At 35.3% G+C, this 115,343-nt stretch carries 95 protein-coding genes (2 of these 95 cut by a window edge); 41 read left to right on the top strand and 54 right to left on the bottom strand.

Features of this window, described 5'->3' with window-relative positions; translation table 11 throughout:
- On the bottom strand, nucleotides 1-183 hold the beginning of the coding sequence (locus tag GQR60_RS03835; RefSeq protein ID WP_124991662.1) for a YitT family protein. Its footprint begins 720 nt before the window's first position; the window shows 183 of its 903 coding nt (coding positions 1-183); its start codon is at nucleotides 181-183; the stop codon falls past the left edge of the window.
- Nucleotides 184-524: 341 nt separating this feature from the next.
- On the bottom strand, nucleotides 525-2,561 hold the full coding sequence (locus tag GQR60_RS03830) for a M3 family metallopeptidase (RefSeq protein WP_124991661.1): 2,037 nt from the start codon (nucleotides 2,559-2,561) through the stop codon (nucleotides 525-527).
- A gap of 571 nt (nucleotides 2,562-3,132) precedes the next feature.
- Here GQR60_RS03830 and proB point away from each other — a divergent pair.
- The 3 genes from proB (at nucleotide 3,133) to GQR60_RS03815 (ending at nucleotide 7,888) form a co-directional block, all read left to right on the top strand.
- Nucleotides 3,133-4,203 (top strand): glutamate 5-kinase, encoded by a 1,071-nt coding sequence (proB, locus tag GQR60_RS03825; RefSeq protein WP_124991660.1) that lies wholly within the window; start codon nucleotides 3,133-3,135, stop codon nucleotides 4,201-4,203.
- A 92-nt stretch (nucleotides 4,204-4,295) separates the two neighbouring features.
- Entirely contained in the window at nucleotides 4,296-5,543 is a 1,248-nt protein-coding gene (locus GQR60_RS03820) for a glutamate-5-semialdehyde dehydrogenase (protein WP_124991659.1), read from the top strand.
- 536 nt (nucleotides 5,544-6,079) lie between these two features.
- Nucleotides 6,080-7,888, top strand: coding sequence for a MutS-related protein (locus GQR60_RS03815; protein WP_124991658.1), 1,809 nt, complete (start codon nucleotides 6,080-6,082; stop codon nucleotides 7,886-7,888).
- A gap of 70 nt (nucleotides 7,889-7,958) precedes the next feature.
- Here the strand turns inward: GQR60_RS03815 and lgt are convergent, their stop codons facing one another.
- The 7 genes from lgt to GQR60_RS03780 form a co-directional block, all read right to left on the bottom strand.
- On the bottom strand, nucleotides 7,959-8,762 hold the full coding sequence (gene lgt, locus GQR60_RS03810) for a prolipoprotein diacylglyceryl transferase (RefSeq protein WP_124991657.1): 804 nt from the start codon (nucleotides 8,760-8,762) through the stop codon (nucleotides 7,959-7,961).
- A 97-nt stretch (nucleotides 8,763-8,859) separates the two neighbouring features.
- The gene (gene secA / locus GQR60_RS03805; RefSeq protein ID WP_124991656.1) at nucleotides 8,860-12,156 is read right to left on the bottom strand and encodes a preprotein translocase subunit SecA; all 3,297 of its coding nucleotides are present in this window, start codon (nucleotides 12,154-12,156) and stop codon (nucleotides 8,860-8,862) included.
- Between the two features lie 104 nt (nucleotides 12,157-12,260).
- The gene (locus GQR60_RS03800) at nucleotides 12,261-12,644 is read right to left on the bottom strand and encodes a hypothetical protein (RefSeq protein WP_124991655.1); all 384 of its coding nucleotides are present in this window, start codon (nucleotides 12,642-12,644) and stop codon (nucleotides 12,261-12,263) included.
- Between the two features lie 101 nt (nucleotides 12,645-12,745).
- Entirely contained in the window at nucleotides 12,746-13,258 is a 513-nt protein-coding gene (locus GQR60_RS03795) for a ferritin (protein WP_124991654.1), read from the bottom strand.
- 188 nt (nucleotides 13,259-13,446) lie between these two features.
- Complete coding sequence (locus tag GQR60_RS03790; RefSeq protein WP_124991653.1) at nucleotides 13,447-15,672, bottom strand: NADP-dependent isocitrate dehydrogenase; 2,226 nt, start codon at nucleotides 15,670-15,672, stop codon at nucleotides 13,447-13,449.
- A gap of 245 nt (nucleotides 15,673-15,917) precedes the next feature.
- Nucleotides 15,918-17,696, bottom strand: coding sequence for a DNA polymerase III subunit gamma/tau (locus GQR60_RS03785; RefSeq protein ID WP_124991652.1), 1,779 nt, complete (start codon nucleotides 17,694-17,696; stop codon nucleotides 15,918-15,920).
- Nucleotides 17,697-17,920: 224 nt separating this feature from the next.
- Nucleotides 17,921-20,116 (bottom strand): RelA/SpoT family protein, encoded by a 2,196-nt coding sequence (locus GQR60_RS03780; RefSeq protein ID WP_124991651.1) that lies wholly within the window; start codon nucleotides 20,114-20,116, stop codon nucleotides 17,921-17,923.
- 309 nt (nucleotides 20,117-20,425) lie between these two features.
- Here GQR60_RS03780 and GQR60_RS03775 point away from each other — a divergent pair, with 309 nt between their 5' ends.
- From GQR60_RS03775 to GQR60_RS03755, 5 genes are all read left to right on the top strand, one after another.
- Complete coding sequence (locus GQR60_RS03775; RefSeq protein ID WP_124991650.1) at nucleotides 20,426-21,130, top strand: uroporphyrinogen-III synthase; 705 nt, start codon at nucleotides 20,426-20,428, stop codon at nucleotides 21,128-21,130.
- Nucleotides 21,131-21,142: 12 nt separating this feature from the next.
- Nucleotides 21,143-22,435, top strand: a complete 1,293-nt coding sequence (gene hemL / locus GQR60_RS03770) for a glutamate-1-semialdehyde 2,1-aminomutase (protein WP_124991649.1) — start codon at nucleotides 21,143-21,145, stop codon at nucleotides 22,433-22,435.
- 107 nt (nucleotides 22,436-22,542) lie between these two features.
- Nucleotides 22,543-23,484, top strand: coding sequence for a pyridoxal-phosphate dependent enzyme (locus GQR60_RS03765; RefSeq protein WP_124991648.1), 942 nt, complete (start codon nucleotides 22,543-22,545; stop codon nucleotides 23,482-23,484).
- Between the two features lie 23 nt (nucleotides 23,485-23,507).
- Nucleotides 23,508-24,014: a hypothetical protein gene (locus GQR60_RS03760; protein ID WP_124991647.1), complete on the top strand. Its 507-nt coding sequence runs from the start codon at nucleotides 23,508-23,510 to the stop codon at nucleotides 24,012-24,014.
- Between the two features lie 262 nt (nucleotides 24,015-24,276).
- On the top strand, nucleotides 24,277-24,675 hold the full coding sequence (locus GQR60_RS03755) for a TerB family tellurite resistance protein (protein ID WP_124991646.1): 399 nt from the start codon (nucleotides 24,277-24,279) through the stop codon (nucleotides 24,673-24,675).
- 51 nt (nucleotides 24,676-24,726) lie between these two features.
- On the opposite strand, the gene GQR60_RS03750 is transcribed toward GQR60_RS03755, so the two are convergent.
- From GQR60_RS03750 to hemA, 6 genes are all read right to left on the bottom strand, one after another.
- Complete coding sequence (locus tag GQR60_RS03750) at nucleotides 24,727-25,473, bottom strand: acyl-CoA dehydratase activase (RefSeq protein WP_124991645.1); 747 nt, start codon at nucleotides 25,471-25,473, stop codon at nucleotides 24,727-24,729.
- An 85-nt stretch (nucleotides 25,474-25,558) separates the two neighbouring features.
- On the bottom strand, nucleotides 25,559-26,833 hold the full coding sequence (locus tag GQR60_RS03745) for a double-cubane-cluster-containing anaerobic reductase (protein WP_124991644.1): 1,275 nt from the start codon (nucleotides 26,831-26,833) through the stop codon (nucleotides 25,559-25,561).
- A 213-nt stretch (nucleotides 26,834-27,046) separates the two neighbouring features.
- Entirely contained in the window at nucleotides 27,047-28,078 is a 1,032-nt protein-coding gene (gene hemE, locus GQR60_RS03740; protein ID WP_124991643.1) for a uroporphyrinogen decarboxylase, read from the bottom strand.
- A gap of 89 nt (nucleotides 28,079-28,167) precedes the next feature.
- Complete coding sequence (gene hemB / locus GQR60_RS03735; RefSeq protein WP_124991642.1) at nucleotides 28,168-29,160, bottom strand: porphobilinogen synthase; 993 nt, start codon at nucleotides 29,158-29,160, stop codon at nucleotides 28,168-28,170.
- Between the two features lie 81 nt (nucleotides 29,161-29,241).
- Nucleotides 29,242-30,168, bottom strand: coding sequence for a hydroxymethylbilane synthase (gene hemC / locus GQR60_RS03730; RefSeq protein ID WP_124991641.1), 927 nt, complete (start codon nucleotides 30,166-30,168; stop codon nucleotides 29,242-29,244).
- A gap of 102 nt (nucleotides 30,169-30,270) precedes the next feature.
- On the bottom strand, nucleotides 30,271-31,524 hold the full coding sequence (gene hemA / locus GQR60_RS03725) for a glutamyl-tRNA reductase (RefSeq protein WP_124991640.1): 1,254 nt from the start codon (nucleotides 31,522-31,524) through the stop codon (nucleotides 30,271-30,273).
- Nucleotides 31,525-31,809: 285 nt separating this feature from the next.
- On the opposite strand from hemA, the gene GQR60_RS03720 reads away from it, so the two are divergent.
- Together GQR60_RS03720 and GQR60_RS03715 are read left to right on the top strand one after the other, a co-directional pair.
- Nucleotides 31,810-32,643 (top strand): Rossmann-fold NAD(P)-binding domain-containing protein, encoded by an 834-nt coding sequence (locus GQR60_RS03720; RefSeq protein ID WP_124991639.1) that lies wholly within the window; start codon nucleotides 31,810-31,812, stop codon nucleotides 32,641-32,643.
- Nucleotides 32,644-32,887: 244 nt separating this feature from the next.
- A complete protein-coding gene (locus GQR60_RS03715) occupies nucleotides 32,888-33,160 on the top strand; it encodes a hypothetical protein (protein WP_124991638.1) in 273 nt (90 codons plus the stop codon).
- A gap of 9 nt (nucleotides 33,161-33,169) precedes the next feature.
- Here the strand turns inward: GQR60_RS03715 and GQR60_RS03710 are convergent, their stop codons facing one another.
- From GQR60_RS03710 to GQR60_RS03615, 20 genes are all read right to left on the bottom strand, one after another.
- Entirely contained in the window at nucleotides 33,170-33,676 is a 507-nt protein-coding gene (locus tag GQR60_RS03710; RefSeq protein WP_124991637.1) for a hypothetical protein, read from the bottom strand.
- Nucleotides 33,677-33,696: 20 nt separating this feature from the next.
- The gene (locus tag GQR60_RS03705) at nucleotides 33,697-35,403 is read right to left on the bottom strand and encodes a histidinol-phosphatase HisJ family protein (protein WP_124991636.1); all 1,707 of its coding nucleotides are present in this window, start codon (nucleotides 35,401-35,403) and stop codon (nucleotides 33,697-33,699) included.
- 180 nt (nucleotides 35,404-35,583) lie between these two features.
- Nucleotides 35,584-36,807: a hypothetical protein gene (locus tag GQR60_RS03700; protein WP_124991635.1), complete on the bottom strand. Its 1,224-nt coding sequence runs from the start codon at nucleotides 36,805-36,807 to the stop codon at nucleotides 35,584-35,586.
- Nucleotides 36,767-37,423, bottom strand: a complete 657-nt coding sequence (locus GQR60_RS03695) for an HAD hydrolase-like protein (protein ID WP_124991634.1) — start codon at nucleotides 37,421-37,423, stop codon at nucleotides 36,767-36,769. Before GQR60_RS03695 ends, GQR60_RS03700 begins: the two co-directional genes overlap by 41 nt.
- A 298-nt stretch (nucleotides 37,424-37,721) precedes the next feature.
- Nucleotides 37,722-40,127: a GumC family protein gene (locus GQR60_RS03690; protein ID WP_124991633.1), complete on the bottom strand. Its 2,406-nt coding sequence runs from the start codon at nucleotides 40,125-40,127 to the stop codon at nucleotides 37,722-37,724.
- Between the two features lie 246 nt (nucleotides 40,128-40,373).
- A complete protein-coding gene (locus tag GQR60_RS03685; protein ID WP_160463405.1) occupies nucleotides 40,374-41,495 on the bottom strand; it encodes a sugar transferase in 1,122 nt (373 codons plus the stop codon).
- 156 nt (nucleotides 41,496-41,651) lie between these two features.
- Complete coding sequence (locus tag GQR60_RS03680) at nucleotides 41,652-42,482, bottom strand: hypothetical protein (RefSeq protein ID WP_124991631.1); 831 nt, start codon at nucleotides 42,480-42,482, stop codon at nucleotides 41,652-41,654.
- Between the two features lie 98 nt (nucleotides 42,483-42,580).
- Nucleotides 42,581-43,642, bottom strand: a complete 1,062-nt coding sequence (locus tag GQR60_RS03675) for a lipid II:glycine glycyltransferase FemX (protein ID WP_124991630.1) — start codon at nucleotides 43,640-43,642, stop codon at nucleotides 42,581-42,583.
- A complete protein-coding gene (locus GQR60_RS03670) occupies nucleotides 43,643-44,734 on the bottom strand; it encodes a glycosyltransferase family 4 protein (RefSeq protein ID WP_124991629.1) in 1,092 nt (363 codons plus the stop codon). It abuts the gene before it with no gap.
- 24 nt (nucleotides 44,735-44,758) lie between these two features.
- On the bottom strand, nucleotides 44,759-45,913 hold the full coding sequence (locus GQR60_RS03665) for a glycosyltransferase family 4 protein (RefSeq protein ID WP_160463404.1): 1,155 nt from the start codon (nucleotides 45,911-45,913) through the stop codon (nucleotides 44,759-44,761).
- 39 nt (nucleotides 45,914-45,952) lie between these two features.
- Nucleotides 45,953-47,233, bottom strand: coding sequence for a hypothetical protein (locus tag GQR60_RS03660; protein WP_124991627.1), 1,281 nt, complete (start codon nucleotides 47,231-47,233; stop codon nucleotides 45,953-45,955).
- Nucleotides 47,226-48,308 (bottom strand): glycosyltransferase, encoded by a 1,083-nt coding sequence (locus GQR60_RS03655; protein ID WP_124991626.1) that lies wholly within the window; start codon nucleotides 48,306-48,308, stop codon nucleotides 47,226-47,228. The genes GQR60_RS03660 and GQR60_RS03655 overlap by 8 nt, the downstream gene beginning before the upstream one ends.
- A 34-nt stretch (nucleotides 48,309-48,342) precedes the next feature.
- A complete protein-coding gene (locus tag GQR60_RS03650) occupies nucleotides 48,343-49,455 on the bottom strand; it encodes a glycosyltransferase (protein ID WP_124991625.1) in 1,113 nt (370 codons plus the stop codon).
- Between the two features lie 38 nt (nucleotides 49,456-49,493).
- The gene (locus GQR60_RS03645) at nucleotides 49,494-50,798 is read right to left on the bottom strand and encodes a lipopolysaccharide biosynthesis protein (protein ID WP_124991624.1); all 1,305 of its coding nucleotides are present in this window, start codon (nucleotides 50,796-50,798) and stop codon (nucleotides 49,494-49,496) included.
- A 94-nt stretch (nucleotides 50,799-50,892) separates the two neighbouring features.
- The gene (locus tag GQR60_RS03640) at nucleotides 50,893-52,155 is read right to left on the bottom strand and encodes a nucleotide sugar dehydrogenase (protein WP_124991623.1); all 1,263 of its coding nucleotides are present in this window, start codon (nucleotides 52,153-52,155) and stop codon (nucleotides 50,893-50,895) included.
- 251 nt (nucleotides 52,156-52,406) lie between these two features.
- Nucleotides 52,407-53,498, bottom strand: a complete 1,092-nt coding sequence (locus tag GQR60_RS03635) for a Gfo/Idh/MocA family protein (protein ID WP_225441324.1) — start codon at nucleotides 53,496-53,498, stop codon at nucleotides 52,407-52,409.
- Nucleotides 53,499-53,616: 118 nt separating this feature from the next.
- Entirely contained in the window at nucleotides 53,617-54,195 is a 579-nt protein-coding gene (locus GQR60_RS03630) for an acyltransferase (RefSeq protein ID WP_124991622.1), read from the bottom strand.
- The gene (locus GQR60_RS03625; protein WP_225441323.1) at nucleotides 54,159-55,385 is read right to left on the bottom strand and encodes a DegT/DnrJ/EryC1/StrS family aminotransferase; all 1,227 of its coding nucleotides are present in this window, start codon (nucleotides 55,383-55,385) and stop codon (nucleotides 54,159-54,161) included. Before GQR60_RS03625 ends, GQR60_RS03630 begins: the two co-directional genes overlap by 37 nt.
- 515 nt (nucleotides 55,386-55,900) lie before the next feature.
- Nucleotides 55,901-57,115, bottom strand: a complete 1,215-nt coding sequence (locus GQR60_RS03620) for a sulfatase-like hydrolase/transferase (RefSeq protein ID WP_160463403.1) — start codon at nucleotides 57,113-57,115, stop codon at nucleotides 55,901-55,903.
- Between the two features lie 781 nt (nucleotides 57,116-57,896).
- Nucleotides 57,897-59,054 carry a right-handed parallel beta-helix repeat-containing protein gene (locus GQR60_RS03615; protein WP_124991620.1) on the bottom strand — a complete coding sequence of 386 codons (1,158 nt, stop codon included), beginning with the start codon at nucleotides 59,052-59,054 and terminating at the stop codon, nucleotides 57,897-57,899.
- Nucleotides 59,055-59,631: 577 nt separating this feature from the next.
- On the opposite strand from GQR60_RS03615, the gene GQR60_RS03610 reads away from it, so the two are divergent.
- The 5 genes from GQR60_RS03610 (at nucleotide 59,632) to GQR60_RS03590 (ending at nucleotide 66,516) form a co-directional block, all read left to right on the top strand.
- Nucleotides 59,632-59,904: a hypothetical protein gene (locus GQR60_RS03610; protein ID WP_124991619.1), complete on the top strand. Its 273-nt coding sequence runs from the start codon at nucleotides 59,632-59,634 to the stop codon at nucleotides 59,902-59,904.
- 222 nt (nucleotides 59,905-60,126) lie between these two features.
- Nucleotides 60,127-60,624, top strand: a complete 498-nt coding sequence (locus GQR60_RS03605; RefSeq protein WP_124991618.1) for a GbsR/MarR family transcriptional regulator — start codon at nucleotides 60,127-60,129, stop codon at nucleotides 60,622-60,624.
- Nucleotides 60,625-60,739: 115 nt separating this feature from the next.
- A complete protein-coding gene (locus GQR60_RS03600; protein ID WP_124991617.1) occupies nucleotides 60,740-61,897 on the top strand; it encodes an efflux RND transporter periplasmic adaptor subunit in 1,158 nt (385 codons plus the stop codon).
- Between the two features lie 37 nt (nucleotides 61,898-61,934).
- A complete protein-coding gene (locus GQR60_RS03595; RefSeq protein ID WP_124991616.1) occupies nucleotides 61,935-65,087 on the top strand; it encodes an efflux RND transporter permease subunit in 3,153 nt (1,050 codons plus the stop codon).
- A 13-nt stretch (nucleotides 65,088-65,100) separates the two neighbouring features.
- Nucleotides 65,101-66,516: a TolC family protein gene (locus GQR60_RS03590; protein ID WP_225441322.1), complete on the top strand. Its 1,416-nt coding sequence runs from the start codon at nucleotides 65,101-65,103 to the stop codon at nucleotides 66,514-66,516.
- Nucleotides 66,517-66,733: 217 nt separating this feature from the next.
- On the opposite strand, the gene GQR60_RS03585 is transcribed toward GQR60_RS03590, so the two are convergent.
- Nucleotides 66,734-67,948 carry a helix-turn-helix domain-containing protein gene (locus tag GQR60_RS03585; protein ID WP_124991615.1) on the bottom strand — a complete coding sequence of 405 codons (1,215 nt, stop codon included), beginning with the start codon at nucleotides 67,946-67,948 and terminating at the stop codon, nucleotides 66,734-66,736.
- Nucleotides 67,949-68,093: 145 nt separating this feature from the next.
- Between GQR60_RS03585 and GQR60_RS03580 the strand changes: the two genes are divergently transcribed.
- From GQR60_RS03580 to rsgA, 10 genes are all read left to right on the top strand, one after another.
- Entirely contained in the window at nucleotides 68,094-69,953 is a 1,860-nt protein-coding gene (locus GQR60_RS03580) for a glycoside hydrolase family 28 protein (RefSeq protein ID WP_124991614.1), read from the top strand.
- A gap of 194 nt (nucleotides 69,954-70,147) precedes the next feature.
- A complete protein-coding gene (gene pelA / locus GQR60_RS03575; protein ID WP_124991613.1) occupies nucleotides 70,148-71,251 on the top strand; it encodes a pectate lyase in 1,104 nt (367 codons plus the stop codon).
- 50 nt (nucleotides 71,252-71,301) lie between these two features.
- Complete coding sequence (locus GQR60_RS03570; RefSeq protein ID WP_124991612.1) at nucleotides 71,302-72,498, top strand: sialidase family protein; 1,197 nt, start codon at nucleotides 71,302-71,304, stop codon at nucleotides 72,496-72,498.
- A gap of 81 nt (nucleotides 72,499-72,579) precedes the next feature.
- Complete coding sequence (locus GQR60_RS03565) at nucleotides 72,580-73,545, top strand: family 43 glycosylhydrolase (protein WP_124991611.1); 966 nt, start codon at nucleotides 72,580-72,582, stop codon at nucleotides 73,543-73,545.
- 34 nt (nucleotides 73,546-73,579) lie between these two features.
- On the top strand, nucleotides 73,580-74,794 hold the full coding sequence (locus tag GQR60_RS03560; protein WP_124991610.1) for a pectinesterase family protein: 1,215 nt from the start codon (nucleotides 73,580-73,582) through the stop codon (nucleotides 74,792-74,794).
- A gap of 44 nt (nucleotides 74,795-74,838) precedes the next feature.
- Nucleotides 74,839-75,588, top strand: coding sequence for a rhamnogalacturonan acetylesterase (locus tag GQR60_RS03555; protein WP_124991609.1), 750 nt, complete (start codon nucleotides 74,839-74,841; stop codon nucleotides 75,586-75,588).
- A 71-nt stretch (nucleotides 75,589-75,659) separates the two neighbouring features.
- On the top strand, nucleotides 75,660-77,048 hold the full coding sequence (locus GQR60_RS03550) for a glycoside hydrolase family 140 protein (RefSeq protein WP_124991608.1): 1,389 nt from the start codon (nucleotides 75,660-75,662) through the stop codon (nucleotides 77,046-77,048).
- Nucleotides 77,049-77,108: 60 nt separating this feature from the next.
- Nucleotides 77,109-77,915 (top strand): rhamnogalacturonan acetylesterase, encoded by an 807-nt coding sequence (locus tag GQR60_RS03545; RefSeq protein ID WP_124991607.1) that lies wholly within the window; start codon nucleotides 77,109-77,111, stop codon nucleotides 77,913-77,915.
- Between the two features lie 453 nt (nucleotides 77,916-78,368).
- The gene (locus GQR60_RS03540) at nucleotides 78,369-79,835 is read left to right on the top strand and encodes a hybrid sensor histidine kinase/response regulator (protein WP_124991606.1); all 1,467 of its coding nucleotides are present in this window, start codon (nucleotides 78,369-78,371) and stop codon (nucleotides 79,833-79,835) included.
- A gap of 77 nt (nucleotides 79,836-79,912) precedes the next feature.
- The gene (gene rsgA / locus GQR60_RS03535) at nucleotides 79,913-80,980 is read left to right on the top strand and encodes a ribosome small subunit-dependent GTPase A (RefSeq protein ID WP_124991605.1); all 1,068 of its coding nucleotides are present in this window, start codon (nucleotides 79,913-79,915) and stop codon (nucleotides 80,978-80,980) included.
- A gap of 101 nt (nucleotides 80,981-81,081) precedes the next feature.
- Here the strand turns inward: rsgA and GQR60_RS03530 are convergent, their stop codons facing one another.
- Complete coding sequence (locus GQR60_RS03530; protein WP_154675797.1) at nucleotides 81,082-81,228, bottom strand: hypothetical protein; 147 nt, start codon at nucleotides 81,226-81,228, stop codon at nucleotides 81,082-81,084.
- A 130-nt stretch (nucleotides 81,229-81,358) separates the two neighbouring features.
- Here GQR60_RS03530 and GQR60_RS03525 point away from each other — a divergent pair, with 130 nt between their 5' ends.
- The 9 genes from GQR60_RS03525 to GQR60_RS03485 all read left to right on the top strand — a co-directional run bounded on the left by GQR60_RS03525 (nucleotide 81,359) and on the right by GQR60_RS03485 (nucleotide 91,066).
- The gene (locus GQR60_RS03525) at nucleotides 81,359-82,102 is read left to right on the top strand and encodes a metallophosphoesterase family protein (RefSeq protein ID WP_124991604.1); all 744 of its coding nucleotides are present in this window, start codon (nucleotides 81,359-81,361) and stop codon (nucleotides 82,100-82,102) included.
- Between the two features lie 458 nt (nucleotides 82,103-82,560).
- Nucleotides 82,561-83,265, top strand: coding sequence for a peroxiredoxin (locus GQR60_RS03520; RefSeq protein ID WP_124991603.1), 705 nt, complete (start codon nucleotides 82,561-82,563; stop codon nucleotides 83,263-83,265).
- Nucleotides 83,266-83,776: 511 nt separating this feature from the next.
- Nucleotides 83,777-84,625, top strand: coding sequence for a metallophosphoesterase family protein (locus tag GQR60_RS03515; protein ID WP_124991602.1), 849 nt, complete (start codon nucleotides 83,777-83,779; stop codon nucleotides 84,623-84,625).
- A gap of 88 nt (nucleotides 84,626-84,713) precedes the next feature.
- Nucleotides 84,714-85,286: a hypothetical protein gene (locus GQR60_RS03510; RefSeq protein WP_124991601.1), complete on the top strand. Its 573-nt coding sequence runs from the start codon at nucleotides 84,714-84,716 to the stop codon at nucleotides 85,284-85,286.
- 525 nt (nucleotides 85,287-85,811) lie between these two features.
- Nucleotides 85,812-87,845, top strand: a complete 2,034-nt coding sequence (locus tag GQR60_RS03505; RefSeq protein ID WP_160463402.1) for a tetratricopeptide repeat-containing sensor histidine kinase — start codon at nucleotides 85,812-85,814, stop codon at nucleotides 87,843-87,845.
- Between the two features lie 221 nt (nucleotides 87,846-88,066).
- The gene (locus tag GQR60_RS03500; protein ID WP_124991599.1) at nucleotides 88,067-88,642 is read left to right on the top strand and encodes a porin family protein; all 576 of its coding nucleotides are present in this window, start codon (nucleotides 88,067-88,069) and stop codon (nucleotides 88,640-88,642) included.
- Between the two features lie 177 nt (nucleotides 88,643-88,819).
- A complete protein-coding gene (locus tag GQR60_RS03495) occupies nucleotides 88,820-89,992 on the top strand; it encodes a DUF418 domain-containing protein (RefSeq protein WP_124991598.1) in 1,173 nt (390 codons plus the stop codon).
- Nucleotides 89,993-90,220: 228 nt separating this feature from the next.
- Nucleotides 90,221-90,622, top strand: coding sequence for a NifB/NifX family molybdenum-iron cluster-binding protein (locus GQR60_RS03490; RefSeq protein WP_124991597.1), 402 nt, complete (start codon nucleotides 90,221-90,223; stop codon nucleotides 90,620-90,622).
- Between the two features lie 45 nt (nucleotides 90,623-90,667).
- Nucleotides 90,668-91,066, top strand: coding sequence for a hypothetical protein (locus GQR60_RS03485; protein ID WP_124991596.1), 399 nt, complete (start codon nucleotides 90,668-90,670; stop codon nucleotides 91,064-91,066).
- A gap of 26 nt (nucleotides 91,067-91,092) precedes the next feature.
- On the opposite strand, the gene GQR60_RS03480 is transcribed toward GQR60_RS03485, so the two are convergent.
- The 13 genes from GQR60_RS03480 to dapA all read right to left on the bottom strand — a co-directional run bounded on the left by GQR60_RS03480 (nucleotide 91,093) and on the right by dapA (nucleotide 107,262).
- Entirely contained in the window at nucleotides 91,093-91,554 is a 462-nt protein-coding gene (locus GQR60_RS03480) for a GreA/GreB family elongation factor (RefSeq protein ID WP_124991595.1), read from the bottom strand.
- A 15-nt stretch (nucleotides 91,555-91,569) separates the two neighbouring features.
- Nucleotides 91,570-92,400: a YecA family protein gene (locus GQR60_RS03475; protein ID WP_124991594.1), complete on the bottom strand. Its 831-nt coding sequence runs from the start codon at nucleotides 92,398-92,400 to the stop codon at nucleotides 91,570-91,572.
- Between the two features lie 139 nt (nucleotides 92,401-92,539).
- Nucleotides 92,540-92,728 carry a YgaP family membrane protein gene (locus GQR60_RS03470; RefSeq protein WP_124991593.1) on the bottom strand — a complete coding sequence of 63 codons (189 nt, stop codon included), beginning with the start codon at nucleotides 92,726-92,728 and terminating at the stop codon, nucleotides 92,540-92,542.
- A 19-nt stretch (nucleotides 92,729-92,747) separates the two neighbouring features.
- Nucleotides 92,748-93,056: a hypothetical protein gene (locus tag GQR60_RS03465; RefSeq protein WP_101309494.1), complete on the bottom strand. Its 309-nt coding sequence runs from the start codon at nucleotides 93,054-93,056 to the stop codon at nucleotides 92,748-92,750.
- A gap of 22 nt (nucleotides 93,057-93,078) precedes the next feature.
- Complete coding sequence (locus tag GQR60_RS03460) at nucleotides 93,079-96,309, bottom strand: efflux RND transporter permease subunit (protein ID WP_124991592.1); 3,231 nt, start codon at nucleotides 96,307-96,309, stop codon at nucleotides 93,079-93,081.
- 34 nt (nucleotides 96,310-96,343) lie between these two features.
- On the bottom strand, nucleotides 96,344-97,429 hold the full coding sequence (locus GQR60_RS03455) for an efflux RND transporter periplasmic adaptor subunit (protein ID WP_124991591.1): 1,086 nt from the start codon (nucleotides 97,427-97,429) through the stop codon (nucleotides 96,344-96,346).
- A gap of 26 nt (nucleotides 97,430-97,455) precedes the next feature.
- The gene (locus tag GQR60_RS03450) at nucleotides 97,456-98,790 is read right to left on the bottom strand and encodes a TolC family protein (RefSeq protein WP_124991590.1); all 1,335 of its coding nucleotides are present in this window, start codon (nucleotides 98,788-98,790) and stop codon (nucleotides 97,456-97,458) included.
- Nucleotides 98,791-99,044: 254 nt separating this feature from the next.
- The gene (locus GQR60_RS03445) at nucleotides 99,045-100,283 is read right to left on the bottom strand and encodes a competence/damage-inducible protein A (protein WP_124991589.1); all 1,239 of its coding nucleotides are present in this window, start codon (nucleotides 100,281-100,283) and stop codon (nucleotides 99,045-99,047) included.
- Nucleotides 100,284-100,287: 4 nt separating this feature from the next.
- Nucleotides 100,288-101,526: a M48 family metallopeptidase gene (locus GQR60_RS03440; protein WP_124991588.1), complete on the bottom strand. Its 1,239-nt coding sequence runs from the start codon at nucleotides 101,524-101,526 to the stop codon at nucleotides 100,288-100,290.
- Between the two features lie 88 nt (nucleotides 101,527-101,614).
- Nucleotides 101,615-102,643, bottom strand: coding sequence for a DUF6340 family protein (locus GQR60_RS03435; protein WP_124991587.1), 1,029 nt, complete (start codon nucleotides 102,641-102,643; stop codon nucleotides 101,615-101,617).
- 141 nt (nucleotides 102,644-102,784) lie between these two features.
- The gene (locus GQR60_RS03430; protein ID WP_124991586.1) at nucleotides 102,785-104,878 is read right to left on the bottom strand and encodes a hypothetical protein; all 2,094 of its coding nucleotides are present in this window, start codon (nucleotides 104,876-104,878) and stop codon (nucleotides 102,785-102,787) included.
- Between the two features lie 369 nt (nucleotides 104,879-105,247).
- On the bottom strand, nucleotides 105,248-106,030 hold the full coding sequence (locus GQR60_RS03425) for a hypothetical protein (protein ID WP_124991585.1): 783 nt from the start codon (nucleotides 106,028-106,030) through the stop codon (nucleotides 105,248-105,250).
- 344 nt (nucleotides 106,031-106,374) lie between these two features.
- Entirely contained in the window at nucleotides 106,375-107,262 is an 888-nt protein-coding gene (gene dapA / locus GQR60_RS03420; RefSeq protein WP_124991584.1) for a 4-hydroxy-tetrahydrodipicolinate synthase, read from the bottom strand.
- A 172-nt stretch (nucleotides 107,263-107,434) separates the two neighbouring features.
- Here dapA and GQR60_RS03415 point away from each other — a divergent pair, with 172 nt between their 5' ends.
- Complete coding sequence (locus GQR60_RS03415; RefSeq protein ID WP_101309591.1) at nucleotides 107,435-108,094, top strand: aspartate kinase; 660 nt, start codon at nucleotides 107,435-107,437, stop codon at nucleotides 108,092-108,094.
- 59 nt (nucleotides 108,095-108,153) lie between these two features.
- On the opposite strand, the gene GQR60_RS03410 is transcribed toward GQR60_RS03415, so the two are convergent.
- The 3 genes from GQR60_RS03410 to GQR60_RS03400 are packed head-to-tail and all read right to left on the bottom strand — an operon-like array spanning nucleotide 108,154 to nucleotide 110,618.
- The gene (locus GQR60_RS03410) at nucleotides 108,154-108,642 is read right to left on the bottom strand and encodes a YchJ family protein (protein ID WP_124991583.1); all 489 of its coding nucleotides are present in this window, start codon (nucleotides 108,640-108,642) and stop codon (nucleotides 108,154-108,156) included.
- A 6-nt stretch (nucleotides 108,643-108,648) separates the two neighbouring features.
- On the bottom strand, nucleotides 108,649-109,500 hold the full coding sequence (locus tag GQR60_RS03405; RefSeq protein ID WP_124991582.1) for a hypothetical protein: 852 nt from the start codon (nucleotides 109,498-109,500) through the stop codon (nucleotides 108,649-108,651).
- A gap of 2 nt (nucleotides 109,501-109,502) precedes the next feature.
- Entirely contained in the window at nucleotides 109,503-110,618 is a 1,116-nt protein-coding gene (locus GQR60_RS03400) for an MFS transporter (RefSeq protein ID WP_225441321.1), read from the bottom strand.
- Between the two features lie 189 nt (nucleotides 110,619-110,807).
- Here GQR60_RS03400 and GQR60_RS03395 point away from each other — a divergent pair, with 189 nt between their 5' ends.
- Together GQR60_RS03395 and GQR60_RS03390 are read left to right on the top strand one after the other, a co-directional pair.
- The gene (locus tag GQR60_RS03395) at nucleotides 110,808-111,323 is read left to right on the top strand and encodes a nitroreductase family protein (RefSeq protein WP_124991580.1); all 516 of its coding nucleotides are present in this window, start codon (nucleotides 110,808-110,810) and stop codon (nucleotides 111,321-111,323) included.
- 12 nt (nucleotides 111,324-111,335) lie between these two features.
- The gene (locus GQR60_RS03390; RefSeq protein ID WP_160463401.1) at nucleotides 111,336-112,304 is read left to right on the top strand and encodes a CobW family GTP-binding protein; all 969 of its coding nucleotides are present in this window, start codon (nucleotides 111,336-111,338) and stop codon (nucleotides 112,302-112,304) included.
- 37 nt (nucleotides 112,305-112,341) lie between these two features.
- Here the strand turns inward: GQR60_RS03390 and GQR60_RS03385 are convergent, their stop codons facing one another.
- The gene (locus GQR60_RS03385) at nucleotides 112,342-113,046 is read right to left on the bottom strand and encodes a Crp/Fnr family transcriptional regulator (protein ID WP_124991578.1); all 705 of its coding nucleotides are present in this window, start codon (nucleotides 113,044-113,046) and stop codon (nucleotides 112,342-112,344) included.
- A gap of 337 nt (nucleotides 113,047-113,383) precedes the next feature.
- Here GQR60_RS03385 and GQR60_RS03380 point away from each other — a divergent pair, with 337 nt between their 5' ends.
- From GQR60_RS03380 to GQR60_RS03365, 4 genes are all read left to right on the top strand, one after another.
- Nucleotides 113,384-113,755 carry a hypothetical protein gene (locus tag GQR60_RS03380; protein ID WP_124991577.1) on the top strand — a complete coding sequence of 124 codons (372 nt, stop codon included), beginning with the start codon at nucleotides 113,384-113,386 and terminating at the stop codon, nucleotides 113,753-113,755.
- A gap of 11 nt (nucleotides 113,756-113,766) precedes the next feature.
- Entirely contained in the window at nucleotides 113,767-114,681 is a 915-nt protein-coding gene (locus tag GQR60_RS03375) for a DUF5777 family beta-barrel protein (RefSeq protein ID WP_124991576.1), read from the top strand.
- A 30-nt stretch (nucleotides 114,682-114,711) separates the two neighbouring features.
- The gene (locus GQR60_RS03370; RefSeq protein ID WP_225441320.1) at nucleotides 114,712-115,116 is read left to right on the top strand and encodes a c-type cytochrome; all 405 of its coding nucleotides are present in this window, start codon (nucleotides 114,712-114,714) and stop codon (nucleotides 115,114-115,116) included.
- A gap of 92 nt (nucleotides 115,117-115,208) precedes the next feature.
- A protein-coding gene (locus GQR60_RS03365) for a cytochrome c3 family protein (protein WP_124991575.1) crosses the window boundary here: on the top strand, nucleotides 115,209-115,343 show its start. The gene runs 828 nt beyond the window's last position; the window shows 135 of its 963 coding nt (coding positions 1-135); the start codon lies at nucleotides 115,209-115,211; its stop codon lies off the right edge, out of view.

Genomic DNA, 115,343 nt, shown 5'->3' with positions numbered 1-115,343 from the left:
GATTTTCCAGCTAAACATTGTGTTTAGAACTGTCGCAATACCATACACACCTCCTGGTGCCAGTTTATAAGGTACTACAAATAAGATGTCAGAAACAGCAAAAATTATACTTCCCAGTATTAAGTAAGCATAGGCACTAAGCCATTCATTTGACAAAAATTTTTCTTTGGTTACAAAAGCCATTTTTTAATCGTTAGTTTAAGTGTTTAAAATTCGCCGACAAAAATAGACGCACCTCTTTTAATAACAAGGATTTTTGTCAAAATTCACAAAACCGCAACTGCCTGTAAAACAGTGATAAATATTGTTACAGCATATTTTTAAAAACATATTCATCCAAACTAAAGAAAAAAGACGTCAATTTTTCACTTATGAAAATATTCATGTATTCATTTCGCCTGATTAATATAATACTAAAACTCATAATTATCTTAATCGACTTCACTACTTATGTTCATTTATATTTTTGATCAAAAAAAAAAGCTGTTCTAAAAAGAACAGCTCCTATTTTTTTCAAGATTAATCTATTTCAGACCACTTCTCTTTAAAAGAGGTTCAATGGAAGGTTCTTTACCCCTAAATTTCAGGTAAAGGTTCATTGGATGATCACTTCCTCCCTTTTCAAGAATATTTTCTTTAAACGATTTAGCAACTTCTTTATTGAATATCCCAGCACTTTTAAAAGCGTCAAAAGCATCTGCATCTAAAACCTCGGCCCATTTGTATCCATAGTAACCTGCACCATAACCTCCGGCGAAAATATGTGAAAATGCTGTACTCATACAGCTTGTTTCTACCCGATCAAACAATTCTGTTGAAGTCATCGCTTTATCCTCAAAAACTGAAACTTCATCGGCCACGGGCTCTGTTACACTATGCCAAGCCATATCATTTAGTCCAAAACTAATTTGACGCACAAATGAATAACCACTTAGGAAATTTTCGCTGTCGATAATCTTTTGCACAATCTCGGCAGGAATCTTTTCTCCTGTTTGGTAGTGTTCTGCTACATCATCCAACCATTCTTTTTGTGTAGCAAAATTTTCCATGAATTGTGAGGGCAACTCAACAAAATCACGATACACATTTGTACCGGAAAGGCTGCTGTAGGTGCATTTTGACAACATACCGTGCAAAGCGTGACCAAACTCATGCAAAAAGGTAGTTACTTCATTAAAAGTAAGTAATGACGGTTTTGTTTCACTTGGTTTTGTGAAGTTACAAACAATGGAAATATGCGGACGATAATCCGTACCTTTTTTACGGTATTGATCGACGAAGGACGTCATCCAAGCTCCTCCTTGTTTTGAACTTCGAGGGTGAAAATCAGTATATAATAAGGATAAAAATTCTCCTTTATCGTCAGTCACCTCATACACATCAACGTCCTTATGATATTTCGGAAGATTAGGATTAATATTAAATTTTATCCCGTAAAGGCGTGTAGCCAAAGAGAAGATGCCTTTTTTAACCCGTTCCAATTCGAAATATGGTCGGGTAATTTCATCATTAACATCAAATTTTTCTGTTTTTAATTTTTCAGCGTAATAAGCCCAATCCCACCGTTCTAATTTAAAATCAGCGCCTAAACTTTTTGCATACACCTGCAATTCCTTAAATTCCTCTTTCGCCTTAGGCATTGAAGCATCCAATAATTCGGTTAGAAAATCTGTAACCTTACTTGATTTCTTTGCCATTCTCTCTTCTAAAACAAAATCGGCATAAGAAGTGTATCCGAATAGCTGAACTTTCTTTAATCGCAGTTCTACGATACGCTTTAGTATTTTTTGGTTATCGAATTTATCGTTAAAACAACGTGAAGAATATACCTTAAACATTTTCTCGCGTAATTCACGAATATCTGAATATTGCATAAAAGGAACGTAACTGGGAAATTGCAGAGTAAATATCCATCCTTCTTTATCTTTCTCCTTTGCAACAATGGCTGCTGCCTCGATAATTCCATCAGGAAGACCTGATAATTCATTTTTATCAGTAATGTGAAGCTCAAAATTATTGGTAGCAGCTAAAACATTTTCGCCAAACTGCAATGTCAATTTGGAAAGTTCTTTAGATATTTCCCGAATCTGATCCTTTTTTTCTTTTTCCAGATTTGCTCCGGATCTTACAAATGATTTGTATCGGTCAGTCAGCAATTTCTCCTGCTCAACCGTAAGTTTCAATTCGTTTTTTTGATGATAAACATCCTTCACACGGGCAAATAGTTTCTCATTCATGATGATGTCATTTGAAAACTCCGTTAGCATGGGCGAAACTTCTCTTGCCAATGCCTGCATATCATCATTTGTATTGGCATGATTTAAATTGAAAAAAATGGAAGCTACCCGATCCAATTGATGTCCGGAATACTCCAAAGCCTCAATCGTATTCACAAAATTTGGCTCCTCGGCATTGTCAACAATCTGATCTATTTCCTTTTTCGCAATATCAATACTCTCAGTAAAAGCAGGCAAAAAATGATTCAATTCAATTGATTCGAACGGAGCCGCTTCATATGGTGTTGTAAATTTGTTTAGTAATGGATTTGTATGTACAGTCATAGTTATTTTTTTTTAGCAGTAACAAAGATATAAAATTGAGAAGGCAATTAAACTGGAAAAAATAATTATTTGGAAAATATCTTAATAGTATTCTTAATCATTTCAAAATCGATACAATCAACTGATTTACAACACATAAAAACTTACTAATCTGATTAGTATTCCGCATGGAATTTTTAACGCAAACCTTTCCATATTATTCACAACACTCAACATATCAAGATGTAATGGAATCATCTCATGAAAAAATTCCTATATTTGATTGATTAAAACAAGGGGGATTTGTAATTATCAAGCATTAGCAAAATGAAAGGTATGAAATTTCTTATCTATAAAAGTTTACAAACAGAAGCAAAAGGCTCCGTCTTTTCTTCTGAATTACTGTGTCTGAATTTTTATTACATTCATCCCTCCCATCCCTTTGGGTATCTCTCAAAAAGCATCCTGAAATAAACATTTCTTTTTGCCTTTCATTATTCATTGAACAGGCACTTACCATTTTACTCATTCCAATTTATAAGTACCGAATTCTATTCCCGTACTTCAAATTGTCATATCCATATATTAAAGTATGAAACGAATTTGCATTAAAATAGGCTCTAATGTTCTTACCAAAGAGAATGGAGAACTAAATACATCCAGAATTAAAAACATCGTCTATCAAATTTCTTCGTTAAGAAATATGGGAATACAATGTATTCTTGTTTCTTCGGGAGCTGTTGCTGCAGGAAGAAGTAAGGTAAAACTGTCTGAAAAGATTGATACTGTTTCAGCAAGACAGATATGGTCTTCAGTTGGTCAGGTAGAGTTACTGAATGTCTATTCTGCCTTTCTTAAGGAGTTTGAAATTGAGTGTGCTCAAGTTCTTGTTACAAAACAAGATTTTAGAACACGGGAACACTATCTAAACATGAAAAACTGTTTAAATTCTCTTCTAAACAATAGAATTCTGCCAATTATTAATGAAAATGATGCCGTATCAGTTACTGCTCTAATGTTTACGGATAACGATGAGCTATCCGGATTGATAGCCTCGATGATGGATGTTGAAGCGCTTTATTTACTAAGCAATATTAATGGAATTTATACTGGAAATCCAGACGACAATAATTCCACATTATTACAAACTGTGCACGGTGACGTTAACAGGTTGAAACAATATATCACCACTAAAAAATCCAATTTTGGAAGAGGTGGGATGTTAACCAAATGCAGTATAGCCGGAAGAGTTGCCAAATCAGGCATACCGGTACATATTGCCAATGGAGGAATTGATGATATTGTATTGGAACTGGTTAATTCACCTGACGAAATAAACCACACAAGCTTCACAGCAAGCAAAAAAGCATCAACGGTAAAACAATGGCTGGCAGGATCGGATGGCTTTGAAAAAGCCAGATTAGTAATTAATAAAGGTGCTGAAGAAGCTCTGTGCTCAAAAAAAGCTACAAGTTTATTGCCAATTGGTGTTATAAAGATTAGTGGGGATTTTGAAAAAGGAGATATTATTAAAATTGTTGGTTTATCGGGTAAGGTAATTGGGCTTGGGAAAACTCAATATAATAAAACTAAAGCGGAAAGTTATATTGGAAAAACGGGAACAAAACCTCTGGTTCATTACGATTATCTTTTTCTTTATTAATGATACGTTTTGATTTCAGATAATTATATCAATTAAAAAATAAGGTATAACTTTTAGGTGAACTCCCAAATTCAAACAAAAAAACAAAAAACATGATCTGTACAGAACAATTACATAAAGTCAAAGATGCTTCCAGAACCATGTGTCTGCTTAGCTCTGAAACAATAAACAATCTTCTTGAACAACTTTCAAAATCTCTTAGAGAAAGCACAGAACAAATTCTTGAGGCCAATCAGAAAGATCTGGAACATATGTCTGAATACGATCCAAAATACGATCGTTTGCTGTTAAGCCGCGAAAGAATTAACGGAATCGCAGATGATATTGAAAATACAATTCAACTGCCTTCTCCTTTAGGAAAAGTGCTCTCTGAAAAAACGCTTGAGAATGGTTTAGCAATTAAAAAAGTTAGTGTTCCATTGGGAACTGTAGGTGTTATTTATGAGGCTCGTCCGAATGTTACGCTAGATGTATTTGCTCTCTGCTTTAAATCGGGTAATGCCTGCGTTTTAAAAGGAGGCAGCGACGCTGAAAATTCAAATAAGGCCTTGGTAGCATTAATAAAAAAGACGCTTGCAGATAATCATCTTGATCCTGAAATCATTCAATTGCTTCCTTCAGCCAGAGAAGCTGCTGCAGAATTAATGAACGCAGTAGGTTTTGTTGATGTTTTAATACCAAGAGGCTCTCAAAATCTCATCAACACAGTTCGGCAAAATTCTAAAGTTCCGGTGATTGAAACCGGTGCTGGTATTGTACATACCTATTTTGATAAGGATGGAGATTTAAAAAAAGGAAAACAGATTGTATTTAATGCAAAAACACGTCGCGTAAGCGTTTGCAATGCCTTGGATTGTCTTTTGATTCATAAAAGTCGTCTTGCTGATCTACCAGAATTAGTAAGTAAACTACAGGATAAAAATGTTGAAATATTTGCCGACGAAGAAGCTTATCATGCAATTAAAGCTACCTATCCTAAAAACTTACTCAAGAAAGCTGATAAATCATCTTTTGGAACTGAGTTTCTAAGTTACAAAATGTCGATAAAAACAGTAAGTGATTTTCAGGAGGCAACAGATCACATTTACAAGTACAGTTCCAAGCACAGTGAAGCCATAATAAGCGAGAACTCAAAAACCATAAGTAACTTTTACTCAGTTGTTGATGCTGCTGCCATTTATTCCAATACTTCTACTGCATTTACAGATGGTGCACAATTTGGATTAGGAGCTGAAATTGGCATAAGCACACAAAAATTACACGCCCGAGGACCAATGGCTTTAGAAGAATTGTGCTCCTATAAATGGTTAATTACCGGTGATGGGCAGACCAGAGAGTAGATCCGAGATCCAACTCCAAATTTTCAACTAAATCCGGTAAATATTTGTATTGTACCGGATTTTTTTATTGCCGTTTATTGCGGATTAGCAGATTTACGATATCTGAACAGACAGATTTCTAAATTAGATGTTTTAGTTGTAATTAGAATACCTAAAACACAAAAATAACGGTTATGACAAACAAACTATTTACGAAGATTAAATCTTGTTTTTATTCTTTTAAAGAAACGAAAACAATGATATTTTATTTCAATATATTTTTTTATCCTAATAATAATTCCAATAAAACAGGCAAAATACCTGTATTGCGAATACGTATATTTTGATTTAAACTTGCTAAATTCGCACTTGTCGCATGCTGGATTTAAGTACAAAAGAACAATTCCCTCTATTTATATTTCAAACATAGCGATTGGTTATATCCAAACTTAAATTGGATATTAATTTTACGAAAATGAATAAACTGCATAACAGATTCAGAATATAAAACACAATATTTTGTATAATTTTAGAATCCAAATCTCAATATATAAAAAATGAATCAAAAACTATCCTTTTACACCGATCGAATACATACATTTAAAAAGCAAACAGGCGATCTTCAAAAACAGAATCGAAACCTCTCATTTTTACGTCTTTTTTCTGCAATTGGAGCATTCGTATTTTTTTATAGTTTTCTATCCTATTCTGCATTAATTGCAAGTGCTGTGGCTATCACATTAGTATTCTCACTGATCTATTTTGTGAGAAGGTACAATCGAAACAGTAAAAACATAAAAAGACTGCAAGCTTTAATCCAAATTAATGAGGATGAAATTCGTTGTTTAAAAACAAGACACAGCGATCTTTATTACGATGGTGAAGAATATCTGAAGCAGAATCATTCCTATGCATCAGATCTGGACATATTTGGACAACATTCTCTCTTTCAATTAATCAACCGTAGCGTTACTAAAACAGGTAATAATACTCTTGCCAGCTGGCTCGAAAAGCCATCACCTAATCAAGAGATCATCAAAAGACAGAAAGCGGTTAAGGAATTATCAAAAAAGATTGATTGGAGACAAAATATCATTCAATATGGCTTTGCGAACAAACTAAAAAATGATGATCCCAGCTTTGTAATTGAATGGGGTAAAAAGCCCTCACCTTTTCATGGAAAGAAAGTATTACAAATCGCTGTTACAATTATGCCTTTGCTTTCATTGGGAGCCTTGGTATATTCTTTTATCGGCTCACAAGCTCCTATTACAATAATGATATTGGCTAATATTGGAATACATTATTTCAATAGCAAAAAGGTTAGTCTGGAGCATGAACAAACTTCGAAAAGAGGGGAAATGCTCAAAACCTACTCCTATATTATTGAGCAGTTCGAAAAAGAAAATTGGGGATCTGAAAAACTGAATGAGCTTAAAAAGACATTGGCAAGTGATGATAAACCAACAGCAAAGAAAATAAACCAATTGACCAGTTTAATAGAATTACTTGATCAGCGCTTTAATCTTGTTGTTCAATTTCTTTTCAACCTTTTGTTTTTCTATGAATTGCACATTTTGTTTCGTATTGACCTATGGAAGCAGAAATACGGCCATGACATTGAAAAGTGGTTTGATGCAATCAGTGAGATTGAAGCCATTTCCAGCTTATCCAACTTAAGTTTTAATCATGAAGATTGGGCTTTCCCGAAAATCTCTGAGAAACACTTTGAATTGGAATTAAAAGAAGCAGGCCATCCCTTGATTGATCAGAAAGCAAGAGTAAATAACGACTATCAACTAAATGGTCAGGGAATTGTTCATATTATTACAGGATCGAATATGGCCGGAAAAAGTACTTTCTTACGAACTGTTGGAGTAAATGTAGTAATGGCTTTAGCAGGAGCTCCAGTTTGCGCTCAGGAAATGACGGTTTCAAATGTGGAAATCAATACATCAATGAGAATTAAAGATTCGATAGAAGAAAATGAATCTTCATTTTATGCAGAGCTAAAACGAATTCAGCTAGTTCTTGAAAAGGTGAACCGGAAAGAAAAAACTTTACTTCTATTGGATGAAATTTTGAGGGGAACCAATTCGAAAGACAAACATACAGGTTCGAGAGCATTGATTAAGCAATTGGTGAAACACGATGCCGTTGCGATGGTGGCAACACATGATTTGGAATTATCGGTACTGGAAGAAGAATTACCCGGGCAGGTTGAGAACCGGTTCTTCGATATTAAAATTGATGGAGATCAACTTTATTTTGACTACAAAGTGCAAAAAGGATTTTGCAAAACCTTTAACGCTCCCATTTTAATGAAGAAAATGGGAATTGATTTGGAAATATTGAAAGAAGCCTAGCATTCAAAATGCTGCACAACAAAAAAAGCCGAATCGGAAAAGATTCGGCTTTTTGTTATACTATATTTGATTACTTCATCGGTTCTATTCTAAAAGATCGAATCAGAAAGAACAACCCGATTAAAACAAACGGAATGCTTAGTAACTGTCCCATATTTAACAACATTCCCTGCTCAAAAGCTTCCTGATTTTCTTTAATGAACTCAATAAAAAACCGAGCTGTAAAAATCATCACGAAGAAAGCGCCGAATAATCTTCCGCTGTATTGTTTTGCATTGGTTTTCCAATACATAAATGATAGAACACCAAAGGAAATCAAATAACAAATTGCTTCGTATAATTGTGCCGGATGTCGTGGTGCTTCCGGCTCATAAATAGAAGCCCTGATGAATTGAAATCCCCAGTCAGAATGAGTTTGAGTTCCAATAATTTCTGAATTCATCAAATTTCCCAAACGAATAAAACATCCTGCCAAAGCAACCGGAATTACCACGTAATCCAATATCCAAAGCATTGATTTTCGGCTCACTTTTTTAGAATAAAACCATAAAGCAACAAGAATTCCAATTGTAGCACCGTGAGATGCCAATCCTCCCCGCCAAATTTTAATGATTTCGGCTGGGTGTTGTGAATAAAATTCCCATCCGTAGAAAAACACATGTCCCAAACGAGCACCTACAACAGTTGCAATCATGGTATACAGGAATAATTTATCCAGCCATTCCAGTTTAATACCATCTTTTTTAAACATTTTTTCTACCAGATAATATCCTAACAAAAAGCCTAAAGCGAAAAGTAATCCGTACCAACGGACCGCGATAGGGCCGATTTTAAATATTTCCGGGTCGATATCCCAAAGAATTGAAAGCAACATATGTGTTTTTTTAAGTTTGGTAAGTAAAACTAAATGGATTGTTTCGACTTGCGAAACAATCCATGTGAATTTAGTATGATTTTTTTAATTATGGAAATTAAGCCGGAACTCCTTTTCCATGACATTGTTTGAATTTTTTACCGCTACCACAAGGACAAGGTTCATTTCGTCCTACTTTTTGAGCAACACGAACAGGTTCCTGTTTTTTGGGTTCCGGTCTTTCTCTGCCTCCTCCTACTTCTTCTTTTGTAGTTTTCAAATTGCTTAAATCGGTTCTTTTACGTTCTTCTGCCTTACGAACATCTTCAGGATCCGATAATGGAATATGACCTTTCATTAAGCTGCTGACAACACTCTTATTTATCGTTTCAATCATTGTTTTAAACAAATTGAACGATTCAAATTTGTAAATCAACAATGGATCTTTTTGTTCGTAAGAAGCATTTTGAACAGATTGTTTCAAATCATCCATCTCACGCAAGTGCTCTTTCCAGGCATCATCGATGGTTGCAAGAATAGAAACCTTCTCGAAAGAACGAACCAAATCTTCAGCCTTGCTTTCGTAAGCTTTCTTCAAATTAGTTACTACCTGAAACATTTTGGATCCATCAGAAAACGGAACAACAATGTTCTCATATATTTCTGCTTTTGACTCGTATACATTTTTAATTACCGGATAGGCTTGCTTACTAATGGCTTCCACTTTTCGTTTGTAGTTATCCAAAACTACGGCGTAAATTTTCTCAGTAATTTCTTCAGGTTTCTCCTTCATAAATTCCTCTTCACTTACAGGAGATTCGGTTGAAAAAGTACGAAGCAAATCCATTTTAAACTCCTCAAAATCACCACCATGATATTCATTTGCAATCAATTCTGATATGTCATACATCATGTTGGCAATATCTACTTGAATACGCTCACCAAATAATGCATGGCGGCGACGCTTGTAAATAACCTCGCGCTGAGAGTTCATTACATCATCGTACTCCAATAATCTTTTACGAATACCGAAGTTGTTTTCTTCCACTTTCTTCTGGGCACGTTCTATAGATTTAGTAATCATGCTGTGCTGAATTACTTCACCTTCTTTCAGTCCCATTCTATCCATTAACTTTACAATACGATCTGAGCTAAACAAACGCATCAAATCATCTTCCAAAGACACAAAGAATTGGGAAGATCCAATATCTCCCTGACGACCGGCACGACCACGTAACTGACGATCGACACGACGGGAATCATGACGCTCTGTACCAATAATTGCTAAACCGCCAGCAGCTTTTACTTCATCACTTAGCTTGATATCAGTACCACGACCAGCCATATTTGTTGCAATGGTTACAGTTCCCGATTGACCCGCTTCCGCAACAATATCTGCTTCGCGCTGATGTAATTTTGCATTCAGTACATTGTGCTTAATCCCTTTTATTTTAAGCATCCGACCAAGTAATTCTGAAATTTCAACAGAAGTTGTACCCACTAAAACCGGACGACCAGCATTCACCAGATCTACAATTTCATCAATTACAGCAGAATATTTTTCACGTTTTGTCTTATAAACCAAATCCTCACGGTCATCGCGACAAATCGGACGGTTGGTTGGAATTACAACTACCTCTAATTTATAAATATCCCAAAGCTCACCTGCCTCTGTTTCAGCAGTACCAGTCATACCGGCAAGCTTATTATACATTCTAAAATAATTCTGAAGAGTAATAGTAGCAAATGTTTGAGTTGCCGCCTCCACTTTCACATTTTCTTTGGCTTCAATTGCCTGATGCAAACCATCTGAATAACGACGACCTTCCATAATACGACCGGTTTGCTCGTCTACAATCTTCACCTTACCATCCATCATTACATATTCTACATCTTTTTCGAAAAGAGTATATGCTTTTAATAATTGATTGATCGTATGAACTCTTTCTGATCTTACCGAGTATGCCTGAATCATTTCATCTTTTCTGGCTACTTTTTCTTCATCCGAAAGATCTGATTTTTCAATTACTGCTACTTCTGATCCAATATCAGGCAGTACAAAGAAACCTGAATCTTCAACATCAGAACTAATCAAGTCAATTCCCTTATCTGTAAGTTCAATTGAATTGTGCTTTTCATCAATAACAAAATACAATTCATCAGTAATGATGTGCATATTTTTGTTATTCTCCTGCATGTAAAAATTTTCAGTTTTCAAAAGATTAGCCTTGTTTCCCTGCTCACTTAAAAACTTAATAAGCGGCTTCATCTTTGGCAATCCCTTGTAGGTTCTAAGTAATAGTTTTGCTCCTTCCTCCAGATCCTTCTTATCTTCGCTGTTCAATAATTTTTTAGAATCGGTAAAAATCTTCATTACCAGATCATTCTGAGCTTTCACCAATTTTTGAACCTTTGGTTTTAGATCATCAAATTGTTGGTGTTCACCTCTTGGAATTGGACCGGAAATAATTAATGGTGTACGCGCATCATCAACCAAAACCGAATCAACTTCATCGACAATTGAATAATTGTGACGACGTTGAACCAAATCTTTTGGATTTGTTGCCATATTATCACGCAGGTAATCAAAACCAAACTCATTATTTGTTCCAAAAGTAATATCACATGCATAGGCTTTTCTACGCGCATCTGAATTGGGAGAGTGTTTATCGATACAGTCAACAGATAACCCGTGAAATTGGTACAATGGTCCCATCCATTCCGAGTCACGTTTTGCAAGATAATCATTCACAGTAATCACATGAACTCCTCTGCCGGTTAACGCATTCAAAAACACAGGCAATGTAGCTACAAGAGTTTTACCCTCACCGGTTGCCATCTCAGCGATTTTTCCTTGGTGAAGAACAGTACCTCCAATTAGCTGAACATCATAGTGAATCATATTCCATGTAATTTCAGTTCCGCCTGCAACCCATGAATTAAAATAAACGGCAGTATCGCCATCTATTTGTATGTTATCGTAATATGGAGCTAAATCGCGATCGAATTTAGATGCAGTCACTTCCAGTTCAGTATTTTCGGTAAATCTACGGGCAGTGTCTTTCACAACAGCAAAAGCAGTAGGCAAAATCTCCTCTAATACCTCTTCAATCTTGTCATCAATTTTCTTTTCAATTCCGTCAATCTGATCGTAGATTTCCTCTCTTTCGTTGATTGATAATTCACCAACATCAATCTTATCTTTAAGACTCTGTATTTCGTCTTTTTCAGCTTGAATAAAATCCTGAATGCGTTGCTTTAATTTAACTGATTCTCCACGAAGATCATCATTACTTAAAGTAGTGATTCTATCGTATTCTGCTTTAATTCGCCCTAAGTAAGGACTCAATTCTTTAAGGTCTCTATCTGATTTATTACCAAACAGTTTACCCAATGTACTATCTATAAAACCCATTTTGATTTGTTGATTTCGATGTGTAAAACATTCTCAACCAAAAGGTTGAAAACAATATTATTATATAGTAAGTGATATTTCCTGTTGAAAAAAGGAAAGAAAAGTTAAGCTAAAACAGGGGCTCTGATATGAAAATCACCCTCAGGGATTGTACTAATAAGAACATCCCGAAAAACGGAACAGTAATGATAATCAAACCAGGCTGGAATACTTACCAATGGAATAACTTGATTAACTACAGGGAATTTAGGCAAATTCTCAAGTAAAGAAATATTTTCAACATTTGGAATGTATTTCCCTGCAAATTGATCCTGCTCTGCATGAGCAAGTATTGTTGATGAATAAGATTCATCAAGATTCTGGATATGATCGGCATACCAATCTGCAAACAGCTGATGATCAACAGTTAAATCCTGACCATTGGCCATAGGAACTGCTGCCGCACATCCTGTGAGCACACAAAATACTACTATGAGATATCTATTCATGTCCATTGAACTCAAAAGTAAATATTTTTATTGACTTAACAGTTCTACATTATAAAAAAAGCCTCACATAAGTGAGGCTTTTGAGTATATTTTGTTTTTAACTAGACTTGAGTTGAATCAACAAAAACTCTGGCTTTAAATTCTTTGTCCATCATATACAAACCGTGACCTTTTCCTTCAAACATTCTTAATTGGTCGATAATTTCACTAACAGTAGCTTCTTCTTCTACCTGCTCGTCAACAAACCACTGCATAAAATTCACTGAAGCATGATCTTTTTCTTCAATAGCAACATTTACACAACCATTAATTAAGGTTGTCACATACTCTTCGTGCTTTAAAGTTTCTTCGAAAATATTTAATACATCATTCCAATCAGAAGGAACTTCTTTAATTGGCTCCAGAATAACTCTTCCATTGCGTTCGTTTACGTAATCCGTCATTTTCATCGCATGTGAAGTTTCTTCCTGAAATTGTACTTTCATCCAATTTGCAAAACCCGGCATTCCATTCGCATTGAAATAGTTCGACATTGACAAATAAAAATAAGCAGACCAAAATTCAGCGTTGATTTGCTTGTTCAAGATTTCTTCTACTTTTTTACTAATAGCCATAACGTATAATATTTTTAAGTAAGTTCAAATTCTACATCAAATGTAAGAGAAATATGGTAATCTAAGTATTGCAAACCGTAGCTTTAATCCTAATTTAAAATCAAACTAAATACCACATTTTGTTGAACAAAAAAGGTCTTCCAGATTGGAAGACCTTAAATTTTATCCATTAAGGATATAAATATTTATTAAATAGCGTCGATTATCGCATTTAAGGTAGTACTTGGACGCATAGCCTTATTTGCCAATTCCTCGTTTGGCATAAAATAGCCGCCAATATTCATTGGTGCACCTTGAGCACCATTCAATTCAGCAATGATTTTTTCTTCATTAGCTTCCATATCCTGAGCTACTTTAGAAAAAATTGCTTTCAATTCAGCATTTTTATCTTGTGCCGCAAGTGCTTGAGCCCAATACATTGCTAAATAAAAGTTAGAACCACGGTTATCCAACTCATTCACCTTACGTGATGGTGATTTTCCTTCTTCCAAGAACTTACTTACGCCTAAATCAAGGGTTTCTGCAAATAAAGAAGCCTTCTCATTATTAAACGTATTAGCCAAGTGCTCTAAAGAAACACCTAATGCTAAATATTCCCCAAGAGAATCCCAACGCAGGTGACCTTCAGTCAAGAATTGCTGAACGTGCTTAGGAGCCGATCCTCCGGCGCCTGTTTCAAACAATCCTCCACCATTCATCAACGGAACGATAGATAGCATTTTTGAAGAAGATCCCAACTCCAAAATTGGGAAAAGATCTGTTAAATAATCACGCAATACATTACCAGTTACCGAAATTGTATCTTCCCCTTTACGGATTCTTTCCAATGAGAATGCAATTGCATCATCCGGAGTCAAAATGCGAATATCCAAACCAGAAGTGTCATAATCAGCTAAGTAAGTGCTTACTTTTTTGATTAACTGAGCGTCATGAGCACGATTTTTATCCAACCAGAAAATAGCAGGAGTATTCGTTGCTTTAGCTCTGTTCACAGCTAATTTAACCCAATCCTGAATAGGAGCATCTTTAACCTGACACATTCTGAAGATATCTCCTTTTTCAACTTTCTGCTCCATTACAATGGTTCCATCGAATTCCACAACGCGAATAACACCATCTCCCTGAGCAATGAAAGTTTTATCATGTGATCCGTACTCTTCGGCTTTTTGAGCCATTAAACCAACATTCGACACAGACCCCATGGTTGCTACATCGTATGCTCCATTTTTTCTGCAATCGTCAAAACAAACCTGATAAATAGTAGCATAACATCTATCTGGAATCAATGCTTTGGTATCCTGAAGTTCCCCTGCAGAATTCCACATTTTACCACCATCGCGAACAACAACAGGCATCGATGCATCAATAATCACGTTATTTGGAACGTGCAGGTTAGTGATTCCTTTGTCAGAATCAACCATCGCAATATCAGGGCGGGATTTGTACACTTCCATAATATCAGCTTCGATTTCAGTTCTCTTAGCTTCAGGAAGATTTTGAATTTTATTATAAAGATCGCCTAATCCATTGTTGAAGTTTACTCCTAATTCTTTAATAGTATCAGCGTGCTTAGCGATAGCTTCTTCATAGAAAACCTCAACAGCATGCTTAAACATTACAGGATCAGAAATCTTCATCATGGTTGCTTTAAGGTGCAGCGACCATAGTAATCCTTCTTTTTTAGCCCCAGCAATTTCTTTAGCATAGAAAGCACGTAATGCTTTCACATTCATTACTGATGAATCAATAACTTCATTAGCCAACAGCTCCTGCTTCTCTTTTAATACAGTTGTATTGCCTGCATTGTCAACATACTCGATGCGTACGTTAGTTGCTTTTGGCATGGTCACCGATTTCTCTGAACCGTAAAAATCACCCTCTGTCATGTGAGAAACGTGAGATTTTGAATCTGCAGACCACTTACCCATTCTGTGCGGGTTATTCTTAGCATATTGCTTAACAGAACCTGCTGCCCGACGGTCGGAGTTACCTTCGCGTAAAACCGGATTTACGGCACTACCCAAAACTTTTGCAAATCTTACTTGAAGTGCTTTATCTTCATCTGTTTTAGCTTCTTCCGGATAAGTTGGAATATCATATCCTTTTTCCTGCAACTCAGCAATCGCGCTCTGTAATTGAGGAATTGAAGCACTAATATTTGGCAGTTTAATAATGTTTGCTTCCGGGGTTAATGAAAGCGCACCTAATTCAGCCAAATGATCAGGAATTCTTTGCTCTTCAGTTAAATTCTCAGGAAAGTTGGCAATAATTCTTCCTGTAAGAGAAATATCCTTGGTTTCGATCTCAATTCCTGAAGTTTTAGTAAAGGCTTTGATAATTGGCAATAACGAATAAGTCGCCAAAGCTGGAGCTTCATCAATTTTAGTGTAAATGATTTTTGACTTCTGTGCCATGTTGGTTGTTGTTTTGAGTGATTTAATAATTAATAAAAAGTCTGTATTTACTTAATTAAATTCGAAATAATCACATCTCAAATTCAGAGTAAACATATGTATTTTTTTTATTTTCCGATTTAAAAGAATCTATTTTTTAAGGATTTTTTTCTTTAATTACAACTACCTAAAAATTAGGCTTCTGTACAAAAACAGAAGCCTAATTTAAACCATTATATATATGCTGTAAATCATATCTTCAATTTTTATTCAAAATCTAAGGAAAATTTTTGCTTAAGAAACCCTAATGCAGGATTTTTCTCACACAAATAGTTAAATCGATCCGAATCGGTATACATTCTTTTTGCTGTTTTTATTTGAATGATTTCTGTCTCAATCTGAATGTCTGAATTGTTTAATTCTTTTCTCAAATAGTTCCGCACCTCATTTTTCACTGAGACAACATCATCTTCCTGTAAAGGATTACTAACCATCAGAACAACACAATCGTCCCCAACTATTTTAGGCTTATTAACCGTAATAGCCAATCGAATACGATCACTTTTCCCCTTGACAATTATATATTCTTTTAGCTTTGCTTCCAGCTTTTCCTGTGTAATTGGTTCACTACCGATAACAATAGATTCAATAGTACTAACAGCCTTTTTATCTTTGGGTTTGCTTGCAATATTGGTACGCGAAATACCACTGTTTAAAGCTTGCTTGATAGAGACTGAACTTGCAAAGTTGGATTTTGAAGCAACACCTACGCCATTGCTCTTTTCCTTATTTCCGTTGTAAACACCACCAGTATCATTTACTGTTTGTATTGTTTGAACATTTGAATTATGAGTAGCCTCTGGTTTAACCACAGCACTTGTGGCCTCTCCATCAACAATTATTTTCTGAATTTTTTTTTTGTTCAGATTTAATTCAAGTCCTTTTTTTTTTAATTCAATTATCTGTGATAATTGAATTAAGCTTAATTCGATAAGAAGTCTTTGATTTTGACTTGCTTTAAAACCAATATCACATTGATTTAAGATTTTGAGTGCTTCATATAAAAAATCAAGCGGGCATTTTTTTGACTGCTCTACATATTTTTGTTTTACCGAATCGCTAACCTCGAGCAATTGAACTGTTGCAGGATCTTTTCCTACCAATACATCCCGAATGTGAGCGCTCAACCCGGCAACAAAATGATGTCCGTCAAATCCTTTCTCAAGAATTTCATTAAGCATGAGAAGCACATCACTTACTTTTCCATCCAGAAAAGCATCTACCATTTTAAAATAGTAGTCGTAATCTAAAACATTTAAATTCTGAATAACACTTTCGAAAGAGATCTCTTTACCGGAAAAACTTACAATCTGATCAAAAATAGAGAGAGCATCACGCATAGCTCCATCTGCTTTTTGAGCGATAACATTTAAACCTTCCTCTTCGATTACAACTGATTCCTTTTCTGCAATTTCTTTAAGATGTTTAACTGAATCTTCAACCTTGATCCTATTGAAATCAAAAATCTGACAACGCGACAGAATTGTAGGAAGTATTTTGTGTTTCTCGGTTGTAGCCAACACAAAAATGGCGTGAGCCGGAGGTTCTTCCAGAGTTTTCAGAAAAGCATTGAATGCCGAAGCCGAAAGCATGTGAACCTCGTCAATAATATATATGCTATAGCTGCCAATTTGTGGTGGTATTCGAACCTGATCAATCAAGGAACGAATGTCTTCAACAGAATTGTTCGATGCAGCATCTAATTCGTGAATATTGTAAGAGCGATTCTCGTTAAAAGCAACACATGATTCACACGTATCACATGCTTCGAAATCGGAACTTATATTTGAACAATTAATTGTTTTTGCAAATATTCTTGCACAGGAAGTTTTTCCAACACCACGAGGACCGCAAAACAAATAGGCATGAGCCAAATGATTGTTTTTAATGGCATTTTTAAGGGTGACTGTAATTGACTGCTGACCTACAACCGATGAAAAAATCGAAGGGCGGTATTTGCGTGCTGAAACAATATAATTCTCCATAAACTCTGACAAAAAACCAAATTGGTTTCATTTTTTTTAGAAATTCAAATATACTGAATCAATCTAAATAAAACACCAAAGGAGTTGCAGGATTTTCAATAAAAACGACTAAGCTTCTTATTAAAAGCCTGTTAATTAGGAAATCATCTTGAAGATATTTATCTGTATAAAAAAGGGATGCAACTTTACAGCGGCATCCCTTTCATATAATTATTTGTATACTGCTAATTTACAGGATCGTATCTTGTTACACGATGCACACCTTTAACACGTTTTAATTTCACAATTAAGGTATCAAGATGCTCGGTACTTGCAATTACAACAGTAACATTCCCTACAAAGGAGCCTGCGTTTGTATCTACAGAGATGGATCTCATTTGCACCCGAAGGTCTTTAGAGATAACATCGGATATATTACTTACAATTCCCAGCTCATCGTCTCCTGTAATGTGAAGTACGGCTTGATAAGAAGCAGAACCTTTATCAGTCCAATTTGCTTTTACTACCCGGTACGGGTAGCGCGTTTGCATCTCACCAGCATTTGGACAACCTAATCTGTGAATTCGAATGCCTTTACCGATTGAAATGAATCCGAAAATTTCATCACCAAAAATTGGATTACAACAATTTGCCAATGAATATTCAACATTAGAAACGTTCTCATCAACAATTAATACGTCTTCGCCTTCTTTCGTGATTTTCTTCGAAGAATAATCGGGACGTTCTTCAGGAACAGTCTTCTCAACTTCTTTTTTATCAGTAAGAATATCTTTTATTTCAGATAATTCATGCTGTTCCAAAGCAATTCCCTGATACAAGTCAGCAGCAATTTTGTACTTGTAGAAAGTCATTAACTTTCTAATATTTTCATCACAAAACTCGATTTTCCAATTCTTCATTCTGCGTTTCAGAGTCTCTTTTCCAAGATCAGACTCCTTAAGCATCTCCTCTTTTATCGTCTGACGAATTTTATTTTTCGCTTTTGTAGAAACCACAAAATTCAACCAATCTAATTTCGGCTTTTGGGAATTGGAAGTCGTTACCGAAACCTGGTCTCCATTATTTAGAACCTGCCTAATGGATACATTCTTCTGATTGACCGTACCACCTATACATTTATCACCAACATCGGAGTGAATTGAATACGCAAAATCGAGTAAAGTTGCTCCAGCTGACAATTGTTTTAAATCACCTTTAGGCGTAAATACGTATATTTCCTTGTGGTATAAATCAGCTTTAAAACTATCAATTAAATCAATGGAATCGCTTCCGTGACTTTCAATAACTTCCCGAATATCCTGCAGCCATGCATCCAATCCTCCTTCTTCGCTTTTTCCACCTTTATATTTCCAGTGCGCAGCAAACCCCTGCTCGGCAATGCGGTTCATCCGTTTGCTGCGAATCTGAACCTCTACCCAACGATTATCAGGCCCCATAACAGTGGTATGAAGAGATTCGTACCCATTTGATTTTGGAATGGTGATCCAATCTCTTAGTCGATTGGGATTAGGTCGGTACAAATCACTAACAGCAGAATAAACTTTCCAACATTCAGATTTCTCTTTTTTCGGCGTCGCTTTTAATATGATCCGAATGGCAAATATATCGTAAACCTCCTCAAACTCAACTTGTTTCTTCTGCATTTTATGAAGAATCGAAGCGATGGATTTTGTTCGCGCTTTTACTTTGTATTTCATTCCGAACTGATCCAATTCAGCTTTAATTGGATCCACAAAATCTTTAATATATTTCTGTCGTTGCTCTTCACTATCCTTCAATTTCTTTTCAATCTCGAAATAAACATCAGGATTTAAATAACGCAATGCCAAATCTTCCATGTCAGATTTCACATTGTACATTCCTAAACGATGTGCAAACGGAATATACAGAAACTCTATTTCTCTCGCTAAGGCTTTCTGAAATTCGATCGGTTTATGCTCTAAGTTTCTCAAATTAAACAAGCGATCTGCCATAATGATAAGAACCACGCGAACATCATCGGCAAAGCTTAACAGCAGCTTCCTGAAATTCTCTGACTGAAGAGTTGGATTTTGATTGTAAATATCAGTTACCTTAACCAACCCCTGTATTATCTGAGTTACTTTTGGCCCAAACAGCTCAGAAATTTCTTCTAAAGAGATTCGTTTTTTCTGAACAATATCATATAGTAGAGAGCAAATTACAGAAGTCCTTCCAAGTCCGAGTTCTTCTACAACAATCTGAGCTATCGAAATACTTTTATAAATTGCCGGTTCCCCGTTAGTCCTTCTTTCTCCCTCATGATCTTTCAAGCTTAATTCAAATGCTTTTCGAACTAATTTTATATCTGCCCTGGTAACAATATTTTTACACGTAACAAGCAAATGCTTGTACCGATACAAAATCTGTCTTCTCTCTTCTTCCCTGTTGAATTCAGTCATAAATATCTTTCTGATTTTAAATCTTTGCTTTGTTTTGAATTTTGATTAAAACTGATTCTTCATGATCTTTCGGCATTCGAAACAATGATCTCGTCCCATTTTTAAGCACACTAAAAGTATAAAAGCTATTAATGAATGGCAAGCAGGTTAATACTTTTTAACGATTCCAAATTCTTGTAATTCAAAGATACTCATCTGAAGATCTAATTTTCAATCAATTGATAAAATAATACATTTCAAGAGCATAAAAAATGGTCTGATTTGCTAAATTTGTTAGCTTGCGATCAGAAATCATTTTGAAATCTATTTATGTCTCTAACAGATAAAAAAAATATTCTTTTTACCAGATCTCTAAGTTCTGAACACATAATGTATGCTGAAAAACTAGGCCTGGAAGTTACCGCAAAGCCATTTATTCAAATTGATCTCATGCCTCTTTCTAAAGAAAAGACAGATCTGATTAATTCAAAACCGGAATCAAATTGGATTTTCACAAGTCAGAATGCGGTTAAGAGTATTGCAGAGAACCTAAGCTCGCTAATTGCTTTGGAAGAAAAAAAAGTATTTGCTATTGGAGAAAAAACAGCAGAAGAACTGCTCAAAATTGGCATAGAAGCTTTACTTCCGGAACAACACAACTCGCAATCTTTACTTCAGTTACTTGAAAAACAAAGCGCCTCCTCTTACATTCATTTTTCAGGAAATTTAAGACAAAATAATATTTCTGATTTTATGACTGAAAAAGAATTTGATTTTGAGGAAATAGAGTGCTACCAAACAAATTTACATCAACCGGATGTTACTATTACTGATTTTGATGCCATTTGTTTTTGCAGTCCGAGTGCTGTTTATAGTTTTTTTAACAGATACAAAATAAACGAAACTGTCCCCTGTTTTGCTATTGGAAGTACAACCGCAGTAAAACTGCTGGACTTCTCCGAACATGTTGTCATGTCTGAAAATACAAACGTTTATTCCTTACTCGAAATTTGTCACAATTACTTAAATTCATAAAACCTATACAATATGCATCAATACAAAAGAAGTTCCGAATTATTTACAGAAGCCAACAAATACATTCCAGGAGGTGTAAACTCGCCGGTTAGAGCATTTAAATCTGTTGGCGGAACTCCTGTCTTTATCAAAAAAGCAAAAGGAAGTATTCTTACCGATGTTGACGGAAATGAGTACATCGATTACATTTCATCGTGGGGTCCAATGATTTTAGGACATGCATATCCTAAGGTTATAGATGCTATCAAAGCAAAAGTTGAAGATTCAACATCCTTTGGTGCTCCAACAGAACTGGAAATTGAGATTGCCAAATTAATTGTGGACATGGTTCCAAATATTGATAAGGTGAGAATGGTTAATTCCGGTACCGAAGCATGTATGAGTGCCATTCGTGTGGCCAGAGGTTATACCGGCCGAAATAAATTTATCAAATTTGAAGGCTGTTATCACGGTCATGCCGATTCATTCCTAATTAAAGCCGGCAGCGGAGCAAGTACCTTTGGGGTACCAAATTCACCGGGTGTTACTCCTGGTACAGCAAACGACACGCTAACTGCCAAGTACAATAACATTGAAGACGTAAAACAATTAGCTGCAGAAAATAAAGGTGAAATTGCGGCTGTAATAGTAGAAGCAATTGCTGGAAACATGGGCTGTGTGCTTCCTAAAAAAGGATTTCTGGAAGATTTACGTGAACTATGTGATAAAGAAGGAATACTGTTGATTTTTGACGAAGTAATGTCTGGTTTCCGCCTGGGAAAAGGTGGTGCTCAGGAATACTTTGGTGTTAATGCTGATTTGGTAACTTTCGGTAAAGTGATTGGAGGAGGAATGCCAGTGGGAGCTTATGCCGGCCCCGACGAAATCATGAAGGTCGTTTCGCCTGTTGGACCAGTTTATCAGGCAGGAACCTTATCGGGGAACCCTATTGCTATGATTGCAGGATTAACCCTGCTAAAAGAGCTTAACGAGAACCCTCACTACTTCACTGAACTTGCGGATAAAACAGAATATCTTCACAAAGGATTGGATAAGGTGCTTTCGGAATCGGGGTTCGCTTACAAAATTAACCGTTGTGGCTCCATGATTAGTGTTTTCTTTACTGATGTTGATGTGGTGGATTTTGACACTGCAGCAACCGCTAACAACGAAAATTTCCCAAAATTCTTTCATGAAATGCTAAAAAGAGGAATTTATCTTCCTCCATCATCATTCGAAAGTTATTTCCTATCTAATTCATTGACCTATGAGATGCTTGATAAAACCATTCAAGCAGCAAAAGATTCACTTGAAGCGATGAAATAATTTCTTCTTTTGAAATACTTGCAAAGTGGAATTTCATTATAAGATTCAAGCTCATTTGTAACCCGGCTTTGGTCGGGTTACAATCACAAACCAAAAACTCCAACAAAATGATTATCACAAAAGAAAGTTTACAGGAAGCACACAAAAGAATTCAAAAATTCATTCATCGAACACCTGTTATGAGCTCTCAACTCATCAACCAAATTGTTGGAGCTGATATCTACTTTAAATGTGAAAATTTTCAGAAAATGGGCGCGTTTAAAATGCGTGGAGCTACAAATGCTATTCTTCAACTATCAGAAACAGAAAAAGAATTTGGAGTTGCCACTCATTCATCGGGCAATTTTGCTCAGGCAATAGCGCTTGCCGCAAAAGCGCAAGGCATTAAAGCATACATTGTAATGCCCTCGAATGCTCCTGAAATAAAGAAAACAGCGGTAAAAGGTTACGGTGGAGAAATTATTGAATGCATACCAACCCTTGAGGCAAGAGAAACTACTCTAAACGAAGTTGTCAATAAAACCGGGGCGGTTTTTTTGCATCCCTACAATGATTATCAGGTAATTGAAGGACAAGCAACCGCTGCAATGGAATTGATTGAAGATCATGATGATTTGGATGCAATTTTCGCTCCTGTTGGTGGCGGAGGTTTACTATCCGGTACAGCTTTAGCCGCACATTATTTTTCGCCAAACACAAAAATAATAGCTGGTGAACCTATGGGTGCTGATGATGCCTGGCAATCTATGCAAAAAGGTGAAATTGTTCCGCAAACCAATCCTCAAACTATTGCAGATGGTTTGCTAACCTCATTGGGAGATAAGACATTTCCAATTATTAAGGAACATGTTGAAGAGATTATCAGAGTGGAAGAAAAAGAAATAATTGCAGCAATGAGGCTGATTTGGGAGCGAATGAAGATCATTGCAGAACCATCCAGTGCAGTCGCTCTTGCTGCTTTAATAAAAGAGAAGAAAAAATACAAAGGCCAAAAAGTTGGAATTATTCTTTCGGGCGGAAATGTGGAGTTAAGGAGGTTGCCGTTTTAAGAAAACCAATAATTCTAAATTCAATGGAACTTAAGAAACTACTCGACCCTTTTCCGGTAAAAGAAGAAGCCAGATTGGTTGCTCGAAGTATCGCAGAGAATCCCACGTATATAAAAGAACTGTGGGATATTTGTATCAGCAATGAGAATCATTCCTGGCGGGCCACTTGGATTTTAGATAAGGTTTATGATATTGCTCCTGATTTGGTTCGCCTGTATCTACCTCAAATGATTGAGATAGTCCCTACTCTTTCCAACGAAAGCAAATTAAGGCAATATTTAAAACTGATTAGTTTAGAACCTCTTCCAAGCAATATATCCGGTGATTTCATCAATTACTGCTTTGATACTTTGATTTCCAGCACATCAGCCATAGCAATTAAGGTATATGCTATGCAAATTCTATACAATTTCTCTTTACAAGAGCCGGATATACAAAATGAACTAGCTCTCGTGATCGAAGAGCAAATGGAAAATGGAAGCGCAGGGTACTGTTCCCGTGCCCGCAGAATACTAAAAGCCATTAATTAATCAATAAAGAATTAAAGCCCTTTATTGATTTATCCAATTCTTATATATAGCTCCGGAGGAGCTTAAGACCAATTCAAAATAGTACGATAATCCGCTCAAATTTGGTTGTAATTGGTCTACCCCTGTATTTTAATACCAATTGAGGCAAAATTAATGTATTCCATTATTGTATGATAATTTCTTTACACAATTCTCACTCAATTGTAGTAACTTAGACTATGGACAATTTGTGAGATTTGGTATCTACTTTAAAAGATATGCCATGAGAAAGGAAGAAAAATTATACGAAGTATTTGGAGAATTACTGTATGCCCTGGCAAAAGCAGATGGAGTGATTAAGAAAGAAGAAAAAGAAACTCTTACACAATTATTGAAAAATCATGCTCTTGGCTCTGAAATATTATGGTCGTTTGAGTTTGAGGAGTCACACAACTCTTCGGTTGAAGAAATCTATAATAAGGTGATTAATTTTTGTCATGTATATGGCCCGGCTCCACAATACGATGAATTCATTACCGCCATGAAGATTGTTGCTGATGCCTCTGATGGAATGACAGCAAAAGAACACAAATTGATTAGTTCTTTTTCGGAAGATTTAATGGAAAGATTTCAACGTGACATTGATAAACTAAAACAGTTCGAAAAAAAGGAATACAGATAATTCCTTGTTTCAAACAATTACATAAGCCACCTGCAGGTGGCTTTCTCGTTTTTATAAAAATCCTGCTAAAACAGCAGCTCCGTATGCACCTACAAACTGAGGAGATGTTGGAATAATCAGATCATCTCCAAAAGTCTGTTTCAAGAGATGTATCATACATGCATTATTTGCAACACCGCCGGCAAATAAAATTGGAGTTTTTAAACCCTGACGTTTAATCATTCCAACAGCACGACGGCACACCGATTGATGAACAGCCAATGCAATATCAGCCCGCAGACAACCTTTCGCCAAAAGAGAAGTAACCTCCGACTCTGCAAATACAGCACACATGCTGTTAATTTCTATTCCCTCCTGTCCTTTTAATGCTTCCAAACCAAGAGTGTTTTGCTGATAACCTAGACTTACTGCCATCAATTCAAGAAATTTACCGGTACCTGCAGCACATTTATCATTCATCTCAAACTTAAACACTTTTCCATTTTCATTCAAAGAAATAACCTTGGTATCCTGCCCTCCAATATCAAGAATTCCCCGAATACCTGGATGTAATGTCGCTGCTCCTGTTCCATATGCCTTAATTTCCGTTATGGTCGGATAATCAAAGGCAATCTCAAGACTTGCGCGGCCATAACCCGTGACCATCACTTTATCGAACGAAATATCAGCAATTAATTCCTGAACACGCTCCACCGGATTGTAACCAGATTCGGACTGCCTGCTCACAACAACCTCTCCGTCTTCAATCACAACCAACTCTATGCTTCTGGAGCCAATATCTATTCCGGCATGTCTCATTCCAATAATTTTGTATATTGTTTCTGATGCAAATAAAAAAACTGAGAATGCAGCAGCCCTCTCAGTTTTTTTATTTCAATTCTATTTATTTTATTATTTCAACAAATGCTTCTACACGAGTTGACAATTGTCCCATATCTTCCTGGCTGTAATCAGTCTCAAGTCTCAATACGGAAACACCATCTTTTTCCAACGTTTTTTCTACAGAGAAAGATTCCATGATATACGGCTGACAGAATTGAAGTCCGTAATGAATCACACCGTCGGCATTTGTATTTTTAGCCATTTCTTTGATGTGCTCTACGCGCTCCTGATTTGGTGTAAATACTGCACAATCAATTTTAAAATAACGATCAACAACAGCATCAATAAGGCCATCAATTGTATCCGCAGAAGCGTCGGTTGTATTTCGCTGACCACGCTCACCAATACATGATTCTTCACCAACAATTACTGCACCTGTGGCTTCGATTACAGCAGGAACTTTCCAATTTGGAATTGCCATAGGACAACCAGAGATAACAACACGGGGAGCGTTTTCAACTTTTGCGCCTTTATTTTCTTTTACAAACAATTCCAATTCATCACATAAGGCATTAACCTTCCCGGTAAAACGAACAGGATTATCCAGAAAGGCAATTTGGTTAATTAATAACGCATCTAAACCCGAAATTGGACTTGGATTGGCCGTGCGAAGTTTAGACAGACGAGCTAATGCATTTCGCTTTGCATTTACAGTAGCAATTCCTTGTTTTAAATCTTCCAAACCGATTCTTTTGCCTGTCATTTCCTCTAACTTAGCAATAAAAGCCTCATATTCATGCTTTAATAATTTTCTTGCCATTGGAGCCTTGTTTTGAGGAAGATCCATTTGAAAGAAATTTGGCACCATCTGACTAAATATCTCGAATGATTTTTTCTTTCCATCGCAGGTATTCTCACCTACAATAAGGTCTGAAACTTCCATATATGGACAAACCTTACCTAATTTGAAACCAAAGAATGATTTGATTAACGAACAAGTATTACGAGGCAGTACTTTCTCAACTTCTTCCTGAGCAAAATCAGCTCCTGCACACAATCCTACAGATGTGCAACCTGCTGCAAGTACAAGCTCTTCAGGTACAAAAACACAAAAAGAACCAATTATTTTTCGCCCAGCCTCCTGCTCATCACGCAACTCCTGAATTCTTAACCCGTGAGCTTCGCTCATCACAAAATCGAAATATCCCATTCCTTCCGGACGATGTTCCTGCGACATGAAAATGGATTGATACGCACCACCTAAATTCTCTAGTAAAGCATCGTGATTATCAAGGTTTAAGCCAAGATCAGTCCACATTTTTGTATAATCTGCCATTGTTATTCTATTTTTATTGATTTTCGGCTGCAAAAGTAGAAATCATAAAAACCCATTCCTAACTACCCGGTAAGTTTTTCAACATAAATTTATTTGTTTTAAGATCAACTACTGATATAAATTATTCAGTAAACTCCAGTTTGCTTAATCTAAATCCAAACAAAAAAGAGGTGCCTATACTGACACCTCATTCTATAATTTTCATTCGAGAGTTTATCTTCCCCAATCAGATTCTTTCACCTTTTTCACAAGATATTCCACATTCTCAACCGGTATTGAAGGCAATAGCCCGTGTCCCAAATTGAAGATCCATTTGTGATCTTTTCGTCCATAATTCAGGAAGTATTCAAATTCCTGATCGATAGCTTGTGGTGTAGCCTCCAATATACGAGGATCGAAGTTCCCTTGCAGAATCATCTCTTCGCCAACAATTCCTCTCACCTCATGCAATGGCATTTGCCAATCAACACTTACACAATCGCACAAATCGTAGTTCACCATATTGATACCAGTTCCCAATCCTTTTGGCAGGTAAATGGTCTTCACTCCTTTTTCACGAACTGCACCTAAAACAGCCTTAACGGATGGTAAGAAAACCTCTTTATACAATTCAACAGGAATCAATCCAGCGTGAGTTTCAAATAATTGAAATGCCTTAACACCATGTTCAACTTGCTTTAATGCATAGTGAATACTCATCTCTGTAATTTTAGCAACCACCTTTTTCATAAGTGCTTTATCACGATAGATCGCAGGAACAAAATCAGGGAAATTCTGATTTCGACTGAAACCTTGATACATATAACACAAAGTAGTTAAAGGACCGCCACAAAATCCAATTAATGGAATCTCGTTTGGCTTGGTTTCTAAAATACGGTCAATCGCTTTATAAATATGCTCAAGTTTTTCAGGCTTGCCGGATAAAAATGACAGAGGATCCGAAACATCTTTTAAGGCTGTTGCAAAACTAGGCCCCTTTCCTTCAAAACTCAATTCCATTCCTAAAGCTTCCGGAATCACCAAAATATCAGAAAACAAAATAGCAGCATCAACTCCCAAATCATGAATTGGTAATAAAGTAACCTGAGCCGCCAATTCCGGATTCTCCATCATTTCTTTAAAACCATATTTCTCACGCAGTTTCATGTAGGAAGGAAGTACCCTGCCCGCCTGACGCATGAACCATACTGGTGGTCTCTCTCTCTTAATTCCGTTAATTGTATCTAAAAAAATTGATTGACTCATATGCTGGTAATCGGTAAATTGTTAATAGTAATTAGAATAGTAAACGTAAAAAATCTGCCATCGATTAAAAATAAATACCCGCTGGTAATTTACATCCTGCCATTTAAAATATCAGCAACCTCTTTAGCGTGATAAGTTATAATAATATCAGCTCCGGCTCTTCTGATTGAAGTCATAATTTCCATCATTACACGCTTGCCATCAATCCAATCGTTAGCTTCTGCAGCTTTCACCATAGAGAACTCACCACTTACATTATAAGCCGCCACAGGAATATTAAATTCATTTTTTACTCTGTAAATCACATCAAGATAACTCATAGCAGGCTTTACCATTACAATATCAGCTCCTTCAGCAATATCCATCTCAACTTCACGAATGGCTTCATCGCTATTTCTAGGATCCATTTGGTAGGTAGATCTATCTCCAAATTTAGGTGCGCTATCAGCCGCATCTCTAAACGGACCATAAAATCCAGATGCATATTTTGCAGAATAAGCCATAATGGGCATTTTCTCGAAACAATTCTCATCCAAAGCTTTTCTCATGTATCCAATTCTTCCATCCATCATATCACTTGGCGCCACCATATCAACTCCAGCTTCAGCCAAAGAAACAGCTTGTGCGGCCAATGTCACCAATGTCTGGTCATTATCAACATCACCATCAACAATAGTTCCGCAATGACCGTGAGTTGTGTATTCACAGTTACAGATATCAGCGATGATATACATTTCAGGGTAAGTTTCCTTAATGGCACGGGTAGCTTTTTGTACAATACCATGCTCGTGAGTTGCAACAGTTCCATCTTCATCTTTCGACTCAGGAATACCAAAAAGCAATACTGATTTTACGCCTGACTCCAATAATTCGCCACACTTTTTCACTAACATGTCTACCGATAACTGATTGTTTCCCGGCATACTTTTAATCGGATTTTGAACATTTTCTCCCGGACAAACAAAAAGGGGCATGATTAAATTATCAACAGAAAGAGATGTTTCTGCAACCATGTTACGAACTACTTTGCTATAACGCAATCTTCTTAATCGTGTCTCTGGGAAAAGAGGTCTTAAACTCATAATGTTGTATTTTTTGTATTTGTGTATAAATTAGTTGTCAATTTAAGTATATCAATCCTTTTGATAAATTATCACCAAAAATTAAAGATAGAAATTTATTCCTTTTTCTTTACAAATTGATTTCATCTTAATGGCTAATTCTTTCGCATTCTCAATCGATTCTTCTACAGGAACTTCAATTCCTTCTGCAATGAACTGGTTCGTTTTTAAATCACCTACAATAGCAACCATATTCAAAATATTGTCCGAAACAACGGCATGTGCAGCCAAAGGAAATTTACATCCCCCTTCTATTTCGGCCATAAATGCCCGTTCGGCCTTAACTGCAATTTCGGTATCGCGATGATTCACTTTTTGAAGTATTGCAATGGTTTCAGGATCGTTACTTCTGCACTCAATTGCAATAGCACCTTGTCCAATAGCAGGAATGCATAAATCAATATCCAGGAGCAAATTCTCATCATATTCTTTACTCATACGGTTTAAACCCGCAGCAGCCAAAATAATTGCATCGTATTCACCATCCATTAGTTTTTGAAAACGACTATCAATGTTTCCTCTGATTTCTTTAAACTCGATATCCTTACGGAGATTAGCAAATTGAACCCTTCTTCTTGGACTTCCGGTTCCTAATACAAATCCTTCCGGCATATCTTCGATGGAACTTCCGTTACGGGTCAAAAAAACATCACGTGCATCTTCACGTTCGGGAAAAGCTGCCAATTGCAAACCCTTAGGGTGTGCGCTCGGAACATCTTTTAAACTATGAATTGCAATATCAGCTTCATTTTCCAACAAAGCATGTTCCAACTCCTTTACAAACACACCAGTACCACCAAACTCTGTTAAAGAACGATTTAACACCCTATCACCCTGAGTGCTAAACTTTTTCACTTCGAATTCAATTTCAGGATTGGCATTTTTCAGTAATTCCACAGTTTGCATGGTTTGCGTGTAAGCAAGCAAGCTAGGACGGGTGGCAACAACTATTTTCATTTTAGAAATCATAGTCTTATGTTTTCAGGAAGTTTATAAATTTAATATTAGCTAAAATAAAAAAGCCATATAAAACAAGGTTTATATAGCTTTTTATCGAAAGCCTGCAAAGCTTTACGAATCCAAATCTTTAAAAATCATATCTATTGTTTCCATTGGACTGGATTGTTTTTTGTGATGATCTTTTAAGTGATTGATACATGCTCTGGCAATCTTATTCACAATGTTACTGGTGATGTGCTCCACTTTTTTCAGTTCATCATCAGTCAATTTATTTTTGTGATAATCCAACTCTTTCCGTTGAACTTTCTGTAAATTCTCTTTTAAAGCAATAATTACAGGAGACAAGTATTTCACCTCAAGCCAACTGTAAAATTCACTTATCGATCCATAAATTATACCTTCTGCCTGCGGAATGCAATCTTTTCTTTGCTGAATGGCATCTGAGATATGTTTCGATAGTTCATCAACAGTAATCACCAAAACGTGATCTAACTTATCTATTTCAGGATGAACATTTCTAGGAACAGAAAGATCCAAAATCAATTTGCATTGATCACTCCCATTAAAATGTTCCGGTAACAAGGTAGGTTGCGGAGCTCCGGTAGCTACTATGATAACCTCAGCCTTTTCTACCTCTTCAATTAATTTACTAACAGATTGGTACTTTACATTAAATTTGTCCGCAAGTGCCTCAGCTTTGGCCTCAGTTCTGTTTATTAAAGTCAACGAGCGGTTATTCATGTGCTTCAATAAGTTACCACAAGTATCCTTCCCTATATCGCCGGTTCCGTACAACAAAAAACTGCACGATTCCAAAGTTGAAACCTTATCCTTAATATACTGAACTGCTGCATGAGAAACAGAAGCGGCTCCTTTACTTATTTCGGTATTTGTTTTTATTTTTTTACTTGCCTGAAAGGCAAATGAAAACAAGCGATTTAAAAATGGATTCACCATACCCATTTCTTCTGCTAACTGAACGGCATTTTTGACTTGTCCAACAATTTGAAAATCCCCAATAATCTGAGAATCTAATCCTGAAGTAACCCTATATAAGTGGTGAATACAATCATTACCAAACAAAGTATAACCATGAGAATCAAAATCCTCCCGATTGCCTTCGCTGTATTTTAAGAATAAATCAGTAATAAACTCCGATTGGCTTGTGTGAGCATAGATTTCAGTACGATTACAAGTAGAAAGAACTACGAATCCATCGATTTGATTTTCTTTTGCCTCTTTCAGTAAATTTTCCTGCTGTTCTGCAGTAAATGAAAATTTCCCCCTAACATCAAGAGCTGTTTTCTTATAACTAATTCCTAAAACAAATAATTTCTGTAAATTTTCTCGTATTTGTGACGACATAAAACGAAATTTATTTTGAAACCTACCAAAAATTCATAAATGAAAGTCTGTGTATGCTGTGTCAAATATAAAAGTAATTATTTAAAAATCCTTGTGTTTTCAAATCCTTTACCCTTATTCTACTTAGCACTTTGTCCATTATGGAAAGCTCATAGGCGCTAAAAGGATTTTAATATCTTAAATACCAAAATAATTAGCTTCATATTCATAATTATATATTTCAAAAATATTTAATTGTTCAAATTAAATTTAAATTTGAACACCGATATATTTAGATACAAACACATGAATAAAACGCTTTATAAACAAGAAAAAACCATAAGTATTCTAGGATGCGGTTGGTTAGGCCTACCACTGGCAAAATTTTTAATGAAAAATGCCTGCTCTGTAAAAGGCTCTACTCCAACTCCTGAGAAAATATCCCGCTTGGCGCAAGATGGAATAACTCCATATCTGATATTCTTTGATCCTGAAATAAATGCTGATTTTGATGCTGATTTTTTTAATTCTGAAATATTGATTGTCAATTTTCCACCCAAGAGAAGAGAAGATATTGAAGAATTTCACCCTAAACAATTTAAAGCATTAATTGAACAGTTGAATCTTTCCTCTGTAAAAAAGGTGATTTTCATTAGTTCAACATCGGTATATGCAAATTTAAACAGACTTGTTACTGAAGAAGATAACCAAATTCCGGAAAAGAATAGTGGCAAAGCCTTACGTATTGTTGAGAAGATGCTTCTTTCACAACAAAATTTTCAAACCAGTATCATCCGATTTGGAGGTTTAATTGGCTATGATCGTAAACCTGGACGTTTTTTTTCAAAAATGAAAAATGCTGTTGAAGGTGACACTCCTGTTAATTTAATCCATCAGGATGATTGCATTAACATCATATCGCATTTGATAGAAAATAATTTATGGGGAGAAATTTACAATGCTTGTTGTCCCAAACATCCTAGTCGCAAGGAATTTTATGAGGAGGCAGCAAAAAAAGGAGGTTTTGAATCACCAAAATTTGTCTCGAACCAAAGCCCGTATAAAATTATCAGCTCTGCTAAATTGGAAAATACCAATTATAAATTTAAATTCTCAAACCCAATTGATGCATTAATCTAGATTGTCTGATTGTAATGTTTCAGCTGCATTTTAAATCATTCGTCAATTAATTTAATTGATAAGTGGAATGAATTTTCTTAAAAAAAATCAATTTGTTTAATTTTAACTAATCAACTAAGAGGTGCACTTACTATTTATATTAAAAAAAGATATAATCACCCTGTATTTTCAACCTGTAATCAATTAATTGTAAGCTTGTTTATTCTTTTTATTTAATTTAGAATTAACAACATATCCACACATAATGATATATTTACTAATAAAGCAGTCTATAAAAAATTACGTTAGCTGGAAAAATTCTTTTGACCAATTTCAGGAATACCGTAAAGTTGGAGGCGAACTTTCGTGCGAAATATACCAAGCTAATGGAAAACAAAACGAGCATATTATTCTTTCTCAATGGAAAAATGAAGAAAGTGCTCTTGAATTTCTTCAATCGCAATCATTTGAAATGATTAAAGAGTTAGGAGAGGAAGAACCGGTGGCAATTCACTTTCTCCCACCAAAAGCTGTTTGATAAGCAACTTCATAATAAATCATCAACCCTAACGATTAGGTTCGAATTAATTTTGAACAGTAAATCTTTTGTCAGTAAGGCTAGCTTCTCAGCAAAATCTTCTTCGTAAATATTGTTTTCCAAACAATCAAGAGTCTCTTTTATTTGATACAAATTACTTTCACCTCCGTTAAAGTTACGGTACAATTCCAATGCCTGAATCTCAATTATTCCGGCATTAGAATGTATATTAACAGGTACAAACACATTTATATCTTCAGGGAAAATCTTTTCTAATTCTTCTCCCACCTTACTTAAGTAAGAATTTAAAACATCAATGATATCTTCTAAACAAGCAGGTTCGCTTAAGCCGATGCAATCATCAATCTCTCTTATTGACTCTATGTAATGAGCGCTCATAAGAATCAAGTACTCCTCTATTTTCTCTATTTGAAGGTCTTGAATTCTTGGTTGAATTCTATAAAACTCAATAATATTCAAAATGGATTCGTATGAATCGGATGTACTGTTATTCAACTTATATCGATTAAAATTTACTATTCAACACCGTTTAAAGATAAAAGTGTCGTTTCAAAAAACTGAGGTCCCAGCTTACCCAAAATATTTCCGGCCAATTGAGCATTGCCCTCAATACCTAGTATCGCATACCCTTTTTGTCCTCTTTGTCCCAGTTTTAAATCTATTACATTGATATTTTGGGAAGCCAATGCCGAAAGCAAAATTAGCAAGATTCCTGCAGTATTGTTATGGATAGAAAGAATCATTTGTTTACTGATTGCAATGGGTAAATTCACTCCGTCAACTTCCAGCAAATAATTCTTATTTTTATCCAATTGCTGCATTTCCAGTATATCTCCTACCCTAATTTCGATAAAACTATCTCCCCCTGTTCCTTTCACAAACTCAACAGCTTCATGAACAGAATCATCATCTCCCGAAAGGGTTAAAAAAGCCGTTGCAGTGCCATCATTATTGGAATTTAAGTATGCCGTTTCAACATTGATCTCCTCCGATGCCAAAGCATTAAATATCATCGACAACACACCCGGTTTATCTTTATGATGTGAGAACAATCCTTTTACCTTCTCCTTTTGATTTTGAGGAATAGTATTGCTTATAGTGATGGATTTATTTCCTTTTCGTATACGTATCGCTTCAAATTCGCCCAAAGAAGTCGAATTTTTATGATGTTCCAAGAATGTTCTAAAAGTTCCTCCGAAAGAAAATTTTGGAATTCGTCGTTGCTTGCTATCCTCAAAACGAAGATTTAACATCTCAATTCCCAAGTTCATCACCTTGTATTCTTCCTCCTTAAAAGCCTGATTCCGCAAAGGTCTTTTCTCAGGAATGCACTTCGAAAAACTCAGATAATGCTTGTACCCGGCATCATGAGCATAATGGATACCTGTTTCGTGATGATTACCTAAATTTTGCAATGTATGAGTATCAGTACCTAATGCAATTGGGATATCAAGTTGCTTTGCTCTCTTCAAAATTGAGATATCAGGATAAATTCCACAACCTTTATTTATTCCAGCCAGATTTACATCCAATGCAAGATTATATTCGCTGATCATTTCCAGTAAAAACCGCATTCTACGTGCCAGAAAATGATCTGAGGTATCTAACTCCAGCAGAGGTTGAGGAATCGGGGCAAACAATTTTGGTAAATCTATATGACCAACAACCTGAATCATTTCCCAGGTAGAATCAACCATCTCAATCAATTCTTCGATGTATCCACCCCAATAATTTTCCAATCCACCTCTCAGTTTAATCAGTTCTTCAGTTTCCTCTATCGAACCATCATATGGAATTCCTTCCCGGGAAAAATGTAATGAACCTATCACAAAATCAGCATCTTGTGCCTGAAAAATTTTCGAACGGTTCCATTGCATTCCCAAATCAGGTCCTAACCATTCCAGTTCAATCCCAAAACGAATATTAATTCGATTCCCATATTTCAACTTTAGCTGTTCAATCTGATTTGGATAATTAAAATAGGCATTATCACCCCTTATAAACTTAACTCCCAACCGTTTCTCTGCAGCATACCTGTATCTGGTTAAACGTGGCGTGTGTATTATAAATGCAATATTTGGATGACCTTTTGCGATGGCTAATTCAGTAATTTTATCCAATTCGTCAACTCCATGTTTCACATGATCGTTACCTGTTCCGGTGTGTATTCCGTGAGTCTCCCAAATAAAATATTCGGGTGTGGCAATATTATTTTGTGGCATTTACTTTCTCTTTGTGGTTAATAGTTGAGTAAAAATAATCATTTGCACACAAAGTAAAGGTGAATTATTCTAAATTCTTTTTAGAGTTTTTAATCAGATATATTTTCTCTTATTGAAGTGTTCACAAAATAAATATGACTCCTGTTTCTTCTTCATTACTCATTACAAAGCAAACCAAGCTTATTTAAATTTTAGAAAACGTTTTAACCTTAAAAAACGTCTTCTTATCCACCGGTATAATGGCTTTACCAAGTCAATAACCAGAGTAAGAGTAATCCATTTCTTTGTAATTTGAATTGTATCGAAACTTTGCAATATTCCAATTAAATCATTGGCAATTTCTTTGTAGCATCTCCTTTTATAACGATTCATTCCATAGGTTACATGCTCCGGCGAGTATACAAACTTTCGTATATCAAGAAGGTAACAATTGGGAGTTTGTTCTATAAATTGATCCAAAGCAAGATTCATTATCCGGCTCCGCTCTATATCATAACTTTCCCATTCTGCCGAAAATTCAACTTCTGATCCATTCATGAAAATAATTGGAATATGTAAAGGAATTCCGGCGCGAATACTTGAAAGGTTTCTTCTAAAATCGTTAATTGATATTTTACCTCTATGCACAAAATTCTCAGTAAAGAATTGAAGGAATTCTTTACTTATCCCAATATGATTTCTTTCCCTGCAGTTTTTTATAAATTTAGCCCAATTGTTCTGATTTGTGATATTAATGTTATTTCCACCAAACGGAATTTTTAAATCCAATTTTTTGTGTTCATACATCTCCTGCGTAAAATCCATTATCAGGCTATAAACAAAAACGTTGTATGTATCAGTGAAAACACTGGAACGATAAGATTTACAATCAATAAACGGTAGTTTTTTCACCAAATAGTTAACTTGTTCTTTTGACATTTCTCGGCTGTCAATCAGCATTTGAGTATGTTCCCTGTTTATGATAAAATTATTTTTCCCGGTATAATTCGATTCTCTTATTACGTTGCAATCATAGTCCTGAAGATAAAAAAGCATCTGAAATAAGTCGCACTCGCCTTTAAACAATATTTTGCATTTCGATATATCATTCTTACTTTCAGATAGGTGAGTGCTTACTCGGGCTTTATCAATCACAGAAACCCAATCGGGTTTGGATAAATTTAGAGGAATGGCCACATCAGGAACAATATTAATTTTAGGAAAATTCAATGAAGAATAAACGAACTGCTCAATCCCCAGATTGATTATTCGGCACGAAAACACAAAGTGCTCCAATTCATTCTTTAACTGATCGACAGCATAAAATCCTACAAATCCATAATCACCATATTTATCGATTACTTTTATTAATTTTTTCTCAAGTTTATGATTTTCGATTAAACTTTTGACCTCTTTGCAGTCCAATCTTTTTTTTTGTGTAATTTAATTGATTGGTTCTATTTAAAATCTCAAAAAGCCTTTCGGTATGATCGGTTAAATCATCAATATATTGAATGCGAATACCAGATGCTTTTAGAAATTCCTCATTGCTGTTAATCTCGATTTTATCAACATCCTTACGTTCCAAAATTTTATAATGCTTCAATCTGCTATGAGAAGAATCGTCTTTCCCCGTAAAAGCCGGGTGATTTTTAATTTCGCATATAAAAGATGGTAATTTCGCGCAGATTCCTTTATTATAAAATTTCGCTTCCTCCAAATTCATGTGATTATCGTCTAAAAACAAGACATTAACTGATCTTAACTGACATTTTTCTATCACTCGCTGCACCAGCTTTCCTTTGGCTTCCCAAGCGATAACCGGGAATACAAAATAGTCCCAAATCCCAATTTCCTGAAGTTTTAATTTAGCTTCGGCAAAATTATTTTTGGACACAATGCTATTCATTATTCCTCTATCGGTTAACCACCTGACCAAATTGATGTTTTCCGGTATACTACTCACATCCTCTTCAGAAAGAGTTCCTTTCCAAAAGGTTTCATCAAGATCCCAAATAACAAGTTTAATACTCTCCTCCATTATCAATTGCTTTCTGAATTACTACCAATTAAATGATTAGGGTGAGGCGAATTTTTTATGAATAAAACACTTAACAATATTCGAAGAGACAAGAAATATATTGTTTTCTATAAATTACAAAAAACTGCTGGATTTATCAGAATATATAGCTCTGACCAGCATTAATACTATTCAGTGTATAAAAAAAAATGGCTGACAAATAAAATGCCAATCCTTTAAATATCCGATCATTATAACATCCTATCATAAAAAAGACCTGTAATAACAGGTCTCTTAAAAAAATAGTTTTTGTTAATATTTAGATCTTTCCCTTCGGAAGATAATTATCTTTATAATACCCGCTTTGATAACCAAAATCTTTTACATCTACACCATTAGCTCTAAAATCATTTAAAAGAATCGTAACATTTTTCACCGACCCTTTATCCACTAATTTATTGATGTAATTTACATGTTCCTTCCGACTGAAATGATGACGAAGTACAAACAAATTAAGATCTGCATATTTGCCTGACAACAAACCATCTGTGACAACAGAAACCGGTGCACTATCCAATATGATATAATTATATTGAATTCTTGCTTTTTCCATAAATCCTTTAAATTTACCGTTAGCCAGAAGTTCTGCCGGATTTAAAGGTACCGGCCCGGCAGGAATGAAACTTAGATTTTCAAATTTTGTCTGGGAAATAATATCATCAAAAGCATCCTCACCCTTTAAATAACTACTCATTCCATTCGATCGAACACTGCCAAACACCCTATTTAATCCAGGTTTTCTCATATCTGCCTCAACCAGTAAAACCTTTTCATTATTCATTGCCAAAATGGCAGCTAAATTTAAACTTACAAATGATTTTCCTTCTCCAGGCATAACAGATTGCACTGATATGACCTTTTGTTTATTTTCTGCAAGAAGATTTTCCAAATCAGTTCTAAGGCTTCGAAACGATTCTGTTATTCCCGAACGTGGACGGTTGCAAACCAAAAAATCTTTACGATGCCTATTGTGGGAAATCACCCCTAAAACCGGAAGAGAAGTCTCCCTTTCCAGTTCGTAAATGCTGCCTATGGTATTGTTAAAATAATCCCTTGTTTTTATAAAAATAAATGGCATTGAAATTCCAATTAGGAATCCAATAATTAGATTTAAAATGGTTTTCGGTCCTACTTGGTTGGTTGACATTAAACTTGCCCGATCCAAAATTTGAGAATTGGGAACATTGGAGGCAATGGTAATTTCTGCTTCAGCTCTCTTTTTTAAAAGAAAAGTATACAAATCATTATTCAGATCGTATCTTCTTTTGAAATTAATGAATTTTTGTTCCATTTTGGGTAATCGAACCAATTTACTTTTTACACCACTCATCTGTCGGGCGATACTGCTTAAATCATTTTCTGTGTTTACTAATAAATTTTGCAGATTTTCTTTCAAACTTTGTTTTGTATGCCTGATCTCCTTCTCCAGCACTAACATATTGGGTTCATTTTGCTTTACACTATATGATAATATCTCTTTCTTACCATATAGTTCTCCTAACTTCAAAACCAAATTGTTCAACCCCGGATCCGTAATATCAACTACAGAAGGTGACAAAATTGAATTATTTACTAATTCATTGCCAAAATCCTGCTGAAGATGATGTTCAACTTTTGAAAATTGAACGCTGTTATTTATGTATTGATTTAAATTCCTAATGTAATTTAACTTCCTTTCTGACAGGGCATACTCCTCTTCCAACCTTTTTAAATCAGCCATTGCCAGATCGGCCTCTCTTTCAAGATTTGAACTCTGATTTTTAGATTGAAAATCACTGAATAGATGGCCGGTTTGTTCTAACGAATCCACCACTCCTTCCAGCTGCATATCAATAAACCGAATTGTATTTCTAGATATTTTATTCTTTTCTGATAAGCAAAATTCAATATATTCTTCACTTAATTCATTTAAAAAGTCTACGATCCTCTGTGCTGTTATTCCTTTCAGTTCCAATTCTATTAAATTTCCTTTTAAATCCTCCAGCGTTACATTTAGATTATCAGCATACTGCACACTAAGATCTTCCATGTTATTAAAAACAAAAAAGAACTCTGCCTCTAAAGGCACAATAACATCGTTGTTTTTTTCCAATACAAAACTAAAATGCTCGTTTTCGAAAGGAACTCCAAATTTACCCTTTGCTTCAAAATATGATATTTCAGAACTTTCCAAAATTGTATTATCAGACCTGACCATATATTCTTCTTCCGAAATCATTTTAACGAATAAAGGGAAATCATTCGGATTTTCGCGCCTATCAGTTTTGTACACGTAAAAAGGTGCCAAACCGTACAAATCCTGATTAAAGAATGGCATTTTTTGATACCATGAAACATTCCAGTTTAGATTAATTAAAACCTGTTTCGATAACGAGGAAGACTTTAAAACACCTATATGATCCTGAACGTTTATTCCTCTCAAACTACCATCATCATCAAAGAATTCCTTCCCTCTTAAAGCATTGGATTCGTTCTGAACCAATATTGTGCACTTAGCCTGATACTTATGTGGTGAATAAAAAGTATACATTAAACCGCCTCCTAAACCAAGAATTCCAAATATTAGAAACCAATACCATTTGGATACTAATTTGTATTGAAAGGCTTTGATTTGTTGTTTTTCTTCGTTCACCAAATTTTTCAGAAATTCATTTGAACTTGTCATTGGATCATATTCTTTAGGGTAATAAATTCATTAAATAGAATATAAAAAGAACTTCAATAAACAATTGATTGCCGGATAGTTGACCTTGTTGTTGAATTGATTTACAATGTGCTTATTTTTAAAATCTTTACATCAAAACACCCGTTAAGTAAATCACTCTGAAAATGAAGCAATAACAAAGCCTTAACGAACTGTTGAATGGTGAGGAAGTCTCAAAAACTAATAATCAGGAAAAAAGATATCAATCTAATAGCTTCGTATTTTTTTGAAAATAATATTTTTGAAGGAAGCTATAAAATATTTTATATCAGTTTGTATGGGATTTTTTAAATAGGATTCAATATATTTTTTTTCTGACTGTTCAATTCCTTCAAGAGTTTCAGGAAGATCCGCATAGAAAGGTGGTATAATTCCAGGTTTTACTTTTAGTCTCAACTTTTGTAATTCGGGTGTGTATAAATTAAAATATGACTTGCTAATCGGACGCACTCCAACCAATTTCATCTCTCCTTTTAGCAGGTTAAAAAGGTTGGGGATTTCATCAATCCAATATTTTCTGAGAATTCTTCCAACAGGTGTTATTCGGCTGTCATTATTGATTTTTCCTCCTTTTGCCAATCGGTTTTTATTTATAAAGGCCTCTTGTAAATATTCTGAAAAAGGAACCATTGTTCTCAATTTGTAAACCAAAATTTCCTTTCCATCTTTACCAATCCGTTTCATTTTAAACAGCAAACCATAAGAAGAATATTTATCAAAAAAAGGTGCTTTCAGTTTTTCAGCTACCAAATAAACATATTCTCCGGCACTATATTTATTTACTAATTCGTAGCCACTGGCATATAGCCGACCAATTACTTCAAGTTCTCTTAATGATCTATTTTTACCTTTTGTTAGATTCAAATAGAAATTACGGGTAATGCTGAGTTTGGGAAACACCCTGCGGAAAACAAAGTAGGTTGCATATACCAGTTTATTTAATGGAAATGGATAACGGGTAAGTATTCTTCTTTCCACCTTTTCCTGTGGTTTAAGGCGACAAATAAAGATGCCTCCCTTTTCAAGTTTACAATTAACGGCTCCAAAAAACTCATTAATACTAATTAGATTATTGATAGGTTCTACACTCACCAACAACTGAAAATTTACTCCTGCCAATTTGCTGATATCTTTTGAACTTATTAAAACATGTCTGGAAGTAAAACGACAAAAATATCTGCTTATAAACTCAAACCCTTTCTGACCTAATTTCTGGGAAAGATCAATGAAATCGCTAGGTAAGATAACAAAACCGGACTGTTTCTGCGCCGATTCTATCCTTTGTCCTGTACTTTCCAAGCTGCTAATAGCATCAGATTCTTTCTTCATAACATAAAATATTGATACACAACAATAGATCATTAAACATTAGATTGATTTACAATGTGCTTATTTCCCAATCTTTACATAGAAATACTCATTGGACAAACCTCTCTAAAAATCAAACTGTTACAAAGCATAGACGAACTTTTGTGAATAAAACAATTATGTAATTAAGACTTTTTTCCGTCTGAAATTAATCAGTGCCCACTTTATAGGATTTTTAATATTTTGGAAAATTAACTCCTTGCACCAATCAATATTTAAATGATTCCAACGCTGCGGATGAAATGTAATCATTATTTTAGGTGGCAATACATTTTGATTTAATGCATCAATAAGGTCAAACGAGCTTTTAAATACCATGCCTTTTTCTCGCCAATACTTCTGTTGTCCGTTAATTTTATCTCTTATGCTAAAATTAAAACCATCCCAGCGTCTGCCGGTATCCGTAAGGTAAAAAACAGTACTAAAATCAAGATCAAAATAAGGTTCTCCAATAATGTTAAAATCGGAATATTGGTACTTTCCCCACAAATTTTTATTATCATATCTAGAAGTGGGAGCGCCGTGCATACAAATTGTTTCTACTGGAACCAATTGACGTAAACTAGTTAATTGCGTTTCGAAATCTTTCAGCCCATAATTAAGTATTTGATTAATATCATGGTACGATTTAAGCTTTTTTACAACCCTTGACAAATTCTCATAATGATAGCCAATTTCGTGTCCTAAATTATTAATTTGCTTTATTTCGTCCTCATCCCAACCTTTTTTCCGAGATCTAAAATAATAACTGCCGGAAATCCCGATGTCGGACTGAATGCGTGCAAATTCAAGTGAATTAGCTGGCAATCTATCCACATCATGCCTCAAAATAACCACTCTATCTTTGGGGTTCTTGAGATATGCTGAGAAAGTCTGAAAATGATAATTATTATCTATAAATCCTTTCAGTAATTTCTTATAAGTATCAAATGTAAAGTCTAGCTCCAAAATATTTTAATATTACAATCCATTAAATCAGATTCTCAATTGAACTTCTGCAAAGAAGCGGTTTTAATCCACATTGCTTAAAGCAAAGGAACTATCACCTACTTGAATGATATTTTTTTCCATAAATAGAACCCAAACTTCGCAATGAAAAATAGTATTGGACGGTTAATTTTTTCATACCTCCCTATATTACAGGTCTGTCCTCCAAATTTCATTTTATTTACCCGCACGCCATAAGGGACATGAGGACTACCAGCTCCGGCAAAATCATAAACAGTATAGCCATTTTCTTTTCCCCACAACATTACTTCCCAATTAATCAGGTCGTTGGCGCATTTTGGGTAATACTTACTAAGAGCTCCTGCATAAGAAATATAAAGCACATTTTTATAGGCCAATACATAACGAAAAGCTATTGTTTCTTTGTCCCATTTAGCAGCAAATACTAAAAATCTTGGTTCTACATCAAAATTCCTCTGCCATTTTTTAAAGAAGTCAATATCTGGATATGGCAATTGAATTCTCTTGTATAGCTGCTGTAGAATCGAATATGTGGCAGTTAAATCTCCATGCGGACTTTCCAATTCAACTCTCACGCCCTCACGGTAAGCTTTATTTATACTCTTTCGTTTTTCCCTGTTAATATTTTTCCAAATAACTTCTTCCGATTGTTCCAGATCCAATAGTATATTCAGATGATCTTGATACCTGTAACCACATTGCAGGAAAACCGATTTGTAATTCGATGTATCTGCCCAATTCCGAATTTGAGTTATCAGAGCTTTAGTTTGAATCTTTTCATTGAATTTTATCAAGATCTGATTCAGCACCTCCTCATCTTCATTATCAATTAATGGAGCCCCTCTAATAATTGCACGATTGGCTAGAATTCCTGGAACTCCTTTTATTTCCTTTTGGATTACTGCTAACAGAACCCCGCTTATTTTTCCATTCTTACGTGCAGCAATCAAAATTGGAGTAAAGCCTTCTGCTTGCTCAAATACGTCATACATTTGCGGCGTTTGGAACACATTCCCATGCAAGTTATTTCGAACAAAATCGCTCCAGGATTTTCTATCGATCATTGAAGAATCAGTGATGATTTCAAGATCTTCGGCTACCTTACCAAGAGACTCCTGTACCGTTGTGTTGAATGTCATTTAAATAAATTTCTTGAATATGGTTTTGTATTCTTCCGCAATATTCTTCCATAAATAACTCTTTTGCAATCGATCATACGCTTTTAGGGCAAAAATCTTCATTTCATCAGGATGATACGATGCATACTTAATTTTCTCTGAAAGATCCATTGCATCTTTTACCTTAAAAAACAGAACTTCCTCATCGTTAAAAACATCTCTGTTCTCTGGAATATCAGAACAAATTATTGGAACCTTAAGAGCCGCAACTTCCAATAACATCATCGACATGGACTCATTCTCAGAAGAAAACACAAAAAATTTACTGCTGTATATGATTTTAAACAGCTTTTTCTTCTCCTTGATTAATCCTGTAAAAAGAATGTTTCCTACTTTTTTCTGCAATTGCAGTAACTTTTTTTCGTAATCTAAATTTTGCTTTAAATCGCCCATAATTACAGCGCTTTCTCTTTTTTCGAGTAAATCCATTGCCTCCAGAAATGTGTGGCAACCTTTATCCGGTAACATTCTTCCTGCTGCAAAAGAGATATACTCTTCCTTTTCTGCTGTAATTTCAATTTCGGAATTTATCCCGTTGGGAATGTATTTCACCTTTTCAGAGGATATCAGTTTCTCAACTTTTCTTTGATCTTTTAATGAAACAGTAGTAATAAAATTGGCGTACTTAAGAAAGTACCGATCTTCAAAATCAAAAAAAAGTTTGTATCGCATCCATTTGGATGTCAGAACCATTCCATGCGTTGTCACTACTACAGGATAGCGTAATTTGAGAAGAGGAATCACAAAACTGGCATCGCGATGATGTAAATGAATCAAATCATATTTTCGAAACAAAAGCGCATCCAAGGCGGACCGAACGTAATAAAAAAGAGAATTAATGCTTCCGAAAGGCAACTTACGAATCACAATTTGAAAACTTTTTTGATAACATCCTGATTTCAAATTGGTATGGGAACTAACTGAATAGATTGTAAAATCAAAATCATTAGCCAGTTGAGCAATAATATTCTCTCCTACCGCTGCCGCTCCTCCATAAGCTGGAAGCCCTTTTAATCCGATAACACCAATTTTGAATTTATCAACTTTTTTCATGAAACACAGATACTGGAAATAAGCCTAACTTTCGAGAATCATTTTATAAAATTCAATTGTTTGATTAACTACCTTACCAGGGTGAAACTTTCTCATTGCCTCTTCTCTTGCATGTTCAGAGAACCTGGAATAGAGTCCATCCTCATTACAAAATTTTAACAGGAATTCTTCCAACTCCTGCGAATTATCTGCATTAAAAACAAAACCTGATTTATTGGCGGTAATCATTTCAGCAACACCACCAACATCCGCCGCAATTACCGGTCTGCCCGCAGCCATGGCTTCGGCAATACTAACCGGTAACGATTCCTGAAGCGAGGGCAAAACAAAAAGATCAGCCTTCTTATACAAGTCCAACAACTCACTTTGACTTTTCCACCCCAAAAAGTTGACTTCATTCTCCAGGTTATGGTCTTTAATAAAACTAAATATCAAGTTCTTATAAAATTCATCTTTAAACCCACCGATCACATCCAATTTAAATCCCCCGGTCTTATTTTTTAATCTAAGCATCGCTTTTAGTAAGCATAGGAGGTTTTTTCGTTGATTGATGACTCCAACATATAAGATCCGCTTTCCAAATTTTGAATGGGTTTTCAAATCAAAAAAAATTGGATTTACAGGATTAAAAATTAATTTCCCATAATAGTTCTGATTTCCTTTCAACTGCTCTAAAAACTTTCGATTATAACTGGAAATGAATATATAATTCTCAAACCTTGGATAAAAATAACGTTCAACAATCATTTTAAACCAAAATTTTAACTTGTCTGTTTTATTTTTTTGGTAATTAATTTCCTCCGCCATTATTCCATGTTGTGTGATTACAAGATTTTTCTTATTCAATCCCAATAAACAAAACAGCATTGGAGAAGCTCCTTGAATGTGTACAATATCCGGATTAAACTCCCGGATATGGTTATGGACATCCTTCCTCATTTGAAAAAAACTATTGAATAATTTTCCTCCAAATTGACTTTTTCTGAATAAATATTCAATTGTGATATTGCCGGCATATTTTACAGTTTTTCTGCAATCCGACTTCCCTAATGAAAGAATTAGCAGATTTACCTCTGGAAAAGACTCAAAACCCTTTAGCAAATTCACAACCACAGCATCAACCCCGCCTTGAATTGAATTAAGATTTACTGGCAGCGAACTTATCATTAAAACTTTCATCCAGGGTATATTTATCATTTCAGAAAATGATTCCTCTTATTATAGTGAAACCAGATCGGTAAAATAAGTAGTGGCGTATTTATAATCAAGTAAAATTAAAGCAAGCAAAACAAAGTATAAACCCTTTAAATATTCGTAACGAAGAAACACATTCGAATAACTCACTGTATCAATAAAAAAGACGATGGTTAGTACCAAAAAAGACAAATCGACAGGATTGCTTCTGTATTTTTTTAGAATCAGAGAAAATAATCGCAAATAGAATAGCAAAAACACTATGGTACCTAGGATGCCAACCTGCAGAAGCAACCATACTAATGTCATTCTTCCCCCATACCTCACTCCATATTCATTCTCCATTGATCCTTCCCGGGGATTGTATTTCGACTCAATAAGCTTACCTGCTCCATCTCCCAAAAGCATTTTATGTGAATCTGCATTTAATGTATAATTGATGAAATAGATCAAACCATCTTTTCTTCTCATCTCTGATTTATCACGACCTCCGGAGCTGGTGTAATTATTCACATAATTTGCAATGTAATTCAAATCAAAACTGCCCCAATTACTTTGTTCTGGATTTAAGGTTTTATTGGTTTTTGCTGTAAAGTAAAATATACCGGCTCCCATTAAACAGGCCACCAATACCTTACTTATAAATTTTCCTGAATAAACCCTTCTCTCTAACTTAACAAATAGAAAACCACAAATTATCAGGACTAATGGAATAAAAATGAGAATTGCCCGCTTGCTTCCAATTCCCCCAAGAATGCAAAAGCAGATAATATATATCAGATATTTTTTCTTGTTTTCGAAGAGATACAGACTGAATAAAATTGTAATGACAAATAGAGGGAAAATTGCAGACACACTTCCAGCATTTATAGATAAGGTTCCAATTCCTCCATGTTCGGATTGTCCTATCAAAAAGAATTTTATAATTACTGCAGGAATTTGAATTGCAATAAGCAGTTTGATAAAGGAAATCACCTTTGAAATTACCAAAATGCTGTTTTCATTGATCAGAACAATAAAATACAAATAGGACAAGCTAGTATATACCAAAAAGTAGAGTAAGGAAAAAGTATCAATTTTATTCACAAATGAACTGATTACCGCTAGTCCTGTAAATCCAACAAACCACCATACAAAAGGGTATTTTAACTGATTGCCTTTAGACACAAATGTGTAAATAAATAAGACTCCGCTGACAAAAGGTATTCCTATTTTATAAATTCCGGAATTAATTCCCAACAACTGAAAGATTCCAGTCATAAAAATCAAAGTCCAGTAAAGATTATGAAACGCTAATTTAAGCATTGTCCATCAATCTGTTTAGATACGGTTTAAAGTTTCCATTTACGATTTTGTCCCAACGGTAATCCTCCAAAGAACTTACAACAGAATCATATTTGAAGAGATGTCTCTTTTGGTGATATTCCTGAAGTGCTTCATAGAATGACTCAGACGTGTCGCGGCAAAGAATCCCATTTTCGTCATTTATTAAATTGGAATTCTCGACAGTGGCAGTACCTATGCAAACCATGCCTGCAAGAATGTATTCAAAAGTTTTAGTTGGAGGCTGAAAATCAAAATATGGAGTAATAGGAATGTAACAGACTCCAATGTTGGATTCTCTATAATAATCAAGAATTTCAGTTAAGTTTTTCCTCCCATGGAAGTGTACAATTTTAGAAAGGTTTAACTCTTTAATTGCATCCTGAAGCAAACGTTCTTCTTTTTCAGATCCAAAACCAAAAATGTTGTAGGAACATTCAATCTCATCGCCATATTCCTCATAAAACATTGAAAACCCAATTACTGTTTCCTGCAATCTCCGGTGATTTAAAGTTCCTACATACAACAACTTAAGCTTATTATATCCACAATTGCTATCCTTCAAAATCTCAGCTCCTAACGGCAACCAGTGACATTTTGAAGAATTGATTTTTAAATGATTAATAAGACCTTTGGAAATAATTGTGATATGATTGAAGAAATAACTTTCAAAACGAAGTCGCCAATTCTGAATTGTATTGACTAAATAGTTTTCTTTAACTGATCCGGTTCTTATATCTAAAACCAATAATCTACTTCCTGAAAATATTTTAAGCAAAGAACAGAACTTAAAACTATACAAAAAAATAATGTCGTAATCCCGTTGTCTGAATTCTTTGAATATAAATTTCAGCCACAGGACATATCGTAAAATCCGGTTGCCATCGACAGGTAAATATTTAACCGTAACACCTGATATGCTTATTTTCTCTAAACCTTCATCAAAACACAAAAATGTAATTACGTACTCATCTTTCAAGTATTTGCAGTAGAAATAATAATCAGTAAGATATCCAAACTGACTTGGTGAAATAAGGAGCAACTTCTTCTTTGTCATCTAGTATTTATACAAGAACAACTTAAAATATGAACTAGGATATCATATCATACATAGCTTCATAAGACGAAATCATTTGTTTATGAGAGAATTTTTCCATAACGATCTTTCTACCGGTTTTACCTAAATCCCTCATCTGTTTTTTATCGCCAGCCAATTCGACAATGCAATTTGAAAGCTCTTCAATTTGATGCAAACCTACAATTTTTGCACAAGTACCATTTTTGGTAATCTCCCTAAAAACGGGTATATCTGAAATTATAACAGGTAATTCACAACTCATCATTTCCAATAAAGCCAATCCAAGACCTTCATAAGAAGATGGGAAAATTCCGATATCTGCTTGATGCAAATATTTCAAAACATTATCCTGCACACCATGAAAATATACATTATCGATCAAATGATTTTCTTTACAATATTCCTCTAATTGCTCCTTAACTCCAACGCCCAGAAAATACATTCTAAAATTCGGAAATTTCTTTTTTAGCACAGGCAATGAACGAATAATATCCCAGTGGTTTTTTGCAGGTAAAAACCGACCAACATGAATTAACACCGGATAATTTGTACTCTTTTCCGCATTGCCATTAACAGGTATAAAATAATCAATGTCAATGCCATTTAAAATGACAGAGGAATTCGAAAGTTTTAATTTTTCCTTCATTGTTTTTCGAACTTCTTCACTAACACAAACCAATTTAAAATTCAACAATTTGTATGTTAACATCTCTACATTCCTGTCAATACGGGAAAACCAATAGGATGATTTGTAATGCCCTCCCGAAGTGTGAATAGTAGCAATTCTATTTTTTATAGGCAGGTCTTTAATAACGGACAGAATCCATGTTCCAACTCCCCAAAAATGAGAATGTATTGTATCCGGTGCAATCTCCTTAAGTATCTTTCTAAATTTCATAAACACTTTCGGGGAAAAAAGCCAGAATCTCGAGTTCAAAGGTACACCCATAGAAATCACCGTTACACTTGTATTATTCTTTAGCTTTTCAGCCAACGGAACAGCATCGAAAATTGTGATAATATACACCTTATATTTTTGCTTGTTTAAATGGTTACAAATAGTAACACAAACATTCTCTGCCCCGGCAACTCTCAGCGAAAATATTACATGAACTATTTTTTTCATAACAACATAAATTCACAAAAAACAACTCAATTAATTGATTAAAAATGTATTATTCTTGATTTCTGAAAAGCAATTAGATTAAGCTTTTTATTGGTGAGATACAGTTTTGAAATTACTACTAAAGATATTTGTACCAACTGGGCAATAAAAATAATTTCGAATCCGGCACTTTCGTAAAACAGAAAAATCAGCAGCAAATAAATTAGGGACAAAACAATAATAATATAGAGTATTTGTCTGTGGTACCCCAAAAAATTGGCTGCAGGATGAATACCCATAAATATTAATCCCACAAAGAGATTAAAAATGGCAAAATCCAAATAGAAAATATATTTCAAGTACTCTTCGTTAAATACTATTCGAACCATAAATTCATCTAAAGCAATAAAAATTATATAACCTGCGCTAAAAAAAAGAGCTAGGAATAAGAAGGATTTTAGCAATTTAGACCTGAGTTCTTTTAAATTATTTTCAGCAATTAATTCGCTGATTATTGGTGAAATTGTAATTGAAACCGGTCCTGCCATTCTATTGATTAATCCAGTAATGACTTTAATCATTTTAAAACAACCCGCATAACTTACCCCAAAAAAACCCGAAACAATCATTATATCAGCCTGAAATATAATCGTATCGAAAGATGAAATTAAATTGGAATAGAATGAAAATTCGAAAATATCTTTGTATTTATTTTTAATCAGCTTAGTGCTTTTTTTTAAAAATCCAGTTAAAGAGTCGGATTTTAAAACCTTGTAAAAAAATAGATTTAGTGTAAAATCGTAAACAATTTCTCCAAATGCAAAGGCAATTATAATATAAACAAAACCAAGATTGAGCCAAAAAACGATCAATACAAGGATTAATTTAACGAATCCGGCAACGAACTGTGATTTAAAAAACAAATTATACTTGTCATGAACACGAAGATAACCTGTTGCTGTTCCATTAAGTTTTGTTAAAATGCTTAACAAATGAATTTGGGCACAATACTTATACATCTCCGGCAAATTAATTGTACGGAAAATAATTTCCAGAAATATAATTCCAAAAACAAAGGCTATAATTGCGGTAATTAAATCGAGCCGAAAAGAAAATTTTAATAAGGATTGAATAAGATCTTTATCATCCTTTATTCTTGGATAGTATTTAATTATTGTTTGCCAGGTTTGAAAATTTAATAATGCTGCAACAGTCAGGGTGTAAGACTGAATAATACCAATAACTCCAAATTCATCAATACTTATATTTTTAGCAACAACTGCAAGAACCAGAAATCCCAAAAATGAGGCTACTATATTTGATGATAAAAGTATGGCTCCTCCCTTTAAGATTCTTGTATACATCTCATCAAATTCAAAAATTTCCAGTTCAAAATCAATACAATTATTTTATTGAGAAGAATAAAACAGTCATCGCACTTTCTCCTGTTGATTGTTTTTATAACCGTCCGTCTACAAGATGACGTGGATAGATTGCTTTAACATCATAAACAACAGAATCGTGGCCATTTTTCAGGTTCTTTATATCTACCTTCCGAATTTCATCGTGAGCAACCGCTGCAACAATAGCATCGTACTTATTCCCATTCAGGTAAGGTATTATTTTCAAATCATATCTTTCCCTAACCTCAATCGGATTGGCCCAAGGATCATAAACCTCAACATTACAGCCGAACTCCTTAAGTTCCTTAATTAAACCTATCACTTTCGAATTTCTGATATCCGGGCAATTTTCCTTAAAAGTTATTCCCATCACCAAAATATTTGATCCGGGAATACGGAAACCTTTCTTAACCATTTCCTTGATAACATTAAATGCAATGAACAAACCCATATCATCATTTAATCTTCTTCCTGCCAGTAAAATTTGAGGATTATACCCCACTTCCAAAGCCTTGTGAGCTAAATAGTATGGATCAACACCAATACAGTGCCCGCCAACTAAACCTGGTTTAAATGATAAAAAATTCCATTTGGTGGAAGCGGCTTCTAAAACTTCATTGGTATCAATCCCTAGTTTGTTAAAGATTACTGCCAGCTCATTTACAAATGCAATATTTATATCGCGTTGTGAATTTTCAATAACCTTTGCCGCTTCAGCTACTTTAATTGATGATGCCTTATAGGTTCCGGCTGTAATAATTGATTTGTAAAGCCGATCAACAAAATCAGCAATTTTTGGTGTAGAACCGGAAGTAATCTTACAAATTGTTGTAAGAGTGTGTACTTTGTCCCCTGGATTAATTCTTTCCGGAGAATAGCCGCAATAAAAATCTTTATTATAGACTAAACCGCTGTATTCCTCCAACACAGGAACACAATCTTCTTCGGTTGCACCTGGATATACTGTAGATTCATAAATTACAACATCGTTTCTTTTAAGTACCTTCCCAATGTATTTAGAAGCATCAAAAAGAGGTGTTAAATCCGGATGATTATTTTTATTTACAGGCGTTGGCACCGCAACGATATATACATTATATCCTCTCAACTGATCCGGATCGCTGGAGAATTGCAAATGAATGGATGATTTAAAATTATCAGCCCCCATATCTTTTCTCCAATCCAAACCCAATTTCAGGTCAAGCACCCTTTTTTCGTTGATATCAAATCCCAGCGTTGGATATATTTTACCAAATTCCATTGCTAAAGGCAAACCAACATACCCAAGTCCGATAACGGCGATTTTCACATTTTTCATCTGAGTATAATTTGTTTTTTAGTTGTCGGATAGCCTGTCCATATAAATCCGGAGAACTTATCATGAGGAAATAATCATGCTCGTGTGTGAGTTACTAATTATTAACTTATGAACGTTTCAACCATTACTTTATTTACACAAAAAATATCAGGAATATCACACATTTCTTATAGTGATTTGTATCGGTTTAACTAAGAAGCTGCTTATTTTTTGGAAATTTTATCAAAAAATAAATGAATTTTAAACAGTTTCTAAATATCATTCTGATTTACTCCATTTAATTTATAATTCCTTACCCATTCATTTTTTTGTTTTATTTCAATCAAATCTCTTAACTGATAAATTCGTTCAATAATATCAACAACTTTCAAACCTTCAAGTGCATTGGTGGCTATAACTCCATTATTCTGAATCTTATCAACCACATTTGCAATCACGTAATGATGATTTTGAGCAGATCCTTTATAAGCTCCATAATCTATTGGAGGATTAGATGGTTTTAGTTCCGGCATGGTGTAATTTTCTATGTCACAATAAACAACCTCATTCATATACTGACCAGCCACTTTAATCGTCCCCTTTTCACCGATAATGATTATAGAACTTTCCAAATTTCTTTTATAGACTGCAGTTGAATAATTTAAGCATCCGATTCCTCCATTAACAAATTCGAAACTCACAACACCCGAGTCCTCAAAATCCGTGAGCTTGGCGTGTTTAAAATCCTTAAATATTCCTTTCACATTCTTAATATCTCCAAACAGCCAATACACAATATCAATAAAGTGTGAAAATTGTGTAAATAATGTTCCACCATCCTCTTTTTGCCGTCCTCTCCAAGAATTTGGTCGATAATATTGTTCATCCCTGTTCCAAAAGCAACTCAATTGAACCATATAAATCTGACCTAAACACTCCTGATTCATAATCTCTTTCAGCCATATTGCCGGTGGAGAATATCGGTTTTGTTTTACAACAAAAATATGCCGAGAAACCTCGAGAGACTTATACAACATCCGCTCAGCATCAGATTTACTTAACGCCATTGGTTTTTCGCAAACCACATGATATCCCATATTAAGAGCATTTATGGACATGTTAGCATGCAAACCATTTGGCACACACACATTAACAACATCCATCTCTTTATGATTTAACAACATCTCATCATAATTCCTATAGAAAGGAATGCCTGGAATATAAAGTTCCAATTCTTCCAATGGCAACAGGTCACAACAAGCAACTATTTCAGCATCATTATTGCACTTGATCATCTCCAGGTGCCGCTTCCCAATGTGCCCCATCCCAACAATTCCAAACCGAATTTTTCTACTTTTCATCATCACCAAAACCACATTTTACAAACAAATCTGCACAGAGGCATAATGTTGGTTAACATCTATAATTCAATCATTTAACTTCTCTCATGATTGAATAAATTTAGATCCTATTCCAATATACTCACTCATTCCTCCACACCATTTCATCTTTAATAAGATATTCCTGACCACTTTCCCAGCAAGTTGCGAACCCATTTTCATCAAAATTCAACCTATGTCCATATTCACTTACCCAACCAATTTGTTTAGATGGGTTTCCTACAACTAAAGCGTAATCTTTAACAGATTTTGTTACCACCGCACCTGCTCCTACAAAAGCATATTTACCAATTTCAGTACCACAGATAATTGTTGCATTGGCTCCGATACTAGCTCCTTTGCGGATAATCGTTTCTTTGTAATCATTCTTTCTGATAATGGCTGACCGCGGATTAATTACATTCGTAAAAACCATAGAAGGTCCCAAAAACACATTGTCTTCACAAATTACTCCGGTGTATAAGGATACATTGTTTTGCACTTTTACATTCTCGCCCAAAATAACTCCCTTAGCTACCAATACATTTTGTCCAAGATTACAATTTGGACCAATTGTGCATCCACTCATTACATGGCTAAAATGCCAAATTTTTGTTCCTTGCCCAATACTACAGTCTTCATCAATTACAGCAGATTCGTGGGCAAAATAGTTTTCTTCCATTTAAATTTATTGTTTGAAATAGGAACATTTATCAGGATATTATTCATAATTGTCTTAATGGAATCAGTGATAAATTTCAATTCATCCACTTTTATTTCCGTATGTATTGGGATTGATAACACTGTTTCACTTAGTCGCTCCGACACAGGTAAACAGCCAGTTGGATAGTCCGGGTTGCAATATGCTTTTTGCAGATGAAGAGGAATTGGATAATAAATCATTGAAGGAATTCCTCTTTTTTTCAGTTCATTTTGCAGTTTATCTCTTATATACCTAATATGAAATCGATCACTTAAATCAATTTTAAGAGTAAACTGATTGTAAACATGCGTTGAGAAGTTTGAACAAGAAGGAGCTGAAATGCCCCGAACAGATCTCAGTTGACTATGGTAATAGGCTGCTGCACACCTTCTTTTTTCAGTAAATTCGTCCAGACAGCGAAGTTTAATTCGCAGAATGGCCGCTTGAATACTATCCAATCTGGAATTGCAACCAATAACATCGTGGTGGTATTTTATTCTTTGACCATGATTAGCCATCATTCCGGCTCTGGCTGCTAATTCGTCACTGTTTGTAAATAACGCTCCTCCATCACCAAAGCATCCCAGATTTTTTGATGGGAAAAAAGATGTTGTTCCAAAATCACCTATAGTTCCAGCCTTAACCGACCTTCCATCAGAATAATGGTAAACAGCTCCAACAGCCTGTGCTGTATCTTCAACAATCTTTAAATTATATTTTTCTGCGATATGGGTTACTTTTTCCATATCTACGCATTGACCAAAGAGATGTACTGGAATAATTAATTTAGTTTTTTCTGTAATTTTCTTCTGTACATCATTAACATCCAAGTTAAATGTGTTAGGATCTACATCCGCAAATACAGGCTTCAACCCAAGTAATGAGATTACTTCTACGGTTGCAACATAAGTAAATGATGGAACAATAACTTCATCTCCCGGTTGCAATTGCAGAGCCATAATTGCCAATTGCAAAGCATCGGTGCCATTGGCGCATGGAATAACATGCTTTATGCCCATCCATTGAGCGAATTCCTCAGAAAAACAGCTTACATCCGGGCCATTTATAAATTTACCTGATAGTAAAACTCTATTTATTGCTGAATCAATTTCATCTTTTAATCTGGTGTATTGCCCGATCAGATCAACCATCACAATCTCCCTACCCATCTGATTTTTTTTACAAAGTTTCAAGTATACAGCTACAACATCAAAATTGCATAATGATGTAATATGTTAGATTAAATTTAGAAGAGGGAGGGAGGAATAGAGAGAGGTTTATTAAGGCAATAAAATCCTAATAAAGGAAGAACTTGGGCACTACTTCGTTTCCTCAATCCCACGAAATAAAGAATGGGATTGAATTGTTTCTTTCTCCAAAGCTTTGCTTTGTGAGGTGAAATTCACTGAAACAAAATTGGGCTAATATTTTATTTCTTAATAAAATTATAAAGCAAACAATTACTTAATTTCGATCATCGCAGTTCATGTATCTTATTTATTTTCTGTTTGCAAGTAATACAAGTTCAAACCATTTTAAATAATAATCAATGAAAAAATTGTTAAATCTGTCGATTTAAATAAATTCTTTTACAAAATATTGTTTTCCTTCCATAAAACACCCTTATCATTCCATAAGAAAAATTAAACAAATACTCTGTAAACATAGTGTTTATACCGTTTTCTCATCTTTTGTAATTGATTACAAATGGATTTGAATCTAAAATTCCTTTCCCCTTTATCAAATATCTTTTATTCCTGAATTTATTAATAAGATATTTTCGTTTAAAATTAATTTTATACAGCAATTCATCAATAAAACTGCCTTCTCTCCAAACTTTGTCCTTCTCCGACTTTAGGTCTCTGTATACAGAATGTACCACATCCCATTTTTTGTAATAGTAGATCTCATCTAACCAATAGAGTTTTCCCCTACCCTTTTCTTCAACTTGCCTCTGAAGAAGATTTACATTCTCTCCAGGATCAGCTTCCAAATCATAGAGTTCTTCTTTTTTACCCCTCTTATTGAAGATATACTTAAAATTGTCCTTAACAACTGCTAATTTCCGGTTTTCCTGCAGAAAATATTGAGTATCAACAAATACATGATCATTATGAATTATTTTACCTTCAAGAATTATATCCATTAACTGAATATGGCTGGTAGGGAATTCAATTGTTTTGTTGCCATCAATCCTAGGTGTAATCAGAGGAACTTTAACCGCACTTTCATAAAGATGAAATCCATATACCGGAACCCCTTTAGACATATTCATATGACCATGATCAGAAGTAATGTAAATGGAATCATCACTAAAATGTTTCCGCATTTCACCAATAAACTCGTCAAAAACTTCAATATCTGAATCATAGCATGTTTTACCATACAAAACATGTGGAAAATGAACCCAAATAAACACTTTAGTCTCAATAATCTCTAAAACTCCATCGACAATTTTACTTAATGTTTCCTGAATAACAGCCTCCTCATCGATTCTCTTTATTCGTTCAGAGCCAACTTTTTGCTCAATATCCAGATTATGAAAATTCGTCTTCTCTCCGTATATTTTCGTATAAGGAACCACATTTTGAAACCAACTTTCACCCCAAAATATATGGCATGCATATCCCTTACTCTCCAGAATTCGAAATAATGATTCTCCTTTAAAAACTTCAACTTCAGTAAATTCCTTTCTGTCCAATTCATGACAGTATTTTCCTGTGAACATTGAAGAGTATGACATTGCTGAGGTTGCAGCGGCAGTGTAGTGCCGGTGAAAAATGGTTCCCTTATCCGCCAACTCATCAATATTTTTAGTTTTCCACAATTCACTGCCATAACAACCTAATGCTGCTGTTCTTAGCGTATCTTTCGAAATCAGAAGTATTTTTTCTTTCACATCAGTTCGTTTTAATATTCGTAAATTAGCAACACTATAATTATCAGTTTCTGCAATAAGTTATGGCAGATGATTTAATATCAGGGAATAATACCATTTTACAGACAAATTTGCACAGAGGTATAATGTCGTCCCGGGTTCTCGGGACTAAAACTCAATTATAATCAGATTCTTTGGGAGAAATGATTGAGTAAATTTAGATACTAATCGGTATAAATGCAGAAGAGGCAAAAAACATGGTTCAGATTCCTCCATTCTGTTAAGTAACTATTTTTAGAAATCATTTCTAATTATGCTACATACAAGTTCAGAACATATATTGTAAAAAACAAATATCAGCCTGACAATGGAAATTATCAAACCAATATTGTCCTAATTGATTTTAACAATTGGACTTTCCGCCCAAACCCGACATCATTTCTTGTCTTGAAACAAGAAACGAAGCAAAGAAATTCAAGGCTGCTTTTTAAAAAACTTCCTTATTTAATTCAAACCTAAGTGCGTACGGGCGATCTTCGAACAAGTTCTCAGCTTCCCGGTCTTACTAAAGGTTTGAACTAAAACGAAAGCTCTTTAAAAAAGATGCCAAGCAAATACCTAACTTAAATTGTACCCCTTAAGATTATCACGAGCTGTAAGTCTTTATAAAAGAAGTAATTAATACTTATTCTCAAAAAACGTTTAGGACGCAATTGTTATCAAACATATATTTTTTTATGCAAAAAGAGCCGTATCAATCAAGATACAGCCCTTTTCCATCCTATTATTTTGCGCTTGTTAATTATTTAGCTTCGTATGCTCCGGCATCTAAATCAGACGAGCTCCTATTTTTATCTTCCATATCCTTTCGAGGGAAATCAAGAATTCCAACTGCAAAATTGAGCGCTTTAGAACCTGAAATCAGATGAAAATCTCTATCTGTAAAGTCTGAAAAACCAAGATCCCCGCTACTTACCAGATTTTGAGATTCAATAAATGGATTCGATGTTGAAACATCAACATAATTAATATCTCCATCGGTTCTAATTAGTATATTTCCCAAAGATTCTAACTCACTTTCCATGCTTTTCCAGGTATTGGCATAAATAACAGGTTTGTTGCCGGATAATAAAGTATTAAATCGGACTGTAACTTTTCCAAGAGGTGAGTCTTCATTTGACATGTAAAGACTAATCGCATTTTCGAAATTATCAAAGATCACATTGTTTTCAATTAATAATGTGCCATAAAAAGCAGAATGATCACTTGAGAAAGATATGCCACTGGCTTTTCCATCATAAATTTTATTTTTCGAAATGGTTCCATAAGATCGTACACTAATTCCTACTCCTTTACCATCTTCCGAACCACATTTAGATATGGTATTTCCTTCAATCATAAAATTTTTCCCGCACAAATAAATACCGTGCGGAGTGTGTCCGTCTATATTAACAAGACCCACTTCATTAATTATATTACCCAAACACTTAGTATTAATATGATCTTCCCCAGCAAATATTCCTATTCCTGAAACATTATAAATCTCATTTCCTTCAATTAAAATGTCATCGGAGCTTTGACCGGCTTGTAAAAAAATCGCATGCGATTGCAGATTCCTGAAAATACAATCCCTAATAATCACGTGATCTACAGTCTTAATTAAAAGAGCAATATCAGACATGTTTTCAAATGTACAGTTACGTATTATCAAACTATCATTTTCATGACCATCAATAATCAAGGTTTTATTAAAAGTCTGATTTTCAATTATTGGTCTATTCTCAGTATTAGTACCACCAGTAGTGTCTGCAACTGTTGTGCCGTCATTATTCCCGTCAACTATTGGTTCAACAATCTCGGTTGAATCCTGCTCTTCAACTAATTCATCATCACAACTTGCAAACGAAAACCACATGGTCAATATCATCATTACTGCAATCACTCTACTCTTATTTCTCATTGATATTATTATTAAAGATAGTTTATTTTCTTATTATTTTTTTTGCAAAAAGACACCTCATTCCAAACTATTCGTTTAGATTATTAATCAAATATTAACCAAAGTTTGAGGAATAAAACTGCTGTAATCACTCTGGATGAATCAACATTAAAATATCGTGAGGGGTAAAAAAATGGATGATTTTGAGGAATTCAAAACCTTTCTTTTTATTGGAAGGATTATCAAGATGAGCTTTCTTTTGTAAGCTCTTAAAGCGGAATCCAATATATGATCCTTTCTCTTTCAATTTTGCCATCAGTAATTAATTAGACATTTTTCAACTTCACAACTCACTTAGAGAATTCTGTGCCAAAAAAATTTCATCCACTGGGTTGAAACTTTCTAAGGCATTTAACGGACGGGAAATGTGAATGTTACAAAAGTTTAAGTATTTTTAATCAATCTAAACAACAAAAATTCAAATTTATATAGTGTAGAAACAATCCACAGTGCGTGAAAGTACTACACGAATCGAAGTGACTAATTATCATATCAATAAGCATTCCATGTAAAACATTTTGTCAGCAACTTTAAGTACATGACTGATTCATTAAAATCAAGCAATATTCATATTGATGGATTTTTTCTTAATGTTGATGCAGGATTTGATGCGCAGGAATTTAGAAAACATTGTTACATCTGTGATGTAATTGATAATATTGATCAAAATAAACGCGCATGTGAAAATGACGTTTCATTCTTTGACAAATTACTTTATAAGCAACAGTTTGTTGTTGAAAGAATCAATGCATGGTTAAATACTTTTAAATCGATACCTGTACGTTTTGAAACAAAAAAACACATTGGTTAGCTCCGAATATCTTTGCTTTTATCATTATTTTACTTTGACATCTTTAAACAACTTCATTAAATCGAATCCATTTTTTCCCCAACGAAATATCAATTATTGATACATTTAAATTTATTATTGCTCTTCCATCGATTGCATAAGATTCTTTTTATTTTTTTAACATTTTTTAGTTCGGTTGAAACCGAACTAAATGTATATTTGTTCCAGAAAAACTTAAGAAAAATGAAAAGCAGTAAAGATTTGGAAGAGGAAAAGAAATATTTAGTGGAAAAGTTTGGTCTGTTTATGGAGGGACAAGAAAAGTTATCCCCTATCGGAGCGAGAATTTTCGCGACCCTTTTCATCAATAAAGAAAATGGAGCCACTTTTGATGATTTGGTTCATTTTTTAGGTGCCAGCAAAAGTACGATCTCCACTAATCTTCAGAGTCTCACCAAATCGAATATGATTGTGTATTTTACAAAACCTGGTGACCGGAAAAAGTACTATACCTTATCACCTGTTGGATTCATTTCTAGAATTGAAGAAAAAATAGCTGATTATAAAACAGAACACTTTTTGGTTGGACAGATATTAGAGTACAAAAAAACAGCCAATGGGATTGACCGGCAATATGGCTCTAATCAAGAAACGCCCTATTTAGACTACTTATCAAATACTGTAAGACTTCTGGAACAGCTTCGTGATCAAATAAAAGCGAAATGCCCAATAACTAATTAAATATGAAGTAAATAACATCAACACCTAAACAAATTTGGACTTGCACAATCAACAAGTTCGCTATATATAGAACTAAAGGAACTAATTAAAAACAATTTATACATTTATTCAAATCATGAAAAGAAATTACATCTTAGCAAGTATGGCCATTATCCTACTTGGTTTATCATCTTGTAAGGATTCATCGCAACCACAAATGGCTCGTGGGCCAATGCCATTCCCTGTACAATCAGTGAAAAAGGAGAACATTACTATTTACACAGAATATGCTGCAAATATAGAAGGAGAACAAAACATAGAAATTCGTCCTAAAGTGGATGGTTTTATTGAAAAAATTTATATTGATGAAGGCAGCCAGGTTAAAGAAGGACAGATTCTGTTTAAATTATCTGCCAAAACTTTAAATCAGCAGGTTAAAGCTGCCGAAGCAAATGTTGAAGTAGCAAAAGCTCAGGTGGTATCAGCACAAGTTGATGTGAATAAAATAAAACCTTTGGTAGAGAAAAATATCATTAGCGCGGTACAATTAGAAACATCAGAAAGCAATTTGAATGCTGCGAAAGCTCAGTTGATAGCTGCAAGAGCAGATTATATGAATGCCAAAGAAAATTTAGACTATACTATTATCAAGAGTCCGGTTGACGGAATTGTTGGAAGTATACCTTATAGAATTGGAAGCTTAGTTGGTCGTACAGAATCTCAACCACTTACTACAGTATCCAATATTAGTAATGTATATGCTTACTTCTCTTTAAACGAGAAACAATTATTACAATTCAACCGACAATTGAACGGCAATAGCGTTAAAGATATGATTAAGGCATTACCTGAAGTTGAGTTAATCCTTGCAGATGGATCAATTTACAATCAAAAAGGGAAAATTGAGACCATTAACGGAATGGTAAACCCAAGAACAGGAAGTGTTAGCTATCGTGCAATTTTCTCAAATCCAGACAATTTATTACGAAGTGGTATTAGTGGAAAAATAAAACTGCCATCTAACATAGATCAGGCAATTATTTTACCGCAAAAATCGACCTTCGAATTGCAGGGAAAACATTTTGTTTATCTTCTTGGTAATGAAAACAAAATAGAGTCTAAAGAAGTATTTGTTTCAGAAACTCTTGGTAATGATTTTATTATTGAAGAAGGACTTACTGAAGGACAAGTATTTGTTGCCGGGGGATTAATCAAACTTAGAGAAGGAATGCAAATACTTCCACAAACCGGCTCCTCAACTCAACCAGACAACAGAGCATTTTCCAAAAAATAATATCAGGTTTTTAAACTGTAAATAAAAATCACATTTCATGTTAAGAAAATTTATTGAACGGCCGGTATTGTCGACTGTAATATCCATACTCATTGTAATTTTGGGAGTTTTAGGACTCTCTACTTTACCCAGAGAGCAATTTCCTGATATTGCACCTCCAACCGTGCAGATTTCTGCTACTTACCCTGGTGCCAATGCAGAAACTCTGCTAAAAAGTGTTGTCGTTCCTATAGAAGAAGCCGTTAATGGTGTAGAAAACATGACCTACATGTCCTCTACTGCCAGTAACGATGGAAGTGCAACCATAAGTGTTTACTTTGAATTAGGAACCAATGCTGATATTGCAGCAGTTAATGTTCAAAATAAAGTAGCAACAGTAAACAGCAAATTGCCGCAACAGGTAATTCAAACTGGAGTAACCACAAAAAAAGTTCAGAATAGTGTTTTGATGTTCTTTTCCGTTTTTACCGAAAACGAAGATTTAGATGCAACATTTATTGAGAATTATGCTCGTATCAACCTAATCCCTATGATCAAAAGGGTTAATGGTGTTGGTGATGCCAACGTTTTTGGCTCACGTGATTATTCGATGAGAATTTGGTTGAAACCTGAAAAAATGGCCGCTTATGGTCTTACTCCTCAGGATGTAGTCAGTGCCTTGAATGAGCAGAATTTGGAAGCTTCTCCAGGTAAATTTGGAGAGAATTCATCTCAGTCATTCGAATATGTTATTCGCTACAAAGGAAAACTTTCCACAAAAGAAGAATACGATAATATTATTCTTCGTTCGGAAGGTAACAGTAATTTCCTTCGTCTGAAAGATGTTGCAAAAGTTGAGTTGGGTGCCTTTAGTTATGCTACCAATAATATTACCAATGGTCATCCATCGGTAGCAGTTGCGGTATATCAAACTTCAGGATCGAATGCTCAGGAAATTATCAAAGAAGTAGAACGCACACTGCAATCTGCTAAAAAGAATTTTCCTAAAGGTATTGACTATGTGATTCCTTTCAATACCAATGAATTCTTAGATGCATCAATCAGTAAAGTAATTACTACCTTAATCGAAGCATTCCTTTTGGTATTTTTAGTGGTTTTTCTTTTCCTTCAGGATTTTAGATCAACCTTGATTCCTGCAATAGCAGTACCAGTGGCAATTGTTGGAACATTCTTCTTTCTGAACCTCTTTGGCTTCTCTGTTAATATGCTGACACTATTTGCCTTAGTACTCGCAATTGGTATTGTTGTAGATGATGCCATTGTTGTGGTTGAGGCGGTTCACGCTAAGCTTGATCATGGTGCGAAGAGTGCTAAAAAAGCTACTATATCGGCCATGAGCGAAATTACCGGCGCAATTATTTCCATTACTTTGGTTATGTCGGCAGTGTTTATTCCAGTATCCTTTTTAAAAGGGTCAACAGGAGCTTTCTACCAACAGTTTGCAATCACGCTTGCAGTTGCTATTGTAATTTCAGCAATCAATGCATTAACCTTAAGTCCTGCATTGTGTGCTCTTTTACTTAAGCCACATAAACCAAGTGAAGAGCACAAACAAAATTTACAAAAAAGATTTTACACTTCATTCAATACGGGATTCGAAGTAATGACTAATCGATACGCTAACTCGGTCCGCTATTTAATTCAGAGAAAGTGGTTAACTGGTGTAATATTAGTCGTTTTCATCTCCTTAGCTGGATGGTTTTTCAAAACTACTGCAACAGGATTTATACCTAACGAAGACCAAGGAGTTATTTTCTGTGACATCTCATTACCTGCCGGAAGTACTTTGGATAGAACAGGCGAAGTTGTTACTAAGGTAGAAGCAATTATCAATCGTATTGATGTTGTTCAGGAAAAAATGTTTGTAGTTGGCTTTAGTATGTTAAGTGGCTCCAGAGGTGGCTCAAAAGCTTTCGCTGTAATTAAATTAAAAAACTGGAAAGAACGAAAACAGGACAATCAAAAAGTAGATGCAATAGTTGGACAATTATTTGGAATGACAGCAGGAATAAATGAAGCAACAATATTATTTTTTGCTCCTCCAACAGTCAGAGGTTTTGGTAATTCTGATGGTTTTGAAATGCGTTTGCAGGATAAGTCGAATGGAGAATTTGACGACTTGATGGCCAAAAGTGGTCTGTTTCTGGGTGCATTAAACCAACGACCGGAAATTAAATATGCGAGAACTTCTTTTAATACAGGATTCCCACAATATGAGATGGAAATAAATGTAGAGAAAGTAAAAGAAGCTGGCATTTCAGTAAATTCATTGTTTTCAACCCTTCAGGGATATTATGGAAGTTGGTATGCTGCCGACTTTAACCGGTTCGGAAAACAGTACCGTGTGATGATTCAGGCTGCTCCCGAAGATCGTGAAACAATTGAGTCAATGAATAATGTGTTTGTTAAAAATGCTCAAGGTGAATTGGTTTCGGTAAGTCAGTTTGTAAACATGAAAAAAGTAAGTGGTCCTGATGTTGTTAACCGTTTCAACCTTTTCAATTCAGCAACCATTAACGGCAATGTGAATCCTGGTTACAGTACCGGAGATGCCATTAAAGCCATTCAGGAAGTTGCAGCAGAAACATTACCATCAACCTACGGGTATGAATTCTCTGGAATGACACGTGAGGAACAAAAAGCAGGAAATCAAGCCATTTTAGTTTTTGCACTGAGTTTGATATTCGTGTATTTCTTACTTGCAGCGCAGTATGAAAGTTACATACTACCCTTCTCCATTATTCTATCACTTCCTATCGGAATATTTGGAGCCATCTTTTTTGTAAAGATGATTGGATTAGAAAACAACATTTATTTCCAGGTGGCCTTGATCATGTTGATTGGTTTGCTGGCAAAAAATGCGATTCTGATTGTGGAATTTGCCTTACAGCGTCGACGTCAGGGAATGGAATTGATGCAGGCAGCCGTTGAGGGAGCAAAAGCACGTTTACGTCCTATTTTAATGACTTCGTTCGCATTTATTCTGGGAATTGTACCATTGATGCTCGCAAATGGAGCCGGTGCAGTTGGTAACCGCTCAATAGGTACAGGTGCAGTTGGAGGAATGTTAATTGGAACCCTGTTTGGTGTGTTTGTGATTCCTGCCTTCTTCGTGATTTTCCAGACAATTCAGGAAAAAATTACAGGAGCTCCAAAACCGGAAGACAACGAATTGGAAACTGCAGAATAATATAGAGAAAGAAATGATGAAGAAAAGATATATAATACTTAGTCTGGTTGTAACAGCATTCAGTCTGCAATCCTGTTTTGTTGCCAAAAAATATCAGCAACCGGAGCTAGAGAATTCAGATCAGTACCGCAACGTTTCAACTACTGATTCAGCGACTCTTGCCAGCATGCCTTGGGAAGAATTGTTTACCGATGCGAACCTGCAAAATTTAATTAATAAAGCTTTGGATAACAATTTGGATTACTTGATGGCAATTGAGCGCGTAAATGCGGCCGAAGCCTATTACAAACAAGGAAAAATGGGTTATCTGCCTAGTCTTAGCATGAGTGCTAATGGGGGGCATTACGAAGCATCAGACAACAGCCTGACAGGAATTGCGGCAGGTGGAAATGGTGCCGAATACGAAAATTACCAGTTAACAGGTACAATTTCATGGGAAGCCGATATCTGGGGAAAAATCAGAAGCAACAAAAGAGCAAGTCAAGCAGGTTATTTACAAAGCGAAGCTTCGCGAAGAGCTGTAGAAAGTTCGTTAGTTGGCAATTTGGCATCTGCTTATTTCCAGTTAATTGCCTTAGATGCTCAGGTTGATGTTGCAAAACAAACAGTAACAAACAGAACTGAGAGTTTGGCAACAATGAAAAGCTTGAAAGAAGCCGGACAAGTGACCCAAGCTGCTGTGAAGCAAACCGAAGCACAGTTGTACAGCACTCAAATTCTTCTTTTAAATCTAGAAGAAAATGTAAATCTATTAGAGAACACTATTTCTCTTTTGCTGGGACAAAATGCAGGAACTATTGTTCGTGGAAAACTCGACGATCAAAAGATTACGGCTGAATTGCAAACTGGTTTTCCTGCACAGCTTTTAAGAAACCGACCAGATGTGATGGTTGCTGAATATGGCTTGATGAATGCTTTTGAGCTGACCAATGTTGCCCGCAGCAACTTCTACCCTAGTTTGAGTATTAGTGCAAGTGCGGGTTTGGAAAGTATCAATTTTGATGATTGGTTCAGTACGTCCTCTTTATTTAGCAATGTGATTGGGAATCTGACCCAACCACTTTTTAACAAACGAAACATCAGAACCCGGTATGAAGTTGCCAAAGCACAGCAAGCCGAAGCACGTTACAATTTTCAAAAGTCGATATTAAATGCCGGAAAAGAAGTATCGGATGCATTGTACAGCTATCAGTCTGAACAAAAGAAATACGAGATCCAGAAAATGGAATTGGAAGCTTTAAAAAAGGCTGTTGAGTATTCTGAAGAATTGCTGAACAACGGCTACCAAAACACGACTTATATTGAAGTGTTGACAGCTCGCAGCAATGCCCTTTCTTCGGAGATTAATACCATCGACACAAAATTCCAACAATTGAATGCCATCGTTAAATTATACCTTTCGTTAGGTGGTGGATGGAATCGTAAGTAAGATTTAATAGTGGGTAGATTTTGACTGGATTGCATCGGTAGGATGATTTTGAAGTTAGTTCTTCAATTTAGTAATCCAGTCAAATCTTATTTTATATTTGATTTAGCATATCAATTAAACAGCAGTATACTTAGCTCAAAGCTGGCATGCTGCTGTTTTTAGTTATACGGTTGGTTTCACTTTTGATGTCAGTCTGTTTTCATCCCTTGAATGTTGTTCATTCAATACTTCCAAACTTTACAATTTCATAGTAGAATCCTGTAGATTGCAAACCTGAAATTTTCATTATCAGGTTCCAGTCATCAGGAAAAAAAGCAACACTATCTGTCAGTTCAGTCAGAAATGATGTTTCGCTCAACTTATACAATGCTTCCGATTTGCCAAATGGCAGAAAAGAAACAAAAAACATGATTTTTTTTCCGTCGTAAGCCGAAATGTTGGAGACTATTGCATAATCATTCTGGAATACCGATCGATCAGGATTGTTTAGAGAAATATACTCTGTAGTATCTTGTTGTTCATTTAAAATAAAAATAGCCGGGGGTAAGTTGGAATAATGAAACCCGGTTTTTGCGAAAAAAGGATTAAGTACTCCCAAAGTGCCAAAATCGCCTACAAAAATCAGGTCATTCATCCGAACATCACTCAATGATAATTCCGAAGCATATTTCATACTGAATGGTTTGTGTGCTTTTTGGAAAATTTGTATCAACTGAAAAAAACAGTTGGGGATTTCTTCACCAAAATAACTTTGCCCCAATTTTTTCATACTGGCTTTTTGCTCCGGATTTTTATCCAGATATACCATAAAGTCGTTTTGGCTGTTTATTTCCGGATTACGAACATAATTGAAGCTGCTATCCGGGAATTGCGTTTTTTGCATCATAAAATAATCACCCAAAACGATCATCAGCGGGTTTTCCGATTGCAAATAGTAATCCCAAACCGGATTTTCATTTTCTATTTTTTGAGTGTTGAAGTTTCTATTGTCTGAGAAATAAAGGAATGCAAAAATCAACATCAGAATAAAAGAAACCGGAAACAAGAATTTGAGACTAATCGAATTTGGTTTTACTTCTTTCAATTCTGGTTTTTGCTCATTTTTTTTTGTTTCTGTCACCTCAAATACAACACGATAACTTCCCTTCGGAATTACAAACCGCACGGCATCATGATTTCCTTCATCCAGATAGTAAGAATTGAGCTTTTTACGCAGATTGTAAATGTTGGAACGCACAATAGAATCCGATCCGGGATCGAATGAAGCATCACGTCCGAAAACGTCAATGGCAATAACCGTTTCTTTCAGAATTTTATCTTCGCGTGTAGCGCTTACCAAATAACGAAGCAATCGAACATCGTTCGCAGATGTAAAATACTTGCTGCCGGCAATTTTATTCAGCCAGAAATTGTCATCGAAATTGTTACTCATGGTAGATATTACGGTTGTCCTGCGAAAGTTACTAAATCATTTTAAATAACACATAAAAACAAAAAACGAATAGGTCAATAACAGTTAATGACAGAAAATAACAGCCTGTTTATAAGACTTTCGCTTATATTAGCAAAAAAAAGTTATGCGACTTCCTATTTCATGTATTGCTCTTATTATGGCATTGCTGGCTTGTAACAGGCAAAAAGAAAATGCATCCAATGAATCGGTTCCTGAAAGTTCCAATGGCTGGGAATACGCCGATTCTGTCAGAAATGAAATACAGTCTGCAAAAATCCCAACAGATACTTTACGTCTGATCGATTTTGGATCTGAGGATGATTCTCAAAGAATCCAGAAAGCAATTGACCATGTTTATGAACTTGGTGGTGGTACAATTCTAATTCCTCCTGGAATTTATTATACCGGACCTATTGTTCTGAAGAGTAAAATAAATTTGTATTTGGAAGAAGGTGCTGAACTCAAATTTATAGCGAAACCTGAAATATATCCGTTAGCTTACAACTGGTTTAACGGCATTCCATGCATGAACTATTCATCCATGATTTATGCAAAAGATGCAAGCGACATACAGATAAGCGGCAAAGGTATTATCGACGGTCAGGGAAATGATCCTGTTTGGAAAAGCATGAAATTCCATGAAAGAAAGGATTGGGAATTATTGAAAGAGCTGGAAAATACTAATGTGAAACCCATCAACCGTAAATTTGGGAATGGCCACTCTATCCGTCCGGATTTGATTACTTTTTTGGAATGTTCCCGAATAAATATTTCGGGAGTAAGCATTAAAAATGCACCTTTTTGGGTTATTCACCCAATTTTATGCAAACATGTAACGATTAAAAATTGTTTGATCAGTAGTCATGGATATGACCAGATTGGAATTGGATTGGAAAGCAGTGAAAATATTCTTGTTGACAGTACAAAATTTCAATTTGTTGACGATGGAGTAAAGATTCTTTCGGGGCGGGTTAAAATCCCAAACAATCGTGCTTCAAAGAATATCGTAATCCAAAATTCAATTTTCGAAAATGTTCTTTATTCGGCAGTAATTATCAGCTCTCAAACACAAGCCGGAGCCAATCATATTTTCCTGTCTGATTTAAAAATTGACACAAGCGAAACTACTTTGCGTATTTTCGCCAATGCCGGACTAAAGGGAAAGCTCCACGAGATATTTTTAAAAAATATTCAGGCAAACCATATTACCGGTTCATTTTTACTTAGCAATATTAACAACAGTTCGAACCTATCCAATTCCAGTCCATTGTTATATAATATTCATCTCGATAAAATTAATGCCGAGAATTGTGGCAGGGCTTTTCTTCTTAACGGACATAGTAAAAATTTGATTTATAATGTAAATGTCCGTGATTCTAAGTTTTCAACCTTTAAAGGTTCATTTGTAAAGAATCTGCAAAACATGAGCTTTTCAAATGTTCGGGAAAATGAGAAAAATTATTCGGGAACAAATACGGTTGGGAACATTCAAATTCCAAAAATCCACCTGGAACATAACGAAGATGACATTTTAAATTCCAATAATATAAAATTCAATGATCTTCCAAAATCTGTGAAAAATACACTTGCGGCTAATTATCCTCAGATTCCTGTCAATAATATTGACCAAATGATAACCCAGTCAAATATTATCTACAACATTAATTTGAAACTCGAATCGTCAAAAGAACTAAAGCTCTTAGTTCTGGCCGACGGGAAGATCATGCGATCCAAATCAGATATTACATTTGGTGAATTACCAAAAGCAGTTATATCAGCTTTGCAAAGCTATTTAAAGATCACTCCTGCCCCCCTCATGATCAATGAAATAAAGAAAATTGCTTTTCAGGATTTCGCATATTTCGAAATTAAAGGAGAGTACAACCGAAAATTATTCGCCGTTGGAATCAATAATAACGGAGATATAATTGAAGAAAAACAGAAAATAATCACCACTTATTTTTCGCCTAGTCAAATAAAGTAAAACAAAAATCTATGAAACACCCCTGTAAAAAGTGTTACACACAGGAGAATGAGTGTAATTTGGGCGTTTTATATGGCAACAAAAAACAAATTATAATCATAAACACATGAAACGTCCATGTATAAAGCTTTCTACACACAGGGAGATGATTATATGGTAAGTTCCATCTGACAAAAACTTAAAATTATAAACAGATGAAAAATATTTATTTGATCTCAATGATCATGGTTCTGACAATAACTTCTGTTTCAGCAAAAAACAAGCAAACAATAACTCAGGATTATTTGAGTCTGAAATGGAAACAGGTATCAACCAAAATGCCTGCCAAATGGTATGGAACCGAGGATGCGAAATTGGTGGCAGAAAACGTGCTGCTTAGTCAAAAAGAAATTGGAGGATGGGAAAAAAACAAGCCATATCATCACGAATTTTCAGAATCAGAGAAGGCTCATTATATTCACGATAAATCTGAAATTGGCGCCACATTCGATAACGGTGCAACAATATCAGAACTACGGTTTCTGGCTAAAGTATACTCCCATTTTCGTGACGACCGATACAAACAGGCATTTGAAAAAGGACTTGACTATATTTTTATTTCGCAATACGAAAATGGCGGATGGCCACAGTTTTATCCTTACAAAGGTGATTATGCAGACCATATTACCTATAATGATGATGCGATGGTAAATACCATGAAATTTTTGTTTCAAATATTAGATGACAGTAAAGAATTTTCGTCCTTACAAATAAATAAAAACAGAAAGGACAAAGCCCAAAAAGCATTCGACAAAGGAATTCAATGCATTCTTAAAACCCAGATTGTTGTAAATGGTCAACCAACAGTATGGTGTGCTCAGCACGATGAAAAAACATTCGCTCCGGCTAATGCACGTGCATACGAATTGGCATCGTTTAGTGGTGGCGAATCGGTCAATATAGCACTTTTATTAATGAAGATAGATAAGCCTTCCAAGGAAATTATTGCTGCTGTAAATGGAGCTGTAAAATGGTTCGAGGCCAACAAAATAGAAGGAGTGAAATTAACGCAGGAAACAGATAAAAACGGGAAGAATAATCGAATTATTGTTAAAGATAAAAATGCTTCCCCATTATGGGCCCGTTTTTACGATTTAGAAACAGGCAAGCCTTATTTCTGCAGCCGCGATGGAATTAAAAGAAACTCTCTGGCTGAGATTAGCTACGAACGCCGAAATGGTTACGGCTGGTATACAAATGCTCCTGCCAAACTCTTGAAAGAATATCCTGACTGGAGAAAAAAAGTAAATGCAAAATAACTACCAAGCCAGTACCAGATTCTGCAGATAATAACTTTTTATAGAGAATTATGATTTCACTTAAAAATATCATTAAACTTTTACCTCAATTTTTTCTGGTACTGTCCTTGCATGCTCAGGAATGTGATGTTCCTTTTAAGGTACATTCTCTCTTTAAGTTTGATCAGCCCGAAACTCTGGGACTCCCTTTCGCCAAGGGGCTTGAAACAATAACAATATTTGCACCGCAAAACGGCGATAATAAATACAATCACGGAGTAGTACTGTTTCCGTTTAAAGGAATGCTTTATGCACAATGGCAAAGTTCATCGGTTGATGAAGATGGTGAAGATACTCAGGTTTTTTACAGCAGAAGTAAAAATGGAAAAGATTGGAGTAAACCTTCTGCATTAACCAAAAAATGGAAGTTCGGAATAAAAACAAACGGCGGATGGTGGAGTGACGGAAATACCCTTGTGGCTTATATTTGTAATTGGCCCGATAAAAACGAAGGAGCTAAAGAAGGTTATACCGAATACATTACATCAACCGATGGGATACACTGGAAATCGCCAAAACCTCTTACAAATAGTAATGGACAACCTGTTTTAGGAATTATTGAACAGGATGTTCATGCATTAAAAACCGGCCGGATCATTACGGCTTTTCATATGCAGCCCGGATTGATAGTTACACCATTTTATACTGATGATCCGCTTGGCATATCGGGTTGGACATCCGGAAAAATGATTAACATGCCGGCAAACAATAAAAATATAAGCAGGGAAATTGAACCCAGTTGGTTTTACAGAAAAGACAGCACCATTGTCATGATTTTCCGGGATCAGGACAATAGTTTTAAAAAACTTGCTTCAATTAGCAAGGACAATGGTTTAAGCTGGACTACTCCTGTAATTGTTGACACACCAGACTCAAGGGCGAAGCAGAGTGCAGGAAATTTACCCGACGGCACAGCCTTTATGGTTAATAATCCTTCGGGAAACAAAAGTCGGTTTCCTCTTGCAATCACTTTAAGTAAAGATGGTTTCACATTTGATCATGCTTACCTACTGCGCAGCGGTAACGAAGATCTTCAGCCCATGAGATGTAAGGGAAAATACAAACGAATTGGATATAGTTATCCCAAAAGTGTGATTTGGGGTGATTACCTCTACGTATCCTATGCAACCAATAAAGAAGATGCAGAGTTAACCAGAATTCCGATTGACAGTTTGCTCTGGCAACAGGATCTGCTGCTTAATGAGTAGCTGCATGCCCGACACTTACTTTCAATAAAAAAACGCATTAAAAAATAATACCAACCATTATTAAATAATAACAAGAATAGGATGAAACAGTTTGCAATACAAATAGCATTGATATTTTTACTGGTAAATACATCAATATCATTTGCTCAAAACCCACTCAATTTTGGCAGCAGCATTAAAACTGCAGATCCTTCAGGCCATGTATGGAAAGATGGGAAAATGTACCTTTATACTTCCCATGATGAAGAATGTCAGCCTGATTTTTTCATGAAAGACTGGCACGTGTTTTCCTCCTCCGATTTGGTAAATTGGACCGATCATGGTGCCTGTTTATCGGTTGATGATCTTTCTTGGGCCGATAATTTCGCCTGGGCACCCGATTGTGCCTATAAAAATGGCAAATATTATTTCTGTTTTCCTGCCGGCACTGGTTTTAAAGATCGTGTAAATTCTAAAAACAGCACAAAATGGATGGGATTAGGAATTGCAGTAAGTGATTCTCCAACAGGTCCTTTTGTTGATGCTATTGGAGCCCCTTTATGGAAAAAACCTTACGCCAACGATCCTTGTCTTTTTGTAGATGATGATGACAAAGCCTACATCTATTTTAATGGTGGAGGCGACTATTTTGCTGCAGAAATGGCTGACGATATGCTTAGCGTTAAAGGTGATCTGATTAAAATGGATATGGGCGGATACAATCCAAAAAGAGAAGGCCCGTGGGTGTTTAAAAGAAATGGAAATTACTATTATACCATGCCTGAAAACAACAGAATCCTTACTTATTATATGTCCAAATCGCCTATCGGCCCTTGGAAATATCAGGGTGTTATTATGCAGCAGGAAGGGGAAAGTAATAATCACCATTCAATTGTTGAATTTAAAGGACAATGGATTTTATTCTACCACCGCTGGCTTAAAACAAAATCAACCTGCGATAAAACACAACGTCAATGCTGTGCTGAATACCTTTATTTTAACGAAGATGGAACCATTCAGGAAGTAAAAAGAACAGATGCCGGTGTTGGGAAAACCTCGGCTGACTAACTATTAAAAAAATCGAATCTAAACCAATACAACAATGCAAAGAGCTTTTATTCTTTTTATTTTTATTTGTTTAGCCAATGTTTCAATGGCACAGCATGTCGATATTACGGTTGCACAAGATGGAAGCGGAGACTGCAAAACAATTACTGAGGCAATTGAACAACTGCCCGACACAACATACGGACGTGTTGTAATTTTTATTAAAAATGGCATTTACCATGAAAAATTCAGAATTGAGTATGATAATTTGAGCCTGATTGGCGAAAACAGAGATTCTACCATTATTAAATACAGCCTGTTACGAACCGATTGGATGAAAAACAAAGATGCAATTGGCGAAGCCGTTGTCAATATACATGCAGATGATGTAATCCTAAAGAATCTGACCATTGCAAACAGTCAACCCGAAATTGGGCCTCATGCATTTGCCGTTTACGGTCGGGGCACGAGAACAATTATTGACAACAGCACCATTACAAGCAAGGGAGCTGATACGGTTTCTCTTTGGGATTCGGAAAATGGAATGTACTATCATACCAATTGCCATTTTGAAGGCGCCGTGGATTTTGTGTGTCCCCGAGGCTGGTGTTTTATATCCAACTCTTCTTTTTATGAAGTAAAACAAACAGCCGCGATCTGGCATGCCGGATCGATCGATAAAAATCAAAAATTTGTAATCAAAAATTCTTTTTTTGATGGTATAGAAGGATTCCATCTGGGACGGCATCATTATGAGGCCAGATTCTATTTGATTAATTGCATCTATTCCAAACATATGGCTGACAAACCAATCTATCGGGTAACATATCCCGATAAGCCTGAAAAGAATCAACCCTACATTTGGGGAGAGCGAAAATATTTTTCGAACTCTAAAAAAGAAGGCCAAGCTTTTAACTGGTTAACCGACAACATTCAAAACGCGGATACAATTTCTGCAAAATGGACTTTTGATGGTCGGTGGGATCCTGAGAATGCAATTCCTCCCAAATGTCTGAAAATTGACGAAAGTAGAGACGAATTCGTATTGACTTTTGCAGAAGAAATGACCATACGCGGCGATTTGCAAATAAAAGCCACCGACGGAACTGTCTATTCTCTTAAAAACAAAAAAGATGCGAAAACCATCATTTTCAGTAAAAACGGACAAGCATTAAAATCCAAATCGTTTGCAGTTGCAAGCGGAGAACTACTGGCAAGCCAGGCAAGCCTTACCGAACGAAAAATGAATCAAATACAAATTGACAAATAGATAAATTATTTCCAAACACCATATAAAAATTAAAAACATTCAAAATGAAGTACCTATCCAAAACAATCATTTTATTGCTGATTCTGTTTGCATCTTCTTGCACACAGAAAAAAGAAACTACCATTTTTCTTGTTGGTGACTCAACAATGGCCAATAAACCATTCGCAAATGGAAATCCGGAAAGAGGCTGGGGTCAAATCTTCCCTCTGTATTTAAATGAAGGCATACATGTAGAAAATCATGCTGTAAACGGACGCAGTTCAAAAAGCTTTCGGGATGAAGGAAAATGGGCCAAGGTTTTGGAAAATATGCAAACCGGAGACTATGTGATTATTCAGTTTGGGCATAACGATGAAAAAATAAAGGACAGCACCAGATATACCAATGCAGATACCGATTACCGACAAAATTTGATTCGTTTTGTAAGCGAAGCACGGCAAAAAGGCGGCATTCCTGTTTTAGCCACCTCTATCGTACGTCGAAAATTTGATGAGAAGGGTGTATTTCAAGAGAGCCATGGCATGTATCCACAGGTAGTTAGGGAAGTTGCAGAATCAGAACAGGTTCCACTGCTTGATTTACAACAATTAACCAAAGAACTTCTTATAAATTATGGAGAAGATGCTTCAAAAAAATTATACTTACATATCAATGCCGGCGAATATGAGTCTTTGCCTGATGGTAGAAATGACGACACACATCTATCGGCAACCGGAGCTTTTCGGATTTGTGATCTTGCCAAAAGTGAAATCATACAAAAAGTGCCTGAACTTAGCGTGTATTTTAAAAAGTAAATAACAGGAATGTATCTTTCTAAATTGTTCACAAAGCATTTTTTCACATCCAGATTGTAAACACTCAATTTATGCAAAAAACCACACTGTTCACTTTATTTTCATTTTTACTATTGTGTTTGTCCTGCAATTCAAAATCAGACTCACTTACCTATCTGAAGATATCTGAAAACAAAAGATTTCTGACTACTGAAAATGGGGAACCTTTTTTTTGGTTGGGTGATACCGGATGGTTGCTTTTCACAAAACTTACGTGCGAAGAAGCAGAAAAATATTTTGAAGACAGACGTCAAAAAGGATTTAATGTAATACAGGCAATGGTATTGCATGATGTTACAAAAGCAGTGAATGTTTACGGAGATTCTGCCCTGATAAACTGTCATGTTGATCAACCGGATACCACCTTGGGAAATTCAGCCGAAAATTCAGAACAGTACGACTATTGGGATCACATCGATTACCTGATAAATCTAGCGAATCAAAAAGGATTGTACATGGCACTGGTACCGGTTTGGGGATCGAATGTAAAAAGCGGTAACGTGTCTGAGCAAGAGGCGCAAAAGTACGCGGCATGGTTAGCCCTTAGGTATAAAAACTGTTCGAATGTAATTTGGATGAATGGCGGTGATACAAAGGGCTGTGACTCCACATCAACCTGGCAGGCTATTGGATCAGCCATTCGGCAAAACAGTCCGAAACAGCTTATTACCTTCCACCCTTTTGGCCGGATGCAGTCTTCAGAATGGTTCCATAACGAAGACTGGCTTGATTTTAACATGTTTCAATCGGGACACCGAAGATACGATCAGGACACCGACGTTCCCTATCATGGTGAAGACAACTGGAAATATGTCGCTGATGATTATGCAAAAATTCCGGTAAAACCAACTCTTGACGGTGAACCTTCTTACGAAAGCATTCCTCAGGGGCTTCACGATACCACTCAACCCTTGTGGACCGACTCTGATTGCCGAAGATATGCTTACTGGTCGGTTTTTGCAGGTGGCTGCGGTTTTACCTACGGCAATAATGCCATTATGCAATTTCATAAGAAAGGTGATGAAAATCCGGCTTATGGTTCGAAAGAGTATTGGGAACCGGCACTAAATGCTCCGGGAGCCATCCAGATGAAATACCTGAAGCAATTGATTTTATCAAAATCTTATTTCGACCGAATTCCTGCACAAGATCTTATTGCAGATGAGCAAGGCGAAAAATACGATTATCTATCTGCCGCAAAAGGCAGCGATTATGCATTTGTTTACACCTATACTGGTCGGATAATGAATATCAATCTGGAAAAAATGGATGTAAGCGAAGTGAAAGCCTCATGGTACAATCCCCGAAACGGTTCCTATACTGAAATAGGAACATTCGAGGCCAAAGGCATAAAATCCTTTGATCCTCCCGGAGATAAAACAAATGGAAATGATTGGGTACTGGTATTGGAAAATGATTGATCAGAATTGATTCGTTTATTGAAACAGGGTAAATAATTAACAAATAAAACTTAAAAGGAAATGAAAAAGAATTTGATTTTTCATCAACGAAATCTCTTATTATTGATTTTGCTTTTGTTCGGTTGCTCTTCATTACAAGAAAAACCAGTGGTTATTTATCTAATCGGAGATTCCACCGTGGCTGATTATGCTGATAATTACGAAGAAGGTAAAGATTATTACAAAACCAGATATCCTGTAACAGGCTGGGGACAGGTATTTCAGGAACAATTTACAGGAACTGATTTAACTGATTTCAAAAACATTTTCGATTCAGACAGTGTTGTTATTGATGATCGTGCACGGGGAGGTAGAAGTACGCGAACCTTTTTTCAGGAAGGAAGATGGAGATCGGTATGTAAAACCCTGAAAAAAGGCGATGTTGTAGTCATGCAGTTTGGTCATAATGATGCAGCACAGAACAAACCGGAGCGTTATACTGATATTGAAAGTTACAAGGAGTTCCTAAGATTATTTGTATCTCAAACAAGAGAAAAGAACGCAGTTCCAATTATTCTTACCCCTGTATGCAGAAATTACCCATGGAAAGACAGTCATTTAGAAAATGTTCATGGTGAATACCCAAAAGCAGCCTTGGATGTTGCTGTCGAAATGCAGGTCTGTTTTATTGATTTAAATCAATTATCCATGGATACTTTTAGCGGGAAAGGTCAGGAATATGTAACTAATAATTATTTTATGAATTTACCCGCCGGCATATATGAAGCATACTCGGAAGGACAATCAGACAATACACATTTTCAACCTGAAGGAGCAAAAGTTGTTGCTAAATTGGTTTTTGATGCAATGAAAACTGTAAAGAAATGAAACCATTTCATCCGAATTCTCCATCATAACTGAATTAAAAACTTTTGACATTCATTTAGCAGATACAAAAAGCCACTGACGTGGCTTTTTTCATGCCCCTAGCCCCTTATTTTTTTGTTCTTACCATACTCCTGCCTTTAAAACCTCACCCTATCTATCTCCCTTAAGGAGAGGAGAATACAGCTCCTAATATCTGCACATTTTTTTTTGAAAGAAGGCTCCCTTCTCCTCGAGGAGAAGGGCCGGGGTTGAGGTGTCTGTTCCCTCCCATCTAGCCAACGCCTAAAATAGTGGCCAAGTTTATTTCATCCTTTATTTGGAATTATTCTGAGAATCGAAACTCAATCTTCTGAATAATGTTTTGTTAATTTTAGAAGATAAAAGTGTAAATTACGTTTACTATGATCAATGCTGATGCATTTATAAAAATTTATTGTCCAAAACAACCATATTATGGATACTCAAGAAAAATCAAAAAGTGATTTCATAAAAGAGTTGCATAAATTGCAGCAAGAGTTTAATTCCTTAACAATACTATACGATAAAAATATCGCCGAACAGAAACTCGCGAAACAAGAATTACTCCTTGCCAACAAAGAACTTGTCTATCAAAACGAATTGAAAGAAAAACGGGCTGCTGAGCTGGTTCTTGCGAACAAAGAACTTGTCTATCAAAATGAATTGAAAGAAAAACGGGCTGCTGAGCTAATCGTTGCCAACGAAGAACTTGCCTATCAAAACAAATTAAAAGAAAAACGGGCTGTAGAATTAGTGAATGCCAAAAACAAAGCCGAAGCAAGCGATCATCTAAAAACGGCCTTTATGAACAATATTTCGCATGAAATAAGAACCCCCCTCAATGGTATTCTTGGGTTTGCCCCCCTTATAATACAATCGGATATTACAATGGAAGAAAAAGAGGAATTTTTGGAAATTCTAAATTCCAGCAGCGACCGCCTGCTTAATACTATTAACGCCATAATGGATATATCACTGATAATTTCCGGAAATATGGAAGTACACCCTCAACCAATTAATATTTCCTCATTGCTGACAAACACCTATCATAATTTTCAAGAGTCCTGTATAAAAAAGAATGTGGCTGTTAAAATGCAATTCCCCGATAATGTTGATAATTTCATCCTTAATACGGATGGAGAATTACTGCAAAAAGCTGTATCTAAACTGGTATCTAATGCGGTAAAATTTACAACAAAAGGAAGTATTACTCTGGGCTTTGAACTAATAAACAATGAAATAGAAATCTTTGTAAAAGATACAGGAACAGGGATTGAAAAAGATTCGCAAAAGATTATATACAAGAGTTTTATGCAGGAAAATATTTCTGATACCCGTGGTCATGAGGGCAGTGGATTGGGTTTATCTATTTCCAAAGGCATAATACAATTGCTTGGTGGGAAAATACGTCTTGAATCCACAAAAGATATTGGAACAACAGTTTTTTTATCCATTCCAAACATTGCACCAGCAGTTTCTTCAAAACCAAAGAAAATAACAAAACCAATCAAAGAAAAAAAAACATCATTCATATTAATCGCTGAAGACGACAATTCCTGTTATTATTATGAAGAGATTTTATTGAAAAACGACAACAAAATTTTAAGAGCCTGCAATGGACAAAAAGCTGTTGATTTATGCAAGATGCATCCGGATATCACTCTTGTTTTAATGGATATTAAAATGCCGGTAATGGATGGTATTGAAGCAACTCATCTGATTAAATCATTCCGAAAGGATTTGCCAATCGTAGCGGTTACTGCTCATGCACAAAGTGGAGATGCATTTAAAATAAAAGAAGCAGGATGCGATGAATACATTTCAAAACCAATTAAAAAAGCGAAACTGCTTTCTTTAATTCAAAAATATTCCAATAATAATTCTGAATTAGTTGACAACTAACCAACAAGTAATAAATCGCACAGCACTATTCTTTTTCGTGCCTTAAAAAAACACAATCAGTAATAAACACAAAAATAATGACTTACGAAGATTTGGGATACAACCACATACTTGAAAGCTATAGAATCGAACAAAATTTAGATTCATTTGCTGTAGGTCGTGTTATATCGGAACACAAGGAAAGGTATGTTGTGAAAACACCAACAAAGGAGTTTGATTCTGAATTGATAGGAAATTTACGCTTTACAGCAGAAAGCAGATACGACTTTCCGGCCGTTGGCGACTGGGTCGCTTTTTCCGAATACGATGAAAAAAAAGCTCTGATTCATGCCATCTATCCCCGCAGTTCAGTAATTGAACGGCAAGCGGTTGGCAAATCAGGACAGGTACAAATAATTGCAGTAAATATCGATTACGGCATGATTGTACAATCTGTTAACCGCGATTTTAATATCAACCGATTAGAACGGTATTTAACCATTTGTTATGCTTCTAATGTGGAACCAATTATACTTCTTAGCAAAATTGATTTAATTACTGCTGCCGAGTTGGAAACTCTTCTTAATCTGATTGCAGAACGCATTAAAGATGTACGTGTAATTGCCGTTAGTAATGAATCGGATGCCGGATTGGATCAATTAACATCACTCATAAATACGGGGAAAACCTATTGTTTGCTTGGTTCTTCTGGTGTTGGAAAATCAACACTGATCAACAAGTTAAGCGGTAAGCAACTGATGAGTACAGGCGCTATCAGCGAAAGTATCGACCGAGGGAAACACATTACCAGCCACAGAGAATTAATTGTGCTTGAAAATGGCGGAATTTTAATCGATAATCCCGGAATGCGGGAAGTTGGAATTGCAAACACGGCCAGTGGTTTAGAAATGACATTTGATGGCATTATGCAATACGCCGAAAATTGCCGGTTTAAAGACTGCACCCACCAACACGAAAAAGGCTGTGCCATTTTAGAAGCTGTTGAAAATGGTGAAATTGATGCCAACTCGTATGCAAACTTTCAGAAAATGCAGCGGGAAAAGACACATTTTGAATCGACAGTGCAGGAAAAGAAAAACAAGGATAAAAGCTTTGGCAAGATGGTGAAAAATGTAAAAAAACAAAGAAAAGACAATAAGTTCTAAACAGTAATATGAACAAAAAAAGCCACCTCTCAGTGGCTTTTATCATCTCTTCCAGCCTGTCAGCGTTTCTTTTCGCCCCAATACTTTTCAAAAACCTCACCCTATCCCTCTCCTTTAAGGAGAGGAGAACACAGCTCCTGATATCTGCACATTTTTTTTGAAAGAAGGCTCTCTTCTACTTGAGGAGAAGGGCCGGGGTTGAGGTATTTATTCCCTCCCGCTTCACCAACATCTAAAATAGCTGCCATTCTATTTATCCTTTATATGGAACTATTATCACAATTAAACTCAGTGTTCCTAAATAATATTTTTTTACTTTTAAAAACGAAAAGATAAACACACTTACGTATAAACCCCTTCAAAACAGATAGCATTAAGATGATTAAACAAGAAATTGCGATAATATCAGATATTCACGGAAACTCATTAGCATTAAAGAAAGTTTTAGAAGATATCAATAATAGAGGTATTAAGACAATAATAAATTTAGGCGATAGTTTATATGGCCCATTAGATCCCAAAGGTACTTTTGAACTATTACAGAAACATAATGTGATAAGCATTTCTGGCAATCAAGACAGATTTATTCGTGAGAATTTAAGTGAGAAAACAGATTTTATAACTCTTGAGTATGTTAAGTCCCAAATTGATGATAAAGTAATAGAGTGGCTAAATTCGTTACCATTCGATACAATTTATGATGACAAGATCTATTGCTGTCATGCCAGCCCGCAAAATGATTCGATTTATTTACTGGAAAGTCTTGAGAAAGATTACGTAGCCATAAAGGACAAAAATGAGATAGATGCTTTGCTTACTCATGTAAAACAAAGTATTGTTATTTGCGGTCATAGCCATGTGTCAAAGATTGTTGAAACTGACAATAAATTAATTGTCAATTCTGGTAGTGTTGGATTACCAGCATATGATGATGATTTGCCAATCTACCATAAGATGGAGAATTATAATCCTTATGCCAATTATGCTATTTTGAGTTTCTATGACAATTCAATAAAAGTGGACAAAATTGCTATTAAATATGATTCTGAAAGTGCTGCAAAACTTGCTGAGTTAAACAACCGGGATGATTGGGCAACATGGATTAGAACTGGAATTGTATAGTGTTCCTTTACCAACACGAACATCAACAACACAAACCACCTTAAGGAATCCGCAACTTTTCAAAAACCTAACCCTATCCCTCACCTTTAAGGAGAGGAGAATACAGCTCCTGATATCTGCACATTTTTAAAAGAAGGCTCCCTTCTCCTCGGGGAGAAGGGCCGGGGTTGAGGTGTCTGTTCTCTCCCACTTCACCAACACCTAAAATAGCTGCCCATATCTTTCTTATGATTTTTTGCTGCAAATGGGAAAGATGATTATCAAAACACAACCACCTGATAACAAATAAAATGACCATACAAATCTAGAAGCATTTTTCTAATTAAAATCATTCTTATAAATTTTCCCTATCATGAAATATACATTTTCAATTGAGAATATTCTCTTTTGAGGAGAATAATAAATAACTTTATCAAATAAGAAATGGATAAATAAAATTTAAAACAGGAGGCTAAATTATGGGATGCGACACGGGTTTAAAACCCAGAAAAAAAGTTCACGTAGAAAATGCAAAAAATAGTAATCAATCAGTAAAGGAGGAAAAAACGATGAGTTCAACAATGGTAAGACAAGAAATGCCAAATTTCACAATGGATGCTTATGATGCTGCCACAGGTCATTTCACAACAGTATCGAGTGATAATTACAAAGGAAAATGGGCTGTAATATGCTTCTATCCTGCTGACTTTACCTTTGTTTGCCCAACTGAAATTGCGGCAATGAATGCTAAATATGATGAATTTCAGAAATTAAATACTGAAATCCTTGCTGTATCAGTTGATTCTAAATTTTCGCACAAAAGATTTGTTGAAACTGAACCAATCCTTAAAGGTTTAAGACTAACCATAGGTGCTGATGGAAATCAGGAAGTAAGCCGTGCATTTGGTGTACTTATCGAAGAAGAAGGTGTAGCACTGCGTGGTAGATTCTTATTTAACCCTGATGGAATTTGTGTAGCACAGGAAGTGCAAGCTGATTCTGTAGGTAGAAATGTAAATGAATTTCTACGTCAGGTGCAGGCATGGCAACATGCAACTAAAACAGGAGAAGTTTGTCCTGCAGGATGGAGACCAGGCAAAAAAACGCTTCCTGTTAATACTGATGCAGAAAAAATGACTGGACGTGTTGGTGATTACATTACAATTGAAGAAATTCTCGATTAATTCTTAATCAATACCAAAAAAGGCAGCTCCATAGAGATGCCTTTTCTTTTTACTTTATCAAGTTGTACTATTTCAAAAATTCCTCAATCTCAACAAGCAAATAATCCAGCAACTCTTCCAAAAATTTTCGAGTGGTATGTCTTTCCCATCAGCACTTCCGAACACCAACAAAAACAAACAATTTCCAACACAAACTACCTTAAGGAATCCGCAACTTTTCAAAAACCTCTTCCCTCTTCTAATTTGGAGAGGAGAATACAGTTCCTCATATCTACACAATTTTAAAAGAAGGATCAGCCGGGCTTAAGGTGTCTGTTCTCTCCCACTTCACCAACACCTAAAATAGCTGCCCATATCTTTCTTATGATTTTTTGCTGCAAATGGGAAAGATGATTATCAAAACACAAATTGACAATTAAGCCACCCCGCGGTGGCCTTATTTTTACCAATTCTCTACTACAGGATAGGTTGACTTTAGCATGTCAAAGCGATATATTTATATCTCAAACTAATGAAATCTAACAGAAATGAAACACACATGAAACTGATCTATGCCTCAGATCTTCATGGAGATGATCACCTGTACAATGAGCTGATTACAATTCTCGACCAGGAAAAGGATGTTGATGCTCTTTTGTTGGGCGGAGACCTATTTGCCCATACCCGGATAGTCACCGATCAGCTTCAATTTATAGATAACTGTTTTTTACAATTCGCAAAGGAAATTAAGCTTGATATTCTTTTCATTCCGGGCAACAACGACTGGCCGGCAAGTATAATGAAAATGGAACAGTTGGCTCTTCCAAACATCATCCAGCAACTTCACTTGAAAAGCTATCGCTACAAAAACATGAATCTATCGGGCTACCCCATGGTACCCCACACTCCTTTTCATCGAAAAGATTACGAAGCCCGAGATCTTGAATCTGATGCTATTCAACCTCAGGAAGGCGATTACCTCTCCTCTGCCTCCGGTACTATCAAACCGATTCCTCCAAACTACTTTCTAACAAAACCAAGTATAGAGGAACAAGTCCGGAATATCGATCCTAAGAGCAGAATATGGCTTTGCCATACTCCGCCTTATGGAGGTAAACTAGATATTAGCTGGGAACAAAATCATCTGGGCAGTAAAGCGCTGACAAACCAAATTTGGAAGCAACAACCCATTTTAAGCTTGCATGGACACATTCACGAAGCACCGATGCTTAGTGGCAGTTGGGTTGATAAAATAGGAGAATCTTACTGCATAAATCCTGGCCGCAATGCCAAACAACTTTACGCTGCTATAATTGAACTCGATGAAAATGAAATCCTTCACACTCTCCGGCATACAGTATTTGGAAACTTTAAATTGTAAGCCAATGTTTTGATATCTAAATAAAAACCGGATAATTATTTTTTCCTTAACTTATTCAACTGATTACTAACTGATAACACAAACAGATATGAAACGACTTATTTATTGCACTGCCTTTCTGTTGGTAATAATTGCCGGCAAACAGGGCTTCGGGCAGAAACAAACCTTTAAGCCTTTTAAAGTAGAAGTAGGTGGAATTTTAGCATTTCCACTTGATAAAGAATCCGGATTGGGTGGCGGATCATACATTGAACCCAGGTACAGTCTAAATGATAATTTCACCTTTGGATTGCGTTTAGAAGGGGTAAGACTTAGTTCAGGTGAAATTTCTGTTGGAATTGGTCGTGTAAATATAGATGCTTCCACTGTTACACCAGTTCTGTTTACTTGTGATTACTTCTTCAACAACCAAAAAACACGCCCATTTGTTGGTCTTGGACTAGGGCTTTACAAAAGAAACGATCAAAGTATTGATACTGATATTTGGTCGGTAAATATAAACACAGGTTCTGAAAATAATTTTGGATTTGCCCCACGAATCGGTCTTAATGTTGGCCACATGAGGCTGGCAATGATTTACAACTTTACAGGAAATAACATCAGCGATTACCTAAGCGTACAGCTGGGCATTGAAATTGGAGGCGGAAAGAAAAAACAATAAAACCTTTCAGTTAAAATAAACCCCTGATTACCAAAAGGGTGTCTAAAAAGGGATATTTTGTATTGGATTGTCATGTTGAGCGGTCCCGATGGCTATCAGGACGAAACATCTGTTTTTCAAAGTGAAAGATTCTTCAACAGGCTCAGAATGAAAATGGAACAATACTTTTTAGACACTCTCTTTTTTTTTTCCGCAATGAGTGCAGTTCTTAACTACTTCTGATAAATAAAAAATGTTCATCCATATAGAATTCTTCCGAACTAAAATGAACCAATGATTGGGAATTTTAGCTGACTGTTTTCACAAGAAAAGCCATTATTTGTGAACGAAAAATTCCCCTTGGTCGAGATACCAGAATTAACAGCTTGTTTCCTCAATGTAAGATCAAAAGATATTCTGTAAATCAGATATATTTTATTTTTTTGGTTATTTTCGCATCCTACCAAAGAATTGATGATGAAAAAAGTACTTCTATTCAAAATAGCCCTGTTCTGTCTCTGCTTTTTTTGCATTACATCCCCTTCAATGGCTCAAAACAGCGAGCAATTTCAAGTTGATTCCTTACAGAAGCAGAACCGAATTGAAGCAAATCAAGAACAGCTTGTAGATAATTACAACCAAATAGCCTATTTATTTGGAGATATAAGTATTGACAGCTCTCTGCATTACAGCCAAAAAGGAATGCTGCTGGCTCAGGAAATTAATTACGATCATGGTTTGGCTGTATCCCATTTATACACTGCCCGCGCATTAATTCAAGACGGAAAATTAAAGCCGGCAATGGAAAATTTCAATAAGGCTCTCAGTCAATTTATTCAGGAAAGAGATTCTGTCAACCTATTGGATTGTTACAGTGGCATGAGTTATTTGGCTTCCTATGAGTCAAATCAATTAAAAAGTCTTAACTACAATTTAAAAGCACTTAAAATTGCAGAAAAATTAAAGGATACAACCAGTTTGTCCATTCGCTGCAACAACATTGGTGCAATTTACAAACGACTCGATAATTACGAATTGGCTTTGAATTATTTTCAAAAATCCATTGCTTTGGAACAAAATTCCGCTAACGCAGGAAATTTAGCCATTTCCTATGCCAATGTTGGGGTTTTAAAAGTCAAACATCATAAGTTTAGTGAAGCCGAATCTGATTATCAAAAAATAATGAGCCTATTGCCTGCAATTGACAGCCATTACGTTCGAGCCTATTTGTACCTGTCCTTATCGGGATACTATAATGGCATCAACAATTTTGATTCAACAAAATACTATATTGATAAAGCCAGCGAAATTTGTATCAAAAATAATTATCGGCACATCTTGGCGCGTGTATACCGCAAACAAGGAGAAATGCTTTTCAAACAAAAAAGGTACTCCGAAAGCATTCACTTTCTCGATAAATGCTTAAAATTATCTGATTCTATTGGTGTACAGGAAGAATATCCTGAGATTTATAAGATGAGTGCCAAAGCCTATTCACAAATTGGAAATCATAAACAAGCCTACAAATCACTGCAAAAGGCAAATAATGCCATCGATTCTTTAAAAAGTGAGAAAGTAGCTGAATATTTGGTTGAATTTGAAGAACAAAAGGCTAAGAATGAAATAGAGAAGCAACAGCTTGAATTGGCACTTAAAAATCAGCAGGCAGAAAATGCTGCTATTATCATGAAAAACAAGTACACACTGGCTTTGCTTGCTATTGTTCTACTCATTCTCTCGATTTCAATTGTGGCATTTTACTTTTTAAGATCCAAAAAGAACAATATCATTTTAAAATCACAGCATAAACTTATTAATGAACAAAAATTACTTCTGGAGGACAATATCAAAAAATTAGAAGTAAGTGAAAAAAACCTTCAAAAGCTAAATGCGACTAAAGACAAGTTTTTCTCCATTATTGCTCATGATTTAAAAAGTCCTTTTGCTGCAATTCTGGGTTTTAATAATGAATTAACCAATCATTATAATGAGTACAGCGATGATGAGCGTTTGGAAATGATCAATCACGTTGGAGATGCCTCAAAATCGACCTATTCCCTGCTTGAAAATTTATTAACATGGTCCAGATCACAAAGTGGGTTTATTCAATTGAATAAAGAGGTACATCTGATAAAGAATCTGGCAGAAGAAGGCATCTTACCAAACATGGCTGCTGCTGAAATTAAAAAAATTAATGTCCTAAATAATATTGATGATGCACAAATAGTTTGGGCCGACAAGGAAACCATAAAAATAGTCGTTTCCAATTTATTTAATAACGCCATTAAATTCTGTAATGCAGGAGGTGTAATTAAGCTCACCGGAAAATTGAATCATGACGTGTTTGAAATTTGTGTACGCGACACCGGTATTGGCATGAGTGAACAAATAATGAATAATCTTTTTATGATTGAAAAGAACGCTCAACGCGTAGGAACCAACGAAGAAAAAGGGACCGGATTGGGTTTGATTCTTTGTCAGGAATTTGTTCATAAAAACGATGGACAAATATGGGTAAAAAGCAAGGTTGGCGTGGGCACAGAAATGTATTTTTCTTTGCCTGTTATCAAAAATAAATAAATTCAGCAATACTATCCCGAAGCTATTAATTTACTATTTCACGCAGGTTATTAAAGCTTAACGCTGCAGTGTATACCATTCCCCTTAATCAACAAACGGAACAACTTGACAACATAAAAAAATTCTCTGATCAACATCAACAGACTTGGCAAACTTGACATATATCAAAAACAATATCTTTTAGTACGTTTGCATGTCTTAATTTTTTTAAACTAAATCACATGAAAAAAATTGTACTACTATTTGCCATTATTGCAATTGGCACATCTTCATTTGCTCAGGATGTAAAATACGGAATAAAAGGAGGATTAAATCTTGCAAACTTTAGTGGCGATGATATGAGAGGCGATTCAAAAGCTGACATTTACTTTGGCGGTTTTATGAGAATGACTCTTACTGAATGGTTAGACTTTCAGCCAGAACTGGTTTATTCCCGTCAAGGATCATCTAATGATAGTGAAGGAATTGATGCAAAATTTAAAACAAACTTCTTAAACATTCCACTTTTAATGCGTGCAAAGATGATTGGTTCAGACAAGTTATATGCAATTGCAGGACCTCAGATAGGCATTCATTTAAGTTCTGAATATGAGGAAGACGGAGACACTGCTGATTTAGATAAAGCAATGAGCGTTTTGGATTTCTCAGTCGCTCTTGGACTTCAATATGACCTCAATAAACAATTTAGCATCGAAGCCCGCTACAATTTTGGATTAACAAAAATATTCGATAATGACTATTATGAAATAGATGCTAAAAATTCAGTTTTTCAAATTGGAATAGCTGCATCGTTCTAATTCATCCTGATTTTCTAAAATGCAAAACAAAATCCGATCCAAATTGATCGGATTTTTTAGTGTTTATAACATTCTAATTCAGGCTGGTTATTCAACCAACCGAACATTATTTTCTACTTGCCATAAACAAAAAACTTAGTTAAATTAGCAACTTCTGTTTAACCAATCTAAGTACAAATGAATACCCCTGCAATTAAAAACCGCCTGCACGTTGTAGATGCTTTAAGAGGTTTTGCCCTTGTCTCTATTATGCTCCTTCACAATATTGAGCATTTCGATGTTTATTTTTCGCCGGCAAACCTTCCTGCATGGATGGTTTCTTTAGATAAAATAATCTGGGATTCATTGTTTTTCCTTTTCGGAGGTAAATCCTACGCGATATTCGCCTTACTATTTGGCTTAACATTTTTTATTCAGACTAATAATCAAAACAAACGAGGCAATGATTTTAGAGCACGCTTTGCCTGGCGTTTGCTGCTTCTTTTCATTTTTGGGATTATAAACTCAGCATTTTACCAAGGTGATATACTTACTCTTTATGCTTTTGTAGGTTTGTTTTTGATCCCCTTGGTGAAACTAAACAACAAATGGATATTGGCTATAGCCTTACTCCTGTTTATTCAGCCTTACGAATTATTTAGCCTTTTTAAAGCCATACAAAATCCGGATATTAAAATAGCCAATCCAATATCATGGACCTATTTCGGCAAAATGGATGAATACGTAAAAGCAGATTCATTTTTAGGTACTGTATACGGTAATTTAACAAATGGGAAAAGAGCCGTTATTGCCTGGAGCTGGGAGAATGGTCGTTTTTTTCATATTCTTTCAACTTTTCTATTCGGGATGCTGGCCGGTCGTATGAATCTTTTTTCTAAATCAGATAAAAACACCAAATTTTGGACAAAGACTTTTATCATTTCAATCATTGCGTTTGTTCCCCTGTTTATACTTCAAAAAAACCTTAGCGGATTAATTGGCAGTGAAGCCATTCGCCGCTCAGTGCAAACCATCGAAACCTCATGGACTAACCTTTCATTCATGGTATTTTTGGTATCAGGATTTGTTTTACTCTTCAACACCAATGCATTTCGAAATGTTCTGACACCATTTTCAGCAATAGGTAAAATGAGTCTTTCCAACTATGTATTTCAATCCATGTTAGGTGCCGGCATCTATTACGGATTTGGTTTGGGAATGTATCGATACACAGGTGCGACTTACAGCTTGTTAATCGGTATCGGCCTTGCTCTAATTCTAGGTCTGTTTTGCACCTGGTGGGATAAGAAACATTCTCACGGCCCATTGGAGGCTATCTGGCACAAAGCTACCTGGTTGGGAGCAAAATAGGCTTTACTCTTTGCAAGATCAATTCCCCGGTAATTTCCAACATAATTTACTGGGCATGTGTACAATCATACATTTTTGTAGATTTTAAATATGAATCCCTACAAAAATGAAATTTTTCATGTCCTTACAATTCCTTAATCCTCTGAAATTGAACACCTATCTGTTTTAGGTACTTATTTTGATTGTTAGCTAGTATCTTTTTTAGAACGACTAACAAACAAATGGATTATGAAAGTATTGATACCAGTGGTTGATCATGAAAATGAAAAAAATAAGATTACTAAAGAATTTGATGATGCTGCCTCTTACTGCATATATGATAGCTTGAGTAAAACTTATGAATGGCTTCCTACGAATGCATTAACAAGCAAAATTGGCAACATCAGCTTTGCATTAAAACGTAAGGGTATCCTTTCGGTGATCATAAGAGAAATGCCAGTTATGGCCATTCATTTATTTACCGAAATGGGAATTGCCTTGTATCCCGCTCAGGGAAATAATTTAGAAGAAAACATTAAACTGTTCGACAAAGAAGAATTGCATCCTCTCACAATCGTAAATGGCAATGTGACACATGTAAGCGTTTCAAATTGCAGTACATCTTGTGGTTCATGCAATTCCGGATGCTAGTTATATTAGTTTCTATCACTAATCGTTACACGTAAATAACCTGATATGACAACAAGAAAATTAAACTGGAACCGATGGATGCAGGATGGAGATCAATTTCTAAAAGGAGCAACTCCAAAAGGTAAAAAAAGCATCTTGGGAAATACCGTTCGATACAATATGTTATCGATGTCTTTAGAAGGATACATCATGGCGATACTGGATTATCATCAAAATATGCCTCAAAATCACACTTACAGTGATCTTATTTATGGTCTGGAAGAGGTGATGCCAATTGATGCAACGCTTAAAAAGCGCATCTTAAAATACGAAAACATCCAATCTATTTGTTCTTTGGAAAAGTATCATCGGTCGGAACCTACCGACGAAGATTTAGTTGACTTATTTGGAGCAATTCAGGAAATAAGCAAAATTGCACATGAAACATGCATAGAAAGCGTATAATCACTTTACTATGTGCATTAAAACAGTTATACAATCTCTTCAATTGCATAGTCTTGATTATTGAACTGAACGGTATCTCCTTTTTGTTTGCCAATAAATTGTTTTGCAAGCGGAGATGTAAGAGAAACCAAATAGTATTCCTTTTTGTCTAATTCAACTTTTCCCAAAGCAACAGACACAAAAAATCGAAGTTTATCAGTAATTACAAGAGATCCAAGAGAAATAGAAGAATTTAAAATTTCAGGATCAATTTTAGCCAGTACGCTTTGCATGTTTTGATTGCCTGCAAATTGCTGAGCCATTTTCTCCTGTTCCAAATGAACCATTGCCCGTCCGGTTTCATGCTTATCACCCGCACTGCTTTTGGTTTCGCTTCCAGCTGATTCCTTTAATTCCTGCAAAGCCAGCTTATTATGCTGCAACTTCTCTTCTATTGTCTGATATACATACAGATACAACTCTTTTTTTATTTCTAAGTATTTGCTCATAGAATAAACATCTGATTACGACATATTCTTTAAACAACACTGTTTGTATTTCTTCCCTGAACCACATGGACATGGATCGTTTCTATTGATTTTTGTGCCTTGCTCAACCGGCGATTCCGAAGAAGCAAAAATATGCTCCATCTGCTGATAATGGTTCTTCCATTCCGCATCGCGCATTTCGCAAAAAGCTGTTCCTTTCTGAAAATCCGAAACTTTACCTTCCATCACATCAATATAATATTGTAACTCAATCGCAGTGTGCTTACCTTCGAATTTTGGTAGAATCTCTTTGAATTTTTGAAGAGTATCATTGCGCTGTAAATCACCCAATACACGAATGTAATGATCTACCCAATGAAAGTTATCTCTGTCCAATATGGAATGAATTCGGTCAAACTGTTCATCTGTTGCGTAATACAATGCCTCAAAACAATAGAGATAAGGTTTTTTATTATCTGATTTAATATTTTCTTCAATAAAATCGAGCACTTTCCCTACGAATTGTTCCGGATATTTTCTGGCAAGCAGTCCTGCCAAATATACAGCCTGTTCGTTCATTAAATCCCAATCTTCCTCAACAGTAAACAGTTCCAATAATGGCTCAAACAATTCCTCCGACAAATGTTTCTCTGCAACAATACAATACCATAATGGTGCCGGCAGCATCACTCTGTACTCGTCAGAATAGTATGCTTCACCATTGTAGGCATTTGTAAAGGCGAAAACCAATTTCTTTCTTAACTCTTCGCTATCTTCCTGATTTCTCAAGAAATCAATTGCTTCGTATGGAATTCCCTTAAGCTGGGTATCGATTATTTCGAATGCGTGTTCAGTAGATCGTATCATAATTCTGTATTATCCGGCAAAGATATAGAATATTAAGGCTTTTCTGGAATTTAGATTATTCTTTACAGCAGAATTCAAAAAAAAATAAAGCCCTGAATTTACATTCAGAGCTTTATACCCAAACTAGAATTAAAATGAATTAATTATCCATTTTAAAAACTTTCTTTAAAATATCATCCATCAGGCACCATTTGGTGATTGATGATTGCAACAGATTTAAACCAACAAAAGCAGTCAGCAGCAACCAGTTCATATTTACGTAAAATGCCAATAAAATGCTTACCAAAACTAATGTTCCTGCAATGCCTCTAATAATTCTCTCTCTCATCTTATTTTATACTAATCATTTAAATAAACTTTTCAACATCCAGCATATAAGCATGCATTGGATTGCAACAATCTATATCATTGTTGAACAGAGTAATTTGATTCAGTAATTCAGAACCTTTTTCGTCAGTTAAAAAGGAAAAAGAAGCGATAGAATCATAATAGTCCTTATTAGAGGCAAACCAGTTTGGTACCTGACCATCTTTAATATGTTTTTGAGTATACCCTTTTACATCAAACTCACTATAAGCCCCAACACCCGCAGTTCGATAGATTTTCTTCAAATCATCATAAAAGGAACTCACACAAAATATGATTACAACTTTCATAAGTTTTAAATTAGTTTAAGATTTATTCCTCGTCCTTAATCTCACTCGATTTAGGGTCAATTACAGGATATTTTTTCTTTTCAGTCATATAATAGATAAGTGGTACAATTACCAAAGTCAGAAATGTTGAAGCAATAGAACCTCCCATCAGTGATATGGCTAAACCTTGAAAAATGGGATCGAACAGGATTACAACAGCTCCAATTACCACAGTTCCTGCAGTAAGTAGAATTGGTGTTGTACGCACGGCTCCAGCTTCAATAACAGCCTCCTTTAACGGAATACCATCCTCCAAACGAAGATTAATAAAGTCAATCAATAAAATGGCATTCCTCACCATGATCCCCGCAAGGGCAATCAATCCAATCATAGATGTAGCGGTAAAGAAAGCGCCCATCAACCAGTGTCCAACCAAAATTCCAACAAGAGATAATGGAATTGAAATCATCATCACAAAAGGAACTTTAAAATTCTGAAACCATCCAATAATCAACAAATAGATAACCAGCAACACCACAGCAAAGGCAGTTCCTAAATCGCGGAATACTTCATATGTAATTTGCCATTCCCCATCCCACTTCAAACTGTAATTATCTTCTAAAAACGGTTGTTGAGTATATTCCTCTTTTAAATCATAACCTTCAGGTAGCTTAATATCACTTAGGTTTTTAGCTATGTTCATGATTCCGTAAACCGGACTTTCCAATTTTCCGGCTACATCCGCAGTAACGTAAACCACCCGTTTCTGATTTTTACGGTAGATACTTTTCTCCTTAATTCTCTCATGAACATCAACAATATCGCCCAAAGAAACTAACTGCCCCGATTGTGACAGAATATTGATTCTCTTCAGATCGGCAACACTACTTCTATCTTTCTCCTGCAACCGCAAATCAATCCCAACCTGATTGTGTTCAGACTCTTGGTACAATTGGGAAACTTCCTGTCCCTGCAATGCCATATTTAAAGTATGAACCACTTGCTGAGTCGAAACTCCGGCCAACATTGCCTTTTCTTTGTTCACATTAAACTGAAATTCGGTTTGATCATCTTCAACCAACCAGTCAACATCAACAACATCATCCGTTTTTTCAAAAAGAGTTTTTACCTGAGCTGCAATATTTCGTTGTTCCTCCAAATTAGGACCATAAATTTCTGCCACCAAAGTCGACATTACCGGTGGTCCCGGTGGAACTTCAACAACCTTTACATTGGCATTAAATTTCTTTCCAATCTCCTGCAACGCAGGTCTCATTAACTTAGCAATATCGTGACTTTGCTCGTCACGCTCATCTTTATGAGTTAAATTCACCTGAATATCGGCAACATTCGAACCACGACGCAAATCGTAATGACGAACCAAACCATTAAAATTCATTGGTGCGGCTGTCCCCACATAAGTCTGATAGTCAACTACATTTTCTTGCTGAGAAATGTAAGCCGCCAATTCTTTAGCAACCACAGCGGTACGCTCAAGGGTTGTTCCTTCCGGCATATCAATAACTACCTGAAATTCGTTCTTATTATCGAAGGGAAGCATTTTAACAGCAACCTGTTTAAAATAAACCAATGTAGTTGAAGCCAGTAAAAGAACAACCACTGTACCAATAAAACTCCACCTCTTCCATTTTGATTCCAGCATGGGCGAAATCGTAGCTGAATAAAGTTTGTACACCATCGAGTCTTCCAGCTTAAAAGCCTTCTCATCAGCATCATCTTTTTCTTTAAATCGTAACAAACGATAAGCCAGATAAGGAGTGATGGTAAGAGCTACCAGTAAGGAGAAAATCATTGCAATGGATGCTCCAATCGGCATCGGACTCATATAAGGTCCCATTAAACCAGACACAAATACCATTGGCAAAACTGCTGCAATTACAGTGAAAGTTGCCAAAATTGTTGGATTCCCCACTTCATCAATTGAACGCAAGGCCGCCTGCATAAACGGCAGCTGTTTCATTTTAAAATGCCTGTGCATATTCTCCGCAATAATAATGGAGTCGTCAACCACAATTCCGGTAACAAAGACCAAAGCAAACAAGGTAATCCGGTTCAATGTATAATCCAGAAAATAGTAACTAAACATGGTTAAGGCAAAGGTGATTGGTACTGATAAAAACACAACCAATCCACCACGCCATCCCATGGCCAGCATCACAACAAATGTAACAGCAATAATTGCTCCTAAAAGGTGCATCAACAGCTCGGAGACTTTGTCTGAAGCAGTTTCACCATAGTTCCTGCTAACCTCAACATGAACATCGGCAGGAATTAATTCCTGTTCCAAAACGGCTGTTTTTGTTAAAATTTGTTCCGCAACTTTCATTGCATCAGCACCCCGTCGTTTGGCCACAGAAATGGTAACAGCAGGGTAATTTCCTTTTACAAGTTCCTTAGCCTCATTTATTTTTCCATAACCAAAACTCACATATTGTGAAGGCACTTCCGGACCATCAACAACCTCTGCAACTTGTTTCAAATAAATTGGACTGCCATTGTATACACCTACAACCAGGTTTGCAACATCTTCTGAATTTTCAAGAAACCGACCTGTTTCAACTAAATATTCTGTGTCATGATTATTAAATGCTCCTGATCCTATTTGTTGATTAGATATTTCAATTTGCCGGGCAATACTCAAAGCATCAATATTATAGCCAGCCATTTGTGCCCGATTCAGAATAACTCTTACTTGACGGGAACGTCCGCCAATTATTTTGGTTTCCGAAACATCATTAACTTTTTCTATTTCGTTGTTTACTTCCTGTGCTATTCTCTTTAACTGAAAATCATCATAGTTCTCACTCCAAAATGTTAATCCCAATACCGGAACATCATCAATTGCACGTGTTTTAATTAGAGGCATGGAAGTGCCTTTTGGCATTTCATCCATGTGTTTCATGATCTCATTGTACATCTTAACCAAAGATCTTTCAATGTCTTCACCTACATAAAACTGAACAATTAGCATCGCCTGTCCCGGCATTGATGTAGAATAAACATATTCAACACCAGGAATATTTGCCACTACTTTTTCAAGTGGCTGCATAACTCTCGACTCAATTTCAGCCGGACTTGCACCCGGATATCTTAAAAAAATATCAGCAATGGGTACATCAATTTGTGGTTCTTCTTCTCTTGGCGTTAAATAAGCACTGTACACGCCAATCACCATGAAGGCAACCATCAAGAGCGGAGTTAATTTAGAATTTATGAATAGTTTGGCCATTTGGCCTGCAAATCCTGTTTTCATATGATTGTATTTTGATTGTAACTACCAGCTGTAATTATTGAATAGTAAGTTTTGCTCCATCCCAAATTTTTCCTTTAAAGGAGACGATGTATTTCTCACCATCGTTTAAGCCCGATAGAATTTCAACCTGATCACCAATAGTTTTTCCCAGTCTTAGCCATCGCAATATTGCTGTTCCACCCTGACTAACAGTATATATACCTGTTAATTGTCCTTTGTGAATCAAAACACTTGCAGGAATCATTATAGATGGCATGCCCCCTTTTTCAATCAAAACATTTGCATACATACCACTGTACAAATTATTTTTTTGTTCGTTGGCAGGCTTCAAAACTATTTTTGCTTCAAACTGATTTCCTGTATACTGAGAAGATGGATTAACTTCCGAAACAAAACCAGGTATTTTAACATCCCCCAATGCACTAATTTGAACCAATACAGGATCATTTTGTTTGATTTTTGAAATTTCAGATTCAGGAATTCGGGCCATCACCATAAATTCACCCTGTTTTTCAATCGCAACCAATGGCATTCCCGGAGATGCCAAATCACCTTCGTTCATATATTTTCTGGTAATTACACCATTGTAAGGAGCTTTAATCGTGGTATACCTAAGCATTTCCTCTACCTCAACACCCATTTCGTTAACAGCTTCCAATCTGGCTTTTGCCATATTGTATTGTGTTGTTACATCATCCAACTCTTTCTGCGAAGCACTCTTTTGCTCAAACAACACAGTAAAACGATCGTAATCTTTCTTTGCATTTGCAAAAGCAGCTTTTGCTTCCAGTTCATTAGCTTTCACCTGAGCTTTTTTCGCTTGAATATCTTTTGCATGAATTTCAACCAAAACCTGACCTTTATTTACTTTTTGACCTGTTTCTACATTAATCTTAGCAATTTGACCCATAATTCGTGTACTAAGATTCGAATGTGTTTCAGCTTCCAGTTTACCCGAAAAACTCATTGTTTCAGCTTGATTTGTTAATTTAGCTGTTCCTACCGTCACGCTAACATCAGCTTTCTCTGTCTCCTTTACCTTGCTTTCACTTCCACAGGATTGTAATGATAATCCACCTAAAGTGATCAGTGCTATAATTAAAAAATTCCTTGAGTTCATATCTGTAGATTCTTTAGTATGATTGTTTATTGTAATTCTTTTTCCAGTAATAATTCCAATTGGAAAACTGCAACATGATAGTTGTATAAACTGTTTATATAATCAAGATTCCGTGCCATCGAAACCGTTTCAGAATATAAGATATCAGTAGTTTTTTCCAATCCTTGCTTGTATCTGTTAGTACGTATTCGAAGTGCTTCTTCTGCCTGCTCTTTGGCTAATTTGCTCAATTCAATTTTATCATATGCCACTTTCAGATTTCTTTTGGCAGATTGAATTTCCATACTGTTTTTGGATAGGTATTCAGCGAAGTTCAACTCCGATATTTTTAACTCGGCCTTCGCCTTCTGAACCTTCCCAATATTTTTATAACCGCTGAATAAATTCCATGATAAACTTGCGCCAATCATGTAATTATTTGCTGATGTTCCAAAAAGTTTATCGTCATTCCATTCGTATGCACCAAATGCATTTAATCGGGGAAGGAACTGCATTCTTTCTGATTTCAGCATACTTTCTCTTGCTTCAACGCTCTTTCTATAGGCATTCAAATCCGAACGATTTTCAATTTGAAAATCTTGCTCCAAGCCATTTAACAAGGAAGGCTTTTTCTCCAAATAATCTGTAGTAACAATCACCACATTAATATCCAAACCCAAAAGGTAGGCCAAAAACTCTCCTGCACTCTTCTGATTATTACTTGCATCTGCTAACTGATTATTCAATTCCAAAACCCGCACCTTTGCAGATAACAGATCTGCTTCCTGCACAAAGCCTTGCGCCAAATTATTTTCAGTAACTTGTAGTGCTTCAGCAGCAGCCTTTTTTGATAATTGAAGAACTGAAACTGCCTCTTGAGCCAATTCGAGCTGATAATAGGCTTTCTTCACCTCAAACTTTGTAAAATTGATTGTTCTCTCTGTTTTGTAATCAACAGCCTGCATTTTTGCATTCGCGGCTCTTCTGCCATAAATTCCATCAATATTAATTAATGGCTGCTGAACCTCAATTTTAGTATTGAAATTTTTAGTCTGACCAGGATCATTTAGTAAGAGTGGATTAAAGTCAGCCTGTGTAGCTATCTCCTGCTTTAATTTGAATCCAAAACTGCTCAACGGATCGTTTGTTACAACTCCCGAATGTGAAAGATTCACTATCGGTAAAAAAACAGAATTTGTTTGACGGAATTCGGCTTTGGCAACTCTTCCCTCAGCCTTCGCCCTATTAATTTCCCAATTGTTTTCAGAAGCTTTTACTAAAGCTTCTTTCAAACTTAACTTCATTTCTACAGCTTGTGATTTCCCTTTTATTGAAAAGCCTGCAATTAAGAGTAAAATGAAATAAATTTTAAGGTTTCGCATATTTATTTGTTCTTTTAATTTCGGTTCAAATCTAAACAACAATATCCATATATCCAAATATCTACATGTTTGTAGCTTTAATATATTTCTATCTTAACTTTGATTTTATTTATAGTAACTGAAATTTAGATATTTAGGATGCCAATTGCAATATTAAACTTGGTAAAAGTGAAATTTATCACATTCAAAATTGATAAAAAAATAAGGCTCTCCACTAAACGGAAAGCCTCTCAATATAAAAACAATATTATCCTTTACTTTTGAAGTAAATTCCGCAGCATATTTAGTGCATTTAAAGATGCCACCTGAATATTTCGTTCTCTATTTTTATACAAATCAAATCGATGAGAAATAAGGTCATTGGATCCCGCAACAGCAATCCAAACAGTTCCAACGGGTTTTTCCTCCGTTCCACCATCGGGTCCGGCAACTCCTGATGTTGCAATTGCATAATCGGTATTCAGCACTTTTCTGGCACCAATAGCCATTTGTTCCACTACCTGCTGACTTACCGCACCATATTTCTCCAAATCCTCACCATTCACACACAAGATATTTTCCTTCACTTCATTTGAGTAGGCTACCACACCACCTTTAAAATAAGAAGAACTACCCGCATGAGATGTTATTAGGTGAGCAATTTTCCCTCCGGTACAGCTCTCTGCTGTGCCCAAAGTCTTTCCCTTATCGGATAAAAGTTTAGCTACGGTCAATTCCATGGGTTCATCATCATAGCCAAATATATTTGCGGAAATTATTTTTTTCAACGCAGACAACTGCTCCTCTATAATTTTCTCTAATTCTGCCAAATTATCTCCCAAAAGACTCATTCGTAATCGCAAAACTCCAGGAGAAGGCAAATATGCCAATTTTACGCAAGCTGGTAAATTCCCTTCCCAATCTTCAAGCATTTCCGCCATCACAGATTCTCCAATACCTTGAGTCATTACTGTCTTGTGCAAAATAACCGGTGTAGAAAAATGTTGTTTTAATGATTGTAAAATTTCGTCCTGCATAATTCCCTTCATTTCAAAAGGAACTCCAGGCATCGAGATAACTACCTTACCATCTTTCTCAAACCACATGCAAGGAGCTGTACCATGGTTATTGGTTATTATTCTTGCGCCATCGGGAACCAAAGCCTGTTCCCGATTGAAACGATTCATAGGAATCCCTCTCTGCCAGAGTCTTTGTTCAACTTTAGCAAATAAAAAATCATCCTGCACCAGATTCATTTCAAAAAGATCGCTCAATGTCTTTTTAGTAATATCATCATTCGTGGGTCCTAAACCTCCCGTAATTAAAACAAGGGAAACTCTTTCCATTGCCTGTTTCAGGGAACTTACTATATCAGCTTCCTGATCGGATATACTGGTTATTTTCCCAACATTAATACCTATTCCATTTAATTCTTTGGCCATCCATGCTGAATTGGTATCCACTATTTGACCAATCAGAATTTCGTCACCAATTGTAATTATTTCTGCTTGCATTTGCTTATTTTATTAACTGTAATGCTTTTAATCGTTGTAAAAGACTTGGATGTGAATAGTAAAAAAACACATAAACCGGATGTGGCGTTAAATTGCTAAGAGAACTAACAGATAGTTTCTTTAAAGCATCTCCTAAAGCTTTCCCATCATAATTTTTTAAGGCATAATCATCAGCCTCATATTCATTCTTTCGTGATAAAATATTCATTCCCAAACCTAAAAAGGTTGATATCGGAGAATACAAAATTCCAAAGGCAATCAATCCCAAATGAAATCCTTGCTGCTTCGCTCCCAATGCTTCCGAAAGTAAGGGATTGGAAATAATCAACGAAAAAATGTAAAACATCAGTCCGGTTTGCAGTAAGGATAAAAATATGCCGCTAAGTGTATGTTTCTTTTTATAGTGTCCAATTTCATGCGCCAAAACCGCAACAATCTCTTCCTTTGTCAGATCATTAATTAATGTGTCAAACAGGACAATTCTCTTTTTTGATCCAAGTCCGCTAAAATATGCGTTTCCTTTCGATGACCGTTTAGAACCGTCCATTACATAGACATTATCCAATTTGAAATCTACTTTACCTGCAAACCTGCTAATCTCATCTTTTAATTCTCCATCTTCCAGAGGTGTTTGCTTATTAAATAAAGGCACCAACAAGGAAGAATAAAACATGGCCATAAAAATCATGAAAAATGCAATTACCAACCACGCCATCCACCAGAAGTTTGTTGTGGTCTGCAAATAAATCCATATTAATAAAGCCAATATGCCACCACCAATTACAATACTAAGCAATCCACCTTTTAATTTATCCAATACAAAGGTTTTTAAGCTTGTTCTGTTAAAACCATACTTCTCCTCAATTACAAATGTTGAATAGTAAGAAAAAGGCAATCCCAGCAAACTGGAAAAAAACAAAATCACACCAAAAAAGGCTAAGGCAATTGTTATTGGATGTTCAAAATAACTCCTGACGAACTCATCAACCCATGCAAAACCACCAAGACTAATCATTAGTACCGTAGCAATGAAACCTATTCCCGATGAAATTAACGAAGGCATCAATTTGTCCTTCTGATAATTTTGTGACTGACTATATTTTTCCTGATCGTAAATCCCTTCTAATGCTTTAGGAAGAATGGGCGACCATTTCTTATGATTCAGAAATTCAAGAAATCGTTCTAAAATAAAATCTGCAGTTAAAATTCCCAGTATGATATAAAGCAGCATCGTTGATGTCATGTAGTTTTGTATTAAAATTTAAGCTCTCAAAATTAAACAAGCCTGATAGAATAATACTCATCAGGCTTGTATATTTTTTAAAATAAAATTACTCTCCAAAAAAAAGATCCAATTTCTCTTTGTTTTTGGTTCTCTCCAGAAGTTCTAATGTGTATGCCTTAACTAATTTAAATTCGGATGGCAAAGATTTCAATGTTTTATAATGAAAAATTGATTTCCGGATCCACCGATTTGCCTGCACATAATCTTCTTTAATTTCATACGCCACAGCTAAATTATAAGAAGCTCTTCCTGCAAGTTTATCATCTTTCTCATTTGAAATCTCAGTCCATAAGGAAATTGGAGTCTCCCAATCCCCTTGATCAATATAATATTTTGAAATGGCTAAACGATCATCTCCGGAGGCAAAATACTTTCTAGTTATATCAATCCATTTAGGTGCAAGCATATCTGCATATTGATTTCCAATTTCATAAGAAACATCCTTAAAAAGATCTTTTCTTTTAGGCAGTTTTTCTTCTATTAACCGATTGTATGAAGATGATGTAACTTCCGAAAACAAACTGTCAATTACGATTTGTTCATCCAGATATGTCTGATTTAAGGGATCATATATCCTCCACACAGCAAAATAATTCGCATCAGTAATCCCATAATTCAGTACATCTTCAAATACTGTGTATTTATTATATAACTGTACATCCTCCAAACAAATTAAAATATCAGATCCATTACTCTCGCAGATACTGTCAACAAGTTCCCATTTCATTGGTGTATAATCTCTGTCACCTGATATTTCCTTTTTATCCAACTGAATAAATGGAATAGAATCCATAGCTAAATACTCCGATAAGTTCTCAGTAAAACCCAAATAGCAATTCGTTGAAATATCTGCACTATAATCAGTTGTATCGGTAAGAAGATTACTATTAATAAGATAATACTGACTTACGGTATCAATCTTAAAACAGGTATTTCTATCAACAAAACCTATTGTTTTCACATCAGCAGGAATTAAAATTTTTGGTGCATTAAGTCCTTGAAAACTGTACAAAGAAAGAGTTTGACAAGATGATAATAAAAATAATGAGGTGACAATTAAAAATATCCTTTTCATGTGTCTAAATTTGTTTTTCATTGCCACATGGAACTCGCCAACTTAGTTATCCTCGTGTGTGAGAAAAGTCTTCTCATGGCTCGTTTCATATGATTATATTTACTGCTGATTACGATTAATTCGTTTGATTTTTTTTCAAATTTAAATCCCTAACCAATACTTCCTCAAAAACCATTCCAATATCATTAATATGATAATTATAATCAATACAAATAGCATCTCAGCTAAATTACCATACTTCGTTTCCTCTGATAAAATAGATTTCGCATGCTCATTTTCTCTAATGTTGGTCCGCATCTCTGATTGTTCGTCAAGTTTAAAAACCGTACCTCCTGTTAAACTTGAAATTTGCGAAAGTATTTTACCATCGGCCTGTAAATTTTTAGCTTCATTACTATTTAAGCTAACAATAAACTGTCCCTTTTGCTCCAAAACATTTTCACTATCCTGGGTTTTAACAACAAATGAATAATTGCCTTTTGGCAAAGAGCCTATTCTTAATTGGTATTTCTCTGAGCGTTTTTCAAAATTATAGTTGAAAGATTTACCTGCTTGATTTATCAAGGTAAAATCCAAATTCGCCTGATTAACCAGCTCATAACTTCTATTGTATATCTCAGTATCAAACACAATTTCATCCCCTTCGGAGATGTTTTTTGGGTAGTTAACCACCAGTTGGTTACGATTAATCTTCAAAGATAAATACTGCACCATTTTATTGATTAAATCAAAAAACACTTCAGGAGAATCATTCATTCGGGACAAGTGCAATTTCCATCGCCAGATTCCCTCACCAAAAATCCACGCAATTTTCTGATTATCAGCATATGAAAAAGCAATTTGAGGCTCTTCCGTTTGTACTGATTTAATACTCTGATATCCAACAATATGATGTTCCGAATTAAATTCACAACGCACTAAAGGAGATAACAAGGGCGGCATTTTCTCTAAAGTTTCCAACTTCGATTTCTTTAAATCAAACAAGTTAAAAGTTTCATCTCCTACAAAGGATGATTCAGTGTATAGACCTTCATTTCTTAACAAATTAACACCAAAATTCAACTTATTTAAAGCTTCAATATCCGAATTCCCTCCAACAACCATTAGAGCGGGAATTTCCTTTTGTTGAATTTGCTGTAAAAAACCTGAATATGAATTGAGATGAGATGGAATTTGATACAGAACTACCAGATTGTATTTCTCAAGATCAGCTTGTTTCTGTACAAGATTAATTAACTCAACAGTAAAATTTAAATTTTCATTAATCGCCGATTGAATAGCTGCTATGTCAGGATGATATTTATCAAAACAAATTGCTATTTTCCTCTGATTATCCAATACATCAACCACAAACTCGTAGTGGTTATTACTTTTGGAACTTTCCTTTTCTGTTGCAATTACTTCTACTCTAAACTTCTGTAAACCTGCTTTTTCCGGAGTAATAAAAAAATCTTTTTCGATAAAGAATGCATTGTTATTAATCTGAAATTCATCCTCAATCAATTTCGCCGAACCATTGTAAATTTTCAATCGTACTGATTCCGAATCTAAATTAGTTGCTTTAACGCCAATTCTAACGGGTAATTTACTTTTTATAAAACCTAATTTATTTGTTTTAACTGATATAACTGAAACATCCTCGATGCGCGCCGTGTCCCCTAATAGTAACGTATGAATGGGAAAATTCAAATCTTGTACATCATATCTGGGATTACCGCCTTTATTGTAAAGACCATCACTGGCAAGAAGAACCTGCACATTATTTAAATTTCCATAATTGTTTTTCAAAAATTCAAACAAATCTGAAAAATTTGTATTCGTCTCAGAATAATTATAATTAGATAGTTCCTCTACTTTATTTCCAAAACTAATTTTCTTAATCTCAAATTCAGAATTCAAAGTCTCAAGAAATTTTTCTATTTCAGAAGGGTATTCATTCAAATAAAATAAAGAATTATTATTTAATTTAAGAGACTTTGAATTGTCCTGGGCAAAAACTAATAATGGTTTTTCAATTTTTTCTGAAGCGTATTTAATTTTTGGCTCCAACAGTAGTATCAGAAGTAATAAAATGGAAAGACCCCGCAAAAAAGCTAAAATGTAGATTTTGGGCAGGGAAAGATCCTTATGGTATGGTTTTCTGAAAAAATAAACCAAAACAATAAGTAATAAAGAAACTAAAGTAAAGGGCAATACCCACCATAATGAGTATTCGGTAACTATGGTGATATTCAATTTTAGTAATTTTAGAATTTCAACAAATTTAACAAACAAACTTTAAATGCTGGTTTAAAATCCAACAATCTCTGCTAATAATCCAATGGTTTTTAATCTTAAAATAAGGTTAAATTAAAGATTTAATCTTCTTTAACACTTGTTTAGACCAATTAACTTGATTCATGCATACATTTGTAATGTACAAAAGAACAAAAAGTAGTTTTTTCATATAGTAGATTAAGGTTTAAAGTGAGTAGAAAAAAAGTCGGCTGGTTACCGACTTTTTTTGCGTTATACACTCTCTTATTTGGAGTAAAAACTATCTTCTAAATTCATTTGAATATGATGCAACGCTTTAAACGTCCGATACTATCAATTGCGGATTAATTAGATATCGAAACCAGGTCTTATAAAATCTCTTGATTCGGGGAATACTTTCTCGACTATAGTTCGTAAACCTGAAAGTATCAGTAACAATGGCAGCATTCGATCCTCTGTTTCAGGAAATTTCTGCATAAAACAAGTCCAGGCCTTAATCGATTCATCAATGGACAGCAATGCTACTTTTCCAGATGCGATACTGTCATGTTTATAAAATTCATTCCCTGTTTCTTCTGTATTTGTCTTACTTCTAAGTGAGCGAAAGAGCTTGCTCGGAATAATAAACTGATACCAGCGAATTATCTCATAAGAATTAAAGACTGTTTTTTCAATTTCACTCATCTCCTCCTCATCCTTATAGTCCAGCAATTCTTTTAAGCTAATACTTCCTATAAAAAGAAGTGCCTCAAATTCGGCAAACCATTGGTCTACTAATTCAGAATATTTATCGGCCTGTTTCATTATTTGGCCTTTAAATATCAAATCATCTTTTTTTTCTTCTTCTTCAACATCAAAGTCTTCATCCTGTTCAGGCATTTCCATTCCTAAATCCTTTGCGGCTTGTTTCAGCAACTCCATACTTAACTGAAACATCTCATCCAGATTATCCATTGCAGAAGAAGCATCGGTATTAGAAACATCTAAATCAGGCACACCCTCTTCCATCATTTTATAATTAAGACAATTACCAGTAAAACTGCATCTTTCACACCAACCATCACAATAATTATAAATACCGGGAATTAAGTAGGGATTTTGAATTAAGGCAAAGAGTAAATCTTTATTCATATTTGGAAAACTTCCTTTAAATCAATTTATAACATCTAAATTTATAATCACTTTCATTAAGCATTCCAGCCAAATGAATTCAAGTTTAAGCAATCATCACTGTATTGAAAAACACTGTGATTCTAAGCACTTGTACTTATTATCATCTGATTGGTTTCAATTTATCATTGTGATTTTTAAAAACAAAGCTGTTTTTCCTTATTAAATGAAAGGCGAAGCTCAATTCCAGATAAGCTTATCCCACTACATCACAGTAAAATACAGCGCCAAAAAAAATGATAATTTCCCAAAACAAAAGAGCCACTTAAAAAGCGGCTCTATATTCAATTAATAGCTTTAAATATTTAAATCATTTTCAATTTGGTTATTTCATTTACCAATAAAATTCTATTTTCGTCCACCATAACAGACATAGGAGATCTAAACTCTTCGCTTAACTTATTCATTATTGCCAAACCTGTTTTCACAGGTATTGGGTTCGACTCGATAAAACACAATTGAATTAATCTCAGATATTTAAAATAAATTTCTTTTGATTTAGCCAGATCACCTTTAGAGGCAGCCAACATTAAATTATGAAATTCCTTAGGTATTAAATTGGCAACAACAGAAATAACTCCGTCTGCTCCCATACAAACAGCTTGAAAAGCCAAAGCATCATCGCCCGAAAAAACCATAAAATCAGATGGTTTATCTCTCAAAATACAAGCCATTTGCTCTAAGTTCCCGGATGCCTCTTTGATGCCCACTACATTTTCAAATTCCGTTGCTAATTCCACAACCAAATCAGCAGGAATGTTGCCGCCGGTTCTTCCAGGTACATTATAAAGAATAATTGGAACAGTAACCGCTTTAGAAATTTGAGAGAAATAATCTTTCAAACCCTTTCTTGTTGGTTTGTTGTAATAAGGCGACACGACCAAAATTGCATCAACACCCAGAGATTCAGCCAGGCAGGAATTTTCAATTGCTTCAGATGTTGAATTTGTTCCGGAACCCGCTATTACCGGAATTCGTTTATTCACCTTTTCAACTGTATGTTTAATTAGTTCCGCATACTCCTTTTTAGTAAGAGTGGCAGCTTCCCCAGTGGTTCCGCAAACTACAATTCCGTCAGTTTCATTTTTCAAATGAAAATCAATCAAATTATCAAAAGCAGTATAATCAATACTACCATCAATATTAAAAGGTGTTACAATAGCAACAATAGATCCTTGCCAAGCTTTTCTCATTTATATATACTCCTTGATTATTACTTGCAGACATCCGCAAGATTTTGTTAACGGCTGCAAATATAGATTCTACAATAAAATGAACGAAATTTTTAGAAAATTTATTCATTAATTCTACCTTCTGTTAATTTTTGAACATCTTTGTATAGTTTTTCAACACAAACTTCAATTCATGATAACAATTCCACAAGTTGTAGAAAAAATAGTTAGCTCACAACCCTTTTTGGCAGAAGCTTTGGTAGATGGTTTAATAAACATTTCGTCATTAGCTCGTAAAATTCAGGATCAGGTTGAACAGAGCGTAAAAAAGCCGGTTAAACTCGGTGCAATCATCATGGCACTGAACAGATTAGCTCCAAGTCTGGAAGTGAAAATCAATCCAGGTTTAAAGGAAGTTATTACCAATGTAGGTGATATTATTGTTCGCTCACAATTAGTCGATTTCACTTATAAAAACTCAAATACCTTGATTGAAAAACACACAGAATTGTTAAAATCTATTGGTCCGAATCAAGAATTTTTCTACACCATGGTTCAGGGGGTTTTCGAATCCAATTTAGTTGTAAGCAATACTTTAAGAGAAAAAGTAGAACAAGTATTTAGTACTGAAATGCTCGTAAGTAAAAGCGAAGATTTATCATCTGTTACATTAAAATTACCTTCAACAAACAGTCAACAGCTTGGCTTTTACTATTTTATACTTAAGAACATCGCATGGGCCGGCATCAACATTCGTGAAGTAATCTCAACTACAAATGAATTTACTCTTGTTGTAAATGATACTGATATCGATAAAACTTTTTCTGTACTGAAGAATATGGGAAAGAATTAGAAATATATTTAAATGGAAATGGCTGTTTTATTGGAAACAGCCATTTTATTATTTCATTGTTATTTTAAGCAACACTTTTTAAACTTTTTGCCACTTCCACAAAAACACAGATCATTTCTATTTGGTAAATTCTCTTTTCCCTCCTTATTAAGCTTTGGATATTCACCGGAAACATAAACCCAAACTCCACTCTCCTTATGGAAAAAGGATTTTTCGTGCATAATTTGCTTCTGTCCTTTTTCTATAAAACCAGCCTGAAATTCTACCCATCCAACCGAATCAAATTCTTTTCCTTTCTCGGTGTGAATCACTTTCAATCCAAGCCATTCAACGGACTGAGTCCATTCTAGAATCTCCTTTTTCTGATCGGAAGGACATGTTTCAGATGAATAAGTAGCTAAAATGTAATCAACATCAGCAAGAACAAAAGCAGAATACCTGCTGCGCATTAGATCTTCTGCCGTAATCGCTTTTCTTTTGCCGGAATGAATTGCACCACAACACACATTGTATGCTATGTTATTGCCGCAAAAACAATTATTCCCCATCGGTTGCTAGCTATAAGATTCCTTAAAAAACAGATCCAATTTATCCAAATCCTGTTCCCCGATCAAACCTAAAAACTTAGCAAAATGTGGAGTTGTACTTTCTAAAACATCCTTTATTTTAAACATTGCATTAAACTCCGTAATAAATTCAGCACGCATATCGAAGGCACTTACCAGGGTCTCGTAGAAAATCCGGAACAAACTCCCTTCAGATTGTAAGGTTTGATCATCGATGGAGATTACCTTCATCAGATTCATTAATAAATCATAGTTTTTCAACTCAATGGCAACAGCAATCCCCTTTGTGAAATGAGCAAAAAGAACCTGCAAAGATTCCTTATCATTGTATTCAGGAATAGGAACCGGTATAAATTTACAATCGGCATAAACTCCTAATCCTTCTTCTCTTCTATCAGAATTTAAAAGCATAAATGCTTTCACATTTGAAAGACACAAATAATAAAAGTCGCGGTATTTATCGAACGGCAAATCAATTAGCGCCTGATCCAGAACTTTAATTCCATTGTTCATTGATTCGTGAATTTTCTCCTTACCGCGCTTAAACGAAAATTCTGCCATAAACTGCAGAGCCCAATTCAGACCATAAACCCACTTCCCACTTGTAGAACAAGATGAATATCCCTTACGATACTCTTCTCCGGCCTCATTTAATTCTCCAAACAAAGAAAATGAAGCCGCACGTAATTGAAGAATTTCCAAATAAAACCGAGCTTCTTCTTTTAGAAGATCTACGGAATTGTCATTTAAGAATTCACGAATTTTTTTTGGATTTTTCGATTGAATCCCATGATTGTACATCTCAATCAGAGACTGATATATTTTTTCTTTTTCTTTCATAATTAAATTTTAGTATTTGTTCTTATTTTTTGAACAAATCCAAGTGATACAAGACAAAGGATGGCGCCAAATACAAACGGAATTCTCCAGTTTACCATCCATAACAAACCTCCAACAACAGGTATAACTACTGCAGATATGTGATTAATCGTAAAACCCACCGCCATTGATGGCGCAATATCTTTTGCATCACCTGTTTTCTGAAAATACGTATTGATTCCCATCGAAAAACCGAAAAAGATATGATCCAAAATATATAATCCGGCTACAATAAGAGCATTTTCAATATAAGCATATCCTAAAAAGACGAAAACCAATCCAATATATTCCAGTGATAACATTTTTCGTTCTCCGTATCGATTGATTCCTTTTGCAATCATGGGTGAAACAAAATAGGCTATAACGTTATTTATTACAAATAGAATTGCTACATCCTGAACGGTATAATGATACTTCTGCACCAGCATAAAAACAGCAAACACAACAAAAATCTGACGACGGGCACCACTCAAAAAATTCAAAACATAAAAAAGCCAGTATCTTTTTCTTACAACCATCCCCTTATTTTGAAGTGGAATATTTTTATCTGCCGGATCCCAGAAAAATGCCCAAATGCCAAGACAAAAAACAACCGCACCAATTAAAATAAAGCTTGCTTGCAGTGAAATAAAATGCGCAATTGCATAAACAAAAGCACCCATACTAATATTTGCTATGGCTGACCAACTTCTTTGCTTAGCAAATACAACAGGTGCCTGCTCAATCGTAAAATACTGAAGTGTCAGTGATTTATTTGTTGTCTCGAAATAATGAAATCCCACAGACATAATAACTGTTGTAATTATTAAGCCTAAAAACGAAGGGAAAAAGCCAGTTAAAGCAACTCCCAAACCAACAATTAAAACTGATAATGCCGACAAACGATGTTCTTTAATTACCAACAATAAATACACAACTAAAAGAGCCAAAAAGCCAGGGATTTCTCTTACCGATTGAATGACACCAACCTGAAATCCGTTAATGCCAACTTCCTCAACTGCGAAATTATTAAATAAGGTTCTCCACCCCTGATGTCCAGCCGTGGCTGCTATTACCAATAACATCAGATATTGGAACATGATATTTTTCTTTAGCTCTTTCGTCATCTATATTCTCCTCTAAAAAATGATTGCCAAAGGTACAAAAATGTTGTGAATGGCACAGAACAAAACCAACATGCTAAACAAAATGAAAAATCATGAGCATCATGTCTTATTAATTTCACAATTTTGTACAAAGTATTAGAGCAGGTATTAATAAATGAAGAAATGAATTTTAAAGAACTTAGCCAGAAAAGATATTCAGTTCGCTCCTATCAATCGAAAGAGATAGAACAAGAAAAATTGATTAAAATATTAGAGGCCGGCCAAATTGCACCTTCAGCAGTGAACAATCAGCCCCGGCATTTTATTGTTGTTAGGGAGACTGAGAATCACAAAAAATTCTCTGAAATTTATCATCATGAATGGTTTAATGAAGCTCCTGTTTACATCGTAATTTGCGGTGATCACGCCCACTCATGGAAACGAAGTGAAGATGGTAAAGATCATTGTGATATTGATGCTGCGATTGCCATCGATCACATGACTCTTCAGGCAACAGAACTTGGCTTGGGAACTTGTTGGATCTGTAATTTTCACGTTCAGAAATGCATTGATTTTTTTAATCTGCCTGATTATATTGAGCCTGTTGCAATTTTATCTTTAGGATATCCATCGGACAGGATGCCTCCTCAAAAGATAAGGAAATCATTAGATGAAATTGTTCATTGGGAAAAGTTTTAAATGAATATGATTATGTCAAAAATTCCAGTTACTGTAATTACCGGTTTCTTAGGTGCAGGAAAAACCAGTCTGCTTAATCACTTAATATCGAGCTATCCTAATAAAAAATTCGCCGTTATCGAAAATGAATTTGGTGAAGTAAACATTGATTCTGAATTAGTTACCAACGTTAAAAACGAAAACATTTTTGAATTAAGTAATGGTTGTATTTGCTGCAGTTTGAATGATGAATTGTATGTCGTTTTAAAAAATCTGATTCAATCAAATCATCAATTCAATCACCTGCTTATAGAAACTACCGGAATTGCGGATCCGGGTAGTATTTTAGCTTCATTTATTACCGATCCGTTCATAAAAAAAGAATTTGAATTGGACGCAGTAATTTGTCTGGTTGATGCAGCAAATGCGTCAAATATAATAGAGAAGGAAATAGTTCTAACCAAACAAATTGCAATATCAGATCAAATATTAATAAATAAAACAGATGTTGCTGGTCGTGAAAAGACAAATGCGGTTAAAACAGAGGTTGAAAGAATTAACAAGTTTGCCCGAATTGAAGAATGTATATTTGCGAAACCTGCAAACAAAAATTTACTTGATTCTTTCTCATATGATCCTGCAAAGGTTTACCAATTTGTTTTAGGACTTGAAGCAAACTCAAGTCCCCCAAATAAAACAACGCATGGAATTGAAAACATGAGCTACACCTCTTCAATTCCAATGGAACAAATGAAATTAGGGATGTGGCTGGATGCTTTTCTGAAATTTAATCAGGAAAGTATCTATCGAATTAAAGGAATTCTATATCTGGAAGGTGTTGACAAACGAATTATACTACAATCTGTACATACTCAAATACAAGCAACCGTTGGAAAAACATGGGGAAAAGATGAGATAAGAGAAAGTAAGATTGTAATAATTGGAAAAAATCTGAATCGAAAAGTAATCGAACGAAATCTTGATGAACTTCTTGTAAAGTAAAAATGAGAGGAAATTTCCTCTCATTTTTATTGTATTTTCAACCTGTTTCGCTAATTCGCTCCAGTTGTCCGTAATTTAATATTTTCAATTTTCTGCCATCCAGTTCAATAATGCCTTCATTATGAAATTCTTTTAGAATTCTAATCGCACTATCTTTCGACATACCGGTAAGATCCGCAACATCTTGTCTTGAAAGATGCAAATCAAAATTCAGATCTTCATACACTTTACCGGAAAGATAAATAAGTCCATCGGCTATGCGGCCATGCATCTGCTTTTGTGATAAACTCACCATTTTTTCAAAGGAAAAGATTCCTTTTTGAGTGCAATTCTTAATAAATTCCTCGGCAAAGAGAGGATTTGTCTGAATTGCTTTTTTAAAAGCACTTATTTCTATAAAACAAGCAGTGGTATTATCAAGTGCTGCAATTGAATAATGATGTCTGTTATCAAAATACAAAGATGCCTGCCCAATAATTTCCCAAGGCTTAATAATCCTAATTATCAACTGTTTATCCTGAACTCCTTCCACGTATAATTTTGCCAAACCAGTTGTCAAAATTAATAGATGAGTTGCAGAAGTACCTTGTTTAAAGATTGTTTCACCAGCCTTAAACTTTACTTCAAATCTATTCTCATTCAATTCAATTAGTTCGGGGCGGGAAAGAGTACTTAACATCGGTATTCGCATATTGCAATCGAGGCAATTTTTGCAATTATCCGATTTTGAAAATTTAGCCATAGTAGTTTAGAGATATAGGGTACAAATTAGTAGTTAGTTATCAAATCTATCAGAAAATTTCCCAAAAACAAATAGTGAATTTCAAATAAAAATTGCTTTGCAACAGCTACTGAAAATTTGTTTTTTTTTCTAGCAACTATTAAATATAAAAAAAAGACTGAGATAAGCCTAGTAAAAGACTGATAAATATCGATTTGTATTAGACAAATTCCTTTTTTTCATAAAATAAATCTCGGCGTATCAAACCTATTGCGGTAAAGGCAAATATTTATCTTTAGTGTAGATGGTTTAATCTCTTTAATCACTAATTAGTACTTAAATTTAAAATCTCAATACTATGCAAAAGAACAACTTAGTAAGTCTTTTACTGGTTTTCCTAACAACTCTGTGTTTTGTTTCATGCGAATACGATATCATTCAAGTGGATAAAATCGTAATCCCGCCAGATCAGGAAATCTCGTTTAGTGCGGATATCGTGCCCATATTCACTTCTAATTGTATCAACTGTCATGATGGTGGAATTAATCCGGATTTAAGAGCATCCAATGCATTTAATGCATTAACAAACGGAGGTTATATCAATGTTGATCTTCCAGGCTCCAGCGAATTGTATACACAATTACAATCAGGATCTCACAGTACCCGAGCTTCAGCAACTGAAAAACAATTAATTCTTGAGTGGATAACCCGAGGTGCTAACGACAATTAAAACTATACACTATGATAAGATCTAAATATTCAATTCAAAAATTTATGAAAATGACTTTTTCATGGATGTTCCCATTCTTTTTGTTTCTTGCTGTCGTCCTGAGCGCATCACAAAATTGCTTTGCACAGGAAGATGAATTTGCAAACGATCCTGTTACCGGTACTTTTGAGTCTGGACTTCTTGGAGAAACTCAAACTACAGTAACACCATTCGCCGGCGAATTTGAATTACATATTCAACACCGTTTCGGATTAATCGAGAATGGATTGGAAGATGTTTTTGGTATTTATGCTACCTCAAACATTCGCATGGGGGTAAACTATGGTATTACAGAAAAATTCATGCTGGGCTACGGATATACTAAGGACTATAAATTGCAGGAATTCCATGGAAAATATAGATTTTTCACACAAACCGAATCCAATTCTATTCCAGTTTCTGTAGCATTATACGGAAATCTATCCATTAACTCACAAGATAAAGTTGTTTTTGGTAATGACTATGCATTCTCGGATAGATTGGGATATTTTTCTCAGTTAATAGTAGCACACAAATTTAATGATAATATCTCGTTGCAATTAGCTCCTAGTTTTACTCATTTTAATAAAACTGATTCTTTAGTTGAACACGATAAGGTGGCAATTACCTTTTCTGGCAGAGCTAAAGTTACACCTTCAATGTCTGTGTTTTTTGAATATGATCAGCCTTTAAACATTGATGATATGAGAGAATTTACCAATTCAGATCAAACCGATCCTGAAGCCAACTTAACTTTTGGTATGGAAATTGGTACTAGTACTCATGTGTTCCAGGTGTTTATGTCGAACTATGAGGGAATTACTCCACAAAGGAACATTTTATACAATAAAAATAAAATTGGAGACGGTGACTTTCTTGTAGGGTTCAATATCTTAGTAAGATTCTAGTTCATTCTCCTTAATTAAAAGAAATTAATTATGAAAAAGATGAAATTTTTTATCCTTATCGCAATTGCGGTTGTTGGATTTGCATTTACCGCACAACAGAAAAAAGCTGAAGTTTGGAAAGTACCCGCAGAATATAAAACCATGGAAAACCCATTGGCTAATGATAAAGCTAGTGTGAACACAGGAAAAATGGTTTACATGAAGCATTGTCGTTCATGTCATGGTAATGCAGGATTAGGAGACGGACCAAAAGCGGCACGTCTAAAAACATTCCCTGGTGATTTTTCAAGTGCTGAGTTCCAAGGTCAATCTGATGGTGAGATCATGTACAAAGCTATCTTCGGAAGAGATGATATGCCTAACTATGAGACTAAAATCCCTAGTAAAAAAGAAAGATGGGCTGTTGTAAACTACATGCGTACATTTAAAAAGTAATCGAAATTCGTGCAATTAAGAGGGTATAATAATTATACCCTTTTTTTCTGAAATTTTAATAAAGCCAAATTGCAACACTTAATAACTTAAGCATGAATCCAAGCAATTTTAAACATATTATTCTGATTGTTAGTTTCCTTTGTAATGTTTCTTTTGGTTTCGGGCAGGAAACAAATGAAAAAAATCAGTCTGGCAGCGACAAAAACCAAAAATGCCTTAAATGTCAT

The sequence above is a fragment of the Labilibaculum euxinicum genome (genome assembly GCF_009795715.1).
Lineage (GTDB): Bacteria > Bacteroidota > Bacteroidia > Bacteroidales > Marinifilaceae > Labilibaculum > Labilibaculum euxinus.
Note: the sequence above shows the minus strand (reverse complement) of the source record. Positions and strands in the feature narration are given on the sequence as shown.

Bases quoted from the DNA above. Each gene is read 5' to 3' on its own strand.
- GQR60_RS03830 (WP_124991661.1), bottom strand. From the start codon at position 2,561: ATGACTGTACATACAAATCCATTACTAAACAAATTTACAACACCATAT.
- proB (WP_124991660.1), top strand. From the start codon at position 3,133: ATGAAACGAATTTGCATTAAAATAGGCTCTAATGTTCTTACCAAAGAG.
- GQR60_RS03820 (WP_124991659.1), top strand. From the start codon at position 4,296: ATGATCTGTACAGAACAATTACATAAAGTCAAAGATGCTTCCAGAACC.
- GQR60_RS03815 (WP_124991658.1), top strand. From the start codon at position 6,080: ATGAATCAAAAACTATCCTTTTACACCGATCGAATACATACATTTAAA.
- lgt (WP_124991657.1), bottom strand. From the start codon at position 8,762: ATGTTGCTTTCAATTCTTTGGGATATCGACCCGGAAATATTTAAAATC.
- secA (WP_124991656.1), bottom strand. From the start codon at position 12,156: ATGGGTTTTATAGATAGTACATTGGGTAAACTGTTTGGTAATAAATCA.
- GQR60_RS03800 (WP_124991655.1), bottom strand. From the start codon at position 12,644: ATGAATAGATATCTCATAGTAGTATTTTGTGTGCTCACAGGATGTGCG.
- GQR60_RS03795 (WP_124991654.1), bottom strand. From the start codon at position 13,258: ATGGCTATTAGTAAAAAAGTAGAAGAAATCTTGAACAAGCAAATCAAC.
- GQR60_RS03790 (WP_124991653.1), bottom strand. From the start codon at position 15,672: ATGGCACAGAAGTCAAAAATCATTTACACTAAAATTGATGAAGCTCCA.
- GQR60_RS03785 (WP_124991652.1), bottom strand. From the start codon at position 17,696: ATGGAGAATTATATTGTTTCAGCACGCAAATACCGCCCTTCGATTTTT.
- GQR60_RS03780 (WP_124991651.1), bottom strand. From the start codon at position 20,116: ATGACTGAATTCAACAGGGAAGAAGAGAGAAGACAGATTTTGTATCGG.
- GQR60_RS03775 (WP_124991650.1), top strand. From the start codon at position 20,426: ATGTCTCTAACAGATAAAAAAAATATTCTTTTTACCAGATCTCTAAGT.
- hemL (WP_124991649.1), top strand. From the start codon at position 21,143: ATGCATCAATACAAAAGAAGTTCCGAATTATTTACAGAAGCCAACAAA.
- GQR60_RS03765 (WP_124991648.1), top strand. From the start codon at position 22,543: ATGATTATCACAAAAGAAAGTTTACAGGAAGCACACAAAAGAATTCAA.
- GQR60_RS03760 (WP_124991647.1), top strand. From the start codon at position 23,508: ATGGAACTTAAGAAACTACTCGACCCTTTTCCGGTAAAAGAAGAAGCC.
- GQR60_RS03755 (WP_124991646.1), top strand. From the start codon at position 24,277: ATGAGAAAGGAAGAAAAATTATACGAAGTATTTGGAGAATTACTGTAT.
- GQR60_RS03750 (WP_124991645.1), bottom strand. From the start codon at position 25,473: ATGAGACATGCCGGAATAGATATTGGCTCCAGAAGCATAGAGTTGGTT.
- GQR60_RS03745 (WP_124991644.1), bottom strand. From the start codon at position 26,833: ATGGCAGATTATACAAAAATGTGGACTGATCTTGGCTTAAACCTTGAT.
- hemE (WP_124991643.1), bottom strand. From the start codon at position 28,078: ATGAGTCAATCAATTTTTTTAGATACAATTAACGGAATTAAGAGAGAG.
- hemB (WP_124991642.1), bottom strand. From the start codon at position 29,160: ATGAGTTTAAGACCTCTTTTCCCAGAGACACGATTAAGAAGATTGCGT.
- hemC (WP_124991641.1), bottom strand. From the start codon at position 30,168: ATGATTTCTAAAATGAAAATAGTTGTTGCCACCCGTCCTAGCTTGCTT.
- hemA (WP_124991640.1), bottom strand. From the start codon at position 31,524: ATGTCGTCACAAATACGAGAAAATTTACAGAAATTATTTGTTTTAGGA.
- GQR60_RS03720 (WP_124991639.1), top strand. From the start codon at position 31,810: ATGAATAAAACGCTTTATAAACAAGAAAAAACCATAAGTATTCTAGGA.
- GQR60_RS03715 (WP_124991638.1), top strand. From the start codon at position 32,888: ATGATATATTTACTAATAAAGCAGTCTATAAAAAATTACGTTAGCTGG.
- GQR60_RS03705 (WP_124991636.1), bottom strand. From the start codon at position 35,403: ATGCCACAAAATAATATTGCCACACCCGAATATTTTATTTGGGAGACT.
- GQR60_RS03695 (WP_124991634.1), bottom strand. From the start codon at position 37,423: ATGGAGGAGAGTATTAAACTTGTTATTTGGGATCTTGATGAAACCTTT.
- GQR60_RS03690 (WP_124991633.1), bottom strand. From the start codon at position 40,127: ATGACAAGTTCAAATGAATTTCTGAAAAATTTGGTGAACGAAGAAAAA.
- GQR60_RS03685 (WP_160463405.1), bottom strand. From the start codon at position 41,495: ATGAAGAAAGAATCTGATGCTATTAGCAGCTTGGAAAGTACAGGACAA.
- GQR60_RS03675 (WP_124991630.1), bottom strand. From the start codon at position 43,642: ATGACATTCAACACAACGGTACAGGAGTCTCTTGGTAAGGTAGCCGAA.
- GQR60_RS03670 (WP_124991629.1), bottom strand. From the start codon at position 44,734: ATGAAAAAAGTTGATAAATTCAAAATTGGTGTTATCGGATTAAAAGGG.
- GQR60_RS03665 (WP_160463404.1), bottom strand. From the start codon at position 45,913: ATGAAAGTTTTAATGATAAGTTCGCTGCCAGTAAATCTTAATTCAATT.
- GQR60_RS03660 (WP_124991627.1), bottom strand. From the start codon at position 47,233: ATGCTTAAATTAGCGTTTCATAATCTTTACTGGACTTTGATTTTTATG.
- GQR60_RS03655 (WP_124991626.1), bottom strand. From the start codon at position 48,308: ATGACAAAGAAGAAGTTGCTCCTTATTTCACCAAGTCAGTTTGGATAT.
- GQR60_RS03650 (WP_124991625.1), bottom strand. From the start codon at position 49,455: ATGAAAAAAATAGTTCATGTAATATTTTCGCTGAGAGTTGCCGGGGCA.
- GQR60_RS03645 (WP_124991624.1), bottom strand. From the start codon at position 50,798: ATGTATACAAGAATCTTAAAGGGAGGAGCCATACTTTTATCATCAAAT.
- GQR60_RS03640 (WP_124991623.1), bottom strand. From the start codon at position 52,155: ATGAAAAATGTGAAAATCGCCGTTATCGGACTTGGGTATGTTGGTTTG.
- GQR60_RS03635 (WP_225441324.1), bottom strand. From the start codon at position 53,498: ATGATGAAAAGTAGAAAAATTCGGTTTGGAATTGTTGGGATGGGGCAC.
- GQR60_RS03630 (WP_124991622.1), bottom strand. From the start codon at position 54,195: ATGGAAGAAAACTATTTTGCCCACGAATCTGCTGTAATTGATGAAGAC.
- GQR60_RS03625 (WP_225441323.1), bottom strand. From the start codon at position 55,385: ATGGGTAGGGAGATTGTGATGGTTGATCTGATCGGGCAATACACCAGA.
- GQR60_RS03615 (WP_124991620.1), bottom strand. From the start codon at position 59,054: ATGAGAAATAAGAGTAGAGTGATTGCAGTAATGATGATATTGACCATG.
- GQR60_RS03610 (WP_124991619.1), top strand. From the start codon at position 59,632: ATGACTGATTCATTAAAATCAAGCAATATTCATATTGATGGATTTTTT.
- GQR60_RS03605 (WP_124991618.1), top strand. From the start codon at position 60,127: ATGAAAAGCAGTAAAGATTTGGAAGAGGAAAAGAAATATTTAGTGGAA.
- GQR60_RS03600 (WP_124991617.1), top strand. From the start codon at position 60,740: ATGAAAAGAAATTACATCTTAGCAAGTATGGCCATTATCCTACTTGGT.
- GQR60_RS03595 (WP_124991616.1), top strand. From the start codon at position 61,935: ATGTTAAGAAAATTTATTGAACGGCCGGTATTGTCGACTGTAATATCC.
- GQR60_RS03590 (WP_225441322.1), top strand. From the start codon at position 65,101: ATGATGAAGAAAAGATATATAATACTTAGTCTGGTTGTAACAGCATTC.
- GQR60_RS03585 (WP_124991615.1), bottom strand. From the start codon at position 67,948: ATGAGTAACAATTTCGATGACAATTTCTGGCTGAATAAAATTGCCGGC.
- GQR60_RS03580 (WP_124991614.1), top strand. From the start codon at position 68,094: ATGCGACTTCCTATTTCATGTATTGCTCTTATTATGGCATTGCTGGCT.
- pelA (WP_124991613.1), top strand. From the start codon at position 70,148: ATGAAAAATATTTATTTGATCTCAATGATCATGGTTCTGACAATAACT.
- GQR60_RS03570 (WP_124991612.1), top strand. From the start codon at position 71,302: ATGATTTCACTTAAAAATATCATTAAACTTTTACCTCAATTTTTTCTG.
- GQR60_RS03565 (WP_124991611.1), top strand. From the start codon at position 72,580: ATGAAACAGTTTGCAATACAAATAGCATTGATATTTTTACTGGTAAAT.
- GQR60_RS03560 (WP_124991610.1), top strand. From the start codon at position 73,580: ATGCAAAGAGCTTTTATTCTTTTTATTTTTATTTGTTTAGCCAATGTT.
- GQR60_RS03555 (WP_124991609.1), top strand. From the start codon at position 74,839: ATGAAGTACCTATCCAAAACAATCATTTTATTGCTGATTCTGTTTGCA.
- GQR60_RS03550 (WP_124991608.1), top strand. From the start codon at position 75,660: ATGCAAAAAACCACACTGTTCACTTTATTTTCATTTTTACTATTGTGT.
- GQR60_RS03545 (WP_124991607.1), top strand. From the start codon at position 77,109: ATGAAAAAGAATTTGATTTTTCATCAACGAAATCTCTTATTATTGATT.
- GQR60_RS03540 (WP_124991606.1), top strand. From the start codon at position 78,369: ATGGATACTCAAGAAAAATCAAAAAGTGATTTCATAAAAGAGTTGCAT.
- rsgA (WP_124991605.1), top strand. From the start codon at position 79,913: ATGACTTACGAAGATTTGGGATACAACCACATACTTGAAAGCTATAGA.
- GQR60_RS03530 (WP_154675797.1), bottom strand. From the start codon at position 81,228: ATGGCAGCTATTTTAGATGTTGGTGAAGCGGGAGGGAATAAATACCTC.
- GQR60_RS03525 (WP_124991604.1), top strand. From the start codon at position 81,359: ATGATTAAACAAGAAATTGCGATAATATCAGATATTCACGGAAACTCA.
- GQR60_RS03520 (WP_124991603.1), top strand. From the start codon at position 82,561: ATGGGATGCGACACGGGTTTAAAACCCAGAAAAAAAGTTCACGTAGAA.
- GQR60_RS03515 (WP_124991602.1), top strand. From the start codon at position 83,777: ATGAAATCTAACAGAAATGAAACACACATGAAACTGATCTATGCCTCA.
- GQR60_RS03510 (WP_124991601.1), top strand. From the start codon at position 84,714: ATGAAACGACTTATTTATTGCACTGCCTTTCTGTTGGTAATAATTGCC.
- GQR60_RS03505 (WP_160463402.1), top strand. From the start codon at position 85,812: ATGGCTCAAAACAGCGAGCAATTTCAAGTTGATTCCTTACAGAAGCAG.
- GQR60_RS03500 (WP_124991599.1), top strand. From the start codon at position 88,067: ATGAAAAAAATTGTACTACTATTTGCCATTATTGCAATTGGCACATCT.
- GQR60_RS03495 (WP_124991598.1), top strand. From the start codon at position 88,820: ATGAATACCCCTGCAATTAAAAACCGCCTGCACGTTGTAGATGCTTTA.
- GQR60_RS03490 (WP_124991597.1), top strand. From the start codon at position 90,221: ATGAAAGTATTGATACCAGTGGTTGATCATGAAAATGAAAAAAATAAG.
- GQR60_RS03485 (WP_124991596.1), top strand. From the start codon at position 90,668: ATGACAACAAGAAAATTAAACTGGAACCGATGGATGCAGGATGGAGAT.
- GQR60_RS03480 (WP_124991595.1), bottom strand. From the start codon at position 91,554: ATGAGCAAATACTTAGAAATAAAAAAAGAGTTGTATCTGTATGTATAT.
- GQR60_RS03475 (WP_124991594.1), bottom strand. From the start codon at position 92,400: ATGATACGATCTACTGAACACGCATTCGAAATAATCGATACCCAGCTT.
- GQR60_RS03470 (WP_124991593.1), bottom strand. From the start codon at position 92,728: ATGAGAGAGAGAATTATTAGAGGCATTGCAGGAACATTAGTTTTGGTA.
- GQR60_RS03465 (WP_101309494.1), bottom strand. From the start codon at position 93,056: ATGAAAGTTGTAATCATATTTTGTGTGAGTTCCTTTTATGATGATTTG.
- GQR60_RS03460 (WP_124991592.1), bottom strand. From the start codon at position 96,309: ATGAAAACAGGATTTGCAGGCCAAATGGCCAAACTATTCATAAATTCT.
- GQR60_RS03455 (WP_124991591.1), bottom strand. From the start codon at position 97,429: ATGAACTCAAGGAATTTTTTAATTATAGCACTGATCACTTTAGGTGGA.
- GQR60_RS03450 (WP_124991590.1), bottom strand. From the start codon at position 98,790: ATGCGAAACCTTAAAATTTATTTCATTTTACTCTTAATTGCAGGCTTT.
- GQR60_RS03445 (WP_124991589.1), bottom strand. From the start codon at position 100,283: ATGCAAGCAGAAATAATTACAATTGGTGACGAAATTCTGATTGGTCAA.
- GQR60_RS03440 (WP_124991588.1), bottom strand. From the start codon at position 101,526: ATGACATCAACGATGCTGCTTTATATCATACTGGGAATTTTAACTGCA.
- GQR60_RS03435 (WP_124991587.1), bottom strand. From the start codon at position 102,643: ATGAAAAGGATATTTTTAATTGTCACCTCATTATTTTTATTATCATCT.
- GQR60_RS03425 (WP_124991585.1), bottom strand. From the start codon at position 106,030: ATGAATAAAGATTTACTCTTTGCCTTAATTCAAAATCCCTACTTAATT.
- dapA (WP_124991584.1), bottom strand. From the start codon at position 107,262: ATGAGAAAAGCTTGGCAAGGATCTATTGTTGCTATTGTAACACCTTTT.
- GQR60_RS03415 (WP_101309591.1), top strand. From the start codon at position 107,435: ATGATAACAATTCCACAAGTTGTAGAAAAAATAGTTAGCTCACAACCC.
- GQR60_RS03410 (WP_124991583.1), bottom strand. From the start codon at position 108,642: ATGGGGAATAATTGTTTTTGCGGCAATAACATAGCATACAATGTGTGT.
- GQR60_RS03405 (WP_124991582.1), bottom strand. From the start codon at position 109,500: ATGAAAGAAAAAGAAAAAATATATCAGTCTCTGATTGAGATGTACAAT.
- GQR60_RS03400 (WP_225441321.1), bottom strand. From the start codon at position 110,618: ATGTTCCAATATCTGATGTTATTGGTAATAGCAGCCACGGCTGGACAT.
- GQR60_RS03395 (WP_124991580.1), top strand. From the start codon at position 110,808: ATGAATTTTAAAGAACTTAGCCAGAAAAGATATTCAGTTCGCTCCTAT.
- GQR60_RS03390 (WP_160463401.1), top strand. From the start codon at position 111,336: ATGTCAAAAATTCCAGTTACTGTAATTACCGGTTTCTTAGGTGCAGGA.
- GQR60_RS03385 (WP_124991578.1), bottom strand. From the start codon at position 113,046: ATGGCTAAATTTTCAAAATCGGATAATTGCAAAAATTGCCTCGATTGC.
- GQR60_RS03380 (WP_124991577.1), top strand. From the start codon at position 113,384: ATGCAAAAGAACAACTTAGTAAGTCTTTTACTGGTTTTCCTAACAACT.
- GQR60_RS03375 (WP_124991576.1), top strand. From the start codon at position 113,767: ATGATAAGATCTAAATATTCAATTCAAAAATTTATGAAAATGACTTTT.
- GQR60_RS03370 (WP_225441320.1), top strand. From the start codon at position 114,712: ATGAAAAAGATGAAATTTTTTATCCTTATCGCAATTGCGGTTGTTGGA.